Below are 114,148 nucleotides of genomic sequence, written 5' to 3'. Positions count from 1 at the left end.
ACCGCCGGTGCGAGCTCAAGCAAGCTCCTCGCTTCGTTCCACTGTTCATGCTCGTCAGTTGAAAAGGGTGGCGTCGAAGCGGCAAAATCTTTGAAAGAGTCAACTAGCACCAGGAGCTCTTTTGCTCGGGCTAGGTCCCGACTAAATTCCGAAAGGACCGCATTGAATGGCGACATTGGAATTTATGCACCTGCCCCAAGGATTGATGTGGCAAGGTTGACGCGGTCGTGGACGGCGCCGATCGTGTTTCCCCTGCCTACCAAAACATCGTAGGAGTCTCGGTGCGAGAGTGCATCCTCGAGAGCTGAAGCGATCGCGGTACCATCGAGGCGGGCGCATCTAGTATCAAGCTGGCTAAATGCAACCATGAGCGCATCGTAGAGTGGCCGACTCAAGCGGCTGTTTGTCGGCAGCCTGAAAAGACTATCGCCGAAAATTCCGAGAAGCCCCCTCAGTGAAGTCTGAAACAGATCTGAAAGTCTGTCGATTTCCTTTTCGTTTGCCTGCGCGTTCGCTTGCATATAGTTGTCAAGAATTGCCCTAAGTGACCCTTGTCGATCGAACTCTATCGCGTCACGGAGTGCGAAGAACCTCAACACGAGCTCGGCATCGGCCATCGAAGCGAATAGAGCATTTCGCAGGAGCTCGTCAGATGGGTGGCGCTCCTCGCCCTCTGAGTAAGGAGGGATATTCCATGCAGTTGTGAACGCGGAGGTTCGCGCCATTCTTATAAGAAGTGCATTTAGGCTGCCTGGGTGAAGGGCATTTCTGAGCTCCTGTGGATTGAGTCGAATTCCACCAGTGTTTAGCCTGTCAAACAGAACTCTTCTGACATCGATGTCGTCGCCGTTATCGCTGCTCGGGGCATTTGTTTCGGCCAGTAGGACAACTGCAGGCAGGCTGCGTCGAAGGAGTCCCTTCTTTAGGACATCGGGTAGCTCTTTGAAGCGCTTTCCGTTCAGTTCTGACCAGTACTCAAGTCCTTGAAGGCTGTACTCATTCGACAGGAATGCGCTGATTGCATCTAGGCGTTGCCGACCATCGATCACCTCGTAGGAGTTGTAGTCACGTTCATAAAGGAATATTGGTGGAACTGGGATATTCAATAGGAATGATTCGATCAGAAGGGACTTCTTCTTATTGGGCCACCTGAGTCGCCTTTGATAGGCTGGTGAAATATCGATCAACTCCCGGCCCGGCTGGAGGGCGTGTTGAAGATAGTCCAGCTGATAGTCTTTCGTTTCCCGAACAACCCGAAGTTGGCTCTTTGCATATTTGCTTGCCGGGTCGGCCTCCTCATTTTCAGGCTCGAAGAGATGTCCTTGTTCTTCCTCGTCGAACCATGCCTCGACGTCGATATTGTCTATTTCCACAGGTTGGCCCCAGTTCTGAATTCGAAGGAATTATAGCTCAGATGCTGCGTGTAGCTTGCGGGAGGTTGTGGCGGTAACTTCCGGTGACCGAGTAGAACTGGTTGTGGGCGTGGAGCATGTCCTGTTCGCGGTCGACTCCGGTGAAGGGTTCGACGTAGGTGATTCCGTCGACTGTAAGGTCGGTGGTGGGGATTGCTCCCTTTTTGCGGTATTCGGTAGCTAGTTTGGTGGGGAGTTGGCGGCCGGTGGGGTCGTAGAGGGCTTCGCGTTCGTATTTTTGGAGGACCGGGAATTGGGTTCGGTAGATTGTCAGTAGTTCTTCGGCGGTGATGTTCAGCATTACTGCCACGATTGCGTCGATCTCGATCAGGGCCTGGCGGCGGGCGGCGTCGGTGCGGAGGGGGGTGTGCCAAGTCCACTCCGGGGAGGTCTCGCCCAGTGGGGGTCTCGAGTGGTCGGGGGTGGGGATGGTGGGGACCCAGGAGTCCTGTTGCCAGGTTGGGTCGTACAGTTCGGACCAGAGTGGGGCGTACGCGGACGTAAGTGCGTTGAGGCGCAAGGTTCGGTGGAGCAGATTCGGTTCAAGTGCGTGGCCGCGAACATGCGGAAGTCGACGGATAACGCCCTGATTCAGCTCGGCGACACCAGCGACCTTGATCATGAAGTCTGCGACGATTGATGCCCAAATACCACCTGCAACAACGAGGTCGGTGTTGGACGGGAGTGCCGCGCTCAACACCGGGTGCACATGCGATGGCCCGGGCGGAATGATGGCGGAGTGCAGGGTGCGGACTGTGGCAGAGTCGGCCATGCGGCGCCAGGCGAGGCGGAAGTAGGACGAGCTTGGTTCGTTGTTCCACTTCGGGTAGGCGGTTTGGTATTCGGGGAGTGGGCGGGCAGGCTGGTAATTGGTTCTTGGGATGAAGTTTTCTGGGATCGACGTGAGGTCGATGGGGGAGTAGTCGCCTGCGCTGCGCATTGTAGGGTTTGGCTGCTGGAACAGCGGACGTGCGACCGTAAGATGCGGGCCTTGGAGAATTGCGCCGTCCCACGTCGACGGAATCGCCGATGCAGATTCGAAGAAGCCGAGCCTTCGGTCACGATCTTCCTCCCAGCCGCGAGTCCACTGGAATGCGACGTCCGAGAGGCGAGGAGCGAGAGCGATCTTGTTTAGCACGTCCGCGCTCGCGCGATTGACAGGATATAGCATGCGTGCCTCGGCGCTTGCAACTTCGACCTCATCTATTAGTGAGGACCAACTCCTGAGTACCTCGTCGTCAACATGCGTTATGCGTGCTGCATGTGGACGCAGATCCCAATTTTCGTCGCTATCGCGGATCGTGGGCTGTGGTCCTGATCCGTCGTGAACAAGCGAGCGAGACACCACGCTCGGCGCAAAGATCCATGCGGCATGAATGAAGTTGACAGCACACTCTGAGCCATAGACATGAATCCCAAATGTCTTCTTGTGGCCGATTTCGGGAAACTGATACGTATTGTTGTGGAATCTATAGTGGCGCCGCATTCGTCGATAACATACTTTGCGGAGCTGTCCCGCTCGCGATTCAGTGAAATGACTCTCCGGGTGAATCAGTGCGACTGTGCCGAGGTTTGACATAGATCGCCACGTGCGCTCGATAAAGCATCGATATAGATCAGGCTGAAGACCAGTTAAAACCGGTCTGTCCACGCCGGAGCGGAGATGGCTGCTAAGGCCCGCTTGACTCGCACGCTCATCAAGCAGTGTACGTACGGCGTCGGGCACAACCAGTGTCTGTGCGGAGCGTGACCGCTTTTCCGCCTCCGATGGCTTATGCGCCAACTGCCACCACGGATCAAACTCCGCCAAAACAGCTGACTCGTCCCAATCCGGCCGCACCCAGGGTGGGTTACCCACTTGCAGATCAAACCCACCCCGCGCGAATACCGGTGCGAAGTCCAACTCCCAATGGTGGAATCCCTGCGCCCGCGCGATCTCGGAAGCGACTGTCAACCAGGGGAAATCAGCAGCCGCCGCTGAGTACGGCCGTGCCCCCGTGAAGATGCGGTCGTTGTCCTCGGCAGCGTCGAGTTCGGTCCAGCTCATATCCCCGGTGATGCTTGTTTGGCCGCGGCGCTCCTGCAGCGTCGACTTCACCGGCGTACCCAGCAGTGCCTCCAAACCTCCAACCCACTGATCCCAATCCGGCGCGGGGATGTCCCCGGTCACCTGCCATGACCACAGGGCGCACCATGCGTCCATCACGCGGCGCAGGCGCTGGTACGGGCCGTTTTCGTCGTGCAGGACCGCTTCGATCTGTTCGCGGGAGACAGCGGGGACGTAGTCGGCTGGGTCGCTGCCCCAGAGGTGTAGGTCGCGGCGGATTTCGGATTCGGCGATGGTGAGGCGGCGCAGGGTGAAGTCCCAGAGGGTTTCCACGCGCTCCGCCAAGGTCGCCAGTCGCTTGACCAACGCTTTCGAGGGGGATGAGCGGATACTGTTGCGCCACAGGCGTAGTTCTTCGCGGGCGTCGGGGGCGTAGAGCTTTGCTTCGGCGGTGTCGATGATGGCGCCCCAGCCTTCGGCCGGAAGGAGGAAGTGGTGGATGCCGGTGCCGATGTCGGTGCCTATGGGGACATCCTTGGGGACGGTCTTGAGCCAAGCCTTCTTGGCGAGTTCGTTGGGGGTGTAGACCGCGCGGCGGGCGCCGATCAGGGAGTTGCCTCGGCGCAGGTGGAGGCCGAACCAGGGGGCCTGGAGGCCGGCGACCATGGTGTCGAGCCAGAGGGAGATTTCGGCGAGTTCGACGGCGGTGGCGTTGAGGTCTACGCCGTAGACCTGGTGGAGGGCGATGTGGGCCTTCACCTTTTGGAGTTCGACGGTGTATTGATCGGCGTCGATCAGCTCGCCCAGGTCCTCTTGCTTGCGCTTCAAATACTCGGCGGCGAGTTGGCGGACGGCCTCGATGGCGAAGGCGCCCGAGCCGAGGGCGGGCTCGCAGATGGTGAGGGAGAGGATGTCGTCGGGGGTGGTGCGGACGCCGTCTTGGTCGAGGAGTTCCTCGAGGGCTTGGGAGACGACGAATTTCGTGAGGACTTCGGGGGTGTAGTACGAGGCGGACTGTTGGCGTTCGCGGCCGGCGAGGCGGAAGACGAAGGTGCCCTTGGCGTGGACGACGGGGCGCAGCTCGCGGGTGGTGGGGTCTTCCACGCGGACGAAATCGGCTGCGGACAGGTGGTCGGCGCGGGTGACGGGGACCACCCAGGAACCCTTCTCCGGGTTGCCGTCCTTGGCTACCTCGTAGAGGTCCTCTTCGGCGAAGAAGCCGGTGTAGGACATCAGGCCCTCGTAGACGGCGCCGAGCTGGTTGATGCCGAGTTCGGCGTAGCTGATGAAGCCGCGGTCGGCGCCCTTGCGGGACTTGGATTCCTTGGTGAGCAGGAGGTGGGCGAGGACCTGTTGGGTGGCTTCGTTGCCGAGGCCGACCTCGTCGATCAAGGCGGTTGCCTTGGGTGAGAAAAGGTCTGCGCGCAAAGGGTTGAATTCGAGGCCCGGTGCGGGGTCGTCGGTGACGTATTCGCGGACGGCGGGCTGGTGGCCCTGGTCGACCAGGTCGAAGAGGCGTTTCAGTGACTCGTACAGGTGGGTGCCGGTGCGGGCGTGGTGGGAGACGAGTTCGGTGAGGGTGAGTTCACGGAGGCGGTCGAGGCCGTAGCCCTCCTCGTACTCGGCCGCGCCGGTGGGGAGGACCTGCATTTCCGGGGAGGCTTCGGCGTACAGCAGGAACAGGATTCGGTACAGGAAGCGCAGGGAATGCTTGGCCAGCTCGTTGCCATCGATGCGGTCCATGGGGAGATTGCGGGCGCGGCGGCGGCGGACCACTTCGTTGGCGATGATCTCGATGGAGAGGCGGATGCCCTCGCGGAGGTCCTTGGAGACGCCGACGGTGTGCTTCACCGAGTCTTCGAGGACGCCGGTCCACCAGATGTTGCCGTCGGGGTCGGGGCGCAGTGACTGGTGGCCGAATATTGCTGCGGTGCGGTCGATTTCGCCGCCGCGGGCGTCGTGGCGGCGTTCGGCGACGACGAGGAGGTCGAGGGCGAGGTAGCGGCCTTCGGCCCAGCGTTCGGCTTCGGTCAGCAGGAGCCAGCGGCCTGCCTGGACCACGACGAAGGCGGGTGGGGTGCCGGAGCGGTAGGCGGCGGAGACTGCCTTGGATGCCGATTCGAGGGGCTTGTTCTCCTCGGTGGCGGCGGTGATCAGGGTGCCTTCGCCGAGGAAGTCCTCGATGGACTCGACCGGGTTCGCCTGGATGAATAGCACGTTCGGGGTGCCGGTGAGCTGGGCGTCGGGGATGACCAGCTCGGAGCCGGCGCGTTCGGCGGTGAAGGGGGTCAGTTCGCCCTGGTAGCCGAACGCCTCGCGGACCATGGCGTGCGCCTTGGGGGCGGCTTCGGGGTTCTCGGCGAGGGAGCCCAGGATGGTGTGCAGGTCGCCGGCGGCAGACAGCAGACTGCTGCGGACGGTCTTGCGGCCTTCCTTGGCCTCGGCGTCCCAGGCTTTGCGGAGTTCCATGACCTTGCCGTGGAACGACTCCTTCACCGAGTCGGTGGTGAAGTAGTGCTCGCTGATCCAGTCCTCGCCGACGACGATGGAATCGAAGGAGGCCACGATCACTGGTCCTTTCCGGGGACGATCACCAGCAGGGGGCGCACCAGTTGCTGGGTGGGGGCGAGGGATTCGGCCAGGCGCTGTTCCTCGGCGATGCGGCGGGCGTAGGAGTCGACCTTCTTCTTCTGGCTGCCGAACAGTTCGAGTTGTTCGGCGCCGGAATGCCAGCGGTCGGCGCGGCGGCGCCACTGGGCCAGGCGTTCGTTGGCGGAGCGTTCCTGGTGGTCGAGGACCAGCTTCATCGACCTGGTGGCCTGGTCGACGGCGGCGGGGATCAGCTGTTGGAAGCGTTCCGGATCAGGGATGGGACCGGGGTTGGCGGTGTTGGGCCGCAGGCCGGTTTCGGTGAGCAGGAAGTCGAGGCTTTCCAGCGGGCTGGGTATCGCGAAGGTGGGGCGGTCGGGGTCGGGGAACTCGACGGTGGAGAAGACGCGGGAGACGAGCTGGCCGCGGCGGTTCATCAGGGTGCCCATCAGGACGACGGTGACGGCGTCGACGTCGCCGCGGATGGCGAAGATCTGGTTGCGGCCAAGGGCCGACAGGGCGCGGTCGCTGGCCCAGTCGAGGACCGGGTGCAGGGGGCCGAGGTAGTGGGCTTCGGGCCAGGTGGTGGCGTTGATGCCCTTGCCCTGGCGGGCTGCCCGCAGCTGGGCGTCGCCGACCTGGCGGGAGGTGGCGAGCTTGAGGCGCTGGTCGATCTGGCCCTTGTCGCGGTAGTTCTGGGGCAGATGGGCCAGGCGCTGGCGGAGGTCACGGGGTGGGATCAGTTCGGCGATACCGTGATTGGCGTGGACGGTCCAGCCGACGCCGCCGTTGTCGGGGGCTGCGTGGGGGACGTCGTTGAAAGCGGCGCGCAGCGCCTCGTCGAGGTAGTCGACGTCGGTGGGGTAGAGGCTCTGGCGGGGGAGCTCGGGGAGAGCGGCCGGTGGGTCCTGATCCAGCTGGGCGAAGAAGGCGTCGAAATCGTCGCCGTCGAGGACGTCTTCGACCGTCTTGACCTGGTCGTCCAGAGCTGTTTTGCGGGCCAGCACGTCGCGGATCGCCGACTCCTCCTCGCTGACACTGTGTTTGCCCATCAGGGAGGCGACGTCGCCGAGGGTGGTGTGGGCCTGGTTCTCGCGTTCGAGCAGGCGGGACAGTACGCGCAGGTCACCGGAGAACTCGGAATCCGACGGTTCCAGGATCAGCGAGGAGATGACCGGGGGGTACTGCTGGCCATACCGGTCGACGCGGCCGTTGCGCTGTTCGATGCGGATCAGCGACCACGGGATGTCGTAATGGATCAGGTGGTGGCACTGGGCGTGCAGGTTCACACCTTCGGACGCGACGTCGCCGGTGACCAAGACGCGGATCGGGGAGGTCTCGAGCTTGAAGCTCTCGACGATCTCTTGCTGTTCCACATCTGACAGGCCGCCGTGCAGCATCGCGATATTGGCCGGCTTCAGGTCGAGAGCGCCGGGCAAGAGCTCTTCGAGCCACTTCAGGGTGGCGACGCGCTCGGCGAAGACAACGGCACGGGTCGACGACTTCGGGCCGACACCGATCTCGTGGAGCCGGGTGATGAGCGCGGCTTGTTTGCCCGCGGTCTCGGTGAACGATTTGTCGTTCAGGTCAGCGAGGTTGGTCAGTGCGGCCAGCTCGGTGTGCTGCTCGGGCGTGTGCGGGCCGCCCTTCTCGCACAACTTGGCTCTACGCTGATCGATCGATTCACGGAGAGCCGCTGGCGAGGAGAGGAAGGCTTTGGCGAGAGTCCACGGGAACAAGCCCTTGGTTTCGCCGGAGTACGGCGATCGGCCGGACTCGGGGTGCAGCCAGACCTGCGAAAGTTCCTGCGCGACAGCATCCTCGGGACCCGAGGCCTTGACCAGCCGGTGGACGGGCTCGGCGCGTTCGGCCCAGTCGCTGCCGACCTCCGCGGCAACTTCGTCGTGGTGACGGTGCCTGCGGATCAGCAGGGATTGCACGTCCTGCTTGGTGAAGGAGCCATCCGCGGCGACAGCGGTCGGGTCGAGCAGGCGCAGTAGCTCGGCGAAGGATTCCTCGCGGCCGTTGTGCGGGGTGGCGGACGCCAAGATCAGGGCCTCGGTGTTCGGTGCGAGGACACGGGCGAGTTCGTTGTTCTGGGTGCCGACGTTGGTGAGGTTGTGGGACTCGTCGATCACGACGGCATCCCAGTGCTGGCGCTCCAGGTGGGCCTTGTAGCGCGGGCTCTTGAGGGTGTCGATCGAGATGATCGCGCGCTTGTAATAGGTGAACGGGTTGCGGGTGGCGGGGAGCTTCTGGCGGACCTTCTGGATACCGGCCGAGTCCAGGCGGACGAACGGCAGCGCGAAGCGGCACCACAGTTCGTGCTGCATCTGTTCCAAGACGTGCTTGGGGGTGACGATCAGGATGCGTTCGCCCCGGCCGCGTCGGACCAGCTCGGACAGGATCATGCCGATCTCGAGCGTCTTGCCGAGACCGACGGCGTCGGCCAGCAGAATGCGGGGCCGGATGTGCTGGGGATCAAGGGCTTTGGCCACCGCGGCACGCTGGTAGCCGAGGGAGTCGGCGAGCATGCGGGTGGAGACAGTGAGCGTCTGGTCGCCATAGGGGAAAGGTGTTTTTCGCAGGAGGGCTTCGAGCCAGAGCCTGGAATCCCGGTAGCCGGAAGAACCGTCGGGGACTACCTGGGCGAGGGCGGGGTCGAGCACCTCGATGCGGTCGAGACTGTCGTAGAACGTCGCCGTGGTGTCGGCGACCAGTTCCGACAGGCCGCGAACGCGGAGGAGCCAGCCGTCGGAGCCCTGCTCCGCCGAGGTCACCAGCCATTCCTCGTCACGGACCACAACGATCGAGCCGGGGGCCACGTTGAGCCCGCGAGGCTCGACGGTGTGGGTCATCGGGCTGCACTCCTGATGGGTCGACGCAGAGTCATCCAATGTAGTGCCGAAACGACATTCATTCGGAATTCTGCATGTTTAGATGCGGCGGGCATGGCAGGGTGGAGATCGGTGAACGAGCCTCGGGCGTTGCAGGCGATCGTGCCCCGAGCATAAATCGACGTGAAAACTATGTCAATCGATCACCGCCCGTGCTGGGCGCGATCAGGTTGTCGTGCGTTACCGTGGTCGTCACCAGGGCTTTGACAGGTGGGGAGGTGCGGGTGGTGGCAGACTCGGCGGGGGCGCCGACCGAGCTGACGGCTCGGGATGCGCCGCCCACAGAGCGCTCGGCCTATGGCGAGCTACGTGCGCTGGCTGCGGCATTCCAGGCGCCGGATCTGCCCGTCCTCGAGCCCGGTGAGAGTCCGTTGCCGACCGTGACGCTCGGCGAACTTGTCGAGGCGGGCGCCCTCACTGTGCTCGAATCGCCGCCGACGCTCGTGCCCACCGACGGTGGATCGGACATGCTGACCGCGAAGGACATTCGGCTCGGTCGTGAGGCGTCGAAGGTTTGCGACGCGCAGACGCCCGGCGCGGTTACGGCGCAGCCCGGTGACGTCGTGGTCGCGATGGGTGTACCGACTGTGGCGCGAGTTTGCACTCTCGGCGTGCTGGTTGCGCCGGGAGTTGCGGTGCTGCAAAGTAATCCGAATGTGATCGACCCGGTCTTTCTCGCCGGTGTCGTTCGAGCCGCCGGTGATGCGGCAGGCAAGCCGGTCGACCTGTTTGCGGTGAATTTTCCTCGATTGCCGCTCAACGGACAGCGTGACGTCGGCGCGGCGGTCGCCAGGCTGATGGACATCGAAAACGCTTGGCGTGCTCAGCGTCTGGCCATGGAGCGGTTGGTTGGTGCCGGTCTGACCGGTTTGGCCACGGGTACGTTGCGCGCCCACGCCGACCCGGGAGACCAGGGGGAATGAGATGACTCCGCGGATCGTGGCGCAGCGCTACGAACTGATCGAGGTCATCGGGCGCGGTGGCATGGGCCAGGTGTTTCGAGGCTTCGATCGCACGCTCAAACGCAGAGTCGCGATCAAGTTCATCCACCCCAGGCTTGCCGAGAGCGAGGAATGGGAACGGCGGTTCGTGCGCGAAGCCGAGCTGATGGCGCGTATGAGTCATCCCGGTATGGCAACGGTTTTCGACGCAGGCATCGACCCGGGGCCGCCGGAGCAGCCGTTTCTGGTCATGGAGTACATCGACGGGGTCACACTCGACAGCATTCTCGCCAGACGCGGCAACTTGCCTGTCGGTGCGGTCGCCGGAATCGCCGCCCAAACCGCAGCGGTGCTCGCTGAAGCACACGGGCACAGCATCTTCCACCGGGACCTGAAACCGTCGAATCTGATGCTGTGCGCCGACGGCACGGTGCGGGTGCTGGACTTCGGAATCGCCGTCGCGCTCGATGCGAGCCAGCCCAGGCTCACTCGAACGGGGTCGGGGATCGGTACGCCGGAATACATGGCGCCCGAACAGGTTCGGGGGAAGACGGTGGTGCCGCAAACGGACCTGTATTCGCTGGGGCTGGTGATGTATGAGCTGCTCACCGGGGTCAGGGCCATGCTCGGTGGGTCGGAGATCGACACCATGATCAACCAGGTCAATGCCGCCGCACCCGACCTCACCCAGGAACGCCACGATGTGCCCGAGGAGCTGGCGGTGCTGGTCTCGGGCATGCTCGCCAAGGATCCGCTCGATCGGCCGGCCGATGCGGCAACCGTGCACGCGGTGCTGATGCGCTACGTCGGTGCGCTCGACGGGTTGATGGAGCGGGCGGATCCGGCGAGCCCAGCTCGGCTGTATGCCACGGCGGTCGGGGCATCGGCAGCGACCCGGACGGCGCCGACTCAACTGCGCCAGGGTGACGATCCGGCTCCCGGATACGAGTTCACCCGCGGCGATATCGATCGGGCGGTTCGTCGTGCCCGCGACCTTGCCGACGAATCGAAGTACGTCCCGGCGGTCGGGGAACTCAGGGACGTGCTCGAGGTCGCCGTCCCACACCTGGGTGCTCGCGATGCCGACGTGGTCGACACGAGGATCCGGCTCGCCGATCTGTGTCTCGAATCCGGGGACTACATCCAGGCCGCCGCGATATACACCGAACTCATTGATGACCTCACCGCCGAGCGTGGACCCTACGACGATCAGGTCATGTTCTGTCAGCGGCAGCTGGCCACCTGTCAGGTCCACAGCGGCCAGGTCCGGGCGGCGCTGACCCGGTTGCGGAAGCTGCACGCACAGCTGGCCGCGTGGCACGGCGAGAACGATCCGCGGGTGGTGCAACTGGGGGAGATGATTGCCCAGATCCGGGCCGGATCAAGATAGCGGAAACCTCGGGTACCCATGTTGGATGAGATTCATGCTTGGTACCCGCTAACGAATCGGTAGCGATCGTGAGAGTCTTCATGGCACATCGGTAGCGCAGGCTTGTGAGCTGGCGATACCGTTGGCAAGTTGGCTTGCGTGTGGTGAGGAGAAGGTGGGATGGCGGAGCCGGGGGCCGTGCTGGAAGCCGATCTGGCGGATCGGGCGTCTCGGTTGTTCCGGTTCCTTGCTCGTGTCCAGGGGGTCGGCGGTCACGCGATCCTGGATGCCGACGATCTGGGGACGGTGGAGTGGCTCGGTGAGCTGCCGCCGAGCGAGGCTGTCCGGTTCACCCCGGGATCGGAGGACAAGCCATTTCTACGGTTGGACAAGGTGCCTGTCTCCCCACCGATCGGTCCACCCGACCAGCAAGTGCGTGGCTGGCTCATCCCCGGAAGGTTTGACGATTACGCCGCCGAACCTCGCGTGCGTACCGAGCGGGTGAACGCCGACGGCGTGCAGGAAAGACTCGCCGACCATCCCGAGATCGCGGAGCGGTTCGGTGAATGGCTGCGGCGGTGGCAGACCTGGGCGGAACGGGCCCGGATCGAAGAACCGGCGCATCGCTGGTATCGGTCGATTTACCGAATGTATTCCGACGTCAACGCCTCGGCGGAATCCAAGGAAGCGGTGCTGGCGCTGGGCTGCGTCGTGTGGCGGCGGCCCGGTACAGGGACCATTCGCCGGCATGCGCTGACTATGCCGGTGAAGTTCGAATTCGACACCGACTCGGGAACTTTGACTGTTCGTCTCGACCTCGATGCCGGCCGCGCGACGATGGAACTGTCCGACTTTCTCGATCCCGGCGAAATCATCGATCCGGCACTGTTGCGCACAGTGGAACACGAGTTCCTCAGTGGTGTGGACCCATTCGATCATGATGTGATCGCTGGTCTCATGCGGAGGCTGCTGCACAGTCTCGGCCCGGACACGGACTTCCGTGACGAGATGACGCCGGCTGCCGCGACATCGGACCCGGTCGGCTACTACGCGCCGGCGTTGATCGTCCGCTCTCGCGGTAAGCGGGGGCTGACTCGCGTCCTCGATACCATCGCCGACCGGATTCATGACCAGCGCCGCGTGCCGGCCGGATTGCGCAACCTGGTCGATCCCGCCTACACCGCTACCGCGGAACTTCCATCGGACAACGGCGCAATGGTCCATGACGGACCCGACAGCTTCCTGCCCCTGCCCCTCAACGCAGTCCAGCTGGCGATCCTGCAGCATGTGGACTGTCATGCCCACACGATCGTGCAGGGCCCGCCGGGCACCGGCAAGACGCATACCGCTGCCGCACTGATCACGCACCTTCTCGCACAGGGAAAGCGGGTCCTCGTCACCGCGCACACCGACCGGGCTTTGGCTGAGGTGCGGGGAAAGCTGCCGGTCCAGATGCGGGATCTGTGTGTCTCGGTCGCCGGGGCCAGCCGGGACAACTTCGACGATCTGAAGCTCTCGATGGAGCGAATCGCGGCGGCGGCCGACGACCACGATGCTCCGGGCGCCCGCCGACGTGTCGAGGCGTGCACTGCGCGTGTTGCGGAATTGCGAGCGGCTCGTGCGCGGGTAAGTCAGGAGCTGCTTCGCCGGCGCGAACAGGAGGTGGCGCACCACGTCGTTGGCCCGTACCAAGGTACGTTGACCGAACTGATCCAGCGCCATCGATCGGAGGCAACACGATTCGGCTGGATGCGGGGGCTCGCCGAGGTCGGTGTCGGTGCGGCCCTTGCGGTTTCATCTGCTGTAGCCATCGAGTGGCGAACGCTCCTGCTCGACGACTCGCTGGCGGACCCCGAGGCAGCTGCACCGCAGTTGCTCACGGTGCACGATGTGCCGCCGGTTGCGCAGGTTGCTCAGTGGTGCGCTCGGCTCGCCGGTGCGACGGAGCGGGTCGATGCTCTGGTCGCGTCGGGGACGCGGTCTCGGATCGATCAGATCCGCGCGCTCACCCCCGCCAGCCGCGGTGAGCTGATGGCCACGGTGCGAAAGGTGCATCGCGAGCTCGAAGAGCTGGCCGGCAGCCGTGACGGGTGGGTTCGCGACGCAGTGGCCGACGTGGCCAGAGGACGGGGCGGCGTCTGGCACGGCCGACGCGTTCGGCTGGTCGAATTGCTGGAACCCGCGGTGGCTTTGACGAGTCAGCTCGGCATCGCCCAGGTCCGTGTGGCCGGGGGGGACCGTGCTGCGCTCGTCGCACTCGCCGAAGCGGTCCTCAGCAACATCGAGAAGAACGGTGCGTTGAAGCTGCGCCCGGATGGTGCGCCGAAGGTAGGGCTGACGACCAGCCGGGTCGTGAAGGACGCGTCGCTACTGTTCGAACAGGTTCGGGTGGATGGCCGAATTCCGGTCACCGTTGAACAGCTTCGTTCCTTTCTCGATTACGAACAGGTCGAGCGGCTCGTCGAGCAGCTCGACGAAGTATGGACCGGATCAGGGGTGGTCGCCGCGGCACCCGGCAGCGTGTCCGTGCGGTTGGCCCACCATCGCGAACACGCGGACCAACTGCGCATACTGCTCACGGTCGGTGCCGAATTGGTCGCCGCGGGTCAGCAATTCCGTGGATACGGCATGGCCGAGCCGGACTGGTCGGATCGGATCGCGCGCATCGCGCTGCTCGCATCGTTCGACGCGGCCACCGCTATCGACGAGCAAGTCGCGGTCTTCGAACTGTTCGACACAGTCGCCGCGCGGGTAGACAGGCTGCGCTATCAGCCCGGTGCGACCGCGAATCTTCATGCGCTGCACAAGTCGCTGGTTCATCGGGACCTCGAGGCCTACCAGCGTGCGCATACGCGGTTGGCCGAGCTGAACGCGCTACGCGCGCGATATGCCAGGCGTGGCGAACTGGATGCCCGGTTGGCGGTGACGCTGCCGAAACTGCACGAAGCCGTGACCGCCACCGCGGTGTCGCCGGTCTGGGACCAGTACCTCTGCGATCTCGACAAGGCCTGGGCCTGGGCGATGCTCGGCACCTGGCTCGACGATGTCGACACCGAGCCGGCGAACGATCTGTTCGATCAACTCGACGACATCGAGGCCGGGTTGCGCGAGGAAGCCACGCAGCTTGCCGTCATCAAGGCATGGGACAAGGCCGTCGCCCCCGAACGGCTCGGGCCGGGAACTCGCACGGATCTGCGCCAATATGCCCAGCTCGTCCGGCGCTACGGCAAAGGCACCGGCGTACACGCTGACCGCAGGCGGCGCGAGATCCGCGACACCATGGGGCGGTGCCGGTCGGCGGTGCCGGTGTGGATCATGCCGATCTATCGGGTCGTGGAACAGCTCGACATCGAGCCTGACATGTTCGACGTGGTCGTAGTCGACGAGGCCTCACAGGCCGGCGCGGAAGCCGTCTTTCTGCAGTATCTCGCGAAGCGCATCGTCGTCATCGGCGATGATCGACAGGTTTCGCCCTCCGGTGTCGGCGTGAAGATCGAGACGGTCCGTGGGCTGGCTGAGCAGTACCTCGCCGACAACCCCCACATCGCGAGCTGGATCGACACCAAGCGAAGTCTGTTCGATGACGCTGGAATGCGTTTCTCCTCTCGGCTCACGCTGGTCGAACACCGCCGCTGCGTACCGGAGATCATCGGGTTCTCCAACAAGATCGCTTACGCGAAGGACGCCAAACCGCTCATCCCGGTCCGGGTCTACGGCAGCGACCGTCTCCCGCCGATCCGGACCGAATATGTGGCCGATGCCGTCAGCACCAAGAGCAACGTGAACGAGGCCGAAGCCGATCGGATCGTCGCGCGGGTGCTGCAGTGCCTGGCGGATCCTCGCTATTCCTCCAAGACCTTCGGTGTCGTCTCGTTGCTGGGAGCTCCCCAGGCAGAACTGATCTGGAACAAACTCCTGCTCGTCGTTTCGCCTGAGGAAATCGACCGGCGCCGACTGCGGTGCGGTGATGCGGCGGACTTCCAGGGAGCTGAGCGCGACGTCGTCTTCCTGTCGATGGTGAAGGCTCCGGGGCCGGATTCCCGATTGGTGGCGCAATCGGCCGAGTCGGTGATCCAGCGGTACAACGTAGCGGTGTCGCGTGCGGCCGATCAGCTGTGGCTTTTCCATTCGGTCACCCTCGACTACCTCGGCAATCCCAACGACCTGCGCTTTCAGCTGCTCGACTACTGTCTGTCGACCGAAGAGTCCTCGGCGCCCGAGGAATTCGAACTGCCCACACCGGTGCGGGAGGACCGGCTGGTGTCGCCATTCGAGTCGATATTCGAGCAGCAGGTGTTCAACCGGATCGTGGCGCGTCGCTACCGCGTGATCGCTCGCTACGACGTGGGTGTACATACGCTCGACATGGTGGTGGTCGGTGGGCATGGACGCGTGGCGGTGCTATGTGAGGGAGATGGGTGGGGCGGGCCCCAGTCCTACCAGCAAGCGCTGACCTGGCAGCGGGATCTGCAGAGGTGTGGGTGGCCGTTCTTCCGGGTTCGCCGTTCGGCGTTTGTTGCCGACCAGGAGCTGGCGCTCGCACCACTGTGGGAGATGCTGGATTCGATCGGGCTGGCACCTGTTGCCGACGAGCCGGTGATCTCTGCGGCAGCGGGATCCCTGCCTGCGCCCGTGTCAGGTTCCGCTTCGGTGCAGGAACCGGTTGTTCCGATGACAGTGGAACAGCCTGCTTTCGTGCCGATTCCGTTGACGGAACTGCTCGACAGCTATGACTGGCTCAAGTCGGATGTCGACCAGCCCGATGCACAGGCGGCTGGATACGTCACCTCTGAGGCCGCCCGGTCGACACCTGACGGAGCTGGATCGACTCCGCGGTCGTCGGATGAAACCGCATCAGTGGATGGCGGTGCAGGTGCGATTGCTGAATATCGTTCCTTCACAGAACCTGTGGCAGCGGCGAGGGCTGGGCACAATGTGGCCTCGGTCAAGGCGGACCTGCTGCGCGTGATCGATGTGGAGGGGCCGGTAACTGCAGGCCGCCTCACCGCGATCCTCGGCCGGGCCCGAATCGAGGACGACGATCGTGAGCGGTTCCCCGTGCTCATCGATCGAGCCCTCGAGGCGGCCGTTGCGCAGGGCCTGCTGGTCGCCGACGACTTCCTCGAACTCGGGCGCCCGGAATGGGTCAGCTACCGGACACCAACGCAGCCGGTGACACGGTTGCGCTTGCTTGGTGCGCGGTCGATCGAGCATGTCCCGGGACGTGAGCTGGCCGAAATCCTCAGCCACAGTGCTGAATCCACGGGGTGGAGTGATCGCGCCGCACTGATGCAGCGCGCCGCTTCGGCGCTGGGACAGGGTCAGCTGAACGATCGGATGATCGCGATGCTGGCCATCGTGCTGCCGAAGGCCGAAAGTGCTTTCAGCGCGCACTAGAGCAGCGCCTTCGGGGTGGTGCCGCGGAGGAAGGCGGCAATTTGAACGAGCCGATACGGAGGAACCAGGACTCCGTCCAGATCCGACATCAACTCGTACATGGCGCCGATCGGATCCTCGGTGGTATCAGCCCACAGTGTGATTCGCTCGGCGGCCGCACGCAGTCGCTGCGGGTCCGCGTGTGACGCTGTTCCCAGTAGAAGCAGATCATCGCTGTCGCCACCGATTTCAGCGAAGACGAGCCGATCGTCCCGGGCAGCATCCTCCGCAAGCATTCGGAGGTCACCAGGGTCGGTGCAGCCGATGAGATCGCCTACCTCTTCGCCGGTCGCGATCTCGCCGAGGTTCGTGAGTTCGGTCAGAAGCGCGGCAAACTCTTCACCTGCTTCGGAACTGCTGCTCTCGGCCGAGCTGGAGTCACGTCCTGTGACGCCTCTGGAGTCCTGCGCCGGCCGAGTCGGTGGCTCGATGGCCGGTTGCGACCCTGCCGCCGACTGCAGGTTCGGCTCTGCTGGCGGCGCAGGTGTACGGGCCTCGTCCTGCGACGGCGCAGGCTCGCTCTTGGCTCCGGGACGGGGTACAGACCCGGATTTCGGCGGTGATGAACGCGGGTTCGGCACCTGCCACATGCGAAGGAAATCGGTCAGCCCAGCAGGATTTGTTCGCATGGTCTCTGCAGCCAACGAACCTATCGACGCCAGTACGCTCGCGCCGTCCCTGCTGGGGTCCTCGACCGAACCTGAGACGAAAACGTTGACAACGAGCGGCTTACGGGGAGGGCTACCAGGGCGAAGAACGCGGCCGAGGCGCTGGATCAACTGCGTGCGGTTGCGGTGCTGGGAGAGCAGGATTGCGATCTCTGCGCCAGGGACCCGGATGGTCGGATCGAGGACACGTTGCTCGACGAGAACCGCGAGTGATCGATCGTGCAGTCGATCGGTCATCGCGGCCCGCTGCGCGCCGGATAGCGCCGTTGCGGTCGTGGCCGCCGGTATTCCGCGGGAGGTCAGCCTGTGGTGCACCTGTGACGCCGACACCGGTCGCTCGGTGAATAGGATCGTCTGGGTGGCGGTCAAGATCTCCGCGGGTAGCGTGTCGACAAGATCGACTTTCGCCCGGCATTCGGCGAGGAGAGTAGCGCGTTCGCTGACCGCGGTCAGATAGCGATTGGCGTGATGGGCACCAGAACCACGTCCGGTGGCCAGTACATCGACGAACTCCTCGAACTCACCCAGTTTTCCGGGCGCACCGTAGCTGTCGATCAGTGTGTCGTACTCGCGCTCGACCAGAGAATCCAGGTGGGTAAGTCGTGCGCGTTCCTTGGCGTCCAGCTCGACGCCGACCTGGATCACCGTGATCGGTGCGAGTAAGGCTTCCGCGTAGGCAGTCGGGTAGTCGCATCCCGTGATCGAGGGACCGAAGTAGGGGGCCAGCCGCGACCGCATGTCCTGATCGTCACGATCCAGCGCGCGGGTGAGCGCCAGGCGTGTGACGAACTGGTCGGTGAGTATTTGGGCGAATATGCCTCCGGCGTATCGATCGAGGTCATCGACTACGAGAAGTGCATTCGAACACTGGGTGGCCGAGGCAATCTGACGTAGCCGGGTGATGGTCGAAGCCGTGACGATTGCGACCTGCCAGGTGCGCTCGGATCCATGGCGCGGATTGGCGCCCAGGCCCGCGACTCGGCAGTCCGGTGCGTACTCGGCCAACATGTCGAGCCACTGATCGCGGCCTGCGTCGTCGGCGACGAGGACCACTGCCGGAGTGCTGGATGCAACGGCGTCGATGACCGCACGGACACCGAGAACGGTCTTTCCTGTGCCGCCGACCGCTTCGACGATCCCCTTTCGTCCATTGCGCACCCACTCCGACAGTGCACGCTGTTGCCAGGGACGGAGTGACAGCTCTGCGCGGTGCGGTGTCGGCGTCGTGGAATCCGGCTGGTCAGGGGACAGTGCGGTTTTCAGCGCCCACCGAGGCGGAGACATCGAGCCGACCTGTTCGAAGACCGCCCATTCGGCATACAGCACGCGATTGACGACCGAGCGATTGACGCCTGGCTCGGCCAACGCCTCGGCGATCTCCGGAGCGGACAGGTTGGGCTGAGCACGTAGCAGGTCGACGATGAGATTTGTCAGCTCGTTCCCCACCCCGCACCGCCTTCCCGCTTCGGCCACACGGCCACGAAACGAGAGTAGCGGCTCGGCCGACGACGCGAGGTCCGTGCACCGGGCAATCCTGAATATGGAGTAGGGATCCCAGGACAACCCGATAGTGCAATGATAGGCAGGCGAAAATGGCGGGTTTGCTGCAACCCGAACCTGGGTAGCGGTGGGTGACGTGGAGGGGCGATGCCGGACACGTTCGTCTGGGACGAGGCGGGAAACGAGGAGTTTCGGCAGGCGCGGCGGCTGGAGCAGGTATCGCTGTTCGCGGAGCTCAATCTCGACTACGACGAGATCGTGCGCACCCGTGACCTGCTCGGCCAAGTGATCCGCGAACACCGACGCCGGCTGGGCCTGCCCCGATTGCTGGACAAGTTTCCCGCGTTGACACTGACGACATTGATCGGGCACGCGGGACTCGACTACGAACAGGGCAAGTACTGGGAGAGTTTCTGGTCGGAGCTCGACCTTGCACGTGAACAGGAATTCGAAAACCTGCTGCGAGCGCGGCTCCCCGTGTACCTGCGCAAGTTCAAGATGCGGGAGTTCCCCGATCTGGGTACTCAGTACGTCCAAATGATGGCGGTCCACGCCGGGGTTCCAGTGCATTGTCTCGGCGACCTGGTCGATGTCATCGAACAGCACGTTGCGCAAGGTCGTGATCTCAGCGGGGCGGCGGTCTTCGAATGGCTGACCCAGCCCGGGCTGGAGTACCGCATGAACGAACTGGACGTTCCCGTGCGCAACCTCCTGAAGTACGGCGGTGAGGTCGCCGTCGACATCGTCGACCGGATCATCGAGTTCGCCGGCTACACCCGGGAGCATCCCGACTTCGCCAATGACCTGGGTCTCGACACTGCTACCACCGGCATCCCGAGCCTGCTGCTCGAGGCCTTGATCGAGCGCTGGGAGGAGCGGCCGTTCGGTGAAGTCGCCGCGATTGCGGGCCGGTCGCCGCGAACGCGTCGACCAGCGCTCGCTTACTCCCGAACAGATGATCAGATCGTTGTCGAGGTGCCACACCCGACCTCGGGCGCCGAGTTCCCGTGGCTGGTTTCGTTCGACGGCGAGACCACCATGGTGACGACTCGCCGCGGTTGGGGTCTGTCGGCGGAGGATGTGCAACCGCCGACGCCAGTACCGGTGTCGAGGCAGGTCAGGGAGGTGACTCTGCGTCACCAGGAATCGGGACAGCACCACCGAATCTCCCTCGTGGACAAGTCCGATCCGCTGCTGATCTTCGATGAGCACGGCCGCCACCTCTCGCGTCACGTGGCATTACCCCGTGGTGAGGTGGTGGCTGTGCACCCCGCCCGAGCGACCATGCTCGATGCGCACTCGAGCGTCGAAATCGAGCACACCGTGGAAGCGACACCGGTGGGCTGGCGCGAATGGGTCGCGCGGGTGTACGACCTGACCGACACCGATGCCGTGGTACTACGAGATGACACTCGATCCGGCACAGTGCGGCAGGTTCGGCGAACCGGTTCGGCACGGCTGTCGCTGCCGGAACCTGTCGAAGGCCTGCACACGCGGTCGGGCCTGTCCGTTTATGCCGCGCGGCCGACTGTAGATTTGCCGGCGCACGCAGTAGATCCGATGGAGTGGCGAGTGCGCGTGCGACACTCGGGCACCGTCGGTTGGCTGGCCGACGAGATCTGGGAGTCTGATACCGAACCGGTGTCTCTCGACCCGTTCGACGGGATGGCAGCTGGGCTGCTCGGTTTGTTCGATGTTGTCATCAGCGGCCCACTCGGCCAGGACATCCGGAATAGCGTATTCCTGGCCGAAGGCCTCCTGGTGGAGCACGCCGCCGAATTTCGAATTCCGGTTCAGGATGGACTGGCACCGACGAGCGCGACCTTGATCGCGGCGGCGCCCTTGCGCGTCGATCGCTCACAGATCGAGTTCGGTGCGGTGGATCGCGAAACGAGCATCATCGTGACTTCGGGAGCGGCCTCCGAACGGCTGGTGGTGCGTCCGCCTGCGATTGAGCTACGCGTAGACCCGATCGGGTCAGTGGCAAACTGGCGCACTGTGGCACCAGTGCTCACCGCGGACGATATGGCCGAATACATGATCGTGGCGGCGAGGGTACCGGGTTTTGTCGAGATCGACATGGTGCTGACCGATGAGCATGGCTCGGTCCGGCAGACTGCGTATCCGAAGTCGTTGCGGGAGAACATCTTCCAGCTCGGCACCCGCGAATTCGCTGATACGGCACGGTCGATGCGCAGATCGCGGGTCGTGTTGCGCATCGACACCGTCGATGGATCGACCACAGAGGTCACCCTTGCGCGGATCCAGCCGCGCAGATTGTGCGCTGGCGTACACCTCGAGGGTGCCGACCTGGTATTCGATGGGGCAACCGACACTGATCTGGCGGCTTTCGTGTGGCCGCTCACCGCACCATGGCGGGCACCCATACAAGTTGAGCTGGTCGACGGAAGAGGCACTTTGCCGGCCGAATTCGTCGGTGCGGGTTCGCTGATCGTGCAGGTGTTCGTCGATGACCCATGGTCGGTGATCACCGCTCCGGACTATCCGGACGAGACAGCCGACACCGTGGATCAGCCCGGCTGGATGCCCGACGATGACCTCGGCCGCGTCGAACTTTCCCGGTTCCTGGCTGGGGCTGGTGATCTCTCCGCAACGAGCTCAGCAGTGCCGGAGGCGTGGACCGTGTACGCCGGTGCACGCAGCGGGCTGGGGCTTCGGTCGGTGGGCCGTTCCGCATTGCTCGAGGTCCTACGCGCCGACCCCCGATCCTCGATCGAAGCACTGGATCGCAGCGCCATTCCGCGGAACGAACTCGCCGCGCTGCTGATCAGTAGCGGGTTGATCGATCAGGATCTGTCCTCCCCGATCCGGGGCGAGAACGTAACCGATCCGTGGCTCGGATGCTTGGTCGCAATTGCCGACCTACCCTACTTCGCATTGCATCTCAACGGCGCCGTGCCGGGCTCGGAACTACGCGCCGACCTGGCCAATTACGGTGGTGAGCAGCTGCTGGATCTACTCACCGGTGATGCTCGCTGTGCCTACTCCGATATCTTCGACGCGGACACGGTGCCGTTGCACTTCATGCCGGAAGAACAGTTCGCGGCGCTGAAGCAGGCCTGCGAAATAGTGCCCGCCGCACTACTGGACGCAGACACGCGCCGGAGCGCGGTATTCGAGGCGTTCGCGCAACGAAGTCAGTGGCAGGACGACCCTGCACGGGTGTCGATGACTGTGCAGTCGGCGGAACTGATGCCACTGCTGCGCAGGTCATCGGCATCGATCTATGACGTCGTCAAGGCACGCAACGAAGCGCTGACCGGTGCCGACACAACTCGGTTTCCTTGGTTGCTGGTGTCGATGCAGTCGTTGCTGTTCGCCGCGGTGGCACGACTGAGCGCGCGATCGATGGTCCGTGGCTGGTCGATGCCTGCACCGATGCGTGAGTCCTGGGCGCGTCTGGCTGAACTGTGCCCTGCACTGGTGTGTACGGACGTGCTCATCGCCGATGCACTCGCCTTGTATGCCATGCACCAAGACATCGTCAACAAGATCGGAGAACCACGGTGACCGAGCGGCTCGACCCCCTCGCGGCCGGCGCAGACATCGAGGCCGGTTACAAGCGATACCTGAAAACGCTCCTGGCACCACGAGATCCGCGTCTGGCGGCCGCATTCGACCGTGCCGTGGATGATACTTCCTTGCTGGTCAAAGGTCCGCTGCTCGAGCTCACTCCGCCCTACGCGGCGGGGGCCACGCTGCGATCGCTGATCGCCGAGGGTGTCCTGCACCCGGAATTTTCCGAGTTCGCCGAGACCATAGCGCTGGACCGACCGTTGTATCGGCACCAGGAGACTGCGGTGCGTAAAGCTGTCGCCGGCCGGAACCTGGTGGTGAGCACGGGAACCGGGTCGGGAAAGACGGAGAGCTTCCTGCTGCCCATTTTCAATGAGCTGGTCGCACAGAGGGCGGCCGGTGTTCTCGGCCCGGGTGTGCGGGCGCTGTTGCTGTATCCGATGAACGCACTGGCCAACGATCAGTTGAAGCGTTTGCGTCAACTCTTGGCTGGATCACCGGACATTACCTTCGGCCGATACACCGGCGAAACCAAGCAGCGACGTGCCGACGCCGAAGCCGCGTACGCGTCGATGTTCCCCGGTACCGAGCGACTTCCGAACGAGCAGCTCAGCCGGGAAGAGATGTGGGAGTCCCCGCCGCACATCCTGCTCACCAACTACGCGATGCTCGAATACCTGTTGCTGCGTCCGCGCGATATCGAGCTGTTCGACGGAAAGCATTCTGGAACCTGGCGGTTCGTCGCGCTCGACGAGGCACACGTCTACGACGGGGCCCAGGGCAGCGAAGTAGGGTTACTGTTACGTCGGTTGCGTGACCGGGTTGGGGGCGATCGCCCGCTGCAGTGCATCGCGACCTCGGCGTCGTTGTCGGGCAGCACCGACGGCAAACAGGGGGCCGAGGCCACCGCGTTCGCGCAGAAGTTGTTCGACGCACCGTTCGAGTTCGTCGACGGCGAGCCTGCGAGACAGGACCTGGTGACAGCAACCCGGATGCCGCGCAGGCCCGAACCCACTTGGCAACTCGACGACGACAAACTGATGTTGCTGGCCGAGCCCGACGCGGACCTGGGCTGGGTCGGCGCGAACGCACCATCGGGCGACGTCGCTGACGCACTCCATGCCGAGCGCCGTACTGCCGACCTCAAGAAGTACGCAGCGTCGGGTCCGAAGAGCGTGGCTGATCTCGCGGCGAAGATATGGCCGAACGACCGTCGGGCAGTGACCAAACTAGAGGCCTTGGTCGCACTCGGATCGAAAGTGACTGGTCACGAGGGCACTCCGGTGTTGTCGGCCCGCTACCACCTGTTCGTCCGGGCCACCGAAGGTGCCTATGTGAGCTTCACCGACACAGAGCCCACCGTGTTGCTGGGGCGGCACGAAGTCGATCCGGTGACCGGACGAGCGGTGTTCGAATTCGGTACCTGCCAGCGATGCGGCGCCGTCCACCTTGCCGGCCAGCCCGAATCCGACGGCGTTCGTGAATACTTCCGCCCCGCCAAGCGGGATTCCAAAGTGAAGTGGCTGGTACTCACAAATAGTGAGGCAGTCGATCTAATCGATGAGGACGATGCAACGCTCGACGAAGACCAAGGTCCCGGGCGTGGAACGGGGATCCGGGCACTGTGTGCGGGCTGCGGCAGGCTCAGCAGCGGGCCAGGGTCGTGTGGTGCAGACTGCCCAGGTGGACCGGCGCTCCGGGTTCGTGAACATCCGGTAGCGCAACGAATCATGAGTAAGTGCACCGAATGCGGTGCCCTGTCGCGGCAGGTGATCCGGCGGCTACGGACCGACACGAATGCCGCCCCGGCGGTGATCACTACTGCGCTCTATCAAAACCTCCCGCCGGCCGACGACGAGACAGCCGAGAACGTCGGTGGCGGGCGCAAGCTGCTGATGTTCTCGGACTCGCGCCAGCAGGCCGCGTTCGCCGCGCCCTATCTAGAGCAGACCTACGGTCGAATGCTCGAGCGTCGGTATCTCGCCGAGGTCCTGAGCCGAGCCCAGCACTCCGGCGAATTGCTTTCCCCCGAAGACCTCGCCGACGGTGCTCGGGCAGTCGCTGTCCGCGCCGAACACTTCGACGAGCGGGCCACCGGCACCACGCTCAAGCGAGCCGTGAATCCCTGGGTGATGGCCGAGCTGATGGCCATGGATCAGCGACTGTCTCTCGAAGGTCTCGGGCTGATGTCGGTAGGTCTGTTCCGGCCACGGAAGGCCAAGATACCTAGCGGATTCGCCAAGATCGGGCTAACCGACGAAGAGTTCTGGGGGTTGCTCAACGAGCTCGTGAAGACCATTCGGCTCCAGGGTGCGATGAGCCTACTGCCCGAAGTCAACATCAAGGAGTCGATATTCGAGCCGCGAGCGAGCCAGATCAGGGTTCGGTCACGCAGTTCAGACCGGGACCGCCGCATCATCAGCTGGCTGCCGGGTGGAAAACCGGGCACGACGAACAACCGGATTCTCCTCGTGCGCAAGGTGCTGGCTGCGGTAGGAGCTTCGGCTGATGCCGAGCTCGTCCTCGATGGTTGCTGGAAATTCCTGTTGGAGAATCGATTTCTCGCCGAGGAACACGACCGGATCGCGGGTGTGCTGTATCAGCTGGACCAGGAGCAACTCCGAGTTCGCCCCGGCCTCGACTGCTTGTGGTTTCAATGCGCTGCCTGCCGTAGGTTGACCGCGCACAACATCCGTGATCTGTGTCCGCAGGGCAACTGTGACGGCACCCTGATCCCATTCGAGTTGCCGCCGTTGGGTGCCGACACCAACCATTACCGCACGGCATATCGCACGCTGGCCAAACTGCCTCTCAGTGCACGCGAGCACACTGCACAATGGGAGGCCACTGCGGCAGCGGAAGTGCAGCGTCGGTTCGTTTCCGGTGAGGTGAATGTCCTGTCGTGCTCGACGACTTTCGAGCTCGGCGTCGACGTGGGTGATCTGCAGTCGGTGATGTTGCGCAACATGCCACCCAAAACTGCGAACTATGTGCAGCGTGCCGGCCGCGCGGGTCGCCGCGCCGCCTCAGCCGCGCTCGTGGTGACCTATGCCAAGCGCAGCTCGCATGACCTGTCGAAGTTCCAGAACCCGGAGTCCATGATCGCTGGGCGGATGCGGATTCCGTGGATTCCCATAGAGAACGCGAGAATCGGCCGCCGTCATGCACATTCGATCGCGCTCGCGGCCTACTTCCGGCACTGCTACGATCGCGACGGCGAAGAGTGGCATACGGCAGGGCAGTTCTTCACACCTGCCGAGGGGTTTCAACACTCCGCAGCCGCGCGCCTTCGGGAGTTCCTCACCCCGGTCCCAGACGCCGTGTCGGCCTCGTTGCGAGCCGCTCTGCCGGGAAAGATCCAGCACGAGATCGGCATCGATGACCACACATGGGTCGGGCATCTGTGCGATCAACTGGCCGATGCCGAGAACGACATCCGTTCCGACATGGCCACGTTCCAAGAGCTGATCGATCAGGCCAAGCGAGAAGATCGGCTAGAGCTCGGTGCCCGACTGCAGAAGACACTGCGAACTATCAGCGACCGCCAGCTCCTCGGCTACCTTGCCAACAAGAATGTGCTGCCGAAGTACGGGTTCCCGGTGGACACCGTGGAATTGCGGACCGCTCACTGTGAGGGCAACGTCGGTGCACGGCTCGAGCTTTCCCGCGATCTCGGGCAGGCCATCTACGACTACGCTCCGGGGAACCAGGTGGTGGCCGGCGGCAAGTTGTGGACTTCACGTGGTCTGCACAAGCTACCGAAGCGGGAGCTGGAGTCACTCCAGTACCGGGTGTGCAAGGAGTGCAATCACTTCGAATCCGGCCACGTGCTCGACGGCAGCCCAATCTGCCCGAACTGTGGTACCGAGTTCGGACAGACCAAGCGATGTGTGCTGCCTGAGTTCGGGTTCGTGGCGGATCGCAAGCCCGATGACGTGAAATCCGAACCGCCACGGCGCTCATGGTTCGGCGCCAGCTATGTGGAGACCATCGGTGAAGCCATCGAGCTTCCGCCTTGGCGATCGGGTACCGGTGTCGAGGTGCGCGCGCTCTCCGGCACCCGAGCAAGGCTCGCCGTGATCGGCGAAGGGGCGGGCGCAGGTTTTGTGCTGTGCGCGTGGTGTGGCTGGGCGGATCCGATCGGTCCGAACCGTGCGAAGACGAAATCCCATCAGCGTCCCGCGACAGGCAGCGAGTGTGCCGGCCCGCTGGAGATGGTCTCGCTGGCCCATCGGTACGAGACCGACGTTGCAGAGATCACCTTCTCGTCGGAATTCGTCTACACGCCAGAGTCCGAGGCACGGTGGTTGTCTGTGCTGTACGCGCTACTCGAAGGAGCATCCGAGGCGCTGGAAATCAGCCGCGACGACATCGACGGCACACTCTCGTGGAGTGCCGACGGGCGGCGCAGCATCGTGTTGTTCGATACTGTTCCCGCCGGGGCGGGCGCGTCGAAACAGATCGCGGCCGAACTCGATCGGGTCCTGCGCGTCGCTGCAGAACGCGTGTCCGAATGCGATTGTGGCCCTGAGACCTCGTGCTACGGATGCTTGCGGTCGTTTCGCAACGAGCGCTATCACGACAAGTTGTCCCGGGCAGGTGCGTTGGCCATCTTCGATGGACTCGGCCTCACCGGTATCGATTCGCAATCGACTACAACACACCGGGACCTGGAGTGGGTGGGGGTATCCGATGCAGTCGGGATACTGCTCGACGAGCTCGTCAATGCGGGAATTCCGCAACCCGAGATCGGCATCGAGGAAGGCCGGCACTACTGGCCGGTCGAACTCGCTTGGCCCACAGCGAAAGTCGTAGTTGTCGAAGGCCTTGACAACGACCGCGATTCGGGGCTGAGCGAGGACGGCTACCATGTGGTCCCCGTGGAGGCCGCCGACGCCGCCGAACGGGTCGGTGCGCTGCTCAAGCGCGGTGATCAGTAGCACGGATGCGAATTTGGACGCTGCAAGCTCCGGAAGTGGTGACGACGTTGCGTCAGGTCGATGTCTATCGCGCCGACTGGGACCTGGTAGTCAGCAATTGGCGTGGTGCGTACGCCGACATGGTGGCGGAGATGGGGCGGCGGGGGATCGACTGTGGTGGGGCGCCGCCGGTGTGGTGCTGGCCAGGGCGGGCGTGGCGGCGTGGGGCTGTTCGGTCATCGGCGAGCATGTTGCTCGGTGATCATGAATGGGCACACGGTCGGTGGTTGTTGAAGCTTGATGTGCCTGCGGAGGTGTCGCTGGCGACTTCGTACGCGGTGTGGAACGAGTATCTCGGCTACGCGGCTGGGTTTCAGGACCAACCGGAACAGATGGATTGGTCCGGGCGGAAGACATGGGAGTTCGACGAGATTCAGGTGTGTGTTCCGGAATTGCGGCGGGAGTGGGTGGTGCGTGCTCGGCCGTACTCGCCTGATGCGGACACCGTTGCTCGGATCGAGGCGGATCCGGTGTTGCGGGATCTGTACGTCCCGACTCGTAGTGGGCTGTGGAGCGGAACGATTCGGGATCGCCAGGGAAGTGCTCGGTTCGGTTAAGGACAGACCACATCACGGTCTGCGTAGTTCATGTGTGGCGCCCGCCGAATTCCCCAGGGATGCAGCGTGTCTCGACTCATTGGCCGAACGAGTACCGAAGGTTCGCGTTGATCTAGGTGTTCAGGCGATAGCGGAGGTGACCGATCGCGGAGTCGTCGAGGTTCGGAGTGTCGATGTAGAGGGTCCAGCGGAGGTCTGTGCCACCTCGGCCGTCCGTGGGGAGGTCGAAACGGACACGGGCCGTGGTGTGTTTCGGCCACAGTGAGCTCCAGATGACGAGGTCGGGATCGTTGTGCTCGAGGATGGTCGGGCGTTGTTCGTCGGAGAGCAGGATCAGCCAGGGGCGGGTCGGGTCGCGGTCCGGGTTTGTCAGTGCGGCATAGACGGCGTGGGGTGGGGCGGGTTGGTTGCGCTTTCGGCTGCCTATGGGGTGCATGGCGCGGATGGTAGTGGGGAACCACGGTCGGGCGTGGTGACCGCGGTTCGTCGGTGGGTCAGGTCGACAGGGCTTCGGCGATGTTGGTGTGGCCGCAGCGCGCTGCTTGGGGTGCGAGGAGGGTGCGGAGGCGGGGTGGGAGGTCGGAGTTGATGGCCGCCAGGGAGTTCCAGATTTCTGGGTCGGTGGTGGTGAAGGATGCGACCAGGGACTCGAGGTGGTCGGAGCCGTCGAGGAGGGTCAGCGAGTGGGCTCGAGCGGTGGGGTCCTGGCGGAGGACGATGCGGATCAGGGTGTTGGTGGCGCCGGCGGCGGGGGTCGCGGTGAGGGCGGCGTGGAAGTCGGGGGTGGCGAGGGTGGCGATGGTGGTGGCGAGGTGGTCGTGGGTGTGGGGCGGGAGGGCGTCGACGAGGGGGAGGGCCGCGGACCAGAGGTTGTGGGTGGCGGCCGTGGTGACGGCGGCCGACAAGGTGTCCGGGCGGTGCATGACGGGGAGGGCGGCGAAGCGGCGGCGGTCGGGTTCGTCGAAGGCCAGTGCTACGGGGATGAGGATGTCCCAGTGGTCGCCGGTGTGGGCCTGCTCGATGAGCGCGGTGAGTGCGTCGTCGGGCTCCGTGGAGATCCGGGCGGCGACGGTGTGGAGCTGGGCGGGTGACAAGTGCTGGGCGAGGGGGAGCAGGTCGAGCCAGAGATCGTGGGTGAGCGCGAGGTCGACGACGCCGGTGAGGACGGCTGGGTCCTGCATGAGTGGGCGTTCGACGAGACGTTGCAGGGCAGTGGATTCCATGCCCGCGGCTACCGGGAGGAGGGTGTCCCAGGCGTCGATGTCGGTGACGGCGGTGAGTAGGGCGTCGAGGATTTCGGGGTCTTGATCGGCGACGACATTGCCCAGGTGGGAGCGTTCGGTGGGGCCCAGGAGGTCGAGGAGGGCGATGGCTTCGGGCCATTGGTTTTCAGCGGCGGTGGCGCGGATCATGCCGGGGACGCGGTCGGTGACGATGGTGAGGAGGCGGTCGGCGGCGTCGGTGTTTTCGAGGTAGTAGCCGACGTGGAGGAGGTCGATGTCGGCGGCGTGGGGGAGGGCGGCGCGCAGGACCTGGTCGGGGACGGCGCCGGCCAGGCGGCCCATGGTGAGGTAGTCGCCGCGGGCGATGAGTTCGCGGGCGGTGGCGGCGGCCATGCGGTCGGGGACTTCGGCGATGAGGGCGGTGGCGCGGCGGGGGTCGAGGGTGACAGTGGCGTCGGCGAGGAAGGTGGGGGAGAGGGCGCCGGCGATGGCGACGGCGCGGGCGGGGTCTACCGAGCCGGCGATCGCGGCGGCCAGGACGGGGCCGAAGGCGGCTTCGGTGATCTTGGCGGCGATGGGGGCGGGGATGAGTTTGGCAGCGGCGCCGATGCGTTGCATGCGGCGGGATTCGCGGTCGGCGATGGTGGTGGTGATCTGGTCGCGGAACCGGCGCAGGGCCTCGGGTGGGAGGTCGGCGAGGAAGTCGAGGTCGGTGGAGTCGCGGCGGTCGAGGATGCGGGCGAGTTTGGCGATCTCGGCGGTGCTGTGGTGGGTGGTGGTCACAGGCCGAGCACCTTCTTCACTGCGGGGCGGGCGAGGCGGGGGATCAGGCGCATGCCGGAGTTGACGGCGTCGTCGAGGGCGGCGCGGCGGGTGTCGAACGCGGCGCGGACGTAGGTGTCGAGGAGGGCCAGTTGCTCGGGGGTGAGGTTCGCGAATTCCGGGGGTGGTGGGGCGCCGAGTGTCGCGGTGAGTTGAGCCAGGGCATCCGGCACGGACCTTCTCCTTCGCTGCGGTGTTCGGCAGAACGTACTGCCGGTACGAATTGCGATACTGCCGGTCCGGAAGGGGAATGTAAAGCGGGCTGGTTGGGTGACGTCGCAGTGCTGGCGGCTGCTGGACCTGGCCAGCGTGGCGGAGAAGCATTCGATCATCCAGGTCGAACCAGGCGATCGCGGCTGGTCGTACTTGCGGTACGTGTACGGTGTGACGGGTGACCAGACCGAGCCGTCGACCGCCGCCGGTGAGCCGGGATGCCATCGTCGACGCCGCCATCCGGGTGCTCGATCGGGACGGGCCGCGGGTCAGCATGGACTCCTTCGCCGCCGAGGCGGGGATCACCAAGCCGCGGTTGTATCGCCAGTTCACCGACAAGAGTGATCTCTACACGGCCATCGGCAACCGGTTCGCCGATACCGCTTTCGCCGCGACCGGCACCGATCTGACGCTGCTGCTCCAGCCGCCGCGTGCGGCGATCGCGCGGGCGCTCGGGGACTACGCCGTCGGGATTCTCGACCATCCGAATGTGTTCCGGTTTCTGGCGCAGGCGCACGCCGGGACGAGTGGAGAAGGGTCGACCGGGCAGTACGACCTCAGCAGTGCGGTCGCGGCTCGGTTCACGAAAAGGGCGCGGGTGGTGGCGGATTCGATTCCGTTGGACGCCGAGGGGATCGAGTATCTGGCGCGGGCGATCGTCGGGGTGATGATCGCGCTCACTGATCTGTGGTTGAGTGAGGACGAACCGGATTCGGGTGAATTCGTCCGGCGGGTAGGGGAATTGGTGTGGGGGATGATCGATGCGTTTTTGCGGGGGCGTGGGGTGGAGGCGGCGCCTGATGTGCCGATCTTCGTCACGCTGGCGGCGTTGAACGCGGAGCCGGAGTAGCGGTTCGGGAGGCTTGTCAGCAGGCAGCTCGGAGGAATACCCGGTGGGTACCCGTTCCGTGGTCGTGGACCACTACCCATCTGGTTGCGGCCAGGCTCGGTCCGTCCGAGTGCTCGCTTCCGGTGCTGGAACCGAGTCGATCGGCGTCGCTCCAGTGCAGATTCCAGTAGGTCGGCACGCCGGTTCGAACCAATCGAGTGCCGATTCGTGCTTGAACTCGGCGATCTCGGCCGAGTGTATGTCGACGACTGTTGTCGATACCTGGTCGTTGAAGAAACCCTGCTCTGTGCATTCACGGAGTTCGGTGCCGGCGGGGAACACCATCTCTCCACAGACGGCTATCGCCAGCAGGTCCGCTTGGCGTTCGAGCAGCCGACGATGGTTACGAGCATCCATCCGAGGACGGCGATTCGTGTCGTCACGCTGCGGCGAGAGCGGTGAGTTCGAGGGCAGTTCAAGGCAGTTCGAGTGGGGTGCTGCAGGAGACCGTCTCCGGTCCGGTGGTCGAGACGCTGTACAAGGGCTCGCCGTCGATGTCGCGAGGATCTGGGTCGGCTGTCGACGAGAAGCCCAAGCAGAACGAGATCAGGTACGGAGGGGCGGTGAGTGGTGGTAGGTGTTCCGTCGCCGACGGTCCTTCCTGGTGGATCACGCGCAGTGGTAAGGGCACGTGGATGGTGTCGGTGAGGGTGGATTCAGGTTCGATTCGGGACGCCAGGGGCGGCGGTAGTGGCATCGACCTCGGTACGAGGCAGTTCGGCGATCGGTACAGGAGTGCTCGTTGGCTGATCTCGACAACACCGTCAGTGCGCGGTACGACGAAGTGTCTCTCGCGAGGTGTGGCCGCGCCGGTGTCCTGCTGGATTCGGTTGAGCACGTACGCGGTACTGGTCCGGTTGTTGGTTGCGGTGTAGTGGATGATCAGTTCGGTCGGGGCTATCGCGAAGTCCACCGTCAGCCCGAGCTTTTCGTCCCACTGCGCCGGGGCAGGTTCGCACCAGTGATTTTGGTTTCCGTCGATCGGAGGTGGTGGAGAGGTGGCTGGAATCCCCGTGTATTGCGCAGTCGAGTCCTGTCCCGGGGTGCATCCGGTGAAGAGAAGAATCGACGACACGAGGAGGACGCGTCGCGAGTTCACAGGCTACCGATCAGTCCTGTTGCACATCGCCGAGCACCGTTGTGACGAAGCGAATCACCTGGAGATTGTCGATGCCGCTCGGCTCTGCCCGGTTGATGGCATTGAGTAGTAGATGCGCGATACGGTCCGGCTCGTTGTCCCATTCGTCCTTGTCGTATCCGAAGTCGGCTGTGATTCCGTAGCTTTCGCGGAGTTCCACCGCGAGAGCGGCGATTGCGTCCAGCCGGGTCGCGCCGGGGCGCAGGCAATGTAGACCCGGGCCTTCGAGATACCACCGGCATCCAGCCGGCGGCGCCTCGTCGGCAATCGCGGAGATCCGCGCCTCGTCGTTGTTCCAGTCGAAGAACACGGTGAAGGGGTGCAGGTGTGTGCCGCTCGTGTCGACGAGGATGAGGTCGCGCGCGATCTGGTACCAGCGATCGGGATCGACCAGTTTCGCGATATCGAACGTCGCGGCGCGTAGGTCCTCGACTTCCACCTCGTGTCCGCAGCTACTGCGGATCCGCCAGCCTCCATCGACGGGAGTAATTGTCGCGATCTCCGGCACGGCGGCAATACTGCCACAGGGAGGACCTGCCCCGGCTGTTTCTCCTACTCGGGCTACGGGGCTGCGTCCGCGAGGTTCCCCGCAAACTCTGCGGCCGGTGGACAGAGGTACTTGATGCTCGCTCCGGCGACGACCTCCATGGAATGGAAGTCGTCTGCGCGCGTGTTCGGCAGCATTGCGCTGCTGATGTCTCCACGTCCGCTGTATATCTGGTTGCAGATCCGGCGGCCCTGGATGGCGAGGTCGGTGTCGGAGATGCCGGTTCGGTCGACGCCGGCTACCTCGATCGAGTGCAGAAATCCGGGGACATCCTCGGTTTGCGCGTCGATCTGTCCTTGGACCCAGGGGTCTGGACGTGGAGCGGCACCGGCCGTTCCAGTGGTGAGCATGACGCCGACGGCGAGCGCGGCAAGGAGCGGCGAAACACAGTGACGTGCTGGCAACATCACGTCACTCTACCCGCGCTCCATAAATGCTTCGGGCGGGCTTTCGGCCGTTGTATCGATGAAGGTCTGGTGCGCACCGGCAGGCAAAGTGGTCTGGACCGGATCGTTGTATGTTCGAAGAAGTTCGGCGACCGATCAGTGACCCGGCCCCCAGCGACCCGCGGACGGTCGGCGGCAGGTTCCGCTCTCAGTCACGTCATTGTGACGATCGTGGCTAAGCGTCGCTCGACAGTGCGGACGCTACCTCGTCCAGGCCGCAGGTGCGGGCTTGGACGACGAGGAGTTTGCGGACGCGGTCGGGGAGTTCGTCGGTGATCGCGACGAGGGTTTCCCAGGCTTTGGCGTCGCCGCCGCCGAGGAGTTCGACGAGGGAGTCGAGTTCGGGGAGACCGTCGAGGAGGGTGAGGACGCGGGCTCGGGGTTCGCCCTCGACGATCAGGGCCAGGGGGAGCATGGTGGGGGCTTCGGGGCTGGCCAGGATGATGAGGTCGCGGAGGGCGGGGTCGGGTTCGGCGAGGACGCGGGTGGCGATGCAGCGCTGTTGGGCGGGGTCGAGGTGGCGGACAAGGGGGAGGAGGTCTAGCCAGAGGCCCTGGGCTAGGGAGATGTCGGAGACTCGTTGCAGGGTGGCGGGGTCGTGCATGACGGGGCGTTGGGCCAGGCGTTGGAGGCCGGTGATGGCCATGCCCGCGGCGACGGGGAGGAGGGCGTCCCAGGCGTCGAGTGTGGTGACGGCGGTGAGGAGGCCGTCGAGGATCTCGTCGTTTTGTTCGGCGACGATGTCGGCCATGCGGGCGCGTTCCTCGGGGCCGATGATGTCGAGGAGGGAGATGGCGTCGGCCCATTTCTCCTCGGCGTACATGGCGGTGACCATGCCGGGGACGCGGTCGGTGACCATGTTCAGCAGGCGTTCGGCCTGGGAGCTGTCCTCGAGGTGGAGGCCGACCTGGAGGATGTCGCTGTCGGCGGCTTGGGGGAGGGCGGCGAACAGGATGGAGTCGGGCATGGCGCCGGCCAGGCGGCCCATGGTGAGGTAGTCGCCGCGGGCGATGAGTTCTTGCGCGACCTCGGCGGCCATCGCGTCGGGGACGCGGGCGATGACTTCGGCGGCGCGTTTCGGGTCGAGGAGGACTGTCGCGTCGGCGAGGAACTTGGGGGACAGGGATTCGGCGATGCCGACCGCGCGGGCGGGCTCGACGGCGCCGGCGACTGCGGCGGCTAGGGCCGGGCCGAGTGCCTTCTCGGCGACCAGTGCGGCGATCGGCTTCGGGACGAGTTTCACGGCGGCGGCGACGCGCTGCATGCGCTGGACGTCGCGGCCGGACATCTCGTCGCTGACCTGGTCCCGGTACGCCTTGATGGCCGAAGGGGGTTGCGTCATCAGGAAATTCAGTTCGGCGGGGTCGACGCCGAGGACGCGGGCCAGCTTGGCGATCTCGGCGATCGTGTGTCGCACGCTGCTCATAGTCCTAGGACCTTTCGGACGGCGGGGCGGGCCAGACGGGGGATCAGGTGCATGCCCGCTCCGAGGGCGTCGTCCATGGCGGCCTTGCGGGCGGCCAGTGCCGATTCGGTGAGGGTGTGGAGGTGGGTGAGGTCGGCGACGTCGAGGGTCGCGAAGTCCGCCGGGGGAGGGGCTCCGAGGGTCGCGGTCAGCTGGTCGAGGCGGTCCGGCACCGGCGGGCTCCTTCGATAGTGTTGGGGCAGTGGCGATTACACGATAGCTGCGGAAAACCGCTGTCGCCTCTTAGGCAGGCGGGCATCGCCGTGCGCGCGGCGTTCGATTGCGATGCCGACGAAGGTAGCGCGCTGTCCGAATCGTTGATCGGGAGCCTTCGGGATTCACCCTCCGCACGGGTCGGAGCCGCTAGCGGAAACCGATGATGTCGAGGGTGGCGCCGCCGATCGCTTCGTTGTTCTGGCACACGACCAGGACAGCTGACGAGGTGGGCGTCAGCATTGGCTGGGCCAGGCCGGGTCGGCAGGGGTTGGCGATAGGAATCATCCTGGTAGGAAGCATGGTTCGGCGGTCACGTATCGAAAGATTCGGGGTGGAGCCGAGGTTCAGATCGACGATGTCGTCGGTGAGGAAGTAGTGGCCGTCGATGTCTGAGTATCCCGGGGTCATATCGGGGATGCGCTGGACATCAGTGCTGTCGGTCGTGGTGATCCCGGCGTATCGGCTGTTCGGCGGACCTTCCGGATCAGGCACTGCGACCAGTACCTCTGGGCCCTGGAGGTCTGCGGCGAAGGGGCTGCCGTCGGTACGGATCGGGGTGGTCGTGAGTTGGTCGGCACGATCGACGAGGAGGTAGTAGGTTCCTCTGTCCTCGTGCTGGAACCAGATGATATGCAGGGTGTTGGCCAGTAGCGAGACCGAAGGGCTGTTGCGAGTGGGGAAGTCGCGGGTTCCGAGTAGCGTGCCATTGGCCGTGTCGATCGCGAAGAGACGCCGCGTCGATTCACCGCAGCGGTACAGCCGGTAGACAGCTCGGTCCGACGCCAGGGTTTTGCCCTTGTCCGGTGTGCAGCCGGTGGTCGGGAGGGTGACCTTCCAGCGCCGTGCCGCGGTGCGGGGGTCGTATCCCGTGATCTCATTGTCTGTTTCGACTAGCACGTCGGTGGCGTTTGCCGCGCTGATCAACCAGCTGGGAACGTCGGGATAGTCGGCCGTGTAGTCGTTGTGGTCGTCCGAGGTCCAGAGGATCCGGCCGGTCACGGCATCGAAAGCGATACGCAGCGTGGTGTCCTCGCCGAACCAGCGGGTGATCAGGACCGAGCGGTCGGCGGTGGCGAACGTTGCGCCCAAATCGGGCCAGAGGACTCGCTGGCCGGACTGCGGCTCGCGCAGATAGTGCCAGCGTGGTTCGCCGGTCGCGCCGTCATAGGCGCGTACGCCGTCGATGCTCACGACGGCGAATCCTGTTCCCGCCGCGAGAACTTGGCGGCCCGCGGACTTTCGCCGCTCGTTGGTTGGGGGCAGTTGGAGGCGATACGCCTCTGCCGTGATCCGGCTGGGAACGGGGGCGATCGGAGCTTCGGCAACCGTCAGATGGTCGATATTGCCGCTGTCGTCGCCCGCGCGCACAGCGGCGACGGCGACGCCGGCCGATACCACCAACCCGGCGGCGATCGCGGTCGTGAGAATGCGGCGGCTGACAGTTCTGGCCAGACCCATGTGAATTGTGAGCAGCAGGGCAAGAATCGCACCGACGCCCACGAGGGCGATCGCGCCGACCGCGGTGGGGAGTTGGGCGAAGTAGGGATATTTCGCGCGGATCACCGAATAGCTGCTGGGCAGATGCTGTTTCCAGGACATGCCGACGAGGAACACGATCGCCAGCACGACAGCACCGCTGGCTCGAAGTTCCCAGGCGTGCTGGCTGTTCCACAGATCGATCGTGCGTCGGCGTCCCGCGAACCATGCGGCGACGACGATGGCGAGCACAACCGCACCGAGCACGCCGGTGACGGAAGCGAACCGGCCGGACTGTGCCAGCGTCACGCTGACCGAGCGGGTGGTGGCACCGAACCAGCTGTAGAGGGCGAGCAGGACACCGCCGGTGAGTAGGCCGGTACCGATCCCGGCGGCTACTGCACGGGCTCGGGGAAAGCGGCCGAGAGGGCGTTCCAGGGTGGGTAGCGAGGTGAGTGGATCGTCGACGGTGGTGCGTGCTTGTTCGGCGCTGGTGCTTTCCCCCACGGAACTGTCCCCTCGTCTGTTCGTTCGGCCGCGAGCTGCGCGGCCGGGAACAGCGTATGCGGTCTGGATGACCGGCGCTGATCGCCCGATGTCCAGCCGCCGAACTGGGCTACGCTGGAGAGGGAACGAGGGGAGCGGCCATGTCCGAGCAGCACGAAGGTGATCCGCGAGCGCGCTGGCGGGAGTTGCCGCCGGAGCCTACCGAGCTCATCGAGGAGACGACGGTCGAGACCAGGGCCGCTGATCTGGGGGTTCCCGCCGTCGATCTCACCGAGGAGTTCGTGCGCAAGTACGGGCTCTGACGCCGCAGGGCGCGCGACCGCCGCTCCTGCGCTCGATCTCGGTGCAGATCGTCGATGTAGAGCACGATCCGGTCGATCCGACGAGACTCCGGCGCCGCGCGGTAGTCGGCGGCCGATCATGCGGTCGGCATGCTCGAATCGGTGTACCGCCCACGCTATTGGCGCCGCGTCGATGATGCGAGTGTGGGTGAGAACTGGCTCCACGTGACGGTTTCAGGTGACTGGTCGCGTAAGGCGCCCGGGCCTAACCACGGAGATCGCCGACACCGGCGATTCGCACAACGTTTGCTAAATGCCTAGTGCCGCAAACGAATCAAGCTTGCCATGCCGATTTCCGGCGGTAGAATTTCCGCAGCTCGGTGCGTTTGTTCGCTACCCGAGGTATCGGCTTTTCGCTTCTTTTTCGGCATCCCTGTGGTCGTTCGAGAGGGCTCGGTCTTCGCGCGTGCTGTGGTCGATAGTCAAGGCAGTGCTGATTCTCGTCATCAGCGTGAGCGTCGCCAAGTTCATCGTCGTGCCCGCGGTGAAATGGCTGATGGTCACTGTTTTCGAGGAGCTGGAGGGGGAGGAGGGGGCGCTGCGCACCGCGCGGCAACTGCTCGCTTATCCGGTGACCGGCCTGCTCGGCAGACAGCGCAAAGCGCGACGTGGCGACGAGGATGCCGATCTCGAACTCTTTCTCATCGATGTCGCGGTCGGGGTGGTGTTGAGCACGTGCGTGCAGGGATTCCTGCTCACGCTGTTCACCATCGGCGGGGTGGGTGTGCTGACTGTTATCGGTGTGGCTCTGCTCGAATGAAAGTACGGAGGAATTCTTGAGCGACTTTGTGCCCGACATTCCGTTTCGGGTCGTCGATCCGCGAAACGAGCTGGCGCGTAATGGAAGCGACGTCAGCGAGCTGGTCATCAAAGCGGTGGTGATGGCGCTGCAATACCCCGTCGTCACCGCGATCAAGGAGGTCGTGCTCTCGGTGCACCGAGCGAGCATCGAGATCCAGGTCGCGATGCAGGACGCGCGGGTGGCCAAGCGGGTGGCCCTGCAATCGGTGACGGCCAAGCGATTCAACGACTGCCTGATGCAGTTGCACGCCGACAACGGGTGGCATCCCGAGGTGCGACAGATGCTGGAGGACAGCCTCGTCGAGGACCTCGCGAAGGAACTGCGCCGGATCCGGGTGACGTAGGCGCGAGGAGAGGAAACCGCCATGAGCAATATCGAACGCAGGCCCGAGCGGCCGCGGCGGAAACCGTCCGCCGAGCTGAGTACCAACCCGGTCCGTGCCATCGCGGAGGCGGGCGCCGAGCTCGAGCGGAAGCTCGCGACGGCCAAGCAGGCGGTGCGGACCGACATGCAGATCAAGGAACGCCTCGCCGAGGCGGAGATCGCGCAGGATCGAATCGACCGGGGGCGGTAGCGGTGTCGGATCGTGAACTGCTCGAACTGATCCGGGTGCAGATCGAGGAACCCGCTTTCGCCCGGATCCGGTCGCTGATGGCGTCGGGTCAGCTGACCATGCAGGACGCGGCGATGTTCCGGGCGTCCGCCGATCGCTACAAGGCGGCGATGCTCGCCGAGTACTCCGGGTACGACCCCCGGGTCCGCAACGAGCTGCTCAAATCGCTCATCACCGACTACGGGACGGAACTCGATCGGCTCATCGAGGCGGCGGTGCGTCATCGGTCGCCGCACCACCCCGGGCCCGGGATGATCGCCGGGGCTCCCGTCGCGCCTCGGGCGTCATCGGTACTGGCGCAGCGGTTCACGCGGCTGGTGGGTCGGATCGGGTGGAAGCGGAAGGCCCAGGGTGAGCGGTAAACCGAAGGGCGGGAATCGGTTCGGGCCGTGGAAGGCGACTATGCGGTCGATGCCGGATCCGGTCGCGGTGAGGACTTGGATGGAGTGCGCTTCGCTGTTCATGTAGACGGCGAAGGCGGGTTGGCCGTTGGCGGCGGTGGGGATCATGCGGACGGTGCTCGAGCGGGACGGGCACTGGGTGGCGATCAGGTGGAGGATGCGGGCGCGGCCGCGGAACCAGTCGGGGATCGGGGGCATTTCCCAGACGGCCTCGGACCTCAGCAGGGTGGCGAGGGTGGCCATGTCGGCGGAGGCGAAGGCGGTGGCCCAGCGGTCGAGGATCGCGCGGGTGGCGGGGTCGTCGGGTTCGGTGATGTGGTCGGCGTCGGTGGTGTGGGCGGCGAGGGTGGCGTGGGCGCGTTGCAAGGTGCTGTTGATCGCGGTCGGGGTGGTGTCGAGGAGGTCGGCGACCTCGGTCGCCTTCCAGTGCAGGACATCGCGCAGGATCAGGACAGCGCGCTGGCGGGGCGGCAGGGTCTGCCAGATCGCGATCAGGGCCAGGCGGGTGGTGTGGCGGGTGGCGACGATCGCGGCGGGGTCGGTGGACTCGGGTTCGATGAGGATGTCCGGGATGGGCTGTAGCCAGGGGACGGTGTCGGCGTCGCCGCGCAGCTGGTCGGGGTGGTCGGCGGGGCCGGTGAGGCCGGAGGGGAGGACGCGGCGGCTGCTGTGCTCGAGTGCGTTGAGGCAGGCGTTGGTGGCGATGCGGTAGAGCCAGGTGCGCAGGGACGCGCGGCCCTCGAAGTCGGCGTAGCCGCGCCAGGCGCGCAGCAGGGTCTCCTGGACCAGGTCCTCGGCGTCGTCGAGGGAGCCGAGCATGCGGTAGCAGTGGGCCAGGAGTTCGCGGCGGTACGGCAGGGTGCGGGTCGCGAACTCGTCGGTCTGGGTCATTCGCCGTCCTTCCGGGCACAGGGGTCCCCTGCTAGTACTGACCGCTTGCCCGGCGAGAAGTCATCGGTGTGGGCGCGATGAGTTTGTTCCTGTGTCCGGTCGGTATGTGTGTGGGTTCGATCGACCGGAAGGACGCCCCATGGAGATACCGACAGTGTCGAAGGCTACGCAGCGCTGGGTGCTCGCGCTGGGCGCCGTCGCTTCGATGATGGCGGCGCTGGACACCCTGGTGGTGGCGACCGCGCTGGGCACACTGCGCGAGGATTTCGGCGCCTCGCTGGCGACGTTGGAATGGACCGTCAACGGCTACAACCTGAGTTTCGCGGTGCTGCTGATCACCGCGGCGGTGCTCGGGGACCGGTTCGGGCGGCGCCGGATGTTCGCGGTCGGGCTCGCGATCTTCGTCGCCGGGTCGGCGGCGTGCGCGGTCGCGGGGTCGGCCGGGATGTTGATCGCGGCGCGGGTGGTGCAGGGCGCGGGGGCGGCGCTGATCATGAGTTTGGCGTTGGCGTTGGTCACCGCGGCGTTCGCGCCCGAGCGCCGGGGCGGGGCGATCGGGGTGCTGGAAGGGGTGACGGGGTTGGCGGTCGCGTGCGGGCCGCTGGTCGGCGGGGCGGTCGCGGAGGGGTTGTCGTGGCAGTGGATCTTCTGGGTGAACGTGCCGATCGGGCTGCTGGCGATTCCGCTGGTGCTGGTGCGGATTCCGGAGAGCTTCGGGCCGGACACCGCTGTCGACGGTGTCGGGTTGGGGCTGGTGACCGGTGGTGCGCTGGGCGTGGTGTGGGGGCTGGTGCGCGGCAATATCGTGGGCTGGACGGATCCGGAGATCCTGCTGACGCTGGGTGGTGGCATCGTCGCGCTGCTCGGTTTCGCGGTGTGGGAATCCCGTACGCGCACACCGATGTTCCCGGTCCGGATGTTCACCTCCCGCGGCTTCGCGGCCGGGAACGCGGCGATCTTCCTGACCTTCGCGGCGCTGTTCGGCGCGGTGTTCTTCTTCGCGCAGTTCCTGCAGATGGTGTTCCACTACGGGCCGCTGGGCGCCGGGCTGCGGTTGCTGCCGTGGACCTTGACCCTGTTCTTCTGCGCGCCGCTGGCCGGGGTCCTGGCCGATCGGATCGGGGAGCGTCCGCTGATGACCGTGGGACTGACCCTCCAGGCGATCGGTCTGGGCTGGATCGCGATCGTCGCCGACCCCGCGATGGCCTACACCGCGATGATCGCGCCGCTGGTGGTGGCGGGAATCGGGGTGTCGATGGCGATTCCGACGGCGCAGAGCGCGGTGGTCGGGGCGGTCGAGCACGGCGCGATCGGGAAGGCGGCGGGCGCCAACAGCATGATGCGGGAACTCGGCGGGGTGTTCGGGATCGCCGTGGTGGTGGCGGTTTTCGCCGGATTCGGTGGGTACGGGTCGGCGGGGGAGTTCGTCGACGGGTTCGGTCCGGCGATCGCGGTGGGCGCGGCGTTGTCGTTGCTCGGTGCCGTCGTGGCGCTCGCGCTACCGGGGCGCCGGGCGCGGACGGCCGACGGCGAGGCGGCGGCGATGGTTCCGGTGTGAGCCGTGTCGGTGGGTCGCCGCGCGGGGATCTACCCGCCGGCGACGGCCGGGATGATCATCAGTTCGGTGTGCGTGGTCAGCGGGGTGTCGACGCCGTTCAAGGTGCGGCACTCGTCGCCGTCCACATAGAAATTGACGTAGCGACGCAGGGTGCCGCGCTCGTCGCGCAGGCGGCGTTCCAGGGCGGGGGACCGGTCGCGGAGAGTGTCGAGGACTTCGCGCAGGGTGGGGGCGTCGATGTCGAGTTCGTGCGCGCCGTTCGCGTAGGGGCGCAGGGCGGAGGGGAGCAGGACGCGGGCCATGGGTCAGCCGATGACGGCGGCGCGGACGCACAGGACGTCGGGGAGTTTGTCGGCGACCAGGTGCCAGTGGTCGCCTTCGTCGGGGCTGCAGTAGACCTCGCCGTTGCGGGTGCCGAAGTAGATGCCGGTGGGGTCGGCGTCGTCGGCGGTCATCGCGTCGCGCATGACGGCCGCCCAGAACGGCACCGTCGGAAGGCCGTCCGTGCGCGCCGACCAGGTCCGGCCGCCGTCGTCGCTGCGGTAGACGGCGCAGGTGGCGTCGGGTGGGAAGCGGAAGCGGTCCATGTCGGCGACGAGCGGGAAGGTGTAGATGACGCCGGGGCGGCGGGGGTGGGCGACGATCGGGAAGCCGAAATTCGACGGTGGCAGGTCGGCGTCGATGGACTGCCAGGTGGTGCCGTCGTCGGTGCTGCGGAACACGCCGCCGTGATTCTGCAGGTAGAGGGTGCTGGGGGTTTCGGCGTCGCGGACGACCTTGTGCACGCACTGGCCCCATTCGGGCAGCTCGCCGGGCATGAAGTCGGCGGTGACGCCCTTGTTGGTCGGCGTCCAGGAGGCGCCGCCGTCGGCGGTCTGGTAGACGCCGCCGGTCGACATGGCCACGGCCAGGCGCTGGGTGTCGGTGGGATGCGGGAGGACGGTGTGCAGCGCGAGCCCGCCGCCACCCGGCTCCCACTGCGGCCGGTGCGGGTGGTCCCACAGGCCTCTGACCAGCGTGAAAGTCCTTCCGCCGTCGGTGGAACGGAACAGCGCCGACGGTTCGACGCCCGCGTAGACCACCTCCGGCTCGGCCTCGGTGGCCGGTGCGATCTGCCAGACGCCCTGGAGCGCGGCGTCGGTGCTGTCGGGGAAGGCCAGTGGGGCGTCGTCGGGTTCGGTCCAGGTCTCGCCGAGATCGTCGCTGGCGACCAGCGTCGGGCCGAAGTGGCTGTTGAGGACACCGGCCAGCAGGCGCGGGGTTTCCCGGCGGGTGTCGATGGCCAGGGCTTTCACATCGGCGACCGGGAACTGGGGCGGGCTCACCGTCCAGCTCACCCGGCCGTCCGAGCTGCGGGCCAGGAACAATCCCTTGCGCGTTCCGATTCCGAGAAGTACGTCCATCGCCGACCTCCAGGTCGTCAGCACCGACGCGGATGAAAATGAGCGTACTCCGCGGTGACGTAAGGGCCGCATGATCACGTTTCGTGAGGGATACTGGTCCGATCGTGCGCAACCCGCCGCACGAGCGTGACTTTTTCGCGACCATTTCGTAATCTGGCAGTGACCTTGTTCTCGACAGTAGCTGGTGATTGATAAAGTGCCTGGTCAACATCGCACCCCCGCTCCTCCGACGGGGCGCATGTCGTTGGCTGTGTGCAGCCTCGCAGCAACGGTTCCCGGCATGCTCTGGATGGCGTTCCGCCCGGGCGGGACCGAGGTGCAGCAGGTCGCGGCCGTCGTGCCGCACACCCCGTCCGCCGTCGAGGTCGACGTCCTGCCCGCGCTGACCCACGACGAGCCGACCATCGCGCCGGCTCCGGTCGCGGCCGACGACGAATCGGCGACGCTGTCCGCCTCGAAGCTGAAGTACCTGTGCTCGACGGAGTGGAAGGGCACCCAGCCCCACGTCGCGCAGGTCAGCCACATGGTGCAGAAGATGTTCGGGCTCTCCGACATCGGCGGCGCCAACGGACGTTTCGACGGTGACCACGGCGCCGGCCTCGCGCTCGACATCATGACCTCGAACCCCGCGCAGGGTGACGCGATCGCCGCGTTCGTGCTGGCCAACAAGGCACGCTTCGGCGTCACCTACGTGATCTGGCAGCAGCAGTTCAACGACGGCGGCGGCTGGTCGTACATGGAGGACCGGGGCAGCCCGACCCAGAACCACTACGACCACGTGCACGTATCGTTCTCCTCGTACGGCGCCGCCAACCTCACCTGCTGATCTCCGGTACTCCGAGCACCGGAGATCAGCGCCGGTCACTTCCCGATCGGCGCCCCGAACAGCCCGGCGAGGGTCTCGCCGACGATCGCCACCCATTCCGGCCACGTGCGCTGGTCGAGAGTCATGGTGCCGACATCGGTGAGCGTGCACCCGGACTCGACGGGTACGCCGGCGAAGCGGTCGCGCATCCACATCATCACGCTGGGGACCGCGATCGGTTCCAGTGAGAGATGTTCGCTGAGATGGTCACGGGTGTAGGTGATCCGGGCGGCAGGGTCCTGGCAGTAGGTGCCGAAGAGAGTGTTGACCGGGCCGACCGGGACCAGCCAGTCCATGTTCGCCTGGTAGAGGAACACGGGCATGGCCGGCGTGGATTTGCCCATGCGGGTGCGGTCGAGGACCTTCTTCGCCTCCGGGGATTCGAGCGGGTCGCCGGGGGTATTCAGCAGGCCCTTGATGTTCATGAACGGCAGCGACAGCGCCTGGTACGTGACGCACATGCGGTCCTTCGCGTCGAGTAGCACTTGCGCGAGCGGGGTGCCGGTGCGGCGAAGGAAGGCGGCGAATTCCGGTTCCTCGTGGGCCAGTCCGATGATGCCGGCGAACACGACGCCCGAGGCCGCGTTGTTGTTGGCGAGGTTCACCAGCGCGCCGAGGTCGGCGTCGGTGCCGCCGGAGGCCGCGCCGACGATGTTCAGTTCCGGGGCGTAGGTGGCGGCCAGTTCGGCGGCGTGCATGGTCGGGACCGAGCCGCCCGAGTAGCCCATCATGCCCACCTTGGTCGCCGCGCCGTCGAGGCCGAGCGGGGCGAAGTTCTCCGCGGCGCGGATGCCGTCGAGGGCGATGCGCCCGGCGAGCGGGCCGTGGGCGAAGGCGGAGTTGGGGCCCTGGTGGTCGGGAACGACGACGGCCCAGCCCTGCTGGAGGGCGACCTGCACCTCGAGGAAGGAGATCGAGGCCACCGACTGGCCGGTGAGCTGGCCGGGAATCGACCACTGCTGCACGGCGTAGGAGGAGGCGCAGTACTGGCCGGTCGAGTCCTCGGCCATGTGGTAGGAGAGCAGGTTGCGGGTGCCGGGCGCGACCTCGCCGCGCGGTTTCAGCACGGTGGCCACCGACGCGATCGGCTGGTCGTAGCTGTTGTTGGAGCGGTAGGAGACCTGCCAGGCGTCGACATTGACCGGGAGCAGGGAGAAGTTGGCGACGCGGACCTCGCGCGCGGCGATGATCTCGCCCGGCTGCTTGGTGGCGACGACCTCGGCCGGTGGGCGGTAGAACCCGTCGAATTCGGGGATCGCCGGTGCGCTGAGAAACGGCGGGGCCGGCTGCACCGGGCCGTCGTAGGGAACGGCGAATGCCGGTGTGCCGCTGAGGATCAGCAGCATGCCGAGCGCGGCGCCACCCGCCGTGGTGAGGCGGCGGAGCAGGCCGGGCCGCGTTCTGTCGTCGGATCTTCTTCGCGTTCCGGGCACGCGGCACCCCTTCGTTCAGTTTTAGACGCCATCGTCTAAATTGTGCCGCACGTTACAGCGTGCCGGAGCCGTTCGGCAAGTGGGTCAGGGCGGGGTGAGGGCGACCAGGAAGCGGGTGAGGACTTCGACCAGATCGTCGAATCCGGTGCGCGGCTCGGTGCTGCTCCACTGGTGCACCAGCGCCATCAGCGCGCCGATGAATCCGGTTGCCGCCGTGCGGTATCCGCCGACGGGGGTGAAGTCGTTGCCGAGCGCGAGGCGCAGTTCGGTGGCGAAGAAGTCGGCCCAGACCTCGCGCTGTTCGATCCGGTGCCGTTCGAACTCGTCGCTCACGCCGACACATTCGACGAACGAGACGCGCGCGCGATGCACATCGGAGCCGACCGACTCCGCGTAGGCGCGCATCGCGGCCCGCGCGCGGGTGACGAAATCGTCGGCCGAGGTGTCGGCGACCGCGGCCGCGACGGCCTGGCGCGCGTCGACCTGCACCGCGTCGTACACCGCGAGCAGTAGTTCTTCTCTATTGGCGAAGTGCTCGTAGAACTGGGCGCGGGCGAGTCCGGCGGCCTTGCAGATGCTGGTGATCGAGCTGTTTCGGTAACCGGTGCCGCCGAAGACGGCTAGTCCGGCGCGCAGGAACCGGTCGCGCCGCTGGGCTCGCCGGTCGTCGACGCGGCTGCTCGCGCGGGAAGAACTGGGGACCGTCACCGCCGTCAGGATAGTGCGACGTCTCCTGGGCAGGTGATCAGCGGGGTGGCGTTCCTGAGAGTAGACCGTTCATTTAGGCATATCTCCACGCGATCGGGGCCGCGCTCCTACGGTGGAGAGTGGCTCAGTTCTGTCGAGAGGAATGTGGACATGGGACGGTTGGCGGGCAAGGTCGCGGTGATCAGCGGCGGAGCGCGGGGAATGGGCGCGGCGCACGCGCGCCGGTTCGTCGCCGAGGGCGCGTCGGTGGTACTCGGTGACGTGCTCGACGACGAGGGCGCTCTCGTCGCCAAGGAGCTCGGCGACGCCGCGATCTACCGGCACCTGGACGTGCGCGAACCCGAGCAGTGGGCCGCGGTCGTCGCGGCGGCGGTCGAGACCTTCGGCGGGCTGCACGTGCTGGTGAACAACGCGGGGATCGTCAACGGGAACCTGCTCGTCGACTTCGCGCTGGAGGAGTGGCAGCGGATCATCGACATCAACCTGACCGGGACCTTCCTCGGCATGCAGGCGGCGGTGCCCGCGATGACCAGCGGCGGATCGATCGTGAACATCTCCTCGGTCGAGGGGATGCGCGGTAGCCCGGGCCTGCACGGGTACACGGCGACGAAGTTCGCGGTGCGCGGGCTCACCAAGTCGGCGGCCCTGGAGCTGGCGGCGCAGGGGATCCGAGTGAATTCGGTGCATCCCGGACTGATCAGCACGCCGATGACCGAGGGGATTCCGGCGGACTTCCTGCAGATTCCGGTGAAGCGGGCGGCCGAGCCGGACGAGGTGTCGGCCTTGGTCGCGTACCTGGCGTCGGAGGAGTCGTCGTATTCCACCGGTGCGGAGTTCGTCGTCGACGGCGGGCTCACGGTCGGGGTGCCGCACAAGAGTTTCTGAGTGGCATCGTGTCGGCGGAACCCCGCGGTTCCGCCGACCGACACCGCGATCAGCTCAGGCGGCGGATGTCGCCGCGGACGCGGTAGAAGCCGCCGCGGGCGGATTCGGTGACGGCGTCGACGACGTAGCGGGTGCCGGCCTGGCGGATGTCGCGGGGGAACTGGACGTTCCAGCCGCGTTCGTAGCCGGGGCTGACGACGTGCACGCGCAGGGAGCCGCCGTGTTCGACGCATTCGACGACGATGCCGGTGCCCGCGTCGGCGGTGACCTCGAGAGTGCTCGACGCGGTGACCGCCGAGATCTCGGGGGCCTTGACCGAGATCGTGCTGGGGAGCACGCCCTGGTCGGCGTCGCGGACGGCGGATTCGCTCACGTCGAGGCAGGCCAGGGCGCCGGACGTGGTGACCAAGTACAGCTTCTCGTCGTGGTACTGCATGGAGTACGCCGAACCGCAGCCGGTGGCCAGCTTCCACAGGCGGGTGCCGGTGGCGTCGAAGCAGTAGACCGAGGAGTGCGAGTCGCCGGCGAAGACGTAGCGGCCGTCGGGGGAGGCGGCGCAGGAGAAGACGGCGGCGTCGCACTGGTAGGCGCGGGTGGTGACGCCCTGCTTGGTGATCTCCTCGACGCGGTTGGCGGAGGTGCCCGCGTAGACGTCGGAGGTCTCCTGCCAGCCGAACAGGACCGAGCCGTTGGTCGGCGAATGCCATTGGGTGGCACCGGTTTCCAGGTGGTACTTGGTGACACCGGCGCTGTGGCCGTGGTAGACGCCGGTCGGGTCCAGGCGCACCATCCAGCCGGAGGAACCCGTGCTGCGGGCCGACCAGAGCGACTCCTCCTCGTGGTCGATGACGGTCAGGCCGCCCGCGGCGTCGGAGGCGGCGAGGATGCCGTCGTGGATGTCGAGCCAATAGACGTCGGTGGCCGAGACGTCGTAGGCGGCGCGCGGGACCTTGCCCGACAGGTCGTAGACGCGGCCGTCGTCGCAGCCCGCGTAGATCCAGAAGTCGTCGGCCACCAGGCATTTCACGCCGTCGGGCAGCTGGTAGCGGTTGGTCACCACGCCGTCGGGGGTGAGGGTGTAGACCTCGCCGTTCTCGTTGCCGACCCAGCAGCGCTGCTCGTCGACGAAGATGCCGAACGCGGCCGCGCCGGAGTCGAAGCGCCACAGGACCGGAGCGCTCTTGGCGGTCGAACGCTGGCTGGTGATCACGCGGCGCGTCACCGCGCGGCGCTGCCGCCCGCCCATCACCGCGGGCGCGTAGCCCTTGCGGACCTTCTCACCGATCTTCTTCTGCGCGGCCGACTTCGCCTTCTCCGCCGTGGCGAACGAACTCGCCTTGGACTGACCCTGTTCCCCGATCCGGCCGAAGCGGATGTTGACCTGGGTGCCGGTGACGATCACCTCGTAGAACTTGTGCGAGGAACCGGTGTCGTCGGACAGTTCCAGGTAGGTGGTTTCGGCGGTCGTCATGGATCCTCGCTGAGCTCGTGCGTCTTTCGAACGAGCGAAAAGTAGCAAGGCACACCGACATCGGCCCGACGGACGAGATCGCTGCAGGTCAACGCATGTGAGGGGCGCTATCCACTGAAGCAGGCGGTGAGTTTGGCCACCGAGTCCGGCGACAGCGGACGCAGACCCTTCTGGAGGTCGGTGTTCTGTATGCCGAATCGGATTCCTCGTCGATTGTCGGGGAACCGGTCCGGGATCGCGTTGCGGAGTTCTCGTCGCAGCGTGAACGGCACTACGTAGGTGTAGATCTCGGGATCAGGCCAGGGAGCGTTGACTGCCGGTCGGGCCCGGTCCGTCGCTGTGATCATGGCGAGTAGACCCGAGCCTGGACGCTGGCCGCCGCCCCGCCAGACGAAGATGGTGTCGCCGACGCGGACTTGCGCGGCACTGCGGACGGCCGACGGGCTGGAGCGCACGCCGATCAGACCGGACTGCTTGCAGATGGCCCAGTTGGCCGCATCTTCGTAGCGCAGGCTGAAAACGAACGCGGGCATACGAATAGATGCTAGTGGTCGCGATCATCGTCGGGCGGTGGAACAGGTGCGTCACATGCCCGCGACGTCGAGGAGTGGTGGGGGATAGACGGTGTGGGGGATGGCGGTGCGCCAGGGGCGGTGGATGGTGGGGCCGGGGAGGTGGGCTAGTTCGGGGAGCCAGGTGCGGGTGTAGGTGCCGTCGGGGTCGTAGCGGTCGGCTTGGCGGAGGGGGTTGAGGGTGCGGTTGGGGCGGGTGTCGGTGCCGGTGCCCGCGGCCCACTGCCAGTTGAGCTGGTTGTTGGCGAGGTCGGCGTCGACGAGCCAGTGCAGGAAGTGGGCGGCGCCGATGCGCCAGTCCAGGCGCAGGGATTTGGCGAAGAAGGAGGCGGTGATCAGGCGGGCGCGGCCGGGGAGCCAGCCGTCGGTGACGAGCTGGCGCATGGCGGCGTCGATGATCGGGTAGCCGGTGCGGCCTTGCTTCCAGGCGGTGACGGCGTCGGGGTCGGTGCGCACGGCGAACGGGCCGGGGCGGTAGCTGGTCCAGGCGGTGTCGGGGCGGGCCGCGAGGAGCTGGTGGTGGAAGTCGCGCCAGGCGAGCTGGCGGGCGAAGGCGTGGCCGCCCGGGTCGGACAGGTCGGTGCGGTGCACGATCTCGACGGGGGACAGGCAGCCGAAGTGCAGGTGCGGGGAGAGGTGGGAGGTGGCGTCGGCGGCGAGGTCGTCGTTGCGGTCGGCGTAGTCCTCGATCGGGCCCGCGAGCCACTTGCGCAGCAGGACCCGGCCGCTGATCTCGCCGCCGCGCGGGCAGTTCGGGGACGGCTCGCCAGTCGACAGGTCTCCGGGTGTCGGCAGGGGATCACTTGCCACGTCGGGGACCGACAGGCTGCGCGGAGTGCCGAGCGGGTGGCGCTGGTGGGCGTCGACCCAGCGGCGGAAATACGGTGTGAACACGGCGTAGTGGTCGCGGCCGGTGGCGGGGGTGAGGACGGCGGGGTCGGCGGCGGTGACGACTGCGCTGTGGGTGCGCACCACGCAGTCGGTCCCGGCGAGGCGCTCGCGCAGGGCCCGTTCGCGACGGGTGGCGAAGGCGCTGACGTCCTCGGCGAGATGCACCGCGCCCGCACCGGTCTCGGCGACGAGCCGGGCGAGTTCCTCGGTCACCTCGCCGCGACGCACCACGAGCCTGCCGCCGATGCCGCGCAGGCGTTCGTCGAGTTCGGCCAGGGCGGAGGCGAGGAAGACGGCGCGATTGGGTGGGCAGCGGTCCGGGACGATGCGGTCGTCGACGACGAAGACCGGGATCACGGCGTCGCTCTCGCGGTGCGCGGCGGTGAGGACCGGGTTGTCGGCGGTGCGCAGGTCGCGGGTGAACAGCGCGATCGCGACGCTCATCGGGCGCACAGCGGGGTGATGTCGGAGCGGCCGCCGGTGGTCGGGGTGGTCAGGTAGACGCAGGTGTTCTGGCCCGCGGCCACGATCGCGGCGTCGATGTCGTTCCAGGTGGGGGCGTCGACCGCGGGGGTGCGGGACAGCACGAAGCCGGACAGACGGCTGGGGTCGGTGACGACCGCCCAGGAGTAGTCCGGGCCGAGCGCGGTGACGATGTAGTTGGGGGCGCCGGTGCGCTGATCCTGGCCGGGCACGCCGGGGAAGGAGACGTGCAGCTGGGCGCTGGTGACGGGATCGGTCACCGTCGCGGTGCCCCGGATCTCGGCGGTGCCGCCCGACCAGGTGCGGCAGTGGTTGTAGACGCCGACGTCACCGGCGTCGTCGAGGGTGTAGGTGGCGGTGGTGTCACCGGCGCAGTCGAGGCTGAACGGGGCCGGGATCGCGGCCAGCTGATGCCAGACGCCCAGATATCGCTCGACGTCGAGTGACGGCACGGGCGCCGGGGGCGCGGCGGAGGCGGCGGCCGGGACCAGCGCCACGGCGGCCGCCGCCGCGCAGGCGAGTAGCGGAACGGAGGAACGGGCGATGCGCACGGGAACTCCTCGGATCGTTGGTACTGACAGACTATCAATGAACGATGCATAATTGATTCATCCGGCGAGAGGAGTTCCCGATGAAACGGGAGTGGCCGTTCCGTCTGCTCGGTCTGGCGACCGCCGCCTATGGCGTGAGTGTGGCCGCACGCCCGGAGGTGCTGTTGCGGCCGTGTGGATGGGAGTCGGATCGGGCGGGCAGTCGGGCGCTGGCCCGGATGGTCGGGTGCCGGGACGCGATCTCCGGCGCGGCCATGGTGCTGGCGCCGGACGCCCGCGTCGCGCGCGCCGCCGCGGGGGTGCGCATCGCGGCCGACCTCGCCGACGCGCTGGTCCTGGGCGCGGCGGTCGAACCACGCCTGCGCCGGACCGCGATCTCGGTGCCGCTGGTCTGGGGCCTGTTCGGGGCGGTGAGCACGGCGCTGGCCTGGCCGCCGCGACCCGCCGCCACACGGCCGTGACACGCGGGCGCGGTGGCATCGGTCAGAATAGGACGATGCCCGCCGGTTCCGCCCCTGTCTCCGACGCGGCCGGGTACACAGTGCGCGCGGTCGCGGATCGTCTCGGCATCCCGACCGCCACCCTGCGCAGCTGGAATCGCCGCTACGCCATCGGGCCCGCGCAAGACCGTCCCGGCCGGCATCGGCTCTACACCGAAGCCGATATCGCCCTGCTCGAGCGCATGGTGACGCTGATCCGCGACGGCGCGAGCCCGGCGGGCGCCGCGGCGGCCGCGCGGGGGCCCGCGGTACTCGCGGGCAACCGTGCCGAGCTGATCGGTGCCGCGTTCGCGCTGGATTCCTCGACCTCGGTCGACCTGGTCGAGGCGCACGTGCGCGCCTTCGGGGTGATCCGCACCTGGGACGAGCTGTGCCGCCCCGCCTTCGCCGACATCGTGGCGCGTCAGGGCATCGGCGAGAACTGCATCGATGTCGAGCATCTGCTGTCGTGGTCGATCGCGGCGGTGATGCAGCGGGTGCAGACCGCGCCGGTGGTCGCCGACCGGACCGTCGTCCTCGCCTGCACCGGCGGGGAGACCCATTCGCTGCCGCTGGAAGTGCTGCGCGCGGCACTGGCCGAGCAGGGCGTCGGCGCCCGGATGCTGGGCGCCGATGTGCCGACGATCGCGCTGGTCGGCGCGCTGGCCCGGCCTGCCGGGCCCACCTCGCTGCTGCTGTGGTCGCAGCGGGAATCGACCGCGCTGACCTCGGCCGTGCTGGCCGGTCTTGACGCGGGCGCGCGGGTCTGCGTCGGCGGCCCCGGCTGGGACGCGGCGCTGCTGCCGCCGTCGGTCGCGCGGATCGCCTCGCTCGCGGGCGCGGTCGAGGCGTTGCGCTGACGGCTGGCCGCCGCGCACCAAACGATGCATAATTGATTCAAATCGGGTGGATCGGCCATCCGTAGTCCGGGGACGACCGGAGGAATCGCATGCACGCATCGAATGGGCCACGCCGGGTAGCGGTGATCGGTAGCGGAGTCGCGGGGCTCACGGCCGCCTGGGTGCTCGCCCGCTCGGCCGAGGTCACGCTCTACGAGGCGCAGGGCCGTCTCGGCGGGCACGCCGACACGCACCGCGTGGTCGCGGGCAACGGCGAAACCCTGGGCGTGGACACCGGATTCATCGTGCACAACGACCGCACCTACCCGACGTTGCGGCGGCTGTTCGGCGAACTCGGCATCGCCACGGGGGAGTCCGACATGAGCATGTCGGTGCGCTGTGACGGCTGCGGTCTCGAATACGCCGGCGCGCGTGGGCTGCCGGGACTGTTCCCGCGCCCCGGGCAGCTGGTCCGTGGCCGGTATCTGCGGCTGCTCGCCGAGGTGCCGCGATTCCACCGCCTGGCCCGCGCCGAACTCGCCACGAGCGCGGCGACCGAACGCACGGTGGCCGAATTCCTGGCCGACGCCGGATTCTCGACCTACTTCCGCACCCACTTCCTGGCACCGCTCATCGCGGCGGTCTGGTCCTGCGATCCGCGCACCGCGCTGCGCTATCCGGCCCGCTACCTGTTCACCTTCCTCGACCATCACGGCATGCTGACGGTGTTCGGCTCACCCACCTGGCGCACGGTCACCGGCGGATCGGCGACCTATGTCGCCGCGGTCGCCGAGCGACTGCACCGGGTCCAGGTCGCCACCCCGGTCCGGGCGCTGCATCGGCATCCGGACGGTGTCACCGTCCGCACCGCCGACGACGGTGTCGACGATTTCGACGCCGCGGTGGTCGCGACCCACCCGCACGAGGCGCTGGCCCTGCTGGCCAGACCGACCGCCGCCGAACGCGACATCCTCGCGGCCATGCCGTACTCGGTCAATCACACCGTCCTGCACACCGATTCCCGGCTGCTGCCGCGCGCCACGAGCGCACGAGCGTCCTGGAACTACCGCCTGCCCGCCTGCGCCGCCGAGCCCGATCGTGTCCTGGTCACCTACGACCTCACCAGACTCCAGCGCCTCGACGACACGGGGAACCGGCGCTTCCTGGTGACCCTGGGCGACGGCGACCGCATCGATCCCGGCGCGGTGCTCGAGACCATGACCTACGAACACCCGCTCTACACCCCGGAATCGGTGGCCGCCCGCGCTCGCGCCGGCGAACTCGGCTGTCCGCGAACGGCCTTCGCCGGCGCCTACCACGGGTGGGGATTCCACGAGGACGGCGCGCTGTCGGGCCTGCGCGCCGCCGAGCGGCTCGGCGGACGCTGGACGGGACCGGTACCCGAGCTGGTGGCGGCCACATGAGCGCCCGCCTGATCCGCACCGACATCCGGCACACCCGGCTGGCGCCGATCCGGCACGCCTTCCGCTATCGCGGGCACAGCTGGCTGGTCGATCTGGACCACATGCCCCGATTGCCGTGGTGGCTGCGGCCGTTCGCGGGTTTCGACGCGAGCGACCACCTGGGCGAACGCGGTGGCTCACTGCGCGCCGCCGTCGACGGGTACCTGGCCGCCGAGGGCATCGACCTGCGGGGTGGGCGGGTGCTCATGCTGGCAGGCGCGCGCTCCTTCGGGTATGTCTTCGATCCGTTGACGCTGTACTGGTGCCGCGATCACACCGGCGCGCCGGTGTGCGTCATCGCCGAAGTGCGCAACACCTACGGCGGCGCGCACCGCTACCTGCTGCGGCCCGACGACGACGGTCGCGCCCGGGTCGGCAAGGAGTTCTACGTCTCGCCGTTCAACCCGGTGGCGGGGGAGTACCGGCTGCGCGTGCCCGAGCCGGATTCGGTGCTGCGGGTGTCGATCACGCTGGTGACCGACCAGCCGATCTTCGTCGCCACCGTCGCGGGCCGCTGCGTGCCCGCCACCACCGGCGCGATCCTGCGCGCCGTGCTGACCGATCCGATCCCGCCGCTGCTCGTGGCCGCGCGTATCCGCTGGCAGGGCGTGCGGCTCTGGGCGCGGGGACTGCCGGTCGTGCCGCGTCCGGTGGCCGTGCCCGAGGAGGCGCTCCGATGACGACCGTGGACACCACCGCGAATCCCGCTGTGCCGGAGCGTGATCAGTGGGATCTGGCCGCGCCGCGCGGGCTGCGGGCGGGCGTGTCGGCGATGGCGGTCGACCCGCTGGTGCGCCGCCTGACCCGGCGGCTGCCGCTGGCGGTGCGCTATCCCGACGGCACCGTCGTCGGCGCGCCCACCGGGGTGCCGTGCCTGGTGTTGCACCGGCCCCGCGACTTCGCCGCCCGGGTCGGCGCGGCCGGGCTCATCGGTTTCGGTGAGTCGTACATGGCAGGCGACTGGGACGCGCCCGATCTCGTCGGCGTGCTGACCGTGCTCGCCGCCCACATCGACGAGCTGGTGCCGCGGTCGCTGGCCCGGCTGCGCCGCCTCTACGTCGCCGGACATCCCGCCGCCGAACGCAATTCCGAGGCCAACACACGCGGCAACATCGCCCGGCACTACGACCTGTCCAACGACTTCTTCGGGCTGTTCCTCGACGAGACCATGACCTATTCGGCCGCGCTGTTCGCCGATCCAGCCGCCGATCTCGCCACCGCTCAGCGCGCCAAGATCGACCGCCTGCTCGACCGCGCGCACGTGCGCTCCGGCACCCGGCTGCTCGAAATCGGCACCGGCTGGGGTGAACTCGCGGTCCGGGCGGCCGCGCGCGGCGCACGCGTGCACACCGTGACGCTGTCGACCGAACAGCGGACGGCGGCGCTGGAACGGGTGGCGGCGGCCGGACTGGCGGAGCACGTGCGGGTCGACCTGCTCGACTACCGCAGCGTGCGCGGCACCTACGACGCCGTGGTCTCGGTGGAGATGATCGAGGCGGTCGGCTACGAATACCTCGACACCTATTTCGCGACCATCGGCCGGGTGCTCGCGCCGGGCGGCCGGGCCGCGATCCAGGCCATCACCATGCCGCACGAGCGCATGCTCGCCACCCGGCACACCTACACCTGGATCCAGAAGTACATCTTCCCCGGTGGATTCCTGCCGTCGGTGCGGGCGATCGAGGACTCCGTCGCGCGGGCGACGGATCTGGGTGTGCGCGAGGAGTTCTCGATGGGCCCGCAGTACGCGCGGACCCTGCGGATGTGGCGGGAACGGTTCGAGAACGCGCGGACGGAGGTCGGCGCACTCGGGTTCGACGAGACGTTCGTGCGGATGTGGCGGCTGTATCTGGCGTACTCGGAGGCGGGGTTCCGGTCGGGGTATCTCGACGTCGGGCAGTTCGTCCTCGCGCGGGGGTGAGTCAGCGACCGAGTAGGTGACGCAGCGTCTGTTCGAGGTCGGGGCCGCGGAAGATGTGGCCCGCCGCGGCCAATCGGGCCGGGGACACCCGCTGACTCGCCGCGGCCAGCTCCCGCGCACCCTGCTCGCCCAGCAGCAGTGCCGGGCCGAACGACGGGACCGGGAGCAGGGCGGGCCGGTGCAGGACCCGGGCCAGGACCTCGGTGTAGTCGCTGTTGCGGACCGGATCGGGGGCGACCGCGTTGACCGGGCCGACGAGCGAATCATCCCAGAGCGCACGGTGATAGATGTCGAGCAGATCGTCGAGACCGATCCAGGACAGCCACTGGGTGCCGTCGCCGATCCGGCCGCCCAGACCCGCCGTGAACAGGGGGCGCAGCAGCCGCAGTGTTCCGCCGGTGGGTGATTGGACGATGCCGGTGCGGACCTGCACCACCCGGCCACCGGCGGCCGCGCTCGCCGCCTCCCAGCCGGTCACCACCTCGGCGAGGAAACCGTCACCGGGATCGGCTGTCTCGGTGAGGATCTCGTCGCCCCGGTCGTAGCCGTAATAGCCGATGGCGGAAGCGGAGACGAAGGTGCCGACGCCGCAGCGGGCCGCGGTCTCGGCAAGCGCCTGGGTCGGGCCGATCCGGCTGTCGGCGATGGCGCGGCGGTGCGCCTCGGTGAACCGGCCCGCGATCGGCGCGCCCGCCAGGTGCACCACCGCGTCCACGCCGTCGAGCAGGTCCGGCGCGGGATCGGCCGGGTCCCAGCGGCGTTCGGCGGGACCGGACGGGGTGTGGCGCACGAGCCGGACCACCTGGTGACCGCCGGTCGACAGGAACGCGCACAGCGCGGTGCCGACCATGCCGGTCGCGCCGCTGACCGCGATGGTGCGTGCGGTGAAACCCGCCTCGGCGGCGCGCCGGTGGGCGGCGAGGTCGTCGGCGAGCTGGCGGTAGCGGTAGTCGAACATCGGGCGCAGCAGGCGGGCGGGGAGTGGGGTGTCGACGTGGTCGGCCACGCGGGTGTGGGTGTCGTCGACGGCGGTGAAGTCGTGGGTGTGCCGCCACGGCAGCAGGCGGCCGACCGGCGCGGAGGCCAGGCCCTCGACCGCGGTCGCGTCGGCGAAACGGTGGGGCGGGTCGTAGGCGGCCGGATCATGTCGCGCGACCCAGCGAAGGCCGCCCGGCAGGCCGAGTACGGCGGCGCCACGGGCCAGGTCGTCGGACTCGCTGAGCAGCCGGACCGGCTGCCAGGGCGGCGCCAGGCGGGTGAACGCGCCGGGCCGGGCGAACCAGGCGAAGACCTCGTCGCGGGGTGCGGAGACAACCATCGAACAGTCGATGCCCATCACTCGACTCTAGCCCCGATCGGTCATCGCTGAAACGTTTGTGCATCGTTTCACGCGGTATTCTGGAGAGGTGATCGCGATTGGTGGGAAAAACGATGCGAGTTTCGAGCCGTCGTTCGTCGACGCACTGCTGGACCGGGCCATCTTGCCGGGCTACAGCAGAGTCGGGATCGCGCTGCGACGGCGCGGCTGGTCGTCCGCCGACCCGGCGCCCGATGCCCTGCGCGGGCAGCGCGCGGTGATCACCGGGGCCAACAGCGGTATCGGGCTGGCCATGGCAGACGGACTGGCGGCGCTGGGCGCCTCGGTCGTCCTGGCCGTCCGGAGCACGCGGCGCGGCGAGGACGCGGCGGCCGGACTGCGGCGACGGCATCCCGGCGGCACCGTGACGGTGGTGGAATGCGATGTCGCCGAACCCGATTCGGTGCGGCGCTGCGCCGCCGCACTCGGCGAGACCCCGATCGACGTCCTGGTGCACAACGCGGGCGTGCTCCCGGCGCGCCGCCAGGAGAACAGCACCGGACACGAACTCACCCTCGCCACCCACGTGCTCGGGCCGCTGCTGCTGACCGAGCTGGTCCGTCCCCTGCTGGCGGCCGCGCACGGGGCTCGGGTGGTGCTGATGTCCTCCGGCGGGATGTACGCCCAGCCGCTGCTGACCGACGACCCCGACTACCGGCGCGGCGAATACCGGGGCGCGCGGGCCTACGCGCGCACCAAAAGGATGCAGGTCGCGCTCACGCCCCTGCTGGCCGCCGAGCTCGCCGACGAGCGGACGTGGGTGCACGCCGTGCACCCCGGCTGGGTCGACACGCCCGGCATCGCCGACGCGCTGCCCCGATTCCGCCGCGTCACCCGGCCGCTGCTGCGCACCCCGGCCGGGGGCGCCGACACCGCGATCTGGCTGGCCGCCACCGCGCGGCCGGTGCCCTCGGGCCGGTTCTGGCACGACCGCCGGGTCCGCCCGCTGCACCTGCGGCGCGGCACCCGCTACACCGAGGCCGAGGCCGCCGCGCTGTGGCGGGACTGCCGGGTCATGATCGGCGTGCCGGAGTCCACCTGACCGACACGGCGAAGGGCGGCGGTTCCGCGGAACCGCCGCCCTTCACCGCAGATCGATCAGCCGAAGTGGCAGACGTAGTGCAGGGTCTCGACGACCTCGATGTCGAAGGCGCTGTTGCCGGGAACCGAGAACGACTCGCCACCACGGAAGACCTTCGGCTCGGTCTCGCCGGGCAGGGTCACCTTCGCCTCACCCTCGATGAGCTCCATGATCTCCGGGGCGCCGGTGGTGAAGGTCAGGGTGGCGGGCAGGATCACGCCGACGGACTTCGAGGTGCCGTCGGGCAGCTCGATGTTGTGGCTGACGCACTTGCCGTCGAAATAGACATTGGCCTTCTTGACGACGGAGACGTTCTCGAACTTCGACATGGGTCCTTCCGGGGGTGAGGGGACCCTTAGTCTACTGGCGGGGCGGGGCTCACCGAGCCCTGCCCCGAGAGGTCAGCTGCCGTAGCGGGCCAGCACCGAGCTGGCTTCCTGGGTGGCGGTACCTTCCTGGGCCAGATGGGCCATCGCCTCGGGGATCTCGCGGCCGTGATGGGCCATGGCCTGCGCGTAGAGGCGACCCGCGCGGTAGGAGGACCGGACCAGCGGGCCCGCCATCACGCCGGCGAAACCGAGTTCCTCGGCGACCTTGGAGTGCTCGACGAACTCCTCCGGCTTCACCCAGCGGTCGACCGGGTGGTGCCGCGGCGACGGGCGCAGGTACTGGGTGATGGTCAGGATGTCGCAGCCCGCCTCGTGCAGGTCACGCATCGCGGCGGTGACCTCCTCCGGGGTCTCGCCCATGCCGAGGATGAGGTTGGACTTGGTGACCAGACCGGCCTCGCGGGCCGCGGTGATCACCGCCAGCGAGCGCTCGTAGCGGAAGGCGGGGCGGATGCGCTTGAAGATGCGCGGCACCGTCTCCAGGTTGTGCGCCAGCACCTCGGGGCGGGTCGAGAAGACCTCGGCGAGCTGATCGGGGTCGGCGTTGAAGTCGGGGATGAGCAGCTCGACGCCGGTGCCCGGGTTGAGCGCCTTGATGGCGCGCACGGTCTCGGCGTAGAGCCAGGCGCCGCCGTCGTCGAGGTCGTCGCGGGCGACGCCGGTGATGGTGGAGTAGCGCAGGCCCATGGCCTGCACGCTCTCGGCGACGCGGCGGGGCTCGTCGCGGTCGAGGGCGGCGGGCTTGCCGGTGTCGATCTGGCAGAAGTCGCAGCGGCGGGTGCACTGCTCACCGCCGATGAGGAAGGTGGCCTCGCGGTCCTCCCAGCATTCGAAGATGTTGGGGCAGCCCGCTTCCTCACAGACCGTGTGCAGGCCCTCGCGCTTGACCAGGCCCTTGAGCTCGGTGTACTCCGGGCCCATGGTGGCGCGGGTGCGAATCCACTTGGGTTTGCGCTCGATCGGGGTCTCCGCGTTGCGCGCTTCGATGCGCAGCAGTTTGCGTCCGGCGGGGGCAGAGGCGTCGACGGAGGTCACCGCACCGACTCTACGCTCGGGGCGACGACAGTCGCGGCGCCGGTGGTGCGATCAATGTCATGCTGCTGAACGGGAATTTCGCCGTCGAGGGCGGCAACGATCGCGGCCGCCACGAGCGGCTTGATTTCGGTGACGGTGACCTCGCGGCCCAGCTCGCGGGTCAGCGAGGTGACCCCGGCGTCCTTGATGCCGCACGGCACGATCGCCTGGAAGCCGTCGAGCGCGGAGTTGCAGTTCAGCGAGATGCCGTGCAGGGCGACGCCGCGCTGCACGCGCACGCCGATGGCGGCGATCTTGCGCTCGGCCAGCCACTCGGTGGCGGGCAGCCACACGCCCGAGCGGCCCTCGACCCGGCCGCACTCGATCCCGAGGCCGGACACGACCTGGATCAGGGCCTCCTCCAGCCGACGCACGTACTGCACGACGTCGACCGGCTCGGCCAGGCGGACGATCGGGTAGCCGACCAGCTGGCCGGGACCGTGCCAGGTGATCTTGCCGCCGCGGTCGACCTGCACCACCGGGCTGCCGTCGATCGGCAGGTCCTCGGTCTCGGTGCGGCGGCCCGCGGTGTAGACCGACGGATGCTCGAGCAGCAGCAGCCGATCGGCGCCTTCGCCTGCGGCGCGCTCGTCGGCGATCTGCCGTTGCAGCTCCCAGGCGGCGGTGTATTCGATGAGTCCGAGATCCTCGACCACGATCGGGGTCGAATCGAATCGAGCGGACGCGGTGGGGCGCGTGTCGTTCACGGCCCTGACGTTACGCCCACCGGGCGCCCACGGTGAAGACCGGTCGGGACGGACGGACTGCCGGTCAGACGTCCAGCGCGAAAGTGCGCTGCATCAGCGTCAGGTCCATCCAGCGGCCGAACTTGTGACCGACTTCGGGCAGCTCACCGACGGTGCGGAAACCGAAGCGCTCGTGCAGGGCTATGGACCCGGTATTGCTCGATTCGATGGCGGCGATCATGGCGTGCACGCGGCCGGAATCGGTGGCGCGGGCGACGAGTTCGGTGAGCAGCGCGCTGGCGACGCCGCGGCGCTGGAAGCGCTCGTCGACGTAGACGGAGTTCTCGACCGAGAAGCGGTAGCCGGTCTTGGGCCGCCACTGGCCGTAGGAGGCGTACCCGGCGACCTCGCCGTCGATCTCGGCGACCAGGATCGGCATGCCGGCGGCGGTGCGGTCGGCGAACCAGGTGAGCCGGTCGTCGAGGTCGACCTCGTCGGTGTCCCAGATCGCGGTCGAGGACGCGATATTGGTGTTGTGGATCGTGAGGACGGCGGGGAGGTCGGCCTTGTCGGCGTCGCGGATGAACATCACTGACCTCCGGGGCGACCGACGGCGGCGGCGAGCGCGGCGCCGATCGTGGGGTGCTGGAAGGTGTAGCCCGCCTGCTCCAGCGCGGCGGGAATCGCGCGCGGGCCGCGCAGGATGGCCTCGTCGGCGAGTTCGCCGACCAGGGCGCGCAGGGCGACACCGGGGACGATGAGCGGGGTGGGCCGGTGCAGGGCCCGGCCGAGCGCGCGGTTGAACTCCGCGTTGGTGACCGGCGCGGGGCCGGCGGAATTGATCGGGCCGGACACCTCGGGGTGGGTGAGCGCGAAGACGATCGCGCCGACCTCGTCGTCGAGGGAGACCCACGGGGTGTACTGGCGGCCGCTGCCGAGGCGACCGCCCAGGCCCAGCCAGTACAGCGGTTGCAGCATGCTGAGCATGCCGCCGTTGCGGGCCAGGACCACGGCGCTGCGGACCAGGACGGTGCGCACGCCCGCCGAGCTCGCGGGCTCGGTCGCGGCTTCCCAGTCGCGGCACAGGGTCGCGAGGAAACCGGTTCCGGCGGGGGAGGTCTCGTCGACCACCGCGTCGCCGGTGTCGCCGCCGTAGTAGTGCGCGCCGCTGGCGTTGACCAGCGTCGGTACTCCGGCGGCGGCGACCGCGGTGGCCAGGACGTCGGTGGGGGTGATCCGGCTGTCGCGCAGCTCCTGCTTGTAACCGCCGTTCCAGCGGCGCGCGCCGATGCTCGCGCCGCACAGGTTCACCACCGCGTCGGCCCCGCGCAACGCCCGCTCGTCGAGCTGGGCGCGCGCGGGATCCCACGCGAATTCGTCCGGTGCCGCGGGAGCGCGGCGCACCAATCGCGACACCTCGTGCCCGTCGCGGCGCAGAGCCGCGACGAGCGCTGTCCCGATCAGCCCGGACGAACCGGCGATCACCACCTTCATCTTCGGCCGAATTCCTCGACTACAGACCCAGATCGGCCTCGAACGCCGCCTCTTCCAACCGGTGCCGGATGGTGGTGAGGAAGCGGCCCGCGTCGGCGCCGTCGATGAGCCGGTGATCGTAGGTCAGCGGCAGGTACACCATCGAACGCACGCCGATCGACTCGCTGCCGGTCTCGTCGGTCACCACCACCGGGCGCTTGACGATCGCGCCGGTGCCGAGCATGGCCGCCTGCGGCGGGACCAGGATCGGGGTGTCGAACAGCGCGCCCTCGGAGCCGATGTTGGTGATGGTGAAGGTGCCGCCGGACAGCTCGTCCGGCTTCAGGCCACCGGTGCGGGCGCGGTTGGCGATGTCGGCGATCGCGCGGGCCAGCCCGGCCAGCGACAGGTCGCTGGCGTTGTGGATGACCGGCGAGAGCAGACCCTGCTCGGTGTCGACCGCGATACCCAGGTGCACCGACGCGTGGTAGGTGATCTCCTTGGTGTCCTCGTTGTAGGAGGCGTTCACGTTCGGGTGCACACCGAGGGCCTCGACCACGGCCTTGGCGAAGAACGGCAGGTACGTCAGGTTGACGCCCTCGCGCGCCTTGAACGAGGCCTTGGCGAGCTGACGCAGATGCGCGATCTTGGTGACGTCGGCCTCGTGGACCTGGGTCAGCTGCGCGGTGGTCTGCAGCGATTCACGCGTCTTGGTGGCGGTGATCTGCCGGATCCGGCTCGCCTTCTGCGTGGTGCCGACCAGACCGGCCAGCTTCGGCGCGGCGGCCTGCTTGGCCGGGGCGGCCGGCGCGGCGGCGACGGCCGGAGCCGCGGCGGGCGCCGGCGCCTTCTTGGCCTCGGCCGCGGCGAGCACATCCTGCTTGCGGATGCGGCCGCCGACACCGGAACCGGTGAGCGACGCCAGGTCGACGTTGTTCTCCTCGGCCAGCTTGCGCACCAGCGGGGTCACGTACGGCGAGCTGCCGTTGGCGGCGACCGCCGGGGCAGGAGCCGACGCGGCCGGAGCCGGGGCGGGCGCGGGGGTCGGGGCAGGTGCCGGAGCGGGGGCAGGTGCCGGAGCGGGGGCAGGTGCCGGAGCCGGAGCCGGGGCGGGAGCCGCCGCAGCGGGCGCGGGGGCCGGAGCGGGAGCCGGTGCCGGGGCGGGCGCCGGGGCGGCCGCGGGCGCACCGCTACCGATCACACCCAGCTGACCACCGACGGCGATGATGTCGTCTTCCTGCGCCGAGATCTCCAGCAGCGTGCCGGCGACCGGGGACGGGATCTCGGTGTCGACCTTGTCGGTGGACACCTCGAGCAGCGGCTCGTCGACGGCGACGGTGTCACCGACGGCCTTGAGCCAGCGGGTCACGGTGCCCTCGGTGACCGACTCGCCCAGCTCGGGCATCTTCACGGGCGTACCGGAAGCGGCGGCGGGGGCGGCGGCGGGCGCGGGAGCCGGGGCCGGGGCGGGAGCCGCGGCGGCGGGGGCAGGCGCGGGGGCCGGAGCCGGAGCGGGTTCGGCAGGCGCGGCAGCAGGCGCGGGCGCGGCGGCAGCGGCTTCGCCGGCGTCGCTGATCACGCCGAGCTCACCGCCGACCTCGACGATGTCGTCTTCCTGGGCGACGATCTTCGACAGCACACCGGCGGTGGGCGACGGGATCTCGGTGTCGACTTTGTCGGTGGAGACTTCGAGCAGCGGTTCGTCGACCTCGACCGTGTCTCCTTCCTGCTTCAGCCACCTGGTCACCGTTCCCTCGGTGACGCTCTCACCAAGAGCCGGCATCTGGACGGAGAAGGCCATGTCCTCTGTCTCCTCTGACTGTTAGACGGGTAATACAACAGTGCTTCGACCCCGGCAGACACCCGTCGCGGGTCGCGGCGTACGTCCACCCCGCCGCGAGAGCGAGGCGTCCGGGAATCGTCGGTTTCTTGTTCCGGCAACCATCCTTGCACTCGCCCGCCGACGACGTAGCGCAGGGCGGCATTCCGGGCAGAGCTGGCACCATGGAATGTACGGCGGTGAGCAGATTTCCGTCGGAGCGCAGGAGGTTGTTACCGGTGGGTTTGCTGGATCGTTTCCGCGGTGCGCGCGGCCGGAGCAGGACAGTCGCTCGTGACAGCGCGTCGGAGATCGCCGCGCTCGCCGACTGGGCGCGGGCCCGCCGTGGCGTCGAGGCGTTCATCGAACCGAAAACCGCTGTGACCGATGTCACAGCGGTGCTGGTGGCCGCGGACGGCGAATGGACCCGCCGCATCGTCGGCGAACGCGGCGCGCGGCGACTGGCGGGCGCGCTGAAGATCCCGGTCTACGACGTCAACCGCACCGGCTATCCGCAGCGCATGCGCGACTACGACGCCCGCCGCCGCATCGAGCGGCGGCGGGCCCGCGAGCAGGAGTAGTCGACTACTCCGCGCCGATCTCCTCGATCACCGTGATCAGGGTGCGCACCGGGACACCGGTGCCGCCCTTGCCGATGTAGCCGAACGGCCCGCCGGTGTTGTACGCCGGACCCGCGACATCCAGGTGCGCCCACTGCACGCCCTCGGGCACGAACTCCTTGAGGAACAGTGCGGCCGAGAGCATTCCGCCCCACCGGTGCGGGGCGACATTGGCCAGGTCGGCGACCTTGGAGTTGAGATCGGCGCGCAGCTCGGCGGGCAGCGGCATCGCCCAGCCGTGCTCGCCGACCGACCGCGAAGCGGCGGCGACGCGGTCGCGGAACTCCTCGGTGCCCATCACGCCGGGCGTGCGGGTGCCGAGCGCGACCATCTGCGCGCCGGTCAGGGTGGCGACGTCGATCAGGTAGTCGGGCTCGTCCTCGGCGGCGCGCACGATCGCGTCGGCCAGGATGAGCCTGCCCTCGGCATCGGTGTTGAGCACCTCGACGGTGGTGCCGCCGTACTGGGTGAGTACATCGCCGGGGCGCTGCGCGGTAGCCGAGGGCATGTTCTCGGCCATCGGGACGGTCGCGGTGACGGTGACCGGCAGTCCGAGCCGGGCGGCCAGCAGGGTGGTCGCGATGACCGCCGCGGCGCCCGCCATATCGGAGGTCATGTTCTCCATGTTGGCCGCGGGCTTGATCGAGATGCCGCCGGTGTCGAAGGTGATGCCCTTGCCGACCAGCGCGATCTTCTTCGGGCCGCCCGCGTAGGTGATGCGCACCAGACGCGGCGGGCGCGCGGAGCCCTGGCCGACGCCGACGATGCCGCCGTAGCCGCCCGCGGCGAGCGCGTCCTCGTCGAGCACCTCGACCTCGAGCCCGGCCGCCTCGGCGAGCACGCGCGCCCGGTCGGCGAACTCGGCCGGGTACAGCGCGCTCGGCGGGGTGTTGACGAAATCGCGCGCGGTCGCGACGGCCTCGGCGACGAGCTGGGCGCGCAGCAGTTCCAGGACGCCGAATTCGGGCTCGGGAACCAGCAGTTCGACGCGCAGCACCGGCTGCTCGTCCGGCTTCGGCGCGCTCTTGGCCGACTTGAAGGTGGTGAAGGTGTACGCGCCGAGGTAGAAGCCCTCCGCCGCAGCGGCCAGGTCGACGCCCGAGAGGGTGGTCGCGACGAGCTCGGTGCCGCTGAGCGCGCGCCCGGCCACCCCGGCGCTGCGGCGCACCTGCTCGGCGTCGACCTTGTCGGTCGCGCCGAGGCCGACCGCGAGCACGCTGGTCACCTCGGCCAGCGCCGCGGGGGCTGGCACCCGGGTGAGTTCCTCGGGCTTGCCCTTCGCACCGACCGCGCCCAGGGCATCGAGCAGCTCCGCGCGAACCTCGGCGGTGAGCACGTCGCCGAACAGGTCGGCGGGGACGATGGCCGGTCCGTTCTCCGAGGACGTCAGGCCGATCACCAGTACATCGGTGTCCGGGCTGATGGTTTCGGTGCGTGCCAATTCCGGTCCGAGTGAACGATCTGCAACAGCGGTCATCGCCCCAGATTATGCGGTCGGTGCCGAGTGCCGCATCGCGACGCCGTCGAGCAGCAGTCCGACACCGGCGGTGAGCAGTTCGTCGAAGGAGAGGTCGGGTCCGTGCGGCTCGGCGGCGAACATCCGGTGTAGCACCGGGCGGACGCGCGGGTCGAGGAGTTCGGCGAGTTCGGCGCGCACCGGGTCGGCGAACGCGGTCGCCCCGGCGCCGATCCGGTCGCCGCGATCGGTGCTCCACATCAGGGCCAGACCCTGGACCAGGCCGGAGTAGGCGAGGTAGATCGTGAGCATCTCGGCGCTGGTCAGATCGAGGTCGTCGAGTGCGGTGAAGCCGCGTTCCAGGGAGTCGAGCAGTGCCGGGCCCAGCGGCGGGCGGGTGCGGGCGAGCACGGTGAGCACCCACGGGTGCCGTCGGTAGAGCCGCCACTCCGCGTCGGCCTCGGCCGCCACGGCCGCGCGCCAGTCCGGGGCGGGCGCGGGTTCGGGTGCACGGGCGAGGGCCAGTTCCGTCATCGCCGCCAGCAGGGCCTCGCGGTCGGGGAAATGCCGGTACAGCGCGGCGGTCGCGACGCCGAGCTCACCGGCGAGGCGGCGCATGGTGAGTCCGTCGAGCCCGTCCCGGTCGGCGAGCGCGATCGCGGTGGTGGCGATGTGCACCGGGGACAGCCGGGTCGGCTGGGCGCGGCGCACCGGCGGGCGCCGGTCCCGGCGCGCCCGATAGGCCCGGCCCTGGCACGACCGCGAGCAATAGCGGCGCACGCGGCCGCGGTCGGCCTGTTCCACCTCGCGTCCACACTGCGCGCACAGCGTTGATTTCCGCACACCAACCAGTGTGACGAAATCTTCGTAACCCTGCTGTCGCGCTCCTAGATTGGCGGCTGAGCACGCTGTTCACGACGAAGGAGAGACTGATGAACATCCACGTCAGACAGGCCGAGCCCGGCGAACTCGCCACCGTCGCCGACGCCTTCGTCGCGGCGAGTCTGGACGAGGTGGTCTCGGCGTGGATCCGGGCGGGCGACCCGGAGATCGAGCAGGCCTACCGCAGTACGTTCGGACCGCAGTTCGTCGCCAAGGCCATGGCCGAGGACGAGGTGTGGGTCGCGGGCGCCGGCGAGGACATCTGGGCGGTGTCGCTGTGGCAGACCGTCACCTCCGCCGAGCGGCTCGCCGCCGAAGCCGACGAGGCGCAGGCCTTGCTGGAGGCGGCGCCCGGGGTCGTGTCGTTCCAGCGGATGGCGGCGGTCTCGAGCCTGGTCGCCGCCGCGCATCCCCGGGAATTCCCGCACCGCTACCTGCACGTCATCGTCACCGTGCCGGAGCACCGGGGCAAAGGCGCGGGCGGCGCGATCCTGGCCGACCGCCTCGCCGCGTTCGCCGAGGCGGGCGAAACGGCGTTCCTGGAGGCCAGCACGATCCGGTCGTCGCGTCTCTACGCCCGCCACGGCTTCGCGCACGAGGGCGACCCGATCCAGCTGCCCGACGGCGGCCCGACCCTGCTGCCGATGTGGCACCGTGGCTGACTCGCGTGGTCGCGCGCCGTGGCTGACCCGCGCTGTCTCGCGCCGTGGCCGACTCGCGCCAGCTCGCGCGGAGGCTGACCCGCGCCGTGCCGCACGGCGGCTGCCCCGTCCCGCGTTTGCGCCGATCTCCGTGGCGGATCGCCGCCGGGAGGGAGGGCACGAGGCAACGCGGTCGTCCAGCTGCGGAGGGCAAACACCGGTTACCCCGGATCACGCGGGCGGATTCGCGGTGTGACGCATGCGGCAATCAGGTGGTGAATACTGGCAAACACTGGACAACACTGGAACCACTGCCTACGCTCACGCTCGTGACGGACACGGCCGAGGAGCTGGAGGCGCGCATCGCCGACCTCCGTGGCGAGGTGCGCCGCGCCGCCGCGTCCGGTGATCGCGCCACCGCCCGTCAGCTGCGCGCGGAACTGCGCAAGGCCGAATCCGCCTGGGACGCGGTCGTCCTGGGCTCCATCCCGGAACCCGCCGCCGCGCCGGAGCGGGCCGACGCGCCCGCCGTGCCGGTGCGCGAGCACGTGCACCGCGCGCTGACGCTGCTCTCGGTGCCGTCCTCGCCCAAACTCGTCCTCGCCGTGCACGAGGCGTTCTTTTCCGGCGAACTGCTGCCCGCCCGGCTGACCAGCCTGCGCCGCGACGAGGAACGCTCGTTCCGCTCGGCGCCGTACGCGCGTCCGTACTACGTCTGCGCGGCGCTCACGACGGATCTGCTGGCGCCGGCGCGCGGGCTGATGGCCGTCAGTTCGTGGCCGCTGGAAGGCCGGATGGTGGGGCCGCTGAGCCCCCGCGTCGACCTGTTGACCTCGGCGATCCGCCTGGCCGACCATCTGTCGGCGCAGCCTGCCGCGACCACGGCGGGTCAGCGCGTACTGTGGCGGCTCGCCGTGTCGATACCGGGTGTGTCGGGAGCACCGGACACACTGGACCCGGCGGAGGTGATCGAGGCCGCGCGGCGCGAGCTGGCGGTGCACGCGGACGAGGACGCGCGGCAACGACTCTCGGCCGCGCGCCGGGCGGCCGACCAGCTCGCCGATCCGGCCGCACAACTATTCGGTGTTCGGCTCGGGGTGGCCGACCGGCGACGAATCGAGGTGAAATGAGCACTCTCGCAGCACAGCTGGACCAATTGCGCGGCGCGGCGCCCGCGACCAGGCACAACGCCCGCACTATCGCCGCGCTCACGGCCAATCCCGGGTGCGCCCGGCGCGCCCTGCTCGACGCGGCCGCCGTCGACAAGACCGTGATCGCCCAATCGCTCGGTTTCCCACCGCAGTTCGGTCAGTCCCAGTTCGCCATCACCCGCGGCAATGCCTTCGAATCGATGGTGAAGGCCAACGGCTGCGCCGAACTGCTGGCCCTGCTGCGCGACAAGCTCGGCCTCACCATCCCCGAGGTCGCCTACCACGATCTGAACTCCGTCGGCGAGAACACCGGCAACGCCGTGCGGTATCAGCGCACCAGGCAGCTGCTGAAGTCGACGATCGCCGCCGGCGACGGCACCCTGTTCGACCACCCGATGCTGCGCCTCGACATCGCGGGCGCCACCGCCTATCTGGAGCCCGACGTGGTCGCCGTGCAGCTCGACGGCAAGTTCCACGTCGTGGAGATCAAGGCGTTCCCGGTGATCGACGGGCAGGCCGACCCGGCCCAGGTCGCGGCGGCCGCGCGCCAGTCCGCGGTGTACGTGATCGCGTTGCGCGAGTTGATGACCGAGATCGGCGAGTCACCGGAGCTGGTCTCGCACAACACGATCCTGGTGTGCGCGAAGGACTTCACCAACCGGCCCACCGCCGCCCTGGTCGACCTGCGCAAGCAGCTCGCGGTCGTCTCCCGGCAGCTGACCCGGCTCACCGCCATCCCCGACCTGCTCGAGCTGCTGCCGCCCGAGGCCACCTTCGCGCCGGGGGAGGACCTGGAGAAGACGATCGCGGCCATCCCCGCCCGCTACGCGCCCGAGTGCATGTCGAGCTGCGAGCTCGCCTTCGCCTGCCGCGACGAGGCCAGGACCTGCGGTTCGGTCGACGCTCTCGGCCGCGGCGTGTGCGACGAGGTCGGCGGCATCGAGAACCTGCACACCGTCCTCGGCCTGGCCGACGGGACGCTGCAACCGGGACCCGAGCACGCCGACATCACCGCCATGCTGCGCACCGCGCACCGGTTGCGGCTGGAGATCGCGGGATGAGTGTGCTGTCGGCCCTCGCCAAGGCCGAGGCGGTCCGCGCGGGCCGGGCGCAGCCCACCGCGGCGGTGCGGCACCTGCATCTGGCCGAGCGGCCACTGGTGGCGGTGCCGCTGCGGCTGGCCGGTGAGGCGGCGGCGCCGCTGGCGATCATGATCGGCACCGCGCGCGGCGACCAGAACGTGCTGATCGTGCCGCAGCCGCGTGACCGGGTGCTGCGGCTGCGGTTCATCGAGCAGCTGGCCGATGTGGTGCTGCCCTACTTGTCGTCGTTCCTGGCCGAGAGTGAGGAGCTCACCAGCAAGGCGGGCGAGACCTACACCCGCTGCCTCGACGCGCCCCAGATCTGGACGCCGAACGAGGGCGGGGTGAACTTCCTGAAGCTGCTGGGCCGCTCGGTCCGTTTCCACCGCACCGACGGCGACAACCCGGTGCCGGTGTCGATTCCGCTGCTGGGCCGCTGGCTGACCTGGTTCGGCGACCGCGCCGAACACCCCGGGTCGGCGGTGCTACCCGCGATGACCTCGTCGCTCTCGGCGCACTGGGCCACCGGCCAATCCGCCCTGGAGGACGGCAATCTCGCTGCCCTGCTCGGCTGGATCGATCCGCCGCCGGGCCGTACCGGCGCTGAGGCCGCGGCCATCGCCGAGGACCCGTTGCAGTCCCCACCCGCGGGCCCGGCCACCGATCCCGGCTTCGACAACGAGGAACTCGCGCCGCTGATCGCCGCCTACAACGCCGCCACGGACGAGAACGCGCGCGCCGTCGCCGCCGAACGGCTCGAGCGCTCGCTGCGCGGTCAGCTCGAACCCACCTGGCAGTTGATGTGGCGGGCACTCGACCTGCTGCGCGCGCTGCCGCCGGGCGCCAGCGTGGCGAACCGGTGGACCGACGATCGCGGCGCCTTCTCGTATTTCGCGGCGGAGGTGGCCGAGGGCACCCCGCAGGCCCGGCGCGATCCGGCCGTGCGCGCGGTGCGCAGGCTGCTCGAACGCGAGCGGGCGCTGGAGGCGTTGCAGGCCCAGTGCGCCTTCGACGATCCGCTGCGCATGCTCGAGCACCGGGTCACCGGGGCGGCGTTCCGCGGCACCGTCGTGCACAGTGAACCCGATCGCGTCGACCGCTCGGGCGCGCGCCCGAAACTGCGCCCGCACATCCACATCCGCACCACCGATCCGTTCCTCGCGGTCGTCGGCGAGGAACTCACGTGCGTGGAGCGGCCGAAGCAGAGCGGGGTCGTCGTCGAGATCGACGATGACGGCATGGTGCTCGAACTCTCGGGCGGGATGGGCCGCAAGCTCGTCGCCGAACCAGGCTCGGTGCCCACCGACGGTGAGGCCCTCGGGTTCGCACGGTTCTCGCCGACGCCGTTCAACGGTCAGCTGAATCTGCCCGCCCGCGAGGACACCCCGTGGACGCACGGCGGTCCGCCGCCGGAATGGGCGCCGCCCACCGACGACGAAGGGGAGGAGCTGCAATGACCACACCGGACGAGGCCGTCGCGAACATTCTCACCGACCTGCGCGACGCGAGCCATCGCGCCATCGTCGTCGACTCGCCGCCCGGCGCGGGCAAATCCACGCTGGTCGTGCGCGCCGCCCGCCAGCTCGCCGAGGACGACGATCAGCGGATGATCGTGGCCCAGACCAACGAGCAGGTCGACGACCTCATCGACCGCCTCGCCGGGGCCGATCCGGCGATGCGCATCGGCCGCCTCTCCAGCACCGCGTACGTGACCAGCGAGCGGGTCGACCAGCACGCGAACGTCCGCGTCGCGACCAAACCCGCCGACCTGGCCGATCGCACGATCGTCATCGGGACCGCCGCCAAGTGGGCCACCATCACCGACGGCAGCTGGTCGCACGCGATCATCGACGAGGCGTACCAGATGCGCTCGGACATGTTGTTGCGCATCGCGAACCGGTTCGATCGCGGGCTGTTCGTCGGCGATCCCGGGCAGCTCGATCCGTTCGCCACCGTCGAGACCGCGCGCTGGGCGGGGCTCACCTGGGACCCGACGATGAGCGCGGTGAGCGTGATGCTGGCCAACAACGACAACATCCCGATCCACCGGCTGCCGGTGTCGTGGCGGCTGCCCGCCACCGCGGCGCCGGTCGTCTCGCGGGCCTTCTACCCGTTCACCGGCTTCGAGTCCGGCACCGGATTCGGCGACCGCAGCATGGATTTCACGACGCGCGGCCTCGGCGGACCGATCGACGCGGTGCTCGAGGAAGCGGCCGCGACGGGCTGGGGCTGGTACGAACTGCCCGCCCGGCACACCCTGCGCACCGATCGCGAGGCCGTGCACGCCCTGGCCGCGATCGCCGCCCGGCTGATCGAGCGCGGCGCCACCGCGCATTCGGAATCCGGCAGCCACCCGGTCACCACCGATCGTGTCGCCATCGGCACCGCCCACCGCGATCAGGCCGACGCCGTGCGCACCGCCCTGCGCGGCACCGCCGCCGAGCCGGTCACCGTCGACACCGCCAACCGGCTCCAGGGCCGCGAATACGACGTCACCCTGGTGCTGCACCCGCTCTCGGGCCGCCGCGACGCGAGCGCCTTCCACCTCGAGGCGGGTCGTCTGTGCGTGCTCGCCTCGCGGCACCGCCACGCCTGCATCCTGGTCGGCCGCGCCGGCATCCCCGAACTCCTCGACGCCCACCCCTCGGCCGAACCGGTCCACCTCGGCGTGCCAGTGAAGTTCCCCGACGGCTGGGAGGCGAACCAGTCCGTGCTGAGCCACCTGACCCGGCATCGGGTGCGGGCGGGAACACTGAACTAGCGCCGTCGCGCCAGCCACCGCGTGGTCTCCGCCGACCGGGCGCCGGAGATCACGATGAGCGGAAGGACCACGATGAATCCCGCGGCGGCGAGCCAATCCGTCTCCCCGGTCACCAGCGCGAACCCCGCGACACCCACCGCGGCCAGCAACAGCCACAACGATCCCGCGCAGACCAGGACCCGGCCCGCTCGTCTGCGCAACATCAGCGCGACGCCGCCGACGATCGACAGTGCGGCAGGGGGAACGGTCGCTACCACCGCCGTCAGCGACAGCCGGAAGTCCTCGGCGTAGGTCATCGCCGACCCGACGTAGGAGGTGTCGGTCGGCTGCATCCTCATCAGGTGCCCGAACATCGACAGGCCGATGAATCCGAAGATCAGTCCCATCACGAGGCTGATCACGGCCACGGCTTTCGCGCTGCCCCCGGATACCTCGGCCGCGGGCGCCGATCGCGGTGTGCGCGAACCGCCTGCCGCCGCCGACCGGTCCGACGGCGCAGGGAAGATGTTGTACAGCAGCGCATCCCGTGCAGCGGCGGCGAACTCCCCACAACCGCCGAAGCGCTCCGCTCGCCGCTTGGCCATCGCCCGCGCGAGCACGGCGTCGAGCGCCGGCGCCAGCCCGGCCCGCGCGGTGCTCAACCGCGGCACCGGCGCGGACAGGTGACCGGCGATCACCTGGGCCGGATTGGTGGCCGGAAACGGTGGCTGCCCCGCCAGCAGCGCGTACAGCGTGCAGGCGAGCGAGTACTGATCGGACCGGTGATCGACCACTTCACCCGCCAGCTGTTCGGGGGAGGCGTAGGCCAGGGTGGCGGTGAACGTGCCCGTGACGGTCAGCTTGGTGCCGGAGTCGACGAGCCGGGCGATGCCGAAATCGGTGAGCACGGCGCGGGAATCAGCGGTGCCGGGCGCCGCCACCAGGATGTTGGCCGGCTTCACGTCGCGATGCAGCACCCCCTGGCCGTGCGCGTAGTCCAGCGCCGTGGCCGTCTCGGCGATGTATCGCAGGACCAGGTCCGGCGGGGTGTTCGGGTCGAGCCGGGTGGCGTCGACGCCCTCGATCAACGGCATCGAGATCCACAGCCGCCCGTGGTCGGTGCCCCGGTCGAAGATGCCGACGATCCCGGGGTGTTCGAGCCCGGCGACGATGGCGGCTTCCTGGTCGAAGCGACCGCGCACTTCGGGATCGGCCGATACCGCCGGATCGAGGACCTTCAACGCCACGCTGCGTGGCAGCCGGGGATGCCGGGCGCGATAGACCGTTCCCATGCCACCGCGCCCGAGCACGCTCTCGATGCGGTATCCGGCGAATGTCTCGTCGACGGCTGTCACCGATCCCCCTTGTTCGCACCGTGTCGTGACCACGCAGCATAGGCGTCCTCGCGCCGCGCGCTGGGATCACGTGACAGTTCACCCTGGGTAAGCTGCGAGTTTGCTTGACGGGGAGGGATTTTCGGGGTCCGCGCAAACCGCGCGCGGGTGGGGACGGTCGGTTAGTCTCTGCGCGAAGACAAGCGTGCCGGGTCGTCTGTTTCGCGGGTGCGGGCACGCAGCGGAGCGCCGGGGGCGGCTCCGGGAGCGGAAAGTTTCGGTGTGAAGAACTGGCGTAGCTCGTTGTTCGGGAAGTCGTGGTCGGGCGGGCGCGGCGTTCGCGGCCGGGTGAGCGTACGGATCCGGCTCCTGTCCATCGTGCTGATCTCCAGCGTGATCCTGCTGGTTACCGGTGGTGGCGCGGCGGTCTACCTGGTGGACTCGGCGCGCGAATCCACCGAATGGGCCGAGCTGGCCGGCAGCACCACCGGGCCCGCGATCCTGATGGTGTCGGCGTTCCAGGAGGAACGCAGGCTGTCGCTGCTGCGGCTGGCCGGTGACCCGCCGTCCACGCCCGCCCTGGTCACCGCCCGCCAGCGGTCCGACGAGGCGCTCGCCGCGGTGATGGCCAAGGGTGACGCCGCGCGCGAGCTCAATCCGGACGGATCGGCGGAGGACATCGAGGGCTACAACAAGCTCTTCGCCATGGTGCCGACGGTGCGCTCCGGCGTCGACGCGCTCCAGATCCCGCCGGATCAGGTGTTCACCTTCTTCTCCCAGGTGATCGGCACCATCGTCGCCGCGTCCGTGCTGGCGGCCCGGGTGGCGCCGGACGCGAAGATCGGCATCGAACTGGGCTACGGCGTCGAGCAGTTGCGGGCCGCCGAGGCGCTCTCGCAGGCCGACACCCTCGGCTCGGTGGCGTTGACCAACGGCCGGATGTCGGCCGCCGAGCTGACCGACTTCGGTCGCCGGGTCGGCGAGTTCCGCGGCGAGGTGGCCTATTCGGCCACGGTGCTGAAAGGCACCCGGCTCGCGCAGCTCGGCGCGATCACCGCGAGCACGGACTGGCAGCAGGTCACCGCGATGCAGGACGCGCTGGTGACGCGCGGTCCCGTGAGTAACGATCGCGGCGACGCGGCACTGCCGCTGAGCCTGGCGGGCTGGCAGGACGCCACCCGGCACGTGAACCTCGCCCTGCAGCAGCTGTGGGAGGACCAGAGCGGCGACGCCCACGTCATCGCCCGCCAGCAGGGCGAGACCGACACCCGCAACGCGCTGGTCGGCGGGGCGCTGGTCGCGCTGCTCGCGGTGGGCGCCTTCCTGGTGGCGCTCGTCCTGGCCAATCGGTTCATCGGCCGCATGCGGCGGCTGCGCCACGACACCCTGGAACTGGCCGACGAGCGGATGCCCGACCTCATGCGCAGGCTCGCGGCGGGCGAGCAGGTCGAGGCGCGCGCGGAGACCTCCCGGCTCGACTTCGGCTCCGACGAACTCGGCCAGGTCGCGGCCGCGTTCAACCGGGCGCACCTGGCCGCGGTGTCGGCGGCGATCGCCGAAGCCCAGACCAGGGCGGGCATCAATACCGTGTTCCTCAATATCGCCCACCGCAGCCAGGTGGTCGTGCACCGCCAGCTCGCCCTGCTCGACCGCGCCGAACGCGACGAGAGCAACGCCGATCAGCTCGAATTGCTGTTCCAGCTCGACCATCTCGCCACCCGCACCCGCCGCAACGCCGAGAACCTCATCATCCTCGGCGGCGAGCAGCCGGGCAGGCGCTGGCGCAATCCGGTCGCGCTGCTGGAGCTGGTCCGCGGCGCCATCGCGGAGAGCATGGACTACACCCGGATCCAGACCAAGCAGCTGCCCGAGGTGCGCATCGCAAGCCACGCGGTCGCCGACGTCATCCACCTGCTCGCCGAGCTGATGGACAACGCGACGGCGTTCTCGCCGCCGGAAGCGCACGTGGTGGTGTCCGGGGTCGTGGTCGGGCGCGGCATCGCGGTGGAGATCATCGACCAGGGTCTCGGCATGCCGGAAGCCGATCTCGCCGAGCGCAACGCGATGCTGGCCGACCCACCCGAATTCAGCGTGACGACACTGTCTGGCAGCTCCCGGCTCGGCCTGTTCGTCGTCGCGAAACTGGCAAGCAGGCACAACATCTCGGTGCGGCTCTCGGAATCGATCTACGGCGGGGTGCGCGCGATCGTGCTGATCCCCTCGGCGCTGGCCGAGGCCATCGACCAGTCCGCGCCGATCTCCGGCCAGTTCCCCGTCGTCACCCCGCGCGCATGAGCGACGAGCGCGAGCACTGGTACGAGGAGGACGCCGGTCCGATCGTGCGCCTCTACGCGGTGACCCGCGGACGTGGGCGAACCGAGCGCGACGAACTCGACCTGACGACCCTGCTGGTCGACGCGGGCGCCGGCACGCGACTGCGGCGCACCGAACCCGAGTACGCCGCGATCGTCGAGCTGTGCCGGACCCCGATGGCGGTGGCCGAGGTGTCGGCGCACCTGGGGCTGCCGCTGAACCTGGCCAAGGTGCTGATCACCGATCTGATCGAGGAGGGCAGGCTGATCGCGCGCGCCCCGCAGCACCGCGCGGTCGGCAATGCCGACCTCGGGGTGCTGCGGGCCGTCCTCGCGGGAATCCGCCGGGTCGACGGCTAGGTGAGCCTGGCCGCCAGCCGCTTGGCGTTCATGTAGCCGATCGCCTCGATGGTCACCATCGGGTTCACCCCCGGTGCGGTGGGGAAGCTGGACCCGTCGGCCACGACGATATTGTCCACGTCCCAGGTGACGCCGTCCGGGTTGGTCGCCGACAGCTCCGCGCTGCCGCCCATCCGGGCCGAGCCCATGATGTGCAGGGCGCCGAGCGAACACCGGCCGGGCCCGTAGCCCGCCTTCTTGCAGGCGGCGTCGAACTCCGCGAGCGAACCGCGCACGCCGGGCTCGAACGAGATGCCCGCCTGATGACCGGAGTAGATGCGTTGCGCCCCTGCGGCTTCCAGCACCGAGGCCGCGCCGACGATGCCGGTGTGCAGGTGGTTCGCGTCGTAGTCGGAGAGCCGGTACTTCACCACGGCCTCGCCGCTGCCGTCGATCGAGACGGTGCCGGGATCGCGGTCGCGGGTGATCACGCCGATCGAGTTGGTGCGCGCGAAGTCGAGCATGGTGGCGCGGTGCGCGGCCGCCCCGCGCCAGCTCATGAACCCGGTCGCCAGGCCGGGATGGATCGGTCCGGTCTCGTAGATGACGCCGTAGCCGTTGCCGTCGAGATCGGCGTGGTGCCTGCTGATCCGGGCCTGGAGAGCGCCCTCCCAGGGCCGGATCTCCTCCTCGAACACCCCGAACACCGCGGCGGCCGGATGCAGGCGCAGGTGCTTGCCGATGTTCTTGTTGCGCAGGCCCGACCGCTGCAACAGCGCCGGGGTCTGGATGGCGCCCGCCGCGACGACCACCGCGCGGGCCCGCACGGTGATCTCGACGCCGTCGGAGGTGCGGGCCGAGACCGATTCTGCCCGACCGGCTTTCACCGTGATCGTGCGGACGTCCGCGTCGACCACCAGGCGCGCGCCGTGCCCGGCGGCGTCGTGGAGCCAGGTCTTGGTGACCGACTGCTTGGCGCCGAGCCTGCACCCGTAGCCGCACCGCCCGCATTCGACCGCGGCGTCGCAGGCGTCGCCGACATTGCGCGGCAGGGTGTCGACGTCCCAGCCGAGCGCCTTGGCGCCGCGTTCGAGGATGCCGTCACGGGCCGAGAGCGGCGACCGGCCGCTGGTCACCCCGATCCGGCGCTGCACCGTGTCGAGCGCGTCGCCGAACTCGTCGTCGGCGAACTGCGGAACACCCGATTCGGCCCATTCCTTGCGGACGTTGTCGGGGGTGGGTAGCGAGGTGCTCCAGTTGACGACGGTGCCGCCGCCGAGACAGGACCCCGCCACCAGCGTGATCTGCCCCTCCGCCGAGGCGGGCGGGCCCGAGGCGTACAGGCTGGTCAGCGCGTCGAGCTCGCCGTCGCCGAAATCCTTGTCGTCGTAGTAGTTCCCGCGTTCCAGGACCACCACGTCGAGGCCGGCCTCGGCCAGCACCGCGGCCGCCGCGCCGCCGCCCGCGCCGGAACCGACCACCACGACATCGCAGTCGAGGGTGGTCGCTTCGGTGAATCGCTGGGGCGTGAGCGCGGGGGCCGGAGCGTCCGCCAGCGGTCCGGTCGGTGCCGGATAGCCGATCCGCTCCCACAGCGGGTTGACCCCGGTCGGGCCGGGAGTCACGTTGTAGGCCAGCAGCGACGCCTGCTTGAGCGCCTGGAACACCGCGCGCGCCGGGGCCAGCCCGGAATCGGCCAGCCGCAGCAGCGCGGCCTCCCTGCGCTCCTGCGACAGCGACGAGAACCGGCGGAAGCCACTCCCGGTCAGCAGGCCGAAGGCGCGGGAATCCCACAGCCCCAACAGCATTCCCAGCTGCTTCTGATCCGCTTCCCGCGGGTTGCGGCCCAGGATCCGGAAGATCGTGTCGACCGTGCCGAGCGCGGTCGCCGGTGGTAGTCCGAGCTCGTCGCCCGGGAGGAATGTGTCACAGATCAGGCCGAGCGCCGCGCGCTGTTCGGCTGTTGGTTCCATACGGAAACCACCCCTTCTCACTCTGGGGTGATTTGTATCACGGGTGTTGCGGGCGTGCTCGGTGTCAACGGGTTTCGGGCCGGGCGCCGCGCACCCGGCCCGATCGGCGGCTACCGGCGGCCGGTGGCGACGGTGAACTGCACCGTTTTCAGCGTCGGTGTCGACAGTTCGACATCGGCGGTGGCGACCGCCTTCGCCGTGCCGGGGGAGGCCGTCAGCTGGTAGCGGCCTGGCTGCAGGCCGCGGAAGCTGACCTGGCCGTCGGGGCCGGTGGACAGGTGCCGGTGGATGGTGTCGCCGCAGGCGTCGAAGCCGGTCAGGACCACCTTGCCGCCCGCGACCGGGGTGCGGGTGGATTCGTCGAGCAGGACGGCGTCGATCTGGCCGGTGGCCGCCGGGTCGGGCGAGCGTAGCGCTAGGTCGTTTTGTCGCGATTGCCCGGCTTCGCAGGTCGTGGCCTGCTCGACGGTGTCGGTGCTGCCGGGATGGGCTCCCGCGCTGGTCACCGCGCCCGCTGTGAGAGCAGCTGCGGCCAATCCGATCATCGAATACCGGGCAACGACGCTACGTGGCATTTCGCCGACTTCCTCCTGTTTCCTGGGTGACGCTGGGGCACACACGGATGTTCCTGAGGTATCGCTCGCGCGGCGAGCTTACTGGCGGGAATTCCGGGCCCGTCGGGGGAGTTCCATAGAGGCGGTTGTGGCCGTTCTGTGCGACCGTGGAGCTCTACGAAGGAGGACGCGTGACCGAAACCCGTAAGGCGATTCTGGCCGGTGGATGCTTCTGGGGCATGCAGGATCTGATCCGCCGTCAACCGGGCGTGCTGTCGACCAGGGTCGGCTACACCGGTGGCAGCAACGATCACCCCACCTACCGCAACCACCCCGGCCATGCCGAGGCCGTCGAGATCGAATACGACCCGGCGCGGACCGACTACCGGGCCCTGCTCGAGTTCCTGTTCCAGATCCACGACCCCACCACCAAGGACCGGCAGGGCAACGACATCGGCTCGAGCTACCGCTCGGCGATCTTCTACCTCGACGAGGACCAGCGCCGCACGGCGATCGACACCATCGCCGACGTCGACGCCTCGGGCCTGTGGCCGGGCAAGGTCGTCACCGAGGTGACCCCCGCGAGCACCTTCTGGGACGCCGAGCCCGAACATCAGGACTACCTGATCCGCTACCCCGACGGCTACACCTGTCACTTCCCCCGCCCCGGCTGGAAGCTGCCCAAGCGGGCGAACGCCGAGAAGTAGGGGCCCGGTGCCGGATCGGCCGCGGGTGATTCAGGCGTGGACGATGATCGGCGCCACGACCGTACTGCCGATCCTGCGGACGACGTCCGGGTCGGTGAGATCGAAGCGGCGCGGTGGGGTGAGATAGCTCAGCGTGAGGCGCAGCAGGGCGTCGGCCTTCATCTCGGGGTCGCCGCCCGGCACGCGCCCGGCCTCCTGCGCCTCGATGATCTGCGCGGTGACGAACCGATGGGCGATCTCTAGCACCGACGGCTCGCCCTGTGCGAGAACTGCCGCCATATCGGCGGCGTGGTGCGGTTCGGCGTCGGCCGCGATCACGGTCGTGCCGAACCGCATGCAGGCGGTGAAGGTTTCCACGATGCGGTCGGTGGGCTCGGCGACGGCGAGGAAGATGCGCCCGACCTCGGCGAGCAGCGCGTGGACGGCGGCGCGAATGGCGCGAGCGAAGAGGTCGTCCTTGTTGCCGTAGCGACGGAACAGGGTCGCGCGGCTCACGCCCGCCGCGGCCGCGATGTCGTCCATGGTCGCGGCCCGGGTGCCGCGCCGGGCGAGCACGCCGATCGCCGCGCTGAGGATCGGTAGCTCGGCGGCGTCGGGTTCGGTCCCGAGACCATCGAGCGCGCGCTCGAACAGTGCGGACAGCGGGGCTGCGGGCCGGGTCACGCCCCTATCCTTGCAGTGAGACTATTAAGTGCTGTAATAGTCTCAGGGGAGGAAAGGGGACGCGATGAGCGCGGAGATCACCCATCACCCGGCACCGCTCGGTCCGGATTCGGTCGCCTGGCAGGTGTTCGGCGACATGACCTTCCCGCTGGGCGCCGGGCATCGGTTGCTCATCGACGTCATGCATCCGATCGTCGCCGCGGGGGTGCGGCAATACTCGGTGTTCGAGTCCGATCCGTACGGCCGGGCCCAGCGCACGCTGGAGCTGATCATGGGCGTGGTGTACGGCGGGGAGCAGGCGCTCGCCACGGCGGCCCGGCTGCGGGAACTGCATCGCGGATTCACCGGCCGCGAGGCCGACGGCACGCGCTGGAGCGCCTTGCAGCCGGAGGCTTTCCACTGGGTGCACGCCAGCATCGTCCACGGTGTCTGGGTGCAGCAGCGGCTGCTCGGCCGGGGCTGGCGCCCGGGCGAGATCGAGCAGTTCTACCGGGAGATGTGCCAGGTCGGCAGCCTCTACGGGGTCCGCGACAAGGACATGCCCGCCGACTGGGCCGCGTTCGTCGACTGGTTCGACGCGATGATCGAGCAGCGCGCCGAACGCAACGACATCACCGACCGGGTGCTGGCGCTGATCGCGGCGCCCACCCCGCCGCCGATCCCGGTGCTGTCCACGGCGCCGGTGTGGAACCGCACCGGGCGCCCACTGATCGGGAAGGTCAACGCGCTGGTCACCGCCGGGCTGCTGGACCCGAAGATCCGCGGAATGCTCGGCATCGAGTGGACACCGGCGCGGCAGCGCGCCTTCGACCGCCTGGCCGCTCTCTCGCGGGCGGTCCTGCCTCGGCTGCCGCGGCGGGCCCGGATGGTGCCGCCTGCCTATACCGCGATCCGGCGGGCGCGCGGGTGAATCTCACCGGACGACCCGTCGACGTCCACGCACCCGACGGCACTCGGCTGCACACTCGCGTCTTCGGTGCCTCCGACGCGCCACCGATCGTGCTCGTGCACGGCGTGCTGTGCCGAATCGAATTCTGGCAGCATCAGATCGAGGAACTGGCCGAGCACTTCCGGGTGATCGCCTTCGATCTGCGCGGGCACGGTGCCAGCGCGGCCCCCCGCGTGCGGCACTATCGCCTCGACGATCTGGCCGGTGATCTCGATGCCGTCCTGGACGCCACGCTGAACGACGGGGAAACCGCGGTGCTGGCCGGTCATTCCCTGGGCGGGATCGCGATTCTGGCCTGGGCGCGACGATTCCCCGCGCACGTCGCCGCACGCGCGGGTGCCGTGGCGCTGATCAACACCACCCCGGGCGATGTCCTGCGGCACGTCGACTTCCTGCCGTTCCCGGCGCGCTACGAGCCGATCCGGTGGTGGCTGGCTCGCCTCGGAGCGCGGATGACCCGGATGCCGACACCGCGGCGGATCCCGTTCCGGCACCGGCTGGTGGCCCGGCTCGCGGTCGGGCCTGGCGCACCGGCGGCAATCGCCCACACGGTCGCCGATCTGGCGATGACGACCAGCGCGCGTGGTCGCCGTGGGTACGGGGTGATGCTGGTCGAACTGACCGAGACGATCGACGTCGCCGGGCTGTCCGTCCCGGCTCTGGTGATCGCCTCGACCCACGATCGGATCACTCCGCCGGGCCGATCCGTCGACATGGCAGGCGCGCTGCCGCACCTGGTCGACCTGGTCGAACTCGCCGGTGGTCATTCGCTTCCGCTCGAGCAGCCCGCCTATATCAACACCGCGCTGGCGGCGCTGCGCCGCGCCACCGACAGTCTGACCGAATCACCCGCTCTGCCGGTTTCGGTGGAGGAAAACCGCATGTAGAGCGGGTCGTGTGAAATGATCGGCCATGTCGGCGTGACCGTGGCGCCGGATCGGAAGACTCATATCGGCGGTTTCGGCCGTCGCACAAGGTGAGGGGATGCGATTCGGATGACGTATGGACAGCAGCAACCCGGGTATCCACCGGCGGGGCCGAAACTCGGTGTCGGCGACGCCATCGGTTACGGGTGGGACAAATTCAAGAACAACGCGGTCGTGTGGATCGCGATCGTGCTGATCGCGTTCGTCATCCAGGTGGCGATCAACTTCCTGTTCGGCCTGGGGAACACGACCGATACCGACGCCGACGGTGGCATCAGCATCGGTTTCGGAATCTGGCAGTTCATCGGGACCATCGTCAGCGCCATCATCGGCTATTTGATCTCGGCCGCGTTCGTCCGCGGCGCGCTGCACGAAACCGACGGGCGGAAACCGGGATTCGGTGATTTCTTCCAGTTCACCAATGTCGGCGCGGTCATCCTGGCCGGCATTCTGGTCGGTCTGGCGACCGGTATCGGTTTCGTACTGTGCATTCTGCCGGGTCTGGTGGTCGCGTTCTTCACCTGGTGGACGATGCAGTTCGTGATCGATCGGAACCAGGACGCGGTGACGGCGATCAAATCGAGTTTCTCGGCGATATCCAGTAATGCCGGACCGCTGCTGCTGCTGACGCTGGCGCTGTTCGGTATCAATATCGTCGGCGCGCTGCTGTGCGGCCTCGGTCTGCTGGTGACGATCCCGCTGACGATCATCGCGTCGACCTACGCGTACCGGGTGGTGACCGGCGGTCCGGTCGTCGGCGGGGCTGCGGCCGTCGCCGATCCCGGTTACCCGCAGCAGTACGGTGGGCCCGCAGGGGGATTCGGTCAGCCGGGTCAGCCCGGCTACCCCGAACAGCCCGGCTACCCCGGTCAGCCCGGTTACCCGGGTCAGCCCGGTTACGGTGGCCCTGCGCAGGGTGGTCAGCCCGGTTACGGTGGCCCGGCCCAAGGTGGTCAGCCCGGCTATGGCGGTCCGGCCCAGGGTGGTCAGCCTGGCTACGGTGGCCCTGCGCAGGGTGGTCAGCCCGGCTATGGCGGTCCGGCCGAAGGTGGTCAGCCGGGCTACGGCACCGGCCCGGGCTACGGCACTCCGGGTGGCCCCGAAGGCGGTCCCGACCTGGGCAAGCCGGGCGAGGGCCCCAGCAGTCCCGATATCGACCGCTGACCCCGAACACGAAGGGGGCGTGCGATGCGACCGCATCGCGCGCCCCCTTTTTTCGTATCTACTCGCAGCCGATGCCGTCGCCGTCACGGTCGAGGCCGTACTCATCGGGTCCGATCACCTGCACGCGCCCGGTGTAGACCGGCCCGTTCCCGCTGCCGCCTTCGCAGTCGACATCGCTGACGATCGGTAGGCACGGGGAGTAGGACTTGTGGCAGTTGCCCGACGGCTGGGCGGTGGCCACGGCCGGCGTGACGATCGCGAACGCGAAGGCCGCGACGGCGGCCGATCCCAGGGTGACGGCGAATTTCATGGTGCTCCGTTCAGTTGTCCAGCGCCGCACAGTTTTCCACCTGCGGGCGATTTGCCGGAAATCTGCGGATCGGTACCTGCGGGTAATCTCGGGGTCTCAGGCGTGCGGGAGGCTGTATGTGGGGGAAGTGGCGGGCGTGGTCGTGGTGGCGGCGCGGCGCGGTGCTCGCGCTGGTGCTACTGCTCGTGGTGTCGTTGCCGGTCGCGGGCGTGGTGACGGCGTTGCTGGCGCACAACATCGGCGAGCAGTCCGAGCAGGCACGGACCAGGGGCAAGGACGCGTTCTGGCTCGGCCACGCGTGGGTGGACGGGCGCAGGACCGACGCCGACGTCGATCAGCTGGTGAAGTTGCTGGCGGGTACCGGGATCCGGGACCTGTACGTGCACACCGGCCCGCTCGAGCACGACGGGAGCCTGCGCGACGAGCTGGCGCCCAGGGCGCGCTGGTTCGTCGACGCCGTGCACGCGAAGCTACCGGGGATCCGGGTGCAGTCCTGGCTCGGTGACATCGTGCGGCCCGAATTCGACGGGCTGGACGTGGAATCGGCGCCGTCGCGCGAGCGCGTGGTCGCCTCGGCGCGACAGGTGCTGGACTACGGCTTCGACGGCATCCACTACGACCTGGAGCCGATCCGGTCCGGCTCACCAGGTTTCCTCGCGCTACTCGACGCGACCAGGGCGGTGACCGCCGCCGCGCGGGTGCCGCTGTCGGTGTCGGCCCCCGTCATCGATCCGCTGCCGGGCCTGCACGCGGTGGGTATCGCGCTCGTCGACCACGGGAAGTGGTGGAGCCAAGCCTATTTCGCCGAGGTCGCGCGCCGCGTCGATCAGGTGGCGGTGATGTCCTACGACACCGCGATGCCCACGCAGGCGCTCTACAGCGGATACCTCGCCCAGCAGACCGAACTGGCCGCGGAGGTCACTCCGTCCGAGGTCGACCTGCTCATGGGCGCGCCCGCGTTCTGGGCCGACGATCCCGGCCACGACGGATCCTCGGAGACGGTCGCCGCCGCGATCCGCGGCATCCGCCTGGGCCTCACCCGAACCGACGTCGGCCGCCCCAACTTCGGCGTGGCCCTGTACGTGGATTTCGCCGCCAGACCCCAGGATTGGATCGACTACCGCCAGGGCTGGTGCCGTTCGCCCGAGTGACCGTGACGCTGGCCGGTCCGGCGCTCCCGGCTCATGTCCTGCCGGTGTCACGGAAAGTAGCTGGCCCGCGACTATCCGGAGGTCGCGGCCAATTCGCCGTCGCCTGCCGGGGACAGCCACTCCCGCAGCTCGTCGATGTAGTCGGCGGGCAGCTGTGCTTCGACCGCGCCTTCGATCAGCACCTTGACGTAGTCATGGTCGGGCGCGGACTGTCTGCCGTCCGGATACGAGATGTACGCCCAGCAGTACTCGGTTCCGTGTTCGGCGGTATGCACGGGAACGGCGATGCGGACATAGGCGTCCGGGTCCTCGATGGCGTCCATGGCGCGGAGGTCTTGATCCGACATCTCCCAGACCAGTCCGAGTACTCGACTGCCGGGATTCGGCGACGGCTCGATGCTGGCGACCGCGCCCGGCCGATAAGAGCCCTTTCGATTGAACGACAGACAGAATCGCTGGAGGGTGCCGGTACCTCGGAGCCCCGCGCCGGGGCATCGACGCTGCATCTGCGCCGCCGACATGTTGGAGCCGTATGCGAAATAGAGCACCATCTAGACCTCCCCGATCGATGCGTTGAGCTGGTCAGCGGAGGTGACCAGCTTGACGGTTCCGAATCGCTTCATGGACATCACATTCGACCTGAGCGCTTGGGCGAGGTCCTTGCGTCCATGGATGAAGATTGCCGTATCCGCGATGCGCACACTGGAGTCTTCCAGATCGCGGTCGGTCGAGAGTGACATCTCCACCACGTTGTTTCGCCGCGCGGCGTCGATGACGCAGACGCTGGCCAAATCACGCATGTCCTCGACATGGTTCACGAGGTAGAGGTGAAAGTGGGCCGGATACTGAGTCAGTAGCTCACGCAGGCGATCACACCAGCGTGGGTGAACGTGGTTGAAGGTCTGGAATCGGATCACGTGAATGCCGCGCGCGAGTGCGTCTCTGGTCGCCGAGTGATAACTGTCGGCAAGTCGTTGGCCTTCCGATCCCCGGTAGGTGAACCCTTCGCCGGTGACCACGATTTCCTCGGCGGCCCGGTTGATCTGTTCGATGAAGTAGTCGTAGAACGCTGTATTGAACTGCCCGTCTTTCGGTTCGAAGACGCGGATCTTGCGGAGCCCGCCCATCTGTCGAAACCGGATGAACTGTGTCACCAGTACCGAGGTGATCAAGCCGGCGGCGATTCCGAGGAGAAGCTCGGTCAGCATGGTGTGATCCCGTCCAAGAGCAACGTGGTCCGATAACCATGTATAGCGGAGGCGGCGTTGACCGGCAACGGTAATGCCATTGTGTGAGTAGCGATTTGATCAAGCCGACGTGGTGGCCAGCCACGGATGATCGGGGTGTACACGCGTCAGCCACGCGGACAGGCGGGCGCGGCGTTCCTCGGAGAGCAGGGGGAGGGCGCGGCGGAAGTCGGCGTCGTCCTTGGGGCGGTTGGCTTTTGCCTTGAACAGCAGGACTACTTCGGGGATGAGGTAGGGGATGCCGGTGGGGGTGGTGTGGATCAGGTCGGGGTAGGGGAGGGTGATCGTCGGGTCGCGGCGGCAGATCCAGGTGTCGCCGTCGTGGGGTTCGCGGAAGACGTCGAGGTGGAACGCGCCGGTGTAGGGGTCGCGGAGCCAGGTCTGGTGCAGGTCCTCGCGGTGGGCGGCGCGGGCGTAGGGCCAGAGGTGGCCGTCGCCGACGATGTCCCACTCGTATTCGGGGAAGGCGGCGGCGATCTCGGGGAAATCCGCTCGGGGGACGGTGATCTCGATGTCCTCGTGGGCGCGGGAGATCCCGCCCGCGAACAGGTCGACGGCCCAGCCGCCGGCGACGGCCCAGGGCACGGGGCAGGACGCGAGACGGGCGGCGACGACGCTCGGGGTCCACGGGTCCCAGCGGCGGGTGGCTTCGGTGTCGGTGATCGGACGGGCGCCGTCCGGTGAGCTCATCGACCCATCATGTCCACAGGTGCGGGTACCCGCGCAAGGCTGTTGTGGCCGATGGTGATCGAGGTGAGACGGGTTCGTGAGGAAATCAGCGGCGGCGGTCGGTGAGCCAGGCCAGCGGGCGCCGATGGTGCGGCCGCGCCCGGTTCTCCCAGCGCGGGTTGTCCTCGTCGCGCCGGTAGACCGGGATGCGGCCCGCCACGGTGAAGCGCAGATCGCGTGCGGTGCCGACGACTTCACCGTCGGCGGCTACCGGGACGGGGAAGTGCAGGGCGATCGACAGCTCGTGCATCTGCCGTTCGCCGTAGACCCGGCTGTGTCCGATCGCGGCCAGCATCAGCGCGATGACGGCCCTGGTGCGGGAGAAGCGGACGTCGGCACGCAGCCAGCGGACGTCGAGCAGGCCCTCGTCGAGCCGGGAGCGGAAGGCGGGGACGGCGCCGTGCGGGTGATACGGACCGTTGCCGACGAACAGGAACCACAGATCGTGCCAGCGGTCGTCGATCCGGATGCGGGTCGGCTCGGCCCGGCGCAGCATGACGATCAGCGCCGCCGCGAACGCGGGCCACTTGCCCCAGCGGTCCTCCCACTTCTCGCGCAGGCGGACCAGGTCGGGGTAGGCGCCGACGCTGGCCGTGTTGATCAGGTAGTGGGTGCGCGGACCGTCGGCGGTCTCGAATTCCACTGCGGCGATATCGACTTCGACCGCTTCACCCGCGCCGGTCGCGTCTACGACCTCGCGGAGGTCGTAGACGCCGAGGTCGCGGGCGAAGTGATTGAGCGTGCCCGCCGGGACGACGACGAGCGGCAGCTTGTTGCGCAGGGCGACGGCCGCCGCGGCGGCGATGGTGCCGTCACCGCCCGCCGCGCCCACGGCGACGATCGACGAGTCGATGGCTTCCTGGAGCAGCTCGACGGCGTCGCGGCCGGGCTCGGTGTGCAGCAGGGTGGCCGCGGGCAGTGCCTCGGCGATATCGGCGGTGGGGTCGTAGGTGGAGTCGCCGGAGCGCGGATTGATCAGCAGCAGCAGACCTTTGCCGTCGACCAGCACGGGCACGTCGCGCACCACGTGCGCCTCGGCTTCGTCGGATTCGCGGATCGGCCACCAGCGGCGGGTGGCCAGCGCGACGCCGGTGCCGACGGCGGCCCCGACGAGCACGTCGGACGGCCAGTGCGCGCCGGTGTGGACACGCGAGTAGGCGACGGCCGCGGCCACGGGCGCGACGGCCAGCGCGGTCCGCGGGCTCTCCAGGGCGACCGCGGTGGCGAAGGCCGCCGCGTTGGCGCTGTGCCCCGACGGGAACGACGACGACACCGGCGCGTCGATCAGGCGCCTGCCGTGCGGCATGAGCTCGGCCGGTGGCCTGCGGCGCGGGATCAGCGACTTCAGCACCAGATTCACCACGAAGCTCGACCCGGCCAGCGCGATCACCCCGCGCATGGCGGCCCGCCGGGGCTGGCCGGGCTTCAGCGCCAGCACGGCCGCCGTGGCCAGCCACAGGCCGCCGGTATCGGCCGACTTGGTCAGCCGCAGCATGCCGCGGTCCACCGGGGACTCCGGGATCCTGGACACCGTCTGGCTCAGCGTCCGGTCCATCCGGGAGACTCTGCGGAACCTGCGGCCGGGCATCTCACTCACGGCCACGACCTTACCGCCGTTGCCCGGCATCGGCTTTCGCCGAAGCCGGAGCCGACCGCCGCGATCGCGACGCCGGGACCGGCGCGGATGCCGGTGCTCGCGCCCGCGCGCGGAGGTTCGCGCGGTCCAGGCCGGGACCGATAAGCTCTCGCCCATGACCGACAACGCGCTGCTCGAGGGCCCCATCCACGCTGTTCACGTCGAGCTCGGAGCGACCTTCGCGCCGTTCGGCGGGTGGGAGATGCCCGTGCAGTACGGCGGCACCGTCGGCGAGCACACCGCCGTGCGCACCACGGTCGGGCTGTTCGATGTCAGCCACCTCGGCAAGGCGACGGTCGCCGGCCCGGGCGCGGCGGCGTTCGTGAACTCGGCGCTGACCAACGACCTGGCCCGGATCCGCCCCGGCAAGGCCCAGTACACGCTGTGCTGCGCGGCCGACGGCGGCGTGATCGACGATCTGATCGCCTACTACGTCAGCGACGACGAGGTGTTCCTCGTGCCCAACGCCGCGAACACCGCCGCCGTCGTCGCCGAACTGCGGAAGGTGGCGCCCGAGGGCGTCACCGTGACCGACGAACACCGCGACTACGCGGTCTTCGCCGTGCAGGGCCCCAAGTCGACGGAGGTGCTCGCCGCGCTCGGCCTGCCCACCGACATGGAGTACATGGCCTACGCCGACGCCGACTGGGACGGCCGCCCGGTGCGGGTCTGCCGGACCGGCTACACGGGCGAGCACGGCTACGAACTGCTGCCCCGCTGGGCCGACGCCGAGGCCGTGTTCCGTGCCCTCACCGCGCAGGTCGTCGCGGCGGGCGGACAGCCGGCCGGACTGGGCGCGCGCGACACCCTGCGCACCGAGATGGGCTACCCGCTGCACGGCCACGAACTGTCCCTCGACATCACCCCGAACCAGGCCCGCACCGGCTGGGCGGTCGGCTGGAAGAAGCCGGAGTTCTGGGGCAAGGCGGCGCTGGAGCAGGAGAAAGCCGACGGCCCGCGCCGCACGCTGATGGGTCTGAAGGCGCTCGATCGCGGCGTGCTGCGGCAGGGCCAGACCGTGCTGCGCGACGGCGAGCCGGTCGGGGAGACCACCTCGGGGACGTTCTCGCCGTCGCTGAAGGTCGGCATCGCGCTGGCCTTGCTCGACACCACCGCGAAGCTGGAGCCCGGCGACGAGGTGGAGGTCGACGTGCGCGGGCGCAGGCTGCGCTGCGAGGTGGTCAAGCCGCCGTTCGTCGACACCAAAACCAAGTAATTCCGCGCAATGGATAGGATCGCATCATGACAGTCGCTGCACAGTTCACTCGTATTCCGCATCCGGCGCCCGTTTCGGCGCGGCAGCGGGAAGAGGTACTGGCGGCCCCCGGTTTCGGGCGGTTCTTCACCGATCACATGGTGTCGATCGACTACGCCGACGGCGCGTGGGGCAACGCGCGCGTCGAGCCCTACGGCCCGCTCTCGATGGACCCGGCGACCATGGTGTTCCACTACGGGCAGGCGATCTTCGAAGGACTCAAGGCCTACCGGCAGCCCGACGGCAGCATCGCCACCTTCCGGATCGACGCCAACGCGGCGCGCTTCCGCCGCTCGGCCGCCCGGATGGCGATGGCCGAACTGCCGGAGGAGCTGTTCGTCGAGTCCGTGCGTCAGCTGCTCGACGTGGACGCCGACTGGGTGCCCGCCGCCGGCGGCGAGGACTCGCTGTACCTGCGTCCGTTCATGTTCTCCACCGAGGCGGGGCTGGGCGTCAAGCCCGCGGCGGCCTACAAATACCTGCTGCTGGCCTCGCCGGCGGGCGCGTACTTCCCGCGCGGGGTGAAGCCGGTGCGGGTGTGGCTGTCCACCGAGTACGTGCGCGCGGCTCCCGGCGGCACCGGCGAGGCGAAGGTGGCGGGCAACTACGCCGCCTCGCTGCTGGCCCAGGCGCAGGCCACCGAGAAGGGCTGCGACCAGGTCGTGTGGCTCGACGCCTGCGAGCGCCGCTACGTCGAGGAGATGGGCACCAACAACCTGTTCTTCGTCTACGGCACCGGCTCCGAGGCCCGGCTGGTGACCCCGGAACTGTCCGGCTCGCTGCTGCCCGGCATCACCCGCGACTCGCTGCTCACCCTGGCCGCCGACTCCGGCTACCCGGTCGAGGAGCGCAAGGTCTCGGTCGAGGAATGGCGCAAGGGCGCCGAATCCGGCGAGATCAGCGAGGTCTTCGCGTGCGGAACCGCCGCGGTGATCACCCCGGTCGGCTGGGTGCGCTCGGCCGACGGCGAGTTCAGCATCGGTGGCGGTGAGCCCGGCGAGGTGACCATGGCGCTGCGCGACACGCTGACCGGCATCCAGCGCGGCACCTTCGCCGACACCCACGGGTGGATGCGCACGGTCTAGGCACACTCGACAAAAAGAGCGGGTCCCCCCCAGGGGACCCGCTCCTTTTCTTCTACCGGTCAGCCCGGCATCAGGGCCTGCCACTGCTGGAGGGTCTGCGGGCGCAGCACGTAGTTGTTGTCGCGGATCGAGGACAGCTCGGCGCTGGGCTCCTCGGAGTACCAGTGGCCGGGGTAGACGACCGGGTTGCCGTCGAGGGCGGCCAGGTGGCGCAGGCTGCGGAACATCTCGTCGGAGTCGCCGCCGGGGAAGTCGGTGCGGCCGCAGCCGTCGACGAACAGGGTGTCGCCGGAGATCAGGCGGCCGTCGAACAGGAAGCACTGGCTGCCCGGGGTGTGGCCGGGGGTGTGCAGTAATTCGATCTCGAGCGCGCCGACCTTCACCTTGTCGCCGTTGTCGTGGCCGGTCAGCTCGCTCGGGGCGATCCCGGTGGTCTGGGCGACCCAGTCCAGTTCGTGCTTGTTCACATGCACCGCGACGCTGGTCTTCTCCAGCAGCTCACGCACGCCGCCGAGGGTGAAGCCGAGCATGGTGCCGCCGACATGGTCGGGGTGATGGTGGGTGGCGAGGACGCCGGTGACGGTCATGCCGTCGGCGGTCGCGACGTCGACCAGGTCCGACGCCTGGTAGGCGGGGTCGATCACGACGGTCTCGCCGGTCTCCCGGTCGCCGATCAGATACGCGAAATTGCGCATCTGCGTGGCGATCGGATCGCCGACGGCGTAATCCCGGCCGGACAGCAGCTGGCGGAAGTAGAGGCGCTCGGAAGACATGTCAACACTGTATTGCCACCGGTGTGCTGGGGGAGCACCCGAGTACCGATGAGCGGACGGTCTGTGCGACCACACAACGGCCGCCGCCCCGAGGTTGTGACCAATGTAGGTTTCACATCCTCGGGCACTGGACTAACCCACGAGCGAGAACCCAACGGCCGCAAGTGAAACAGTGATCTCGACGACAGCGCCGAGCACATCGCCGGACAGCCCGCCGAAGCGGCGGACGCAATGCCGGGTGAGCGGGACCGTCAGCGCGAGCACCGCGACGGCCACCAGCGGGCCGAGCCAGAGATTGGCTGGGACCGCGAACACCGACGCCGCGACGGCCAGGATCGGCCAGCTCAGCACCGGCGCGAGCGGCTGGGTGCCCGCCACCAGCGTCCCGAAGCCGGAGTCGGGTGCCGCCCCGATGCCGCGACGGCAGGCGAGCACGACCGCGACCCGGCCGAGGGCGACGGCGAGGACGATCGCGAACCACCGGTGCTCGTCGGCCAGGGCGGCGAAGGCGACGGCCTGGATCGCGATGGCGAAGATCAGCGCCGCCACCCCGAACGGTCCCGCGCCGCCGGACTTCATGATCTGCCGGGCGCGCTCGGGTGGGCCATAGCTGCCCAGACCGTCGACGGTGTCGGCCAAACCGTCCAGATGCATGCCCCGCGTCAGCAGGGCCAGCAGCCCGACCGTGAGCAGACCGGCCAGCAGAGTGGTCAGTCCGGCCGCCACCGACAGGCGCGTCGCCGCGGCGGCCAGCCCGCCGAGCAGCAGGCCGACCAGCGGGGCGAGCGCGATGGCGTGCCCCGCCGCGCGACGGTCGACGGTGTCCGGCCCGGTGACCGGAAGGACAGTGAGCCAGGAGACGGCCAGGCGCACGCTGTTCACGATGTGCCGAGCGGCCGAAGCGAACGGGTGGCCGCCGGGAGTCCGGATCGGCCATCGCCCGGCGCGCCGGTGCGCGTCGCGGGCCGATCCCCGGCGCGATGGCTCGACCTGGCGCGCTCGGGGAACGACCGGCTCGGCAGGGACGCCGTCGACGCCGGGTTCACTTGCTCAGGTCGACGGAGTCCGGCTCGTCGGCGGTGCTGACGCCCGCGTCGGCGAAGGTCGACATCTCCGCGAGGGTGGCGACGGCGGCGCGCAGGATCGGCAGCGCGGTGAGCGCCCCCGAACCCTCGCCAAGGCGCATGTCCAGATCCACCAGCGGTTCCAGGCGCAGGTGCTTCAGCGCCAGATCGTGGGCGGGTTCGGTGGAGCGGTGCCCGGGCAGCCACCATTCCTTGGCGCCCGCGGCGAGGTCCTCGGCGACCAGGGCGGCGGCGGTGACGACGACACCGTCGAGCACGACCGGCGTCCGGCGGTTCGCGGCCTGGGCCAGGAACCCGGCCATGGCGGCGAAGTCGGCGCCCGCGGCGACCCGCAGCAGATCGACCGGATCGGTGGCGACGGGCCGGGCCCGGCGCATGCCGTCGCGGATGGCGGCGACCTTGCGGATCCAGCCCGCGTCGTCGACGCCGGTGCCACGGCCGACGGCGGCGACCGGCTCGGTACCGGTCAGGGTGGCGATCAGGACGGTGGCCGGGGTGGTGTTGCCGATGCCCATGTCGCCGGCGATCAGCAGGTCGGCGCCCGCGTCGATCTCCTCGTCGGCGATCGCGCGGCCCGCGGCCAGCGCGGCGGCGACCTCGTCGTCGGTGAGCGCGTCTTCGCGGTCGATCGCGCCGCTGCCGCGGCGCACCTTGTGCTTTGACACCGACGGATCGGTGTCACCGGCGACGGCGATGTCGGCCACCCGGACCGTGGCCCCCGCGACGGCGGCGAGCGCGTTGACGGCCGCCCCGCCCGCCAGGAAGTTCGCCACCATCTGCCCGGTGACCTCGCTCGGATACGCCGAGACGCCGTGCTGGGCGACGCCGTGATCCCCGGCGAACACCACGACCCTGGCCCGCTCGAACTGCCGGGGCGGGCACACGCCCTGGCAGGCCGCGATCCAGTTGCCGAGGGTCTCGAGCCGTCCCAGCGATCCGGCCGGTTTCGTGAGCTGCGTCTGACGCTGCTCGGCCGCCGCGCGGACCTGCGCGTCCGGGGCCGCGACCGGTCCGAATCCGTGTGTCACTTGCAAGCCTTTCGACAGGGGTGCCGGGTGTTCGACGCTCATCTTGCCCGGATCACGGTGTGTCGCGCCGACCGACCCGGCTCATTTCAGCCGGACCGGCAGCCCGGCCACGATCAGGAACGCCTCGTCACACACCCGCGCCAGGTGCTGGTTGAGCGTGCCGATCTCGTCGCGGAACAGCCGGCCGGAGCGGGTCGCCGGGATGACACCCATCCCGACCTCGGGCGACACGATCACCAGCCGCTGCCGGTAGGACGCCACGGCCGCGACGAGCGCGTCGCAATCGGGGGCGACGGTGCCGCGCGGGGCGTCCCAGGCGGCGCGGGCGTCGAGGCGGGCGGTGAGCCAGGTGCCGATGTCGTCGAGCAGCGTCGCGGGCGCGGTGGTGGCGAGAACCGTTGCGGGCTCGGTGTTCTCGACGGTCGTCCAGTGCGCGGGCCGCCGGTCGCGGTGCCCGGCGATCCGGGCGGCGAAGTCCGAGTCGGCCGGATCGAGCACGGCCGTGGCCAGGTAGCGCACCGTGTCCGCGTCGGCCAGCAGGTTCTCGGCGAAGGCGGACTTCCCGGAGCGGGCGCCGCCGAGGACGAGGGTGCGGACGGGCGCGGCGCTGGCTGACATGCCAGCACGGTAGCAATCAGTGGGCGCCGAGCGCGTCGAGGATCAGCGGGCGGGCGGTGGTGATCGACTGCTGCCAGTACGGCCAGGTGTGAGTGCCGGCGCCGAAGTCGACCCGCGCGGGGACGCCGAGCGCGGTAGCGCGTTCGCGGAAGACGCTGGCCGCGATCAGCGCGAATGCCTCGATACCCGCCGCGTTGATCGTGTTGCCGACGCCGTTGGACACGTCCAGCGGGCCCGGGACGCCGTTGCCCGCGGTCACGTAGATCGGCAGCCCGCGCAGCCGCTCGACCTGGACGGTGGCGTCGTTGCGGCTCCACGCGGGATCGCCCGCGGCGCCCCACATGTCGTCGATGTTGAACCCGCCCTCGTCGAGCATGGCGGCGCGCATGGCCTGGTTCCACATCGGATAGGTCGGGTTGAGGAAGCCGGAGAACGCTCCGGCGAAGCGGAACTGGTCGCGATGATGCGCGGCCAGGGTCAGCGCGGCATTGCCGCCCATGGAGACCCCGACGATCCCGTTGTTCGTGCGCGAGACGCCGTAGCCGGCCAGGAAATCGGGGAGCTCGCGGGTGAGGAAGGTTTCCCACTTGTAGGTCGTGGCTTGCCGATTGGTGCTGCTCGGGCGGTACCAATCGGTGTAGAAGCTGGAGTGCCCGCCGACCGGGAACACCAATGTCACGTCGTCACCGGCGAATCGGCGTAGCACATCGGTGTCGGTGGTCCACTGGCTGTGATCGGCGGGCGCGCGCAGTCCGTCGAGCAGATACAGCGCCGAACTGCCGCCCCGCGCGGCCCACTGCACCTGCACCCGGACCGGTCCCATGCTCGACGGCACCGCCAGCTCTTCGAAACCCCCTGCGGGAGCGCGCAGCACGGGTGCGGTGCGCGGTCCGGCGGCGGCCGTGGCCGTGCCGATCGACGACAGGACCACGGCCGCGGTGACGACCGCCAGCGCTCTTCTCAACACCGACCAAGCTGACCAGCCGCACGATCCCGGGGTCAAGCCGATTCCGCAGGTCGACGACTGCGCGGTGCCCGGGACTGTGCGGCCTCACAGCCGCCGGATCAGCCGGTCCGGCGGGCCGAGTGATACGGGCGGCAGCCGGTGATGGTCCGGCCGTCGTCGCTGAATTCGAGGAATACCCGCCAGAGTTGGCGAACCCGATGATCGGCCCACAGCCCCCGGGTCGGGGTGATGCGGTAGAACACCTGCTGGCCTTCGTCGGGGAGTTTGACGTTGTCGTAGAGGGACAGGTCGGCCAGCCACGGGAACTGCTCGAAGCTCAGGGTGACCGCCCGCTGGATCTCGGCGGGATCGGTGACCAGGGTCGCCCGGCCCTGGATCTGCACCGAGCGGATCTCGTTGCGCCCGGCGAACCCGCCGGGCGGCAGATGGCTCACCACGTAGCCGACATTCGGATTGTGCTGCATCTGCGCGTGTTTGCGATTGAACTGGAAGGTGTGCATGTAGGCGATGAGGCCGTCGGCGGCGATGTGCATGGCGGACGTCGACGGCGCGCCGTCGGCGTCGACGGTGGCCAGCGCGGCGAGTTCCTCCGTGCGGAGCAGGTCGGTGATCGCGTCCTGCACGGCGGCGATATCGGGTTCGTCGCGGCTCACGGCGCACCGATCCCGAGATCGGCCAGCACGGCCAGGGCGGCGGCCCTGGCCCCGCCGGTGACGCCCTGGCCGGGATGGGTGGACGGCCCGACGAGGTAGAACCCCTCGGCGGGCAGCCGGTAGCCCATGTTCGGCAGCGGCCGGAAGCCCATGAACTGGAACAGCTGGCAGCCGAAGTGGCCGGGATCGCCGTCCACCCACGCCTCGTTGTAGCGGGCCATGTCGAGCGGGCTGTGCACCACCCGGGCCAGGACCTGGTCGGGGCCGATATTGGTGGTCATGGCCGCGAAGGTGGCGAAGACCTCGTCGAAGATCTCCTCCTTGCGGCTGTCCCACTCGCCCTCGGCCAGCTCCATCGGGGCGTAGCCGAGCAGGTAGAGCGTGTGATGGGGAGCGGGCGCCCTGGTCGGGTCCCAGCGGGTGGCGGCCGAGATCGTCGGGATGGTGTGCACCGGCTCGCCGTATTTGAGCTGGTCGAAGGTGCGCAGCAGGTCGGGCAGGTCCAGCGCGACCTCCTGGAAGCCGGCGTCGGTGACCTCGGGCCCGGCGCGGAACTCGGGCGCCTCGCTCAGCACGAGGTGACCGGCGACGAGGCGGAAGCTCGCCGGCTTGATCCGGTCGACCTTGCGTTCCCACTCGGCGCCGAAGCGGTGCTCGACCAGCGCGGGCAGCTGCTTGATGTTGAGGTCGGCCAGCACGGCGCGGCGCGCGGTGTACTCGCTGCCGTCGGCGCAGCGCACCCCGGTGACGCGGTCACCGTCGAAGTGGAACCGCTCGACCTTCGCACCGGTCCTGATACTGCCGCCGTACTCGCGCAGCGCCGCGGCCAGCGCGTCGGACAGCGACTGCGAGCCGCCGACCGCGAAGCCCATCCCGTAGCGGTGGATGAACGGCACCATCAGCAGCAGGAACGCGCCGGTGCCGCCCTCGTCCGGCGCGATCAGCAGCTCCGAGACCCATCGGCACAGCGCCGCTTTGACTTTCGGGTGCTCGAACCATTCGTGGCAGACGTCGAGGTAGCTCATCATCAGCACCCGCATCGTCTCCTGCCCGATCTCGGACTGCTCCAGCTGCGCGAACAGCGCGCCCAGCGGTGCGGGCGGGACGAACATCGCGGGCAGCAGCTGGTCGAGCAGCGGGCTGGCGAATTCGTAGAACCGCACGTAGTTCTCGGCATCGGCGGGGGAGATCCGCGCGATCGTCTCGGCGGTCTTGTGCACGTCGTGGTGGAAGGCGATGTAGTCGCCGTCGGGGAACACCACCGACATGCTGGGGTCGGGGTAGACGTAGCTCAGGCCGTGCCGGGCCAGCAGGCCCAGCTCGTCGTCGCGGATCATCGGGTTGCCGTGGATGAAGATGTGCGCGGCGGCGTGCAGATCGTGCCGGTGTCCCGGCAGGGTCACCGCCTCGCTGACGACGCCGCCACCGATCTCCGGCTTCGCTTCCAGCACAACGACATCCAGACCGGCCTTGGCGAGGTAGGCGGCCGCGGTCAGGCCGTTGTGGCCTGCCCCGACCACGATCACATCGTGTTCAGGCATGCTGGGCCCCCAGTCCGAAGCCGCCGTCGATATCCCAGATCGAGCCGGTGACGAAACCGGCCCCGGCGGAGTCGAGCAGGGTGAGCACCGGCGCGGCCACCTCGTCGGCGGTCGCGATGCGCTTGATCACGTTCGTGGCGACGACACCTTCCTCGAGCCCGGGGATCGCCGCGGCGCCCGCCCGGAAGCCGGGCGTCTCGGTGATCCCGGCGCACACGCCGTTGACCCGGATACCCATCGGGCCCAGCTCACTGGCCCACGTCGGCACCAGATACTGCAAGGCCGCCTTGGTGGCGCCGTAGACGCCGGTGCCCGGCCCCGGCTTGCGGCCGATGGACGACGAGATCACCGCGATCGCGGCCCCGGACTGCTTGGCCAGCGCCGGTGCCGCCGCCGCGACCGTGGCGATGGTGCCCCGCAGGTTGACATCGATCACGCGGTTCACCTCGTCCATGGGCTGGGCGAACACCACGCCCGGAATCAGGATCCCGGCATTGCACACCAGCAGGTCCAGCCCGCCGAATTGCCGCTCGGCGTGGTCGACGGCCCGGTGCGCGGTCTCGGGGTCGGCGATGTCGCCGCTGATCCACGCCGCGGCGGGGCCGAGGGCGCCCGCGGCCTCGGCCAGCGCCTTCTCCCGGCGCCCGGTGAGCACCACCTGCGCGCCCTCGGCGACCAGTGCCGCCGCGATCGCGTAGCCGATGCCTTCGCTCGATCCGGTGATCAGAGCGGTCCTACTGTCGAATCGCATGGTTCTCCTGTGCTGAGCCGGTCCGGCGCCACTGCACGACGCGGCCGTTGTCGGGGGAGGTTCGGAGGGTGAGCAGGCCGTCGGCCAGCTCGGCGAGGCGGACTTGTTCCGCGCCGACCCAGTCGGCGCGCGAGCTGACCAGGATGTGGTGGCGCAGCACGCCGTCGTCGATGCGCCACCGGCCCGCGTAGCCCATGTAGCCCGGCTCGCCCGGACCGGTGCGCATCATGGCGACCGAGAGATGGCCGCACGCGGTGTAGGTCAGGAAGCCGGCGGGTTCGGGGCCGAGCGGGCCCGCGATCGGCGCGCCGCCCGCGTCGGTGTCGTGGAAGGACGCCAGCCGCCAGGTGCCGATCAGGTCGGCGGAGCTGGGCACGGTCTACCGCCAGCCGCGGGGGTCGCGAAATCTGCTGTAGGGCAGCTCGGCGGGCCGCGCCGGGAGCGGGTCGTCCGGCTCGTCACCGGCCAGGAAGGCGACGGCGACGGCCGCGATCACGTCTTCGCTCAACTCGAACCCGGCCTCGGCCGGCGCTGCGTACTCGGACATCGGTGTGCTCCTGAACTACTGGGGTGGGTTGCCGTGTTTGCGGACGGGGGGTTCGGCGTGCTTGGCGCGCAACATGATCAGCGATCGGATGAGGACCGCCCTGGTGTCGGCCGGGTCGATCACGTCGTCGACCAGACCGCGCTCGGCCGCGTAGTAGGGGTGCATGAGCTCGCGCGCGTAGCGGGCGACGAGCTCGGCCCTGGCCGCGGCGGGATCGGCGGCGGCGGCGATCTGCTTGCGGAAGACCACGTTCGCCGCGCCCTGGGCGCCCATCACCGCGATCTCGTTGGTCGGCCAGGCCAGGGCCAGATCGGCGCCGACACTGCGCGAATCCAGCACGATGTAGGCGCCGCCGTAGGCCTTGCGCAGCACGATCGAGATCCGCGGCACGGTCGCGTTGCAGTAGGCGTAGAGCAGCTTGGCGCCGTGCCGGATGATGCCGCCGTGCTCCTGCCCGACCCCGGGCAGGAAACCGGGGACATCGAGCAGAGTGATCAGCGGGATGTTCATCGCGTCGCACATCTGGACGAACCGCGCGGCCTTCTCGCTGGCGGCGATGTCGAGCGTGCCCGCCAGGCACTGCGGCTGGTTGGCCACGAAACCGACGGTGTGGCCGTCCATCCGCGCCAGCGCGATGACGACATTGGCGGCCCAGCGCTCCTGGATCTCCAGATACGCGCCGTCGTCGGCGATCTCGGCGATCACCGCGCGTACGTCGTAGGGCGTGGTCCCGGTCTCGGGCACGAGCTCGGCCAGCGCCGGGCAGCGCCGCTCGACCGGGTCGTCGGTCGGCACCACCGGGGGCAGCTCCCGGTTGTTCTGCGGCAGGAACGACAGCAGGTAGCGGACATCGGCCAGGCAGCCCGCCTCGTCGTCGTGCACGAAGTGCGCGACTCCCGAGCGTTCGGCGTGCACGTCGGCACCGCCGAGGCCGTCGCGGGTCACCGTCTCCCCGGTGACGGCGGTGACGACATCGGGACCGGTGATGAACATCTGCGCGGTGCCGCGCACCATCAGCACGAAATCGGTCAGCGCGGGCGAGTAGGCGGCCCCGCCCGCACACGGCCCGAGCATGACGCTGATCTGCGGAATGACCCCCGAGGCCGCGGTATTGCGCCGGAAGATGCCACCGTAACCCGCCAGCGCGGCGACCCCCTCCTGGATCCGCGCGCCCGCCCCGTCGTTCAGCGAGACCAGCGGCGCGCCCGCGCTGATCGCCAGATCCATGACCTTGTGGATCTTCTCGGCGTGCGCTTCGCCGAGGGCACCGCCGAAGATCCGGAAGTCGTGGGCGTAGACGAACACGATCCGCCCGTCCACGGTGCCCCAGCCCGCGACCACCCCGTCGGTGTAGGGCCTGCTGTGCTCGAGACCGAAGCCGGTGGCCCGATGCCTGCGCAGCGGCTCGAGTTCGGTGAACGAATCCGGATCGAGCAACAGCGCGAGGCGTTCGCGCGCGGTGAGTTTCCCCCTGGCGTGCTGTCGCTCGGTGGCGGTGGGATCCGGGCCGGTCGCGGCCAGCTCCTTGCGCAGGCGCAGTTCGTCGAGCCGGGGGATGTCGCCGTCGCCGGCGGGCACGAACGGGAGCGTGTATTCCTCGGTCACAGCGGTGTCCTCTCTCCGTCAGGCCGCGGCCCGGTCGAGCAGGCAGGTTTCGAAGAAGGCCAGCGCGCTGGTGTGATACGCGCGGGCCGCCCAGCCCAGGCTGATGTTGTGGCCGGCGCGCGGCACCCTGGTCAGGCCACGCCGGGGCGCCCCGCGCAGCATCGCGACCAGGTCGGCGAGCGCGGCGTCGTCGGTGCGCCACCACCGTTCCTGCTCGGCGAAGCTGAACCGCACCGGGATCCGGATGCGATCGGCCAGCTCGGCGAAGGTCTGCGGCCAGGCCGCCGCGTCGACCAGCTCCTGGATCGGCGGCGAGTCGACCGTCGCGCCCGCCCGGGCGAAGGTGCCGGGCGGGTAGAGCTGTAGGTCGCCCCAATTGCGTTGCCAGGCTTTCGATTCCAGCGAGTCCTCGGCGTAGAGGTGACCGCAGCCGGAGACGTCGACACCGAGGAAGGTGGTGTCGTCGGTGGCCAGGGTGAGGGCCAGCTTCCCGCCGAAGGAGTGCCCGAGCAGGAAGACGCCCGCCCCGATCTCGTTGCCCGCGGTGAAGTCGGCCAGCCCCGCTCGGATCGTCTCGGCCTGCTCGGCCAGCGACTGCCCATCCGGCAGGGCGTCGGCGGAGTCGCCGTAGCCGGGCCGGTCCAGCGCCAGCACCGCGTAGCCGAGCCGGGTGGCGGTGCTGAGCAGCGAGACGTCCGGATGGGCGCGCCCGTGGAAGTAGCCCGCCGACATCCCCGCCCCGTGCAGGGCGAGGACGGTCGCCCTCGGCAGGGCCAGGGCGGGCGTGCTGAGCAGCCCGGACAGCGAAATCCCGGCCGCGTCCACGGTGATCCGGTGCACGCCGGGGGTCAGGACCGCCGAGCGCGCCTCGGCGGAGCTCATGACCGGTCCTCGGCGAAGGTCTTCGCGTGCCGCAGCGTCGCCAGGCTGTTGGTGCTCAGCGCCCGCTGCACGTACGCCCGCGCGGCGGCGACATCGGCGTCGGGACCGAGCACGGCGGCGATGTTGTCGGTGTTGAGCACCACGCTGTGCTGGGACGACACCGCCACGCCGTCGGCGTGCGGCCGCACGGTCCAGTAGCCGGTGTGCAGCGTCATCAGCGCGGGCATGGTGATCTGCTTGTAGGCGATCGTGTGGTGCGGCAGGACGATCCGGTACGACATGGTGCGGTGCTGGGAACCGTCCACCGCCACGGTGTCCATCGCCAGCGACTGCATGCCGGGCCCCGGCTCGATCAGCTCGACCCCGGCCACGTGCGGCAGCCGCTCCGGCCACAGATGCGCGTCGCTGATGAACCCGAACACGTCCTCGGCGGTGCCGGCGACCGCCACCGTGTCCTCGAACGAGAACGCGGCGTCGGCGCCCGCGTCGCCGAGCTCGATGCTGCGTTTGAGCGCGGCCAGCTCGGTGCGCGAATTGCGGTCGACCACCTGATCGATCCAGCCGAGCTGATCGGCCGAGACCGCCTCGTAGTCGTGCAGCAGCCGCACGTGGCTGTAGTTCTCGGTGAGGGTGTCGACGATCCAGGTGCCGCCCATCGCCGCGATCGGCGGGCTGCTGACCTCCTGCCGGAAGTCGATGCGCCGGTGCTCGGGATCGAGCACCCGCCGCGACACCCAGTGCTTGACGCTGTCGGCCGCGGTGGCCCAGATCCGGATGCGCTGGTCGCGCTCGTCGTTGTCCAGGTAGTCGGCGAAGATGGTGGGCGGGAACAACTGCGGCCAGTTCCGCACGTCGGCCAGCAGGCGGTAGACGGTGTCGGCGGGCGCCGCGATCTCGATCGAGTGCTCGGCGCGGCCGGTGCCGGAGGTGGTCATGATCGTTGCCTCTCAGTAGTTCCCGAGTCCGCCGCAGACGTTCATCGCCTGGGCGGTGATGGACGCGGCGGTGTCGGAGGCCAGGTAGCCGACGAGGCCGGCCACCTCCTCCGGGGTGCAGTAGCGGCCGAGCGGGATCTTGGCGGTGAACTTCGTCATCACCGCGTCCTCCGAGGTCTGCTGCAGCGCGGCGTAGTTGCGCCGGACCTGCTGGGCCATCGGCGTTTCCACATAGCCGGGGCACACCGCGTTGACGGTGATCCCGGTCGGCGCGAGCTCGTTGCCCAGGGCCTTGGTGAAGCCGACGACGCCGTGTTTGGACGCCGAGTACGGCGCGCCGAGGACCACCCCCTGCTTGCCCGCGGTGGAGGCGATGTTGATGATCCGGCCGCGGCTGCGGTGCCGCATCCCGCCGGTGTTCAGCACCTCGCGCGTCATCCGGAAGACGCTGTTCAGGTTGGTGTCGATGACGTTGTCCCAGATCTCGTCGAGCAGATCGGCGGTGACCCCGCCACCGCTGATGCCCGCGTTGTTGACCAGCACGTCGACCGGGCCGAACCGGGTGGTGGCGGCCTCCACGAACTCGCGCACCGAGTCCCCGGAGCGCACGTCGACGGCGCTGCCCGCCACCTCGAGACCGGCTTCGTGCAGCTGCTTGACGGTGGTGGTGACGTTCTCCGCGGTCCGGGCACCGAGGTAGACCCGGTGCCCGTTCGCGGCGAGCAGCCGGGCGACGGCCAGCCCGATCCCGCTGGTCGCGCCGGTGACCACTGCGTGCGATTGCGACATGACGACTCCTGCTCAGGGGGTGCGGACGGGGACGAGGGCGTTCACCGCGGCCAGGAAGGCACGCGGCGTGGTGGCTTCGATGACGGTCGAATCGTCGAGCGTCACCCCGAATTCGCGTTCGACGCGGCTGGCGGTCTCGAGCATCGCGAGCGAGTCGTAGCCGAGGTCGTCGAAGGTCAGGTCGAGGATGCCCGTGTCCAGGTCGACGTTCTCGGGCTCGCCGGAGCCTTCGAGCAGGATCCGGGTCAGGTCGTCGAGGGTGAATGTCATGGGAGTGCCCTTCCTTCGGGAGCGGTGAGAACCATGGCGGAGTTGAAGCCGCCGTAGCCGCGGGCCAGGACGAGGGCGGCACGCATCGTCGCGTGCCGCTCCCCTCCGACCACCAGGTCCAGCGGTGTGCCGGAGTTCGGTGCGACGTTGATGGTCGGCGGGATCGCGCCCGCCTCGATGGCGAGCAGCGCGGTGGCGACGTCGAGCGGTCCCGCGCCGGAATACAGCCGTCCGGTCATGGTTTTCGGCGCGGTGACCGGGACGCCGCGGTGGCCGAAGACGGCGGTGATCGCCTCGGCCTCGATCCGGTCGGGCTCGGGCAGGCCCGCGGCGTCGGCGAACACCACGTCGATGTCGTCCGGGCCGAGCCCGGCGTCGGCGAGCGCGCGCTCGATCGCGGCGCGCAGGCCGGGCTCGCGACCGGTGTGCGGGGCCGGGTCGAAGGTGGCCGCGTACCCGGCGATCTCGCCGTAGCTGCGAGCCCCGCGCGCCGTGGCCGCGTCGGCGGATTCGAGGATCAGGATCGCTCCGCCCTCACCGGGGACGTGCCCGGCGGCCCGCTCGTCGAACGGGAGGTAGGCGGTGGCGGGGTCGGTGCCGGTGTGCAGCTGCCCGCTGGTCCACAGCGCCGCCCAGCCCCACGGGCACAGCGTGGCGTCCATCGCGCCCGACACCATCAGCGCGGTCCCGCGCCGAATCTGCCTGCGGGCGTGCGCGATCGCGTCGAGCCCGCCCGCCTGGTCGCTGACCACCACGCCGCTGGGCCCTTTCATCCCGTGCCGAATGGAGATCTGTCCGCTGTTGACCGCGTAGAACCAGGCGAAGGACTGGTAGGCGCTGACAAAGCCGCTGCCCTTGCTCCACAGATTGCCGAGCTCCTTCTGGGCGAACTCGAAACCGCCCGAGGACGCGGCGGTCAGCACACCCATGTCGAAGTCGGCCAGCGCGGCGGTGTCGACCCCGGCGTCGGCCAGTGCCCACTCCGCGGCGACCAGGGCCAGCCTGGTCACCTGATCGGTCTGCGGCAGCAGCCGATTCGGCAGGTGCGCCTTGGGATCGAAGTCGTCGATCTCGCCCGCGAGGGTGGCCGGATAGCCCGCCGGGTCGAACCGGGTGAGCGGGCCGATGCCGCTGCGGCCCGACCGCACCGCGTCCCAATACGGTCGCGTACCGAGGCCGTTCGGCGCGGTGATGCCGAGCCCGGTGACGACGGTCCTGGTGTCCTCGCGTACCGCGCCGCTCATGCCGGGGCTCCTGTCGGGGTGGTGAGCACCATGGCGCTCTGGAAGCCGCCGAAACCGCTGCCGACGGTGAGCACCGTGTCGGTGCGGTGCTCACGGGCGGTGAGCGGCACGTAGTCCAGATCGCATTCGGGATCGGGGGTGCGCAGATTCGCCGTCGGCGGCACCACGTCGGCGCCGATCGCCAGCACCGAGGCGGCGATCTCGATGGAGCCGATCGCGCCGAGCGAATGCCCGACCATGGATTTGATCGAGCTCACCGGGGTCGCGTAGGCGTGCGCGCCCAGGCTGCGCTTGAACGCCGCGGTCTCGTGCCGGTCGTTCTGCTTCGTGCCCGAGCCGTGCGCGTTGATGTAGTCGATCGCGTCGCCGGGCAGCTCCGCCTGGCGCAGGGCCACGCGGATGGCCTCGGCCATCTCCACGCCGTCCGGCCGCAGCCCGGTCATGTGATAGGCGTTGGCGCGGGTGGCGTAGCCGGCGATCTCGGCGTAGATGTGCGCGCCGCGCCGCCGGGCGGCCGAGAGTTCCTCGAGCACGAACAGGGCGGCGCCCTCGCCGAGCACGAAGCCGTTGCGCGAGCCGTCGAACGGGCGCGAGGCGGACTCGGGCTCGTCGTGGCGCGGGGTGGTCGCCTTGATGGCGTCGAAACAGGCCATGGTGATCGGCGAGATCGGCGCGTCCGAGGCGCCGGTGATCATGACGTCCACCGACCCCTCGGCGATGAGCTGGGCGGCGTAGCCGACCGAGTCGAGCCCGGAGGTGCAGCCGGAGGACACCACGGTGGCCGGGCCCTGCGCGCCGACCGCGTGCGCCACCTCGGCGGCGAACGAACCGGGTGACAGATGGTGGTAGAGGTGCTGGTCGGCGTACTTCTGGTCGACCAGGTGCAGCCGTCCGCCGTTGCTGATCACCCGGTAGTCCTGCTCCAGGCGCATGGTCGCGCCGACCGCGCTGCCCAGCGCCACCCCGATCGTGTACGGGTCGATCGCGTCGAGCTCGAGCCCGCTGTCGGCGACGGCGCCGCGCGCGCCGACCACGGCGAACTGCGCCGCCCGATCGAGGCGGTGCACCTCGTGCGGGGTCAGGCCGTGCTGCTCGGGATCGAAGTCGACCTCGGCGGCGACCCGGGAGCGGAACTGGTCGGGATCGAAGAAGCTGATCCGCCGGGTGGCGGTGCGGCCCGCGGTGAGCAATTCCCAGAACTGCTTGGTGCCGACTCCGCCGGGGGCGATCACCTCCATGCCGGTGATGACGACGCGCCGGGTGTTCATCGTGCCTCCCAGTGATAGAAGCGGTGCGCGACCGCGTCGGCCGGCTTGCGCCAGGTCGTCGGGTCGTACTTGTCGATCAGGGGGTCGAGGTCGTCGCAGATCTGGATGAAGCGCGGGTCGGCCTGCTTCCAGGCCTGCGCGATCACCTCGCCGCCGTCGGGTGTCTCGAAGTCCTGCAGGTGGAAATAGACGCCGCCGCAGGCGAACAGCTGCCGGCGCCGGGTGCCCATCCGATGCGGCGCCTCGGTGGTGTCGAAGTCGGCGAACAGCTGGGCGACTTGCGGACGGCGCGACGGGACGAGCCGGTTCACCACGAGCGTGCTGTACATCGCCGGGTGCACCGGGCCGGGCAGCCAGTGGTAGTACCGCTCGGCCGTCGGCACCGCGGCGTCGAAGACGGTGACCTCGGCGCCGAGGTCGGGGCCGTCGGGCACACCGGACAGCGGCGCGTCGCTGTCGACGACGTGCACGAGCAGGTCGGTGTGATAGTGGAACAGCTGGCGCCGCACGGTTTTCGCGTCCGAGGCGGGCGCCGCCGCGTCGTAGTCGGCGTAGGCGGCGGCCAGCCGGTCCCGCGCCGCGGTGGTGGTCGTTCGGGCGACCGTGACTGTCGTATGCATCCGGTGTCGGCTCCTCTGCGTCAGCTGTTCTGGATGCGGCACAGCACGGCGCCGGTGCCGATGCTGCGGCCGATGTCGGTGATCAGGCCGACCACGGTGCCCGCCTTGTGCGCGGTCACCGGCTGCTCCATCTTCATGGCCTCGATCACCGCGATGAGCTGGCCGGAGGTGACAGAATCACCTTCCGCGGCAGCTACTTTCACCAGCGTTCCGGCCATCGGAGCGGTCAGGGAATCGCCCGACGGCGCCGTCGCCGCCGCCCGGGCGACGCGGGCGGCGGGGCGGGTGACGGCCCTGCGGCCGCGCACGGGCAGGGTGACTTCCACGCGCCTGCCCCTGACCTCGAGCACCACCGTCTCGCGCGGCGCCGGGTCCTGGGGCGCCACACCGACACCGTCGAACGGCGCGAGGGTGTTGTCGAAATCGGTCTCGATCCAGCGGGTGTGCACCCGGAACGGCGCGTCGGTGAACGCCGGGTCGGTGACCAGGGCGCGATGCAGCGGCAGCACGGTCGCGATGCCGTCGATGCCGAACTCGTCGAGCGCGCGAGCGGCGCGCTGCAGGGCCTGGGTCCGGTCCTCGCCGGTGACGATGAGCTTGGCCAGCAGCGAATCCCAGTTCGCGCCGACCACGCTGCCCGCCTCGACCCCGGAATCGACCCGGACCCCCGGCCCGCTCGGGGTCCGGTAGCCGGTGATCGTGCCCGGCATCGGCAGGAAGCCGCGCCCGGGGTCCTCGCAGTTGATCCGGAACTCGATCGAGTGACCACGGCTCGGCGGGTCGGGGTAGTCGAGCAGGCCGCCCGCGGCCAGGCGCAGTTGTTCACGCACCAGGTCGATGCCGGTGACCTCCTCCGAGACCGGGTGCTCGACCTGCAGGCGGGTGTTGACCTCGAGAAACGACAGGGTGCCGTCCGCGCCGACCAGGAACTCACACGTCCCGGCGCCTCGGTAACCGGCCGCGCGCAGGATGGCCTTGGACGCCGTGGCGAGCGCGTCGCGCTGGTCGGGGGACAGGAAGGGCGCCGGCGCCTCCTCGACGAGCTTCTGGTGCCGCCGCTGCAGGGAACAGTCCCTGGTCGACACCACGACCACGGTGCCTTCGGCATCGGCCAGGCACTGGGTCTCCACATGTCGCGGTGCGTCCAGATAGCGCTCGACGAAGCACTCGCCGCGCCCGAACGCCGCCTGCGCCTCGCGCACCGCCGAGGCGAAGCACTCGGGGATCTCGGCGAGGGTCCGGGCGACCTTCAAGCCGCGACCGCCACCGCCGTGCGCGGCCTTGATCGCGACCGGCAGCCCGTGTTCCTCGGCGAAGCGCACGACTTCAGCGGGGTCGGTGACCGGGCCGGGGCTGCCCGGCACGATCGGCGCGCCCGCGGCGACGGCGATCCGGCGGGCGGTCACCTTGTCGCCGAGATCGCGGATCACCGCCGGCGGCGGCCCGATCCAGATCAGCCCGGCCGCGAGTACGGCGGCGGCGAAATCGGCGTTCTCGGAGAGGAATCCGTAGCCGGGATGCACCGCGTCGGCACCCGCGGCCCGCGCCGCGGTGAGCACGGCGTCGATGTTCAGGTAGCTCGTCTGCGCGGTGTCGCCACCGAGTGCGTAGGCTTCGTCCGCGGCGCGGACATGGACGGCGTCGCGATCGGGATCGGCGTACACCGCGACGGCGACGAGGCCGGCGTCCCGGCACGCCCGCGCGATCCGGACGGCGATCTCACCCCGATTGGCGATCAACACTTTTCGCATCGTGTCTCCTGAAAGTTGTTGGCGCTCTTCGGTAATCGTGGACAGCGCAGATCACCACGCGATGAACGGCGATTCCGGGAATCTTCAGGAGCTGTGCCCGGACCCGCCCGATTCCGGCGGATCTCGTCCAATTCCTCCCGGCTCGTTCAGATTCGGCTCCGCCCGGTTGCCCGCGCGTGCCGTCGGCCGTACCATCGCGCGCCGTCGTGCGGCCGGTCGGGCGTTCGCCAGCGGTCGCCAATACATGGCTTGCCATGTATTCTTGCGGTAGCCGCAGATCAATGACGATGGAAGGTGGGAATGGAACCGCTCGAGACGCTACCGATGGATCGGAGCACCTCCCTGGGGTACGTGATCAACCATCTCGCGCGGCTCATGGAACAGGCGCTGCGCGACCGCATCGCCGGGCACGGTGTGGTGCCGGGGCAATTCGCACAACTGCTCGCTCTGTACGAGGAGGAGGGGATCTCGCAGCTCCAGCTCTGCGAGAAGGTTCGTATCGACCAGTCGACGATGGCCCACACGCTCAAGCGGATGGAACGTGACGGCCTCATCGAACGCACCGCCGACCCCGAGGACGGCCGGCGGGCGCTGATCTACCTCACCGACCGGTCCCGCCGGCTCCGCACCGCGCTGATCGCGGCCGCTCGGGAGGTGAACGACATCGCGACCGCGGGATTTCCGGATGTTCGCGGGGACGACTTCATCCGCATGGTTCGACAGGCGATCGGCAACCTCGAGGCCGATCGGACCACATGACCATCGAAGAGAGGTAAACCATGCTCTCCCGCATCCATCCCATCGCGGGCACGATCGGATTGCTCACCATCCTCACCTTCTGGACCTCGACAGTGGTGACCGAGCTCAGCGGGTCGAAGGACGCGATCATCGCGGTGAAGCAGGCCATCCCGTGGGCCCTGCCCATCCTGGTCCTCGCGCTCGCCGCCACCGGCGGCACCGGGTTCCGGCTCGGTGGGACGTCGACGATGCCTGCCATCGTCGCGAAGAAGCGGCGGATGCCGTTCATCGCGGGCAACGGGTTGCTCGTGCTGATCCCGTCGGCGATCACCCTGGCCGTGCTGGCGGGCCGCGACGAGTTCGGGCCGCTTTTCTACGGCGTGCAGGCGCTCGAACTCGTCGCGGGCGCGGTCAATATCGTCCTCATGTCACTCAATATCCGCGACGGCCTGCGCATCACCGGCCGTTTCCGGTCACCGGATCAGGTGACCTCGAACGCTACCGTTGGTAGCGACGAATCTCAGGGATAGAAAATGAACGACACCAGTCTCCGTGCCGAACTCGAAGCATTGCGCGCGGAAGTCCGGGAATTGCGCGACCATCGAGAAATCGCCGCGCTGTTCGACACCTTTTTCTTCTTCGAAGATCGTAAATCCATGGATGACGCCTGGGCGGAATCCATTTTCACCGACGACGTATTGCTCGAATTGCCGCCGGAGGATTATCGCGGCATCGCGGGCATCGCCGCGCACATGACCTATGTCGTGAATCTCTTCGGTCCGACCCATCACACCACCACCGATTGTCATGCCGATATCGACGGCGACACCGCCGTGGTCCGGCTGAACCTGACCGCGACGCACAAGCACGTCGTCGCGGGGGAGCCGCCGCTGCTGGTCTGGGGCTATCTCGACGCCGACGTCCGGCGGACCGCCGTGGGCTGGCGGATCGCGAGGATGAAGTTCATCAAGGTGCTGCGCACCGGCGAGGCCCCGCCCGGATTCGCCTTCGACGAGAACCTCAACGTGGTCGCGGTGAGCTGACGACGCGACGGCCGCCGGCTCGATCCGAGCCGGCGGTTTTCGCCGTGCCCGGCTCAGTCCAGCGGCATCAGCTTGAAGCCGACGCCACGCACCGCCACGATCCAATCGCTGGCGCCCAGCTTGGCCCGCAGGCTGCTGACGTGCGTGTCCACGGTGTGCTGCGACCAGGACCCGTCCCAGACCTCGCCCAGGATCTGCTTGCGCGCCACCACGATTCCGGGCCGCCGCGACAGCATCAGCAGCAGGTCGAACTCTTTCCTGGTGAGCGTCAGCTGGCGGCCGTGCAGCGTGGCCTCCCTGGCCGCCGCGTCGATGCGCAAGGCGCCGCAGCGGGTGGCGGGCGGGGTGCTCTCGGCCTCGGGGCAGGCTCGCCGCATGAGCGAATCGATGCGGGCGACGAGTTCCCTGATCCCGAACGGCCTGGCCAGGTAGTCGTCGGCGCCCGAGCGCAGGCCGAGCACGCAGTCCAGCTCGGAATCGCGGTCGGTGACCACGATGATCGGGACCGGGTGGCGGGCCCGGATCGAACGGCAGACCTCGAACCCGTCGTAATCGGGGAGATCGGGGTCGAGCAGGACCAGATCGGCGCGGTCGAACAGTTTCAGCGCCATTCTTCCGGTATCGACGGTGGCGACTTGATGGCCGTAGCGGGGGAGTTCGCTGTCGAGTGTGCCGACGGCATCCGAACTCGCCGCGATGAGAATTCGCCAGGACCGTTCCACCATCAGGTGACGGGGTTCGGGAAAACTGGGCGCGAGGTCGATATCGGTTTCCCGAAGGTCACTGCTACGCATGGCTCGAATACCCCCACCGTCCTGGGCATCGAAATGCCGCACCGACGACCACACTGCTACGGGCGGCCGGTATTTCACCTGTCCTTGTCAGGGTAGCCGACTCTATGTGTTCGCGCACTGTGGCGTTCGGCGCCATTCTTTCGAAAAAGTGTCCGGATCGGTATTCCACAAATCCGATAACGGACGGTCGTTCAAGTCGTGGCGCCGAAGCGGCGGCGATATTCGGTCGGGGCGATACCGACCTGGCGCTGGAAGTGGTGCCGCAGCAGGGCGCCGGAGCCGAAGCCGGACTGGTCGGCGATGCGTTCGAGCGGCATGTCGGTGGCCTCGAGCAGGTGCTTGGCGAACAGGACGCGCTGGGTGGTGAGCCACTTGACCGGGGTGGTGCCGGTCTCGGCGGCGAAGCGGCGGGCGAAGGTCCGGGTGGACATGCTCGACCTGGCGGCCAGCTCGTCGACGGTATGCGGATGCGCGAGGTTCTCGGCGAGCCAGCTCAGCGTGGCCGACAGGCCCTCGGAGCGGCATTCGGGCACCGGCTGCTCGATGAACTGGCGCTGGCCGCCGTCGCGCTGCGGCGGCACGACCATCCGGCGGGCGATGCCGTTGGCCGCCGCGGTGCCGATCTCACGGCGCACCAGGTGCAGGCAGGCGTCGATACCCGCCGCGGTGCCCGCGCTGGTGATCAGGTTGCCCTCGTCGACGAAGAGCACGTCCGGGTCGACGGTCGCGGCGGGGAACTGCGCGGCCAGGATGTCGACATAGCGCCAGTGGGTGGTGCACTTGCGCCCGTCCAGCAACCCGGCCTCCCCGGCCAGGAAGGCGCCGGAGCAGACGGTCAGCACGATCGCACCCGCGTCCGAGGCCGCGCGGACCGCCTCGACGACCCGCTCGTCGTAGCTGTGGCCGAGGGTGAAGGGGAAGGCGGGGATGGCGACGAGATCGGCGTGCACCAGCTCGTCGAGGCCGTACTCGGGCGTCACCGAGACGCCGGGGGTGGTGGAGCGCAGCGGCTTGCCCGGCGTGGCCCCGCAGACCTTGAAGTCGAAGCCGGGCAGGCCGTCGGCGGTGCGGTCGAGGCCGAAAACCTCACAGACGACGCCGAATTCGAACATGGCGAGCTTGTCGTTGAGGACGACGGACACCGAGGACAGCATCACCCCATGCTATCTGGCCGAATCTTTACGCACAATGACAGAACAGCCACTTTCGGCCGAAAACAGACGAGCGCAAAATTTCTGCCATGGTTACTTTCTTGATCGTCCTCGCCGCCATCATCGGACTCGCCGTTCTCATCGGTCGCGGCACCGCGGGCTCGACCGGCGTCGTCGACCGCGACGCCCAGCGCATCGAAGCCGAACTCGCCGCCATCGCCGGCTACGCCACCAACATCCGGCCCGGCCTGCACTGAACGCGCGAATGCCGCCCCACCCGCGGGTGGAACGGCATTCGTGACAGGGGGAGAACTCAGACGGCGTCGCCGGGGCCGACCCGCGGCTTGGGGGCGCGCATCTTGCGGATCTGCGAGGCGCGCACGAAGGCGTACCAGCCCAGCTTGAAGCCGGTATCGGTGGTGTCGGGGAACCGCTCGATCACCCGGTTGTTCACGATCTTGCCGAGCACGAAGCCCTCGATGATCATGAACACCATCATCACCAGCATCGCCAGCGTCACGATGGTCTGCAGCCCGGGGGCCACGAACATCGACATGATCAGCACCAGCGCCATCGGCATGAACAGGCCGACCAGGTTGCGGCGGGCGTCGACCAGATCGCGCACGTAGGCGCGGACCGGGCCCTGATCGCGGGGCAGCAGGTACTTGTCCTCGCCGGCCAGCATCCGGGCGCGGCGATCCTGCACGGCGGCGCGGCGGTCGGCCGCGGCGGCCTTGCGGTCTTCCTTGGAGCCCTTGGTGGCCTTGCGGCGGGCGCGGGCCTCCTTGGCGGTCATCGGGGCGGGCGCGACCGGGCCGCGCCGTTTGCCTTCGGCCTCACGCCTTTTCGGGGTCGGGCGACCCTTGCCCGGGGTGGTGGAAGCGGGTGCGGTGGCGGTCTGTTCGACGTCCGGCACCGAGGGGTCGACGGACTCGTCGATGGTGCTGGACTCGTCGCGACGGAACAATTTCACGTTCACCAGGCTATTCGATGGGCCCGAGCATCGGGAAATGCGGTCCGCTGTGGGGTGCGCGCGGTCTCATCGGCGCCCGGAGTGCGACCTGGATCACGCCCCTGCGGCGCGTACTGTGGGGTGAACCACCCAGGTCGAATCCACGCTGCGTGGCGGGGGTGGCAAAATAGGAATAGCAGCCGCCGCGATGGTGTTGAAATCAGTCGTGCGCTGTGCACCTGAGGTCCGTTCCGCGGGCCGGCCGACTTAGGAGTGTCCATGACTGTGCAGAACGAGACCGCCACCGAGACCCACGGTGCGACGCTGACCGACGCTGCCGCCGCCAAGGCGAAGGCGCTGCTCGACCAGGAAGGTCGCGACGACCTCGCCCTGCGCATCGCCGTCCAGCCGGGTGGCTGTGCCGGCCTGCGCTACCAGCTCTTCTTCGACGACCGCGTCCTCGACGGTGACATCGTCGTCGAGTTCTCCGGCGTGAAGCTCGCCGTCGACCGCATGAGCGCCCCCTACATCCAGGGCGCCTCGATCGACTTCGTCGACACCATCGAGAAGCAGGGCTTCACGATCGACAACCCGAACGCCACCGGCTCCTGCGCCTGCGGCGACTCGTTCAACTGATCTTTCGCGGCCACGCCACGACACGGTCTGGTTGCGCTGAGGTGAACCACCGGGGGTAGCGGCTTGCTACCGTTGAAGTCCGGGATCTGACGATCCCGGACTTCTTGCTTTCCGCGCCTAGTGTCGAAGGGGCCTCGCCTCGTGTCTGTTGCTGTGTCCGCGTCCATCGCCACCGACCACCTCATGCGTTTTCCCGGTAAGTTCGCCGATGTGCTGCTCGCCGATCAGCTCGATCATGTGTCCCTGAGTTTCCTCGTCGACGACCTGCAGATCCGCCGGGGCGGCGTGGCGGGCAACATCGCCTACGCGATGGGCCTGCTCAAGCAGCGGCCCGTGCTGGTCGGCGCGGTGGGCGCCGACTTCGCCGAGTACCGGCAGTGGCTGGAGTCCAACGGCGTCGACTGCTCGGCGGTGCACATCTCGGACAAGGCGCACACCGCGCGGTTCGTCTGCACCACCGACGAGGCGATGGCGCAGATCGCCTCCTTCTACCCCGGCGCGATGAGCGAGGCGCGCGACATCGATATCGCCGCGATCGCCGGCGCGCACGATGTCGACCTGGTGCTGGTCGGCGCCAACGACCCCGAGGCGATGGTGGCGCACACCCGCCAGGCCAAGGCCGAGGGCATCGCCTACGCCGCCGACCCGTCCCAGCAGCTGGCCCGCCTCGACGGCGAGCAGGCGGCCGAGCTGGTCGACGGCGCCGCCTACCTGTTCACCAACAAGTACGAGTGGGCGCTCCTACAGCAGAAGACCGGGCTGAGCGAAGCGGAGATCACCGCCAAGGTCGGCATTCGGGTGACCACCCTGGGCTCCGAGGGCGTCCTGGTCGTCGACGCCGACGGCACCGAGGTGCGCGTCGGCGTTGTGCCCGAGGTGTCCAAGGTCGACCCGACCGGTGTCGGCGACGGCTTCCGCGCCGGTTTCCTCACCGCCCACCGCGCCGGCCTGAGCCTGGAACGCTCCGCCCAGCTCGGCTCCCTGATCGCCGTGCTGGTCCTGGAGACCACCGGCACCCAGGAATGGACGCTCAGCAAGGACGAGGCCGTTGAGCGCCTCACCAAGGCCTACGGCGCCGACGCCGCCGACGAGCTGTCGGTGCTGCTCTAGGCACGCAGAACCGAACGCCCCCTCGATCTTTCGACCGAGGGGGCGTTCGTCTGTCTCAGGGGGACTACAGCGAGACCGGGTAGACCGGCTCCTGGATCTCCGGCTTGATCCGGTCCTCGACGAAGATGCCGTGCCAGACCATGAAGACCAGCAGGGTCCACAGGCGGC

Annotated in this window: 106 protein-coding genes (1 of these 106 cut by a window edge); 43 read left to right on the top strand and 63 right to left on the bottom strand. The window is 68.6% G+C overall.

What is annotated here, in order from left to right; genetic code table 11:
- The 4 genes from AB0L91_RS33120 to AB0L91_RS33105 form a co-directional block, all read right to left on the bottom strand.
- Nucleotides 1-110 carry the beginning of an MAE_28990/MAE_18760 family HEPN-like nuclease gene (locus tag AB0L91_RS33120; RefSeq protein WP_365016637.1) on the bottom strand. 601 nt of this gene lie to the left of the window's left edge, so only the first 110 of its 711 coding nucleotides appear in the window; it begins with the start codon at nt 108-110; its stop codon lies beyond the left edge, outside the window.
- Nucleotides 111-182: 72 nt separating this feature from the next.
- A complete protein-coding gene (locus AB0L91_RS33115; protein WP_365016635.1) occupies nt 183-1,373 on the bottom strand; it encodes a DUF262 domain-containing protein in 1,191 nt (396 codons plus the stop codon).
- Between the two features lie 37 nt (nt 1,374-1,410).
- Nucleotides 1,411-6,024 (bottom strand): DNA methyltransferase, encoded by a 4,614-nt coding sequence (locus AB0L91_RS33110; RefSeq protein WP_365016633.1) that lies wholly within the window; start codon nt 6,022-6,024, stop codon nt 1,411-1,413.
- Between the two features lie 2 nt (nt 6,025-6,026).
- Entirely contained in the window at nt 6,027-8,906 is a 2,880-nt protein-coding gene (locus AB0L91_RS33105; RefSeq protein WP_365016632.1) for a helicase-related protein, read from the bottom strand.
- A gap of 101 nt (nt 8,907-9,007) precedes the next feature.
- On the opposite strand from AB0L91_RS33105, the gene AB0L91_RS33100 reads away from it, so the two are divergent.
- The 3 genes from AB0L91_RS33100 to AB0L91_RS33090 all read left to right on the top strand — a co-directional run bounded on the left by AB0L91_RS33100 (nt 9,008) and on the right by AB0L91_RS33090 (nt 16,652).
- A complete protein-coding gene (locus tag AB0L91_RS33100; protein WP_365016631.1) occupies nt 9,008-9,868 on the top strand; it encodes a hypothetical protein in 861 nt (286 codons plus the stop codon).
- 1 nt (nt 9,869) lies between these two features.
- A complete protein-coding gene (locus AB0L91_RS33095) occupies nt 9,870-11,276 on the top strand; it encodes a serine/threonine-protein kinase (RefSeq protein WP_365016629.1) in 1,407 nt (468 codons plus the stop codon).
- A gap of 159 nt (nt 11,277-11,435) precedes the next feature.
- Nucleotides 11,436-16,652: an AAA domain-containing protein gene (locus tag AB0L91_RS33090; protein WP_365016627.1), complete on the top strand. Its 5,217-nt coding sequence runs from the start codon at nt 11,436-11,438 to the stop codon at nt 16,650-16,652.
- On the opposite strand, the gene AB0L91_RS33085 is transcribed toward AB0L91_RS33090, so the two are convergent.
- Complete coding sequence (locus AB0L91_RS33085) at nt 16,649-18,805, bottom strand: DEAD/DEAH box helicase family protein (protein WP_365016625.1); 2,157 nt, start codon at nt 18,803-18,805, stop codon at nt 16,649-16,651. The genes AB0L91_RS33090 and AB0L91_RS33085 overlap by 4 nt on opposite strands.
- A 201-nt stretch (nt 18,806-19,006) precedes the next feature.
- On the opposite strand from AB0L91_RS33085, the gene AB0L91_RS33080 reads away from it, so the two are divergent.
- From AB0L91_RS33080 to AB0L91_RS33070, 3 genes are read left to right on the top strand one after another with little or no spacing between them, the layout of a single operon-like run.
- Complete coding sequence (locus AB0L91_RS33080; protein ID WP_365016623.1) at nt 19,007-22,390, top strand: hypothetical protein; 3,384 nt, start codon at nt 19,007-19,009, stop codon at nt 22,388-22,390.
- Nucleotides 22,387-27,336 (top strand): DEAD/DEAH box helicase, encoded by a 4,950-nt coding sequence (locus AB0L91_RS33075; protein WP_365016621.1) that lies wholly within the window; start codon nt 22,387-22,389, stop codon nt 27,334-27,336. Before AB0L91_RS33080 ends, AB0L91_RS33075 begins: the two co-directional genes overlap by 4 nt.
- 5 nt (nt 27,337-27,341) lie before the next feature.
- Nucleotides 27,342-27,932 carry a hypothetical protein gene (locus tag AB0L91_RS33070; RefSeq protein WP_365016619.1) on the top strand — a complete coding sequence of 197 codons (591 nt, stop codon included), beginning with the start codon at nt 27,342-27,344 and terminating at the stop codon, nt 27,930-27,932.
- Between the two features lie 112 nt (nt 27,933-28,044).
- On the opposite strand, the gene AB0L91_RS33065 is transcribed toward AB0L91_RS33070, so the two are convergent.
- From AB0L91_RS33065 to AB0L91_RS33055, 3 genes are read right to left on the bottom strand one after another with little or no spacing between them, the layout of a single operon-like run.
- Nucleotides 28,045-28,368: a hypothetical protein gene (locus AB0L91_RS33065; protein ID WP_365016617.1), complete on the bottom strand. Its 324-nt coding sequence runs from the start codon at nt 28,366-28,368 to the stop codon at nt 28,045-28,047.
- A 58-nt stretch (nt 28,369-28,426) separates the two neighbouring features.
- Nucleotides 28,427-29,938 (bottom strand): hypothetical protein, encoded by a 1,512-nt coding sequence (locus AB0L91_RS33060; protein WP_365016615.1) that lies wholly within the window; start codon nt 29,936-29,938, stop codon nt 28,427-28,429.
- Entirely contained in the window at nt 29,935-30,150 is a 216-nt protein-coding gene (locus AB0L91_RS33055) for a hypothetical protein (RefSeq protein WP_365016614.1), read from the bottom strand. Before AB0L91_RS33055 ends, AB0L91_RS33060 begins: the two co-directional genes overlap by 4 nt.
- A 218-nt stretch (nt 30,151-30,368) precedes the next feature.
- Between AB0L91_RS33055 and AB0L91_RS33050 the strand changes: the two genes are divergently transcribed.
- Nucleotides 30,369-31,040, top strand: a complete 672-nt coding sequence (locus tag AB0L91_RS33050; protein ID WP_365016612.1) for a TetR/AcrR family transcriptional regulator — start codon at nt 30,369-30,371, stop codon at nt 31,038-31,040.
- A 207-nt stretch (nt 31,041-31,247) separates the two neighbouring features.
- Nucleotides 31,248-31,481: a hypothetical protein gene (locus tag AB0L91_RS33045; RefSeq protein WP_365016610.1), complete on the top strand. Its 234-nt coding sequence runs from the start codon at nt 31,248-31,250 to the stop codon at nt 31,479-31,481.
- A 13-nt stretch (nt 31,482-31,494) separates the two neighbouring features.
- Here AB0L91_RS33045 and AB0L91_RS33040 read toward each other — a convergent pair whose 3' ends face one another.
- The 6 genes from AB0L91_RS33040 to AB0L91_RS33015 form a co-directional block, all read right to left on the bottom strand.
- On the bottom strand, nt 31,495-32,178 hold the full coding sequence (locus AB0L91_RS33040; protein WP_365016608.1) for a hypothetical protein: 684 nt from the start codon (nt 32,176-32,178) through the stop codon (nt 31,495-31,497).
- 10 nt (nt 32,179-32,188) lie between these two features.
- On the bottom strand, nt 32,189-32,725 hold the full coding sequence (locus AB0L91_RS33035; protein ID WP_365016607.1) for a hypothetical protein: 537 nt from the start codon (nt 32,723-32,725) through the stop codon (nt 32,189-32,191).
- Nucleotides 32,726-32,778: 53 nt separating this feature from the next.
- Nucleotides 32,779-33,171 (bottom strand): DUF732 domain-containing protein, encoded by a 393-nt coding sequence (locus AB0L91_RS33030; protein ID WP_365016605.1) that lies wholly within the window; start codon nt 33,169-33,171, stop codon nt 32,779-32,781.
- A 214-nt stretch (nt 33,172-33,385) separates the two neighbouring features.
- Nucleotides 33,386-34,636, bottom strand: coding sequence for a hypothetical protein (locus tag AB0L91_RS33025; RefSeq protein ID WP_365016604.1), 1,251 nt, complete (start codon nt 34,634-34,636; stop codon nt 33,386-33,388).
- Nucleotides 34,633-34,848, bottom strand: a complete 216-nt coding sequence (locus tag AB0L91_RS33020; RefSeq protein WP_365016602.1) for a hypothetical protein — start codon at nt 34,846-34,848, stop codon at nt 34,633-34,635. The genes AB0L91_RS33025 and AB0L91_RS33020 overlap by 4 nt, the downstream gene beginning before the upstream one ends.
- A gap of 190 nt (nt 34,849-35,038) precedes the next feature.
- Complete coding sequence (locus tag AB0L91_RS33015) at nt 35,039-36,874, bottom strand: PQQ-binding-like beta-propeller repeat protein (RefSeq protein ID WP_365016601.1); 1,836 nt, start codon at nt 36,872-36,874, stop codon at nt 35,039-35,041.
- Between the two features lie 140 nt (nt 36,875-37,014).
- Between AB0L91_RS33015 and AB0L91_RS33010 the strand changes: the two genes are divergently transcribed.
- From AB0L91_RS33010 to AB0L91_RS32990, 5 genes are all read left to right on the top strand, one after another.
- Nucleotides 37,015-37,176 carry a hypothetical protein gene (locus tag AB0L91_RS33010; protein WP_357349408.1) on the top strand — a complete coding sequence of 54 codons (162 nt, stop codon included), beginning with the start codon at nt 37,015-37,017 and terminating at the stop codon, nt 37,174-37,176.
- Between the two features lie 469 nt (nt 37,177-37,645).
- Nucleotides 37,646-37,975 carry a hypothetical protein gene (locus tag AB0L91_RS33005; RefSeq protein WP_365016599.1) on the top strand — a complete coding sequence of 110 codons (330 nt, stop codon included), beginning with the start codon at nt 37,646-37,648 and terminating at the stop codon, nt 37,973-37,975.
- 16 nt (nt 37,976-37,991) lie between these two features.
- The gene (locus AB0L91_RS33000; protein ID WP_365016597.1) at nt 37,992-38,360 is read left to right on the top strand and encodes a hypothetical protein; all 369 of its coding nucleotides are present in this window, start codon (nt 37,992-37,994) and stop codon (nt 38,358-38,360) included.
- 21 nt (nt 38,361-38,381) lie between these two features.
- Nucleotides 38,382-38,591: a hypothetical protein gene (locus AB0L91_RS32995; protein ID WP_365016595.1), complete on the top strand. Its 210-nt coding sequence runs from the start codon at nt 38,382-38,384 to the stop codon at nt 38,589-38,591.
- 2 nt (nt 38,592-38,593) lie between these two features.
- Complete coding sequence (locus AB0L91_RS32990) at nt 38,594-38,992, top strand: hypothetical protein (RefSeq protein ID WP_365016593.1); 399 nt, start codon at nt 38,594-38,596, stop codon at nt 38,990-38,992.
- Here the strand turns inward: AB0L91_RS32990 and AB0L91_RS32985 are convergent.
- The gene (locus AB0L91_RS32985) at nt 38,915-39,922 is read right to left on the bottom strand and encodes a sigma-70 family RNA polymerase sigma factor (protein ID WP_365016591.1); all 1,008 of its coding nucleotides are present in this window, start codon (nt 39,920-39,922) and stop codon (nt 38,915-38,917) included. The genes AB0L91_RS32990 and AB0L91_RS32985 overlap by 78 nt on opposite strands.
- 139 nt (nt 39,923-40,061) lie before the next feature.
- Here AB0L91_RS32985 and AB0L91_RS32980 point away from each other — a divergent pair, with 139 nt between their 5' ends.
- A complete protein-coding gene (locus AB0L91_RS32980) occupies nt 40,062-41,480 on the top strand; it encodes an MFS transporter (protein ID WP_365016589.1) in 1,419 nt (472 codons plus the stop codon).
- 29 nt (nt 41,481-41,509) lie between these two features.
- Here the strand turns inward: AB0L91_RS32980 and AB0L91_RS32975 are convergent, their stop codons facing one another.
- Both AB0L91_RS32975 and AB0L91_RS32970 read right to left on the bottom strand, forming a co-directional pair.
- A complete protein-coding gene (locus AB0L91_RS32975; RefSeq protein WP_365016587.1) occupies nt 41,510-41,782 on the bottom strand; it encodes a MoaD/ThiS family protein in 273 nt (90 codons plus the stop codon).
- Between the two features lie 3 nt (nt 41,783-41,785).
- The gene (locus AB0L91_RS32970) at nt 41,786-42,883 is read right to left on the bottom strand and encodes an exo-alpha-sialidase (RefSeq protein ID WP_365016585.1); all 1,098 of its coding nucleotides are present in this window, start codon (nt 42,881-42,883) and stop codon (nt 41,786-41,788) included.
- Nucleotides 42,884-43,163: 280 nt separating this feature from the next.
- Between AB0L91_RS32970 and AB0L91_RS32965 the strand changes: the two genes are divergently transcribed.
- Nucleotides 43,164-43,709, top strand: coding sequence for a hypothetical protein (locus tag AB0L91_RS32965; RefSeq protein ID WP_355279884.1), 546 nt, complete (start codon nt 43,164-43,166; stop codon nt 43,707-43,709).
- Nucleotides 43,710-43,744: 35 nt separating this feature from the next.
- Here the strand turns inward: AB0L91_RS32965 and AB0L91_RS32960 are convergent, their stop codons facing one another.
- Nucleotides 43,745-45,181 carry a lipase family protein gene (locus tag AB0L91_RS32960; protein WP_365016582.1) on the bottom strand — a complete coding sequence of 479 codons (1,437 nt, stop codon included), beginning with the start codon at nt 45,179-45,181 and terminating at the stop codon, nt 43,745-43,747.
- An 84-nt stretch (nt 45,182-45,265) separates the two neighbouring features.
- Complete coding sequence (locus AB0L91_RS32955) at nt 45,266-45,889, bottom strand: TetR/AcrR family transcriptional regulator (protein WP_365016580.1); 624 nt, start codon at nt 45,887-45,889, stop codon at nt 45,266-45,268.
- 150 nt (nt 45,890-46,039) lie between these two features.
- Here AB0L91_RS32955 and AB0L91_RS32950 point away from each other — a divergent pair, with 150 nt between their 5' ends.
- Nucleotides 46,040-46,774, top strand: a complete 735-nt coding sequence (locus tag AB0L91_RS32950) for a glucose 1-dehydrogenase (protein ID WP_357349396.1) — start codon at nt 46,040-46,042, stop codon at nt 46,772-46,774.
- Nucleotides 46,775-46,823: 49 nt separating this feature from the next.
- On the opposite strand, the gene AB0L91_RS32945 is transcribed toward AB0L91_RS32950, so the two are convergent.
- The 4 genes from AB0L91_RS32945 to AB0L91_RS32930 all read right to left on the bottom strand — a co-directional run bounded on the left by AB0L91_RS32945 (nt 46,824) and on the right by AB0L91_RS32930 (nt 50,742).
- The gene (locus tag AB0L91_RS32945) at nt 46,824-48,245 is read right to left on the bottom strand and encodes a WGR domain-containing protein (protein ID WP_355279892.1); all 1,422 of its coding nucleotides are present in this window, start codon (nt 48,243-48,245) and stop codon (nt 46,824-46,826) included.
- A 107-nt stretch (nt 48,246-48,352) separates the two neighbouring features.
- A complete protein-coding gene (locus tag AB0L91_RS32940) occupies nt 48,353-48,778 on the bottom strand; it encodes a hypothetical protein (protein WP_365016577.1) in 426 nt (141 codons plus the stop codon).
- Between the two features lie 51 nt (nt 48,779-48,829).
- Nucleotides 48,830-50,152, bottom strand: a complete 1,323-nt coding sequence (locus tag AB0L91_RS32935) for a deoxyribodipyrimidine photo-lyase (protein WP_365016575.1) — start codon at nt 50,150-50,152, stop codon at nt 48,830-48,832.
- Nucleotides 50,149-50,742 (bottom strand): lipocalin family protein, encoded by a 594-nt coding sequence (locus AB0L91_RS32930; protein ID WP_365016573.1) that lies wholly within the window; start codon nt 50,740-50,742, stop codon nt 50,149-50,151. The genes AB0L91_RS32935 and AB0L91_RS32930 overlap by 4 nt, the downstream gene beginning before the upstream one ends.
- Nucleotides 50,743-50,822: 80 nt before the next feature.
- Here AB0L91_RS32930 and AB0L91_RS32925 point away from each other — a divergent pair, with 80 nt between their 5' ends.
- The 5 genes from AB0L91_RS32925 (at nt 50,823) to AB0L91_RS32905 (ending at nt 55,444) form a co-directional block, all read left to right on the top strand.
- Nucleotides 50,823-51,203 carry a hypothetical protein gene (locus AB0L91_RS32925; RefSeq protein WP_365016571.1) on the top strand — a complete coding sequence of 127 codons (381 nt, stop codon included), beginning with the start codon at nt 50,823-50,825 and terminating at the stop codon, nt 51,201-51,203.
- A 35-nt stretch (nt 51,204-51,238) separates the two neighbouring features.
- Entirely contained in the window at nt 51,239-52,081 is an 843-nt protein-coding gene (locus tag AB0L91_RS32920) for a MerR family transcriptional regulator (protein ID WP_365016569.1), read from the top strand.
- An 89-nt stretch (nt 52,082-52,170) separates the two neighbouring features.
- Complete coding sequence (locus AB0L91_RS32915; protein WP_365016567.1) at nt 52,171-53,484, top strand: FAD-dependent oxidoreductase; 1,314 nt, start codon at nt 52,171-52,173, stop codon at nt 53,482-53,484.
- Nucleotides 53,481-54,203: a DUF1365 domain-containing protein gene (locus AB0L91_RS32910; protein WP_365016566.1), complete on the top strand. Its 723-nt coding sequence runs from the start codon at nt 53,481-53,483 to the stop codon at nt 54,201-54,203. Before AB0L91_RS32915 ends, AB0L91_RS32910 begins: the two co-directional genes overlap by 4 nt.
- Before the next feature lie 92 nt (nt 54,204-54,295).
- A complete protein-coding gene (locus tag AB0L91_RS32905; protein ID WP_365016690.1) occupies nt 54,296-55,444 on the top strand; it encodes a cyclopropane-fatty-acyl-phospholipid synthase family protein in 1,149 nt (382 codons plus the stop codon).
- Nucleotide 55,445: 1 nt separating this feature from the next.
- Here the strand turns inward: AB0L91_RS32905 and AB0L91_RS32900 are convergent, their stop codons facing one another.
- On the bottom strand, nt 55,446-56,780 hold the full coding sequence (locus AB0L91_RS32900) for a TIGR01777 family oxidoreductase (RefSeq protein ID WP_365016564.1): 1,335 nt from the start codon (nt 56,778-56,780) through the stop codon (nt 55,446-55,448).
- Between the two features lie 70 nt (nt 56,781-56,850).
- Between AB0L91_RS32900 and AB0L91_RS32895 the strand changes: the two genes are divergently transcribed.
- On the top strand, nt 56,851-57,843 hold the full coding sequence (locus tag AB0L91_RS32895; RefSeq protein ID WP_365016562.1) for an SDR family NAD(P)-dependent oxidoreductase: 993 nt from the start codon (nt 56,851-56,853) through the stop codon (nt 57,841-57,843).
- Nucleotides 57,844-57,899: 56 nt separating this feature from the next.
- On the opposite strand, the gene AB0L91_RS32890 is transcribed toward AB0L91_RS32895, so the two are convergent.
- From AB0L91_RS32890 to sucB, 6 genes are all read right to left on the bottom strand, one after another.
- Nucleotides 57,900-58,211, bottom strand: coding sequence for a pyrimidine/purine nucleoside phosphorylase (locus AB0L91_RS32890; RefSeq protein WP_218715933.1), 312 nt, complete (start codon nt 58,209-58,211; stop codon nt 57,900-57,902).
- A 72-nt stretch (nt 58,212-58,283) separates the two neighbouring features.
- On the bottom strand, nt 58,284-59,306 hold the full coding sequence (gene lipA, locus AB0L91_RS32885) for a lipoyl synthase (protein ID WP_365016560.1): 1,023 nt from the start codon (nt 59,304-59,306) through the stop codon (nt 58,284-58,286).
- Nucleotides 59,303-60,052: a lipoyl(octanoyl) transferase LipB gene (gene lipB / locus AB0L91_RS32880; RefSeq protein ID WP_357349369.1), complete on the bottom strand. Its 750-nt coding sequence runs from the start codon at nt 60,050-60,052 to the stop codon at nt 59,303-59,305. The genes lipA and lipB overlap by 4 nt, the downstream gene beginning before the upstream one ends.
- A 64-nt stretch (nt 60,053-60,116) precedes the next feature.
- Entirely contained in the window at nt 60,117-60,620 is a 504-nt protein-coding gene (locus tag AB0L91_RS32875; protein ID WP_365016558.1) for an N-acetyltransferase family protein, read from the bottom strand.
- Nucleotides 60,620-61,525 (bottom strand): TIGR01777 family oxidoreductase, encoded by a 906-nt coding sequence (locus tag AB0L91_RS32870; protein ID WP_365016556.1) that lies wholly within the window; start codon nt 61,523-61,525, stop codon nt 60,620-60,622. The genes AB0L91_RS32875 and AB0L91_RS32870 overlap by 1 nt, the downstream gene beginning before the upstream one ends.
- 19 nt (nt 61,526-61,544) lie before the next feature.
- Nucleotides 61,545-63,305, bottom strand: coding sequence for a 2-oxoglutarate dehydrogenase, E2 component, dihydrolipoamide succinyltransferase (sucB, locus tag AB0L91_RS32865; protein ID WP_365016554.1), 1,761 nt, complete (start codon nt 63,303-63,305; stop codon nt 61,545-61,547).
- Nucleotides 63,306-63,562: 257 nt separating this feature from the next.
- On the opposite strand from sucB, the gene AB0L91_RS32860 reads away from it, so the two are divergent.
- Entirely contained in the window at nt 63,563-63,904 is a 342-nt protein-coding gene (locus AB0L91_RS32860; RefSeq protein ID WP_365016553.1) for an oxidoreductase, read from the top strand.
- Nucleotides 63,905-63,908: 4 nt separating this feature from the next.
- Here the strand turns inward: AB0L91_RS32860 and AB0L91_RS32855 are convergent, their stop codons facing one another.
- Both AB0L91_RS32855 and AB0L91_RS32850 read right to left on the bottom strand, forming a co-directional pair.
- Nucleotides 63,909-65,420, bottom strand: a complete 1,512-nt coding sequence (locus tag AB0L91_RS32855; protein ID WP_365016551.1) for a leucyl aminopeptidase — start codon at nt 65,418-65,420, stop codon at nt 63,909-63,911.
- A 9-nt stretch (nt 65,421-65,429) separates the two neighbouring features.
- Nucleotides 65,430-66,242 (bottom strand): TetR family transcriptional regulator, encoded by an 813-nt coding sequence (locus AB0L91_RS32850; protein ID WP_365016550.1) that lies wholly within the window; start codon nt 66,240-66,242, stop codon nt 65,430-65,432.
- Nucleotides 66,243-66,331: 89 nt separating this feature from the next.
- Between AB0L91_RS32850 and AB0L91_RS32845 the strand changes: the two genes are divergently transcribed.
- The 5 genes from AB0L91_RS32845 to AB0L91_RS32825 all read left to right on the top strand — a co-directional run bounded on the left by AB0L91_RS32845 (nt 66,332) and on the right by AB0L91_RS32825 (nt 71,916).
- Entirely contained in the window at nt 66,332-66,943 is a 612-nt protein-coding gene (locus AB0L91_RS32845; RefSeq protein WP_365016549.1) for a GNAT family N-acetyltransferase, read from the top strand.
- Between the two features lie 308 nt (nt 66,944-67,251).
- Complete coding sequence (locus AB0L91_RS32840) at nt 67,252-68,052, top strand: hypothetical protein (protein WP_365016547.1); 801 nt, start codon at nt 67,252-67,254, stop codon at nt 68,050-68,052.
- Nucleotides 68,049-69,134: a hypothetical protein gene (locus AB0L91_RS32835; protein ID WP_365016546.1), complete on the top strand. Its 1,086-nt coding sequence runs from the start codon at nt 68,049-68,051 to the stop codon at nt 69,132-69,134. Before AB0L91_RS32840 ends, AB0L91_RS32835 begins: the two co-directional genes overlap by 4 nt.
- Nucleotides 69,131-70,612 (top strand): hypothetical protein, encoded by a 1,482-nt coding sequence (locus AB0L91_RS32830; RefSeq protein WP_365016544.1) that lies wholly within the window; start codon nt 69,131-69,133, stop codon nt 70,610-70,612. The genes AB0L91_RS32835 and AB0L91_RS32830 overlap by 4 nt, the downstream gene beginning before the upstream one ends.
- Entirely contained in the window at nt 70,609-71,916 is a 1,308-nt protein-coding gene (locus AB0L91_RS32825; RefSeq protein WP_365016543.1) for an AAA domain-containing protein, read from the top strand. The genes AB0L91_RS32830 and AB0L91_RS32825 overlap by 4 nt, the downstream gene beginning before the upstream one ends.
- On the opposite strand, the gene AB0L91_RS32820 is transcribed toward AB0L91_RS32825, so the two are convergent.
- Nucleotides 71,913-73,250: a serine/threonine-protein kinase gene (locus tag AB0L91_RS32820; protein ID WP_365016541.1), complete on the bottom strand. Its 1,338-nt coding sequence runs from the start codon at nt 73,248-73,250 to the stop codon at nt 71,913-71,915. The genes AB0L91_RS32825 and AB0L91_RS32820 overlap by 4 nt on opposite strands.
- Before the next feature lie 261 nt (nt 73,251-73,511).
- On the opposite strand from AB0L91_RS32820, the gene AB0L91_RS32815 reads away from it, so the two are divergent.
- Nucleotides 73,512-75,524 (top strand): nitrate- and nitrite sensing domain-containing protein, encoded by a 2,013-nt coding sequence (locus AB0L91_RS32815; protein ID WP_365016539.1) that lies wholly within the window; start codon nt 73,512-73,514, stop codon nt 75,522-75,524.
- The gene (locus tag AB0L91_RS32810) at nt 75,521-75,901 is read left to right on the top strand and encodes a DUF742 domain-containing protein (RefSeq protein ID WP_365016537.1); all 381 of its coding nucleotides are present in this window, start codon (nt 75,521-75,523) and stop codon (nt 75,899-75,901) included. The genes AB0L91_RS32815 and AB0L91_RS32810 overlap by 4 nt, the downstream gene beginning before the upstream one ends.
- Here AB0L91_RS32810 and AB0L91_RS32805 read toward each other — a convergent pair.
- Nucleotides 75,898-77,853, bottom strand: coding sequence for a GMC family oxidoreductase N-terminal domain-containing protein (locus AB0L91_RS32805; RefSeq protein WP_365016535.1), 1,956 nt, complete (start codon nt 77,851-77,853; stop codon nt 75,898-75,900). The two genes, AB0L91_RS32810 and AB0L91_RS32805, sit on opposite strands and share 4 nt — an antisense overlap.
- Before the next feature lie 110 nt (nt 77,854-77,963).
- Entirely contained in the window at nt 77,964-78,389 is a 426-nt protein-coding gene (locus AB0L91_RS32800; protein ID WP_365016534.1) for a hypothetical protein, read from the bottom strand.
- Nucleotides 78,390-78,598: 209 nt separating this feature from the next.
- On the opposite strand from AB0L91_RS32800, the gene msrA reads away from it, so the two are divergent.
- Nucleotides 78,599-79,114, top strand: a complete 516-nt coding sequence (gene msrA, locus AB0L91_RS32795) for a peptide-methionine (S)-S-oxide reductase MsrA (RefSeq protein WP_365016532.1) — start codon at nt 78,599-78,601, stop codon at nt 79,112-79,114.
- 30 nt (nt 79,115-79,144) lie between these two features.
- Here the strand turns inward: msrA and AB0L91_RS32790 are convergent, their stop codons facing one another.
- Nucleotides 79,145-79,777, bottom strand: a complete 633-nt coding sequence (locus AB0L91_RS32790) for a helix-turn-helix domain-containing protein (protein WP_365016530.1) — start codon at nt 79,775-79,777, stop codon at nt 79,145-79,147.
- 64 nt (nt 79,778-79,841) lie between these two features.
- Between AB0L91_RS32790 and AB0L91_RS32785 the strand changes: the two genes are divergently transcribed.
- The 3 genes from AB0L91_RS32785 to AB0L91_RS32775 all read left to right on the top strand — a co-directional run bounded on the left by AB0L91_RS32785 (nt 79,842) and on the right by AB0L91_RS32775 (nt 82,816).
- The gene (locus tag AB0L91_RS32785; protein ID WP_365016528.1) at nt 79,842-80,687 is read left to right on the top strand and encodes an oxygenase MpaB family protein; all 846 of its coding nucleotides are present in this window, start codon (nt 79,842-79,844) and stop codon (nt 80,685-80,687) included.
- Nucleotides 80,684-81,613, top strand: coding sequence for an alpha/beta hydrolase (locus AB0L91_RS32780; RefSeq protein WP_365016526.1), 930 nt, complete (start codon nt 80,684-80,686; stop codon nt 81,611-81,613). Before AB0L91_RS32785 ends, AB0L91_RS32780 begins: the two co-directional genes overlap by 4 nt.
- Nucleotides 81,614-81,721: 108 nt before the next feature.
- Complete coding sequence (locus AB0L91_RS32775) at nt 81,722-82,816, top strand: hypothetical protein (protein WP_365016525.1); 1,095 nt, start codon at nt 81,722-81,724, stop codon at nt 82,814-82,816.
- Nucleotides 82,817-82,874: 58 nt separating this feature from the next.
- On the opposite strand, the gene AB0L91_RS32770 is transcribed toward AB0L91_RS32775, so the two are convergent.
- Entirely contained in the window at nt 82,875-83,126 is a 252-nt protein-coding gene (locus AB0L91_RS32770; RefSeq protein ID WP_355279975.1) for a hypothetical protein, read from the bottom strand.
- Between the two features lie 116 nt (nt 83,127-83,242).
- Here AB0L91_RS32770 and AB0L91_RS32765 point away from each other — a divergent pair, with 116 nt between their 5' ends.
- A complete protein-coding gene (locus tag AB0L91_RS32765; RefSeq protein ID WP_365016523.1) occupies nt 83,243-84,277 on the top strand; it encodes a hypothetical protein in 1,035 nt (344 codons plus the stop codon).
- A 71-nt stretch (nt 84,278-84,348) separates the two neighbouring features.
- Here AB0L91_RS32765 and AB0L91_RS32760 read toward each other — a convergent pair whose 3' ends face one another.
- From AB0L91_RS32760 to AB0L91_RS32745, 4 genes are all read right to left on the bottom strand, one after another.
- On the bottom strand, nt 84,349-84,828 hold the full coding sequence (locus AB0L91_RS32760; protein ID WP_365016522.1) for a gamma-glutamylcyclotransferase family protein: 480 nt from the start codon (nt 84,826-84,828) through the stop codon (nt 84,349-84,351).
- Nucleotides 84,829-85,485 carry a hypothetical protein gene (locus AB0L91_RS32755; protein WP_365016520.1) on the bottom strand — a complete coding sequence of 219 codons (657 nt, stop codon included), beginning with the start codon at nt 85,483-85,485 and terminating at the stop codon, nt 84,829-84,831.
- Between the two features lie 99 nt (nt 85,486-85,584).
- The gene (locus AB0L91_RS32750; RefSeq protein WP_365016519.1) at nt 85,585-86,214 is read right to left on the bottom strand and encodes a hypothetical protein; all 630 of its coding nucleotides are present in this window, start codon (nt 86,212-86,214) and stop codon (nt 85,585-85,587) included.
- A gap of 85 nt (nt 86,215-86,299) precedes the next feature.
- Complete coding sequence (locus tag AB0L91_RS32745; RefSeq protein ID WP_365016689.1) at nt 86,300-87,841, bottom strand: phosphatase PAP2 family protein; 1,542 nt, start codon at nt 87,839-87,841, stop codon at nt 86,300-86,302.
- Nucleotides 87,842-88,004: 163 nt separating this feature from the next.
- Here AB0L91_RS32745 and gcvT point away from each other — a divergent pair, with 163 nt between their 5' ends.
- Nucleotides 88,005-89,105: a glycine cleavage system aminomethyltransferase GcvT gene (gene gcvT, locus AB0L91_RS32740; protein WP_365016517.1), complete on the top strand. Its 1,101-nt coding sequence runs from the start codon at nt 88,005-88,007 to the stop codon at nt 89,103-89,105.
- A gap of 26 nt (nt 89,106-89,131) precedes the next feature.
- Nucleotides 89,132-90,229 carry a branched-chain amino acid aminotransferase gene (locus tag AB0L91_RS32735; RefSeq protein ID WP_365016515.1) on the top strand — a complete coding sequence of 366 codons (1,098 nt, stop codon included), beginning with the start codon at nt 89,132-89,134 and terminating at the stop codon, nt 90,227-90,229.
- A 59-nt stretch (nt 90,230-90,288) separates the two neighbouring features.
- Here AB0L91_RS32735 and AB0L91_RS32730 read toward each other — a convergent pair whose 3' ends face one another.
- From AB0L91_RS32730 to AB0L91_RS32640, 19 genes are all read right to left on the bottom strand, one after another.
- A complete protein-coding gene (locus AB0L91_RS32730; protein WP_355279993.1) occupies nt 90,289-91,002 on the bottom strand; it encodes an MBL fold metallo-hydrolase in 714 nt (237 codons plus the stop codon).
- A gap of 132 nt (nt 91,003-91,134) precedes the next feature.
- The gene (locus AB0L91_RS32725; protein WP_365016513.1) at nt 91,135-91,884 is read right to left on the bottom strand and encodes an adenosylcobinamide-GDP ribazoletransferase; all 750 of its coding nucleotides are present in this window, start codon (nt 91,882-91,884) and stop codon (nt 91,135-91,137) included.
- 160 nt (nt 91,885-92,044) lie between these two features.
- The gene (gene cobT / locus AB0L91_RS32720; RefSeq protein WP_365016512.1) at nt 92,045-93,157 is read right to left on the bottom strand and encodes a nicotinate-nucleotide--dimethylbenzimidazole phosphoribosyltransferase; all 1,113 of its coding nucleotides are present in this window, start codon (nt 93,155-93,157) and stop codon (nt 92,045-92,047) included.
- Nucleotides 93,158-93,196: 39 nt separating this feature from the next.
- Entirely contained in the window at nt 93,197-93,733 is a 537-nt protein-coding gene (locus AB0L91_RS32715; protein ID WP_365016511.1) for a bifunctional adenosylcobinamide kinase/adenosylcobinamide-phosphate guanylyltransferase, read from the bottom strand.
- Nucleotides 93,734-93,749: 16 nt separating this feature from the next.
- Nucleotides 93,750-94,697 (bottom strand): alpha/beta hydrolase family protein, encoded by a 948-nt coding sequence (locus AB0L91_RS32710; RefSeq protein ID WP_365016510.1) that lies wholly within the window; start codon nt 94,695-94,697, stop codon nt 93,750-93,752.
- A 101-nt stretch (nt 94,698-94,798) separates the two neighbouring features.
- The gene (locus tag AB0L91_RS32705) at nt 94,799-95,353 is read right to left on the bottom strand and encodes a pyridoxamine 5'-phosphate oxidase family protein (protein ID WP_365016509.1); all 555 of its coding nucleotides are present in this window, start codon (nt 95,351-95,353) and stop codon (nt 94,799-94,801) included.
- The gene (locus AB0L91_RS32700) at nt 95,350-96,894 is read right to left on the bottom strand and encodes an NAD(P)/FAD-dependent oxidoreductase (RefSeq protein WP_365016507.1); all 1,545 of its coding nucleotides are present in this window, start codon (nt 96,892-96,894) and stop codon (nt 95,350-95,352) included. Before AB0L91_RS32700 ends, AB0L91_RS32705 begins: the two co-directional genes overlap by 4 nt.
- Nucleotides 96,887-97,645, bottom strand: coding sequence for an SDR family oxidoreductase (locus AB0L91_RS32695; protein WP_365016505.1), 759 nt, complete (start codon nt 97,643-97,645; stop codon nt 96,887-96,889). The genes AB0L91_RS32700 and AB0L91_RS32695 overlap by 8 nt, the downstream gene beginning before the upstream one ends.
- A complete protein-coding gene (locus AB0L91_RS32690; protein WP_357349312.1) occupies nt 97,629-98,021 on the bottom strand; it encodes a lipocalin-like domain-containing protein in 393 nt (130 codons plus the stop codon). Before AB0L91_RS32690 ends, AB0L91_RS32695 begins: the two co-directional genes overlap by 17 nt.
- 3 nt (nt 98,022-98,024) lie before the next feature.
- Nucleotides 98,025-98,192, bottom strand: a complete 168-nt coding sequence (locus AB0L91_RS32685) for a hypothetical protein (RefSeq protein ID WP_365016503.1) — start codon at nt 98,190-98,192, stop codon at nt 98,025-98,027.
- A gap of 15 nt (nt 98,193-98,207) precedes the next feature.
- Nucleotides 98,208-99,797, bottom strand: coding sequence for an acyl-CoA carboxylase subunit beta (locus AB0L91_RS32680; protein ID WP_365016502.1), 1,590 nt, complete (start codon nt 99,795-99,797; stop codon nt 98,208-98,210).
- Nucleotides 99,798-99,815: 18 nt separating this feature from the next.
- Entirely contained in the window at nt 99,816-100,679 is an 864-nt protein-coding gene (locus tag AB0L91_RS32675; RefSeq protein ID WP_365016500.1) for an alpha/beta fold hydrolase, read from the bottom strand.
- Entirely contained in the window at nt 100,676-101,614 is a 939-nt protein-coding gene (locus AB0L91_RS32670; RefSeq protein WP_365016498.1) for an aromatase/cyclase, read from the bottom strand. Before AB0L91_RS32670 ends, AB0L91_RS32675 begins: the two co-directional genes overlap by 4 nt.
- A gap of 12 nt (nt 101,615-101,626) precedes the next feature.
- The gene (gene fabG, locus AB0L91_RS32665; protein ID WP_355280029.1) at nt 101,627-102,403 is read right to left on the bottom strand and encodes a 3-oxoacyl-ACP reductase FabG; all 777 of its coding nucleotides are present in this window, start codon (nt 102,401-102,403) and stop codon (nt 101,627-101,629) included.
- Between the two features lie 12 nt (nt 102,404-102,415).
- The gene (locus AB0L91_RS32660; protein WP_357349306.1) at nt 102,416-102,673 is read right to left on the bottom strand and encodes an acyl carrier protein; all 258 of its coding nucleotides are present in this window, start codon (nt 102,671-102,673) and stop codon (nt 102,416-102,418) included.
- Nucleotides 102,670-103,917, bottom strand: coding sequence for a ketosynthase chain-length factor (locus AB0L91_RS32655; RefSeq protein ID WP_365016495.1), 1,248 nt, complete (start codon nt 103,915-103,917; stop codon nt 102,670-102,672). The genes AB0L91_RS32660 and AB0L91_RS32655 overlap by 4 nt, the downstream gene beginning before the upstream one ends.
- Nucleotides 103,914-105,185 (bottom strand): beta-ketoacyl-[acyl-carrier-protein] synthase family protein, encoded by a 1,272-nt coding sequence (locus AB0L91_RS32650; RefSeq protein ID WP_365016493.1) that lies wholly within the window; start codon nt 105,183-105,185, stop codon nt 103,914-103,916. Before AB0L91_RS32650 ends, AB0L91_RS32655 begins: the two co-directional genes overlap by 4 nt.
- A complete protein-coding gene (locus tag AB0L91_RS32645; protein WP_365016491.1) occupies nt 105,182-105,805 on the bottom strand; it encodes a TcmI family type II polyketide cyclase in 624 nt (207 codons plus the stop codon). Before AB0L91_RS32645 ends, AB0L91_RS32650 begins: the two co-directional genes overlap by 4 nt.
- Nucleotides 105,806-105,825: 20 nt before the next feature.
- Complete coding sequence (locus tag AB0L91_RS32640) at nt 105,826-107,556, bottom strand: biotin carboxylase N-terminal domain-containing protein (protein WP_365016489.1); 1,731 nt, start codon at nt 107,554-107,556, stop codon at nt 105,826-105,828.
- 300 nt (nt 107,557-107,856) lie between these two features.
- Between AB0L91_RS32640 and AB0L91_RS32635 the strand changes: the two genes are divergently transcribed.
- From AB0L91_RS32635 to AB0L91_RS32625, 3 genes are read left to right on the top strand one after another with little or no spacing between them, the layout of a single operon-like run.
- Nucleotides 107,857-108,315, top strand: coding sequence for a MarR family winged helix-turn-helix transcriptional regulator (locus tag AB0L91_RS32635; protein ID WP_357349295.1), 459 nt, complete (start codon nt 107,857-107,859; stop codon nt 108,313-108,315).
- Between the two features lie 20 nt (nt 108,316-108,335).
- Nucleotides 108,336-108,824, top strand: a complete 489-nt coding sequence (locus AB0L91_RS32630; RefSeq protein ID WP_365016487.1) for a hypothetical protein — start codon at nt 108,336-108,338, stop codon at nt 108,822-108,824.
- Nucleotides 108,825-108,863: 39 nt separating this feature from the next.
- Entirely contained in the window at nt 108,864-109,337 is a 474-nt protein-coding gene (locus AB0L91_RS32625) for a nuclear transport factor 2 family protein (protein WP_365016485.1), read from the top strand.
- Between the two features lie 53 nt (nt 109,338-109,390).
- Here AB0L91_RS32625 and AB0L91_RS32620 read toward each other — a convergent pair whose 3' ends face one another.
- Both AB0L91_RS32620 and AB0L91_RS32615 read right to left on the bottom strand, forming a co-directional pair.
- Entirely contained in the window at nt 109,391-110,131 is a 741-nt protein-coding gene (locus AB0L91_RS32620) for a response regulator transcription factor (RefSeq protein ID WP_365016483.1), read from the bottom strand.
- Nucleotides 110,132-110,322: 191 nt separating this feature from the next.
- A complete protein-coding gene (locus AB0L91_RS32615) occupies nt 110,323-111,285 on the bottom strand; it encodes a helix-turn-helix domain-containing protein (RefSeq protein WP_365016482.1) in 963 nt (320 codons plus the stop codon).
- 86 nt (nt 111,286-111,371) lie between these two features.
- On the opposite strand from AB0L91_RS32615, the gene AB0L91_RS32610 reads away from it, so the two are divergent.
- Complete coding sequence (locus tag AB0L91_RS32610) at nt 111,372-111,539, top strand: hypothetical protein (RefSeq protein ID WP_355280057.1); 168 nt, start codon at nt 111,372-111,374, stop codon at nt 111,537-111,539.
- Between the two features lie 56 nt (nt 111,540-111,595).
- Here the strand turns inward: AB0L91_RS32610 and AB0L91_RS32605 are convergent, their stop codons facing one another.
- Nucleotides 111,596-112,198 (bottom strand): DUF3043 domain-containing protein, encoded by a 603-nt coding sequence (locus AB0L91_RS32605; RefSeq protein ID WP_355280177.1) that lies wholly within the window; start codon nt 112,196-112,198, stop codon nt 111,596-111,598.
- Nucleotides 112,199-112,513: 315 nt separating this feature from the next.
- Between AB0L91_RS32605 and erpA the strand changes: the two genes are divergently transcribed.
- A complete protein-coding gene (erpA, locus tag AB0L91_RS32600; RefSeq protein WP_067496006.1) occupies nt 112,514-112,870 on the top strand; it encodes an iron-sulfur cluster insertion protein ErpA in 357 nt (118 codons plus the stop codon).
- A gap of 141 nt (nt 112,871-113,011) precedes the next feature.
- Nucleotides 113,012-113,980, top strand: coding sequence for a carbohydrate kinase family protein (locus tag AB0L91_RS32595; protein WP_365016480.1), 969 nt, complete (start codon nt 113,012-113,014; stop codon nt 113,978-113,980).
- Nucleotides 113,981-114,148 lie beyond the last annotated feature (168 nt).

The organism is Nocardia sp. NPDC051833, from assembly GCF_040681225.1.
Classification (GTDB): Bacteria; Actinomycetota; Actinomycetes; order Mycobacteriales; family Mycobacteriaceae; genus Nocardia.
The sequence above is the reverse complement of the archived record's forward strand: the minus strand, read 5'-3'. Positions and strand labels throughout refer to the sequence as shown.

Excerpts from the sequence above, each read along its gene's own strand:
- AB0L91_RS32700 (WP_365016507.1), bottom strand. The coding sequence starts at position 96,894 with ATGCCTGAACACGATGTGATCGTGGTCGGGGCAGGCCACAACGGCCTG.
- AB0L91_RS32715 (WP_365016511.1), bottom strand. The coding sequence starts at position 93,733 with ATGTCAGCCAGCGCCGCGCCCGTCCGCACCCTCGTCCTCGGCGGCGCC.
- AB0L91_RS32920 (WP_365016569.1), top strand. The coding sequence starts at position 51,239 with ATGCCCGCCGGTTCCGCCCCTGTCTCCGACGCGGCCGGGTACACAGTG.
- AB0L91_RS32940 (WP_365016577.1), bottom strand. The coding sequence starts at position 48,778 with ATGCCCGCGTTCGTTTTCAGCCTGCGCTACGAAGATGCGGCCAACTGG.
- AB0L91_RS33095 (WP_365016629.1), top strand. The coding sequence starts at position 9,870 with ATGACTCCGCGGATCGTGGCGCAGCGCTACGAACTGATCGAGGTCATC.
- AB0L91_RS32900 (WP_365016564.1), bottom strand. The coding sequence starts at position 56,780 with ATGGGCATCGACTGTTCGATGGTTGTCTCCGCACCCCGCGACGAGGTC.
- AB0L91_RS32675 (WP_365016500.1), bottom strand. The coding sequence starts at position 100,679 with ATGAGCTCCGCCGAGGCGCGCTCGGCGGTCCTGACCCCCGGCGTGCAC.
- AB0L91_RS32970 (WP_365016585.1), bottom strand. The coding sequence starts at position 42,883 with ATGGACGTACTTCTCGGAATCGGAACGCGCAAGGGATTGTTCCTGGCC.
- sucB (WP_365016554.1), bottom strand. The coding sequence starts at position 63,305 with ATGGCCTTCTCCGTCCAGATGCCGGCTCTTGGTGAGAGCGTCACCGAG.
- AB0L91_RS32935 (WP_365016575.1), bottom strand. The coding sequence starts at position 50,152 with ATGAGCGTCGCGATCGCGCTGTTCACCCGCGACCTGCGCACCGCCGAC.
- AB0L91_RS32980 (WP_365016589.1), top strand. The coding sequence starts at position 40,062 with ATGGAGATACCGACAGTGTCGAAGGCTACGCAGCGCTGGGTGCTCGCG.
- AB0L91_RS32755 (WP_365016520.1), bottom strand. The coding sequence starts at position 85,485 with ATGCTGACCGAGCTTCTCCTCGGAATCGCCGCCGGCTTGATCACCTCG.
- AB0L91_RS33070 (WP_365016619.1), top strand. The coding sequence starts at position 27,342 with ATGCGAATTTGGACGCTGCAAGCTCCGGAAGTGGTGACGACGTTGCGT.
- erpA (WP_067496006.1), top strand. The coding sequence starts at position 112,514 with ATGACTGTGCAGAACGAGACCGCCACCGAGACCCACGGTGCGACGCTG.
- AB0L91_RS32660 (WP_357349306.1), bottom strand. The coding sequence starts at position 102,673 with ATGACATTCACCCTCGACGACCTGACCCGGATCCTGCTCGAAGGCTCC.
- fabG (WP_355280029.1), bottom strand. The coding sequence starts at position 102,403 with ATGTCGCAATCGCACGCAGTGGTCACCGGCGCGACCAGCGGGATCGGG.
- AB0L91_RS32890 (WP_218715933.1), bottom strand. The coding sequence starts at position 58,211 with ATGTCGAAGTTCGAGAACGTCTCCGTCGTCAAGAAGGCCAATGTCTAT.
- AB0L91_RS32670 (WP_365016498.1), bottom strand. The coding sequence starts at position 101,614 with ATGACCACCTCCGGCACCGGCCGCGCCGAGCACTCGATCGAGATCGCG.
- AB0L91_RS32620 (WP_365016483.1), bottom strand. The coding sequence starts at position 110,131 with ATGCGTAGCAGTGACCTTCGGGAAACCGATATCGACCTCGCGCCCAGT.
- AB0L91_RS32655 (WP_365016495.1), bottom strand. The coding sequence starts at position 103,917 with ATGAGCGGCGCGGTACGCGAGGACACCAGGACCGTCGTCACCGGGCTC.
- AB0L91_RS32805 (WP_365016535.1), bottom strand. The coding sequence starts at position 77,853 with ATGGAACCAACAGCCGAACAGCGCGCGGCGCTCGGCCTGATCTGTGAC.
- AB0L91_RS33030 (WP_365016605.1), bottom strand. The coding sequence starts at position 33,171 with ATGTTGCCAGCACGTCACTGTGTTTCGCCGCTCCTTGCCGCGCTCGCC.
- AB0L91_RS33065 (WP_365016617.1), bottom strand. The coding sequence starts at position 28,368 with ATGCACCCCATAGGCAGCCGAAAGCGCAACCAACCCGCCCCACCCCAC.
- AB0L91_RS32770 (WP_355279975.1), bottom strand. The coding sequence starts at position 83,126 with ATGAAATTCGCCGTCACCCTGGGATCGGCCGCCGTCGCGGCCTTCGCG.
- AB0L91_RS32950 (WP_357349396.1), top strand. The coding sequence starts at position 46,040 with ATGGGACGGTTGGCGGGCAAGGTCGCGGTGATCAGCGGCGGAGCGCGG.
- AB0L91_RS32745 (WP_365016689.1), bottom strand. The coding sequence starts at position 87,841 with ATGCCCGGCCGCAGGTTCCGCAGAGTCTCCCGGATGGACCGGACGCTG.
- AB0L91_RS32785 (WP_365016528.1), top strand. The coding sequence starts at position 79,842 with ATGAGCGCGGAGATCACCCATCACCCGGCACCGCTCGGTCCGGATTCG.
- AB0L91_RS32730 (WP_355279993.1), bottom strand. The coding sequence starts at position 91,002 with ATGTCTTCCGAGCGCCTCTACTTCCGCCAGCTGCTGTCCGGCCGGGAT.
- AB0L91_RS32965 (WP_355279884.1), top strand. The coding sequence starts at position 43,164 with ATGCTCTGGATGGCGTTCCGCCCGGGCGGGACCGAGGTGCAGCAGGTC.
- AB0L91_RS32985 (WP_365016591.1), bottom strand. The coding sequence starts at position 39,922 with ATGACCCAGACCGACGAGTTCGCGACCCGCACCCTGCCGTACCGCCGC.
- AB0L91_RS32875 (WP_365016558.1), bottom strand. The coding sequence starts at position 60,620 with ATGTTCATCCGCGACGCCGACAAGGCCGACCTCCCCGCCGTCCTCACG.
- AB0L91_RS32775 (WP_365016525.1), top strand. The coding sequence starts at position 81,722 with ATGACGTATGGACAGCAGCAACCCGGGTATCCACCGGCGGGGCCGAAA.
- AB0L91_RS32695 (WP_365016505.1), bottom strand. The coding sequence starts at position 97,645 with ATGCGATTCGACAGTAGGACCGCTCTGATCACCGGATCGAGCGAAGGC.
- AB0L91_RS32835 (WP_365016546.1), top strand. The coding sequence starts at position 68,049 with ATGAGCACTCTCGCAGCACAGCTGGACCAATTGCGCGGCGCGGCGCCC.
- AB0L91_RS32810 (WP_365016537.1), top strand. The coding sequence starts at position 75,521 with ATGAGCGACGAGCGCGAGCACTGGTACGAGGAGGACGCCGGTCCGATC.
- AB0L91_RS32945 (WP_355279892.1), bottom strand. The coding sequence starts at position 48,245 with ATGACGACCGCCGAAACCACCTACCTGGAACTGTCCGACGACACCGGT.
- AB0L91_RS32905 (WP_365016690.1), top strand. The coding sequence starts at position 54,296 with ATGGCGGTCGACCCGCTGGTGCGCCGCCTGACCCGGCGGCTGCCGCTG.
- AB0L91_RS32635 (WP_357349295.1), top strand. The coding sequence starts at position 107,857 with ATGGAACCGCTCGAGACGCTACCGATGGATCGGAGCACCTCCCTGGGG.
- AB0L91_RS32925 (WP_365016571.1), top strand. The coding sequence starts at position 50,823 with ATGAAACGGGAGTGGCCGTTCCGTCTGCTCGGTCTGGCGACCGCCGCC.
- AB0L91_RS33010 (WP_357349408.1), top strand. The coding sequence starts at position 37,015 with ATGTCCGAGCAGCACGAAGGTGATCCGCGAGCGCGCTGGCGGGAGTTG.
- AB0L91_RS33080 (WP_365016623.1), top strand. The coding sequence starts at position 19,007 with ATGCCGGACACGTTCGTCTGGGACGAGGCGGGAAACGAGGAGTTTCGG.
- AB0L91_RS32975 (WP_365016587.1), bottom strand. The coding sequence starts at position 41,782 with ATGGCCCGCGTCCTGCTCCCCTCCGCCCTGCGCCCCTACGCGAACGGC.
- AB0L91_RS32915 (WP_365016567.1), top strand. The coding sequence starts at position 52,171 with ATGCACGCATCGAATGGGCCACGCCGGGTAGCGGTGATCGGTAGCGGA.
- AB0L91_RS32630 (WP_365016487.1), top strand. The coding sequence starts at position 108,336 with ATGCTCTCCCGCATCCATCCCATCGCGGGCACGATCGGATTGCTCACC.
- AB0L91_RS32855 (WP_365016551.1), bottom strand. The coding sequence starts at position 65,420 with ATGACCGCTGTTGCAGATCGTTCACTCGGACCGGAATTGGCACGCACC.
- AB0L91_RS32735 (WP_365016515.1), top strand. The coding sequence starts at position 89,132 with ATGACAGTCGCTGCACAGTTCACTCGTATTCCGCATCCGGCGCCCGTT.
- AB0L91_RS32870 (WP_365016556.1), bottom strand. The coding sequence starts at position 61,525 with ATGAAGGTGGTGATCGCCGGTTCGTCCGGGCTGATCGGGACAGCGCTC.
- AB0L91_RS32765 (WP_365016523.1), top strand. The coding sequence starts at position 83,243 with ATGTGGGGGAAGTGGCGGGCGTGGTCGTGGTGGCGGCGCGGCGCGGTG.
- AB0L91_RS32830 (WP_365016544.1), top strand. The coding sequence starts at position 69,131 with ATGAGTGTGCTGTCGGCCCTCGCCAAGGCCGAGGCGGTCCGCGCGGGC.
- AB0L91_RS32750 (WP_365016519.1), bottom strand. The coding sequence starts at position 86,214 with ATGAGCTCACCGGACGGCGCCCGTCCGATCACCGACACCGAAGCCACC.
- AB0L91_RS33105 (WP_365016632.1), bottom strand. The coding sequence starts at position 8,906 with ATGACCCACACCGTCGAGCCTCGCGGGCTCAACGTGGCCCCCGGCTCG.
- cobT (WP_365016512.1), bottom strand. The coding sequence starts at position 93,157 with ATGAGCGTCGAACACCCGGCACCCCTGTCGAAAGGCTTGCAAGTGACA.
- AB0L91_RS32845 (WP_365016549.1), top strand. The coding sequence starts at position 66,332 with ATGAACATCCACGTCAGACAGGCCGAGCCCGGCGAACTCGCCACCGTC.
- AB0L91_RS32645 (WP_365016491.1), bottom strand. The coding sequence starts at position 105,805 with ATGCATACGACAGTCACGGTCGCCCGAACGACCACCACCGCGGCGCGG.
- AB0L91_RS32650 (WP_365016493.1), bottom strand. The coding sequence starts at position 105,185 with ATGAACACCCGGCGCGTCGTCATCACCGGCATGGAGGTGATCGCCCCC.
- AB0L91_RS32615 (WP_365016482.1), bottom strand. The coding sequence starts at position 111,285 with ATGCTGTCCTCGGTGTCCGTCGTCCTCAACGACAAGCTCGCCATGTTC.
- AB0L91_RS32685 (WP_365016503.1), bottom strand. The coding sequence starts at position 98,192 with ATGTCCGAGTACGCAGCGCCGGCCGAGGCCGGGTTCGAGTTGAGCGAA.
- AB0L91_RS32825 (WP_365016543.1), top strand. The coding sequence starts at position 70,609 with ATGACCACACCGGACGAGGCCGTCGCGAACATTCTCACCGACCTGCGC.
- AB0L91_RS32610 (WP_355280057.1), top strand. The coding sequence starts at position 111,372 with ATGGTTACTTTCTTGATCGTCCTCGCCGCCATCATCGGACTCGCCGTT.
- AB0L91_RS32995 (WP_365016595.1), top strand. The coding sequence starts at position 38,382 with ATGAGCAATATCGAACGCAGGCCCGAGCGGCCGCGGCGGAAACCGTCC.
- gcvT (WP_365016517.1), top strand. The coding sequence starts at position 88,005 with ATGACCGACAACGCGCTGCTCGAGGGCCCCATCCACGCTGTTCACGTC.
- AB0L91_RS33025 (WP_365016604.1), bottom strand. The coding sequence starts at position 34,636 with ATGAGCAGCGTGCGACACACGATCGCCGAGATCGCCAAGCTGGCCCGC.
- AB0L91_RS32640 (WP_365016489.1), bottom strand. The coding sequence starts at position 107,556 with ATGCGAAAAGTGTTGATCGCCAATCGGGGTGAGATCGCCGTCCGGATC.
- AB0L91_RS32910 (WP_365016566.1), top strand. The coding sequence starts at position 53,481 with ATGAGCGCCCGCCTGATCCGCACCGACATCCGGCACACCCGGCTGGCG.
- AB0L91_RS33090 (WP_365016627.1), top strand. The coding sequence starts at position 11,436 with ATGGCGGAGCCGGGGGCCGTGCTGGAAGCCGATCTGGCGGATCGGGCG.
- AB0L91_RS32760 (WP_365016522.1), bottom strand. The coding sequence starts at position 84,828 with ATGGTGCTCTATTTCGCATACGGCTCCAACATGTCGGCGGCGCAGATG.